Genomic DNA, 115,343 nt, shown 5'->3' with positions numbered 1-115,343 from the left:
TGCCAAATCAGAAACGAGTGTTGGAGCGGTTTACCACCATTTTAAAAATAAAGAAGGAATAGTCGCGGCTTTATTTTTTTCAGCTTTAGATGATCAGACAGCATTAAGAGATGAATATTTAAAACAGGTCAAAACATTACAAGAGGTGGTATTTGGTTTAATTCATAGTTATGTAGACTGGGTAAGTGAACAACCCGAATTTGCAAAATTCTTAATTACTGCTCATTTCAATATTATGCAAGGGGAAGAACAGCAACAACTTGCTCAAAAAAATAAAAGTAGAAACAAAAAGATATTCAGTTTAATTTCAGATTTTGAAGAATTTAAAGCTTTCCATATGATTCCACATGAACTTTTGCTGTCACTGGTCATTGGTTCTACAGAAAGTTATTGTCGTGCGTGGTTATCACAACGTGTAAAGTCTGACCCTAAAATCTATAAAGACTTGTTAGCCAAAGCAGCATGGAGTTCATTGCAAGATTTATGTTTAGAACAATAATGTGGAGTATAAAAAAACCGCATTAAGAATGCGGTTTTTTAGTTTGAAAAATAATTATTTAAACTGGATTGAACCATTTGCATTTACGGTAATTTTAGACTCACCAGCAGCCATATCTTGAGCTGGGGCTGCAGCTTCGGCCAGCGCAAATTTAGCCATACTTGCACGCATTACAGGCTGAGGAAAATAGTTATTCGTGTTTAGGTTTAGATTAACTAACGTGTATTGGCTCTTATTCCAAGCTTGAGTCAACATTTGAGCACGTTGCTGGAAGCTTTTAGATGCTTCAACCATTAACTCATTTTCAACTTTTTTACGTTGCTCATCTGAAACACTAAAATTAATGGATTGAGTTTGAAAGCTTTGCTGTAACTCATTAATTAATTGGCTTGCTGCTTTAAAATCTTTACTTTCTAAACGGATTTCTGCACGGCCACGCCATTCTTTTAATTTGTTACTGTCATTGTCATAAATTGGATAAGTGCTTTGAGCACCGGTTTCCACTTTTACCTGTGGATATTTGCGTGAAGTCGCCAGTGCTTGATTCATTAACTGGTTAATTTGATTTGAAAGTTCAGCAGGCTGCTTGTTACTTTTTTCAATATATAACGTTGCATGCATTTCATCGTTAGATACCTGACGAGAAGCTTCAGCTTGAACATTTACAATATTGTAGTGAAGTGCATTATCATCTTGGGCAAAAACCATAGGGCTGAGTACCGTACCAAGGAGAAGAGTAGATATTGCTAAAGTACGCATAAATTTATCCTTTAAAAATTAATATAAATTTAATTTTTTTTCATTAAGAAATGTTAAACATAAGTTATGCATAACTTTTGCAGATTTTGTGGGGTATTTGTAATATTTAAATCAAGTTTTTTGATTTTTGGTGCAGACAAAAGCTTTAAAAAATAAAAACTTAAAAATAAAGTATTTCAATGTAACTTAAAAAATCAAACTAATATAAAAAAAGAATATTTTCTTTAGGTTGTCACATAGTATGATGATAATTCATCATAACTATTGGGATAATACATTTTTTCAATAAGATTAGATGAGTAAAGTACACAAAAGACGTTTTTTTTCTTGCAAAATTAGGTATCATCGCGCTCCTAGTTACAAGATATAAAATATGTGTCTTCGCTAGTTCTATAAAGCACCGAGTCAAAGGACCAAAAGTCACCAGACTTATTTCTTTCTACCCTTATCAGAGATGGTAATCCGATATGAGCGTTACTTCTGTCAACCCTGCCACTAATGCTACTAACGAATATTATTTGACTCGCCAAAGTCAAATGGAATCGAATGTTCGTAGCTATCCACGTAAATTACCGTTAGCGATAGCGAAAGCACAAGGTTGCTGGGTTACTGATGTTGAAGGTACACAGTACCTTGATTGTTTAGCTGGGGCAGGTACATTGGCTTTAGGTCATAATCATCCTGCGGTGATTCAAAGTATTCAAGACACATTGGCAAGTGGTTTGCCATTGCATACTTTAGACTTAACCACACCTTTAAAAGATGCGTTTACTGAAGCGTTGTTAGCATATTTACCAGGTGGTAAAGAAGAGTATTGCTTACAGTTCTGTGGTCCTGCTGGTGCAGATGCGACTGAAGCAGCAATTAAACTTGCTAAGACTTACACTGGTCGTAGTTCAGTAATCAGTTTCTCTGGTGGTTATCATGGTATGACCCATGGTTCACTAGCAATGACTGGTAACTTAAGTGCGAAAAATGCAGTTAATGGTTTAATGCCAGGCGTACAATTCATGCCATATCCGCATGAATATCGCTGCCCACTTGGTTTAGGTGGTGAAGCTGGTGTTGATGCTTTAACTTACTATTTTGAAAACTTTATTGAAGATGTTGAAAGCGGTGTAACTAAGCCGGCTGCTGTCATTCTTGAAGCAATTCAGGGTGAAGGCGGTGTTGTTACAGCTCCAGTAAAATGGTTGCAAAAAATCCGTGAAGTAACTGAAAAGCACAACATCGTTTTAATTTTAGACGAAGTTCAAGCTGGCTTTGCACGTTCAGGCAAAATGTTTGCATTTGAACATGCAGGTATTGAACCTGATGTTGTTGTAATGTCTAAAGCAGTAGGTGGTGGTTTACCACTTGCAGTATTAGGTATTAAACGTAAATTTGATGCTTGGCAGCCTGCTGGTCATACGGGTACTTTCCGTGGTAACCAACTTGCTATGGGTACTGGTCTTGTCGTATTAAAAACGATTAGCGAACAAAATCTTGCTCAAAATGCGCAAGAGCGTGGTGACTTCTTACAAGCTGAATTGAAAAAATTAGCTACTGAATTCCCATGTATCGGTAACGTACGTGGCCGTGGTTTAATGATCGGCGTTGAAATCGTTGACGAGCGTAAACCTGCTGACCGTATCGGTTCTCATCCTGCTGACTCTCAGTTAGCAGCTGCGATCCAGACTGCTTGCTTTAACAACAAGTTATTGCTTGAAAAAGGCGGTCGTAACGGTACAGTAATTCGTTTACTTTGCCCACTCATCATTACTCAAGAAGAGTGTGTTGAAGTAATTGCCCGCTTCAAGAAAGCAGTTGCAGAAGCATTGGTTGCAGTACGAGGCGCTTAAATATGGTGGATTTTGCAGAACATCGTAAAGCGTTACTCTGCAATGATGCACAATCCATTGCTGACTATGAGTCAGCAATGGGCGAAGCGGTAAAAGCCGTTTCAGCATGGTTGCAAAATGAAAAAATGTACACAGGCGGTAGCATTAAAGAATTGCGTTCAGCAATTTCTTTCCAACCTTCAAAAGAAGGTATGGGTGTACAACAATCTCTTCAACGTATGATTGAGCTTTTCTTAAATAAAAGCTTGAAAGTACACCATCCACATTCATTAGCGCATTTACACTGCCCAACTATGGTGATGAGCCAGATCGCGGAAGTGTTAATCAATGCAACTAACCAGTCTATGGACTCATGGGATCAAAGCCCGGCAGGTTCATTAATGGAAGTTCAGCTGATTGATTGGTTGCGTCAAAAAGTAGGTTATGGTTCTGGTCAGGCAGGTGTTTTCACTTCTGGCGGTACTCAATCTAACTTGATGGGTGTGTTGCTTGCTCGTGACTGGTGCATTGCGAAAAACTGGAAAGACGAAAATGGTAATCCATGGTCTGTACAGCGTGATGGTATTCCAGCTGAAGCAATGAAAAACGTCAAAGTCATTTGTTCTGAAAATGCGCATTTCTCTGTGCAAAAGAACATGGCAATGATGGGCATGGGCTTCCAGTCAGTTGTAACTGTACCTGTGAATGAAAATGCTCAGATGGATGTTGATGCTCTTGAAAAAACGATGGCGCATCTTCAAGCTGAAGGTAAAGTTGTTGCTTGTGTTGTTGCGACAGCAGGTACAACCGATGCTGGTGCAATTGATCCATTGAAGAAAATTCGTGAAATCACAACGAAATATGGTTCATGGATGCACATCGATGCTGCATGGGGCGGTGCACTGATCTTGTCAAATGACTATCGTGCAATGCTAGATGGTATTGAGTTGTCTGACTCGATCACCCTCGACTTCCATAAGCATTACTTCCAAAGCATTAGCTGTGGTGCGTTCTTGTTAAAAGACGAAGCGAACTATCGTTTCATGCACTATGAAGCTGAGTACTTGAACTCTGCTTATGACGAAGAACATGGTGTACCTAACCTTGTGTCTAAGTCATTACAAACGACTCGTCGTTTTGATGCATTAAAATTGTGGATGACAATTGAATCTCTAGGTGAAGACCTATATGGTTCAATGATTGACCATGGTGTAAAACTGACTCGTGAAGTTGCAGATTACATCAAGGCAACTGACGGTTTAGAGCTTTTAGTTGAACCACAATTTGCTTCGGTATTGTTCCGTGTTGTTCCAGAAGGTTATCCAGTTGAGTTTATCGATAGCTTAAATCAAAACGTAGCAGACGAATTGTTTGCACGTGGTGAAGCAAATATCGGTGTAACAAAAGTTGGTAATGTACAGTCATTGAAAATGACTACATTAAGCCCTGTTGTAACATTTGAAAATGTTAAAAACCTTTTAGCTCAAGTATTGGCTGAAGCTGACCGCATTAAAGATGCGATTGCTTCTGGTAATTACGTACCACCAATCGACTAATTGAGTTGATACTAAAAAAGCTCGGTTTATTGCCGGGCTTTTTTATTACATATTATTTTTATTAAAAGTGTGCATCGGAAAAGACTAATATGCACAAAATATGCATATTTTCAAAAAACAAAAATAATTATGCATGATTTATGGGGAGCAAATTTCTTATTGTATTGGTAGGTTCCAGATATTTTGGGTTGTATTGATATATCAATATCGCACTTACTTTAAATAATCCCGCTTTAACTGAAAAAAGTAAGTGGCTGTAATTACAATTAAGACAAGGAAGAAGAAATGCAACAAGCGAATATGCTCAATGAATTTAAACTCATTATTGGCGGTCAACGTTGTTCAGGTGAGCAAGGTGAACTAGAAATTCTTAACCCTGCTACTGGCTTAACTGCTGCACGTTGTGCAAAAGCATCAGTTGCGCAGGTGAACCAGGCAGTGAGTGCAGCTAAACAGGCATCTAAAGCTTGGCAACAAGTCTCGCACGATGAACGTAAATCAATCTTAAATAAAATTGCAGATGGCATTGAAAAGCACGCTGAAATGCTCGCAGAGCTGGTTGTCCTTGAACAAGGTAAACCACTGGCACTTGCACAAATGGAAGTGCAGGGTGCAATTGGCTGGACGCGTCATGCGGCTTCTATGGATTTACCGGTAGAAGTAATTGAAGACAGTGAAACTAAGCGTATTGAGCGCCATCGCCAACCATTGGGTGTAGTGGCTTCAATTACGCCATGGAACTGGCCACTCATGATTGCAGTTTGGCACATCATGCCTGCATTGCGTGCTGGTAATGTTGTGATTAGCAAACCTTCTGAATACACACCACTATCGACTTTACGTTTATGTGAAATCATCCAGCAAGAAGTTCCGGCAGGTGTAATCTCAATTGTGGTTGGAGCTGGTGAGATTGGCGAAGCATTATCTTCTCATCCAGATGTACAAAAAGTCGTGTTTACTGGCTCAACTCGAACTGGTCAGCACATTATGGCTGGTGCAGCTCAACAGCTAAAACACTTAACTTTAGAGTTGGGTGGTAATGATGCTGGTATTGTATTACCAGATGCAAATATCGATGAAATTGCATCTAAGATTTTTAATATGGCGTTCTTAAACGCTGGTCAAACATGTGCGGCATTAAAGCGTTTATATGTACATGAAAGCCAATATGAGGCTTTATCTCAAAAGTTAGCTGATATTGCCAACGCTCAAGTGGTGGGAGATGGTATGGCATCTTCTACAACATTTGGTCCAGTACAAAACCAAATGCAATATAACAAGGTGAAAGCTCTTATTGCTGAAGCGATTGAACAAGGTGCAAAAGCACTTTCTGGACAACAACAGCTACCAGAGCAAGGCTACTTTATTGCGCCAACTATTTTGACTGAAGTTTCTGACTCTTGTCGCGTGGTGCAAGAGGAGCAGTTTGGTCCAGTGTTGCCTGTTTTAAAATATACCGATATCAGTGATGCAATTGCCCGTGCCAATGACAGTGAGTTTGGTTTGGGTGGTTCAATTTGGTCTTCTGATCTTAAAGCTGCACAGACCTATGCTACACAGCTTCAATGTGGAACGGTTTGGATTAACACCCATGCAGAAGTGCTACCTCATGCACCTTTTGGTGGCTGGAAAATGTCTGGCTTAGGCGCTGAGTTTGGTTTAGAAGGTTTGCTTGAAAATACTATTGGGCAAACGGTCCATATCAGTAAAGTCTAAATGTTAATTTTAAGGCGGATCTAGTATCCGCCTTTTTATTTTCACCGATATGGTAGAAAGACTTCGCTTATTTATTGGGAGTGATGATAGCTCAGGCTTTTAGGTTTAATTAAAAAATGATTCTGTTCTTTAATTTTTTTCAGAACAATGTAAGACTTTATGTGACCTATAAAATTATAAGAAAGCAATCTTTCAGTCACAAATTGAGAAAGCTGTTCTAAGTTTTCAGCAACAACTTTTAAAATAAAATCCGCATCGCCACTAATTGAAAAAGCATCCTGAATGTTATCTTCAGCTTCAATCAGCTCTTGAAAAGCTTGTTGTGATTTTGCCTCGTGTGTTCTTAAATTTATGTGAATCATTGCTGTAACTTCAAGCCCTAGCGCCTGTTGCTGGATGCGTGCCGTGTAGCCAAGAATCACGCCTTTTTGCTCAAGCAATTGACGTCGTCTTGAACATTGAGAAGCAGATAAACCGATTAAATCTCCAATTTCCTGATTGGTGAGTCGTCCATTCTTTTGTAGTGCCTGAATGATTTGCCAGTCGAACTTATCCATTGCATAAAATCCTTTTATGATACACAAATCATGTATTTTTATTAAAATGCGTTTTCATTATGCACGAAATCTAAAAGATAGATGAAATATTATTTTTCTATGGAATAAAAATTGGTCTCAAAGGATATAGAGCAATGTTCATAGAAATTGGTGAATTTTTAAATCTTCGTCTAAAACAAATGGGTATCCAACATCTTTTTGGTGTACCTGGTGATTTTAACCTCTCATATCTAGAACAAGTTGAAGCAGACCCACAACTCGAATTTATTGGAAATTGTAATGAATTAAATGCTGCCTATGCAGCAGACGGTTATGCGCGAATTAACGGTTTTTCTGCCTTGGCTACGACTTATGGTGTAGGTGACTTAAGTGCCATTAATGGTATTGCTGGTGCCTATGCAGAAAATGTACCTCTTATTCATATCTCAGGTATTCCACCTTTACATGCAGTACAAAAGGGCACTTTAATTCACCACACGCTTGTTGATGGTAACTATGACAATATTATGAACTGTATGAAAGAGTTCACAGTTGCCCAAACTCGTTTAACTCCTGCAAATGCAGCTTCTGAAATTGATCGTGTGTTACGTCAGTGTTTCCTTGAACGCCGTCCTGTACACATCCAACTACCTGGTGATATTACTCACGTTAAAATTGAAGTGTCTGAGCGTCCGCTCGACCTAAGTTATCCAGCTGTTGAGCCTGAATTATTGCAAAGTGTGGTGAGCAAACTTTGTGACATTATTGAGAATGCTCAAAGTCCAGCGCTTTTAATTGATAATGAAGCTTCAGTTTTTGGTGTAACTTCACTTTTAAATGATTTGTCTCAAAAATGCTCAATTCCATTTGCAGGTATGAATACTGCAAAAAATATTATGGATGAAGGTTCACCACGCTACATTGGTACTTATGTTGGTGGGGCGAGCCAACCGCATGTGAAAAATATCATTGAACAATCTGACTGTTTAATTGGTATTGGCGCGCGCTTTACCGATGTAGGCTCAGCTGTATTTACTCATCAAATTGAGACCAGGAACTACATCGAAATTAAATCTTATGGCTTAAATATTTTTGGTCAGGATTTTCCGGGTATTGAAATTGGACAATTACTTGTTGAGCTAAATAAAAAAGTTGCGCCACGTAAATCGTCAGTTCCCCTTCTTGAAAAACAACCTCAGAAAGTAGTTGAAGCGCCAGCTCAACAGAGACTAAGCCAAGATGTGCTTTGGAACTACATTTCAGGTTTCTTAAAAGAAGATGATGTGATTATTGGGGAAGTCGGGACATCAAACTCTGCTTTGTCAGGTATAAAACTGCCTGCTACAGCTAAATATATTGCACAGCCACTTTGGGGTTCTATTGGTTACACCTTACCTGCTTTGCTTGGTAGTTTGTTAGCTGCCCCTGAACGCCGTCAAATTTTGTTTATTGGTGACGGTTCGTTCCAGCTTACGGTACAAGAGCTTTCTACAATTATCCGTCATGGTTTAAAACCAATTATTTTCTTGCTGAACAATGGCGGCTATACCATTGAGCGCTTAATTATGGGTGAAAACGCTGCCTATAACGACGTGCAAAACTGGAAATACACTGAAATTCCAGCGGTATTTAACGGTAAGAAAGGCCATACAACTTATGTGGTTGAAACTGCAGGACAGTTAAAGAGTGTTTTAGACAACGTTCAGCAAAATGACCAGTTAACTTTTATTGAATTAAAACTACCAGCAATGGATGCCCCGGTGAGTTTGAAAAAATTTGCTTCTGTGATTGCACGTTTTGATTACGGCGATCGTGGCTACGAAATTTTAAAGGAGCGTTCCCAACCTATTAAATGTAAGGATGCAAGCTCGTTTTAAATAGAAGATAGGACACGTTTTCTCAAAATTAAATGGACTCATATTAAAGCAATTTATGTCCGAAGGTCGGTTTCTGATCTTCGGATGTGGTGCTGAATAAAGGTGTACAGGAAGTGACACCAACATTGGAGATAATGTTATGGATGCAAACAATAAGCACGAGTTAAAACAAGGCTTATCCAATCGACATATTCAACTCATCGCACTCGGAGGGGCGATCGGAACTGGGTTATTCTTAGGTCTTTCTCAAACAATTAAATTGGCTGGTCCTTCAATTTTATTAGGATATGCAATTGCAGGAGTGATTGCCTTTTTAATTATGCGTCATTTAGGTGAAATGGTTGTTGAAGAACCGGTAAGTGGTTCTTTTAGTTATTTTGCGAACAAATACTGGGGCAAAATGGCTGGTTTTATGTCTGGTTGGAACTACTGGGTGTTGTATGTACTGGTAAGTATGGCCGAACTGAGTGCAATTGGTACGTTTATACAGTTCTGGTGGCCTGAAATTCCGACATGGATGACTGCATTATTTTTTTTTATTTTAATTAACGGCATTAACTTGGTAAATGTCCGCTTTTTTGGGGAATCCGAGTTCTTATTTTCCTGCATTAAAATTGTTGCGATTTTAAGTATGATTGGCTTCGGTGCTTATCTTTTACTTTCAGGCTCAGCAGGTCCGCAAGCGGGTGTTGCAAATTTATGGCAACACGGTGGTTTCTTTCCGCATGGTATTCATGGCTTTATTATGGCTTTGGCTGTGATTATGTTTGCATTTGGTGGTTTAGAGCTTATTGGTATTGCAGCGGCAGAAACCAAAAAACCTGAAACAACAATTCCAAAAGCAGTGAACCAGATTGTGTACCGCATCTTGATTTTTTATATCGGCGCAATTGGTATTCTTTTATGTCTTTATCCTTGGAATATGGTGGCAGAAGGTGGTAGTCCATTTGTCTTAATTTTCCAGTCCCTTAATAGTAATGGCGTTGCGAATGTTCTGAACTTTGTGGTCTTGATTGCTGCTATTTCGGTTTATAACAGTTGTATTTACTGTAATAGTCGTATGTTGCATGGTTTAGCAGAGCAGGGCAATGCGCCAGCAATTTTGAAAAAAGTAAATAGCCGTGGCATTCCAGTTCCGGCAGCAGTTGTGTCTGCATCAATCACAGCAGTCTGTGTGGTGGTGAACTATTTAATTCCTGGCCAAGCTTTTCAGCTCTTTATGATGTTAGTTGTTGCAGCGCTTGTCATTAACTGGCTCATGATTTCTGTAACGCATTTGAAATTTACTAAAGCAATGAAATTACAACGTCGTCAAACTAAGTTTCAAAGCATCATGAGCCCATGGAGTAACTATTTAACCATTAGCTTTGTATGTTTCATTCTTATTATTATGGCAATGACTCCAGATATGAGACTGGCTGTGATTTTGGGGCCGATCTGGCTTGCTGTTTTAGCCATTATGTATTTCTTGAAGTACCGTAAAAAAATGGTCCCAATGCCAGAAGTACAATCAAACTGATAAGCTTAATTTACGGTGATATTGCGGTTATCTGACAAAAAGCAGGTAACCGTTTATCTTTTTGTCATAATATTTTCATCTTTGAACGAAATAATTTTTTAAAAACAAATATGACATCTAAAAATTTGAGAAATGTGTCAAAAATTAAATTTGTAATAACAATTTATTAAATTCTTTAAGTTTTTATAATTTAAGAATAATTGTAAATTTGGTAATTGGGATGATTGTCATATTTAATATAAAAATTAGGTTCTCTAAGCCTTATAAAATAAGTTTAAATGCTTGATATAAAATAAAATTAAAAATGTGACAATGAACATTATAAAAATCATGAAAGCGTCATAATACTGTAACTTATTTGTCATATTTTCTATTCACAATGCAGCTATCGAAGAGCGTACAAGCACTAAACAAAAAGTGACGTACAACCTATTGCATTAATGAGAGAGAACAGAATGCGCTTAAATCCACGTCAAATCGCAATTGCGTTAGCAGTAACTGGGGCCGCTGTAACAACGACTGCAAATGCAGCTCGTGATACGATTCAAATTGCTGGTTCTTCAACTGTATTACCGTTTGCCAGCGTTGTAGCTGAAGAGTTTGGTAATACATTTCCTCAATTTAAAACTCCTGTTGTAGGTTCTGGTGGTTCTTCTGCTGGTTTAAAACAGTTCTGTCAAGGCGTTGGTGACAACACGATCGACGTTGCAAACGCTTCTCGTAAAATTAAAAGCACTGAAATTGAAGCTTGTAACAAAGCTGGTGTAAAACAAATTCAAGAAATCAAAATTGGTTATGACGGTATTGTATTCGCGTCTAGCTCACACAAAGCAGCTTATAAATTAAAACCTTACCATGTGTTTGCTGCTTTAGCTGCACAGTTGCCTTCAAAAGGTAAATTGGTTCCAAACCCATATACAAACTGGAATCAAATCGACAAATCACTTCCTAATGAACCTATTACACTTGTAATTCCTGCGTCTAACCACGGTACGCGTGAAGTTTTCCAAGAGAAAATGGTTGATGCTGGTTGTGAATCATACGAATACTTCAAAAACTTAGATAAAGATGCTCAGAAGAAAGCATGTTCGACTTTCCGTAAAGACGGTCGTGTCATTGAAATTGCTGGTGACTATACAGAAACTTTAGCTCGCTTAAAAACTTCTCCAAGTGCAGTAGGTGTGTTTGGTTTAAGCTTCTATGACATGAACCGTGACAAGTTACGTGTAGCATCAGTAAACAACGTACTTCCTTCTGAGAAAACTGTGTTAAACGGTACATATCCTGTATCTCGCCCATTATTCTTCTATGTGAAAGGCGAACACTTAAAATCAGTTAAAGGTTTACCACAGTATGTAGAATACTTCCTAAGCAAAAAAGCGACTGGTAAAGGTTCTAAAGCTGAGCGTGATGGCTTAATCGCGATGTCTGATGCAGAACGCGCTAAAGTCCTAGCTGACTTTAAAGCAGGTAAAACTGTTAAATAATTTGTTTTGAATAGGGGCTGGTGATCCCAAGTGATCATCAGCCTTTTTGTCTAACACGTTTTTCCCAAATTATGACAATTGAGAAAACAGTGGAGAATACATGAATCTGCTACTTATCGGTGTGTTGTTAGCCCTTGTGGCAATTGCATATCAACTTGGGCTGAGAAAAAGCCGTAACCTAGCAGGTAAGGGAAGCAACTCAGCGACATTACATTCTCGTCCTGGTTATTATGGCGCACTGGTTGGACTTTGGTGCGGTATCCCTGCTTTTTTAATTTTGATAATTTGGAACTTGGTTGAACCAAATATTTTAAATCATATTATCTTTAATAATATTCCAGCTTCTGTGTCAGCTTCTCTTGATGAAGCAGCAAGAAGTGTACTTGTTGATCGAGTTCAAGCGATTGCTTCTGGTTTTGGGGTAAGTGATCATCCAGCTGCTTATGAGTTGGCTGCTGCTCAGCAATATGCAAAATTTCAAACTATTGGCTCTTTTGCCAAATTTGCTGTTGTTGTTTGTGCTGCATTATTAGGTCTAGTCTGGGCAAAGAAAAAAATTAGCCAAGAATATCGTGCACGTAACCAAGTGGAACGTGCGATTAATGTTGGTTTGATCTTGTGTTCTGGCGTGGCAATTTTGACCACAATCGGCATTGTAATGTCGATGTTTGGCGAAGCAATGCACTTTTTCCATTTTGTAAGTCCAATCGACTTTTTCTTTGGTACAGAATGGAACCCCGGCTTTAGTACTTCAGGCAATGCCGAAGGTAGCTATGGGTTATTACCATTGCTATGGGGTACGCTCATGGTCAGTGGTATTGCCTTATTGGTTGCAGTACCGGTTGGCTTAATGATTGCCATTTATTTAGCTGAATATGCGTCACCATGGTTACGCTCATGGGCAAAACCAACGATTGAAGTTTTAGCGGGTATTCCAACAATTGTGTATGGTGTTTTTGCCATGATGATTATTGGTCCATTTTTTAAAGCTGTTGGTGCTCATGTCGGTATTGAAATTAATGCAACCAGTGCTTTGACTGCTGGTTTCGTAATGGGAATCATGATTATCCCGTTCGTTTCATCTTTATCTGATGACATTATTACTCAAGTACCTCGTGCACTTCGTGATGGTTCACTTGGACTTGGCGCAACTAAATCAGAAACAATTCGCCAAGTGGTTTTACCAGCAGCTTTACCGGGTATTACAGGGGCATTTTTATTGGCTGTATCGCGCGCCGTGGGGGAAACCATGATTGTGGTTTTGGCAGCGGGGAACAGTCCACTTCTACATGCAAATCCGTTTGAAGCTGTTTCGACAGTTACCGTAACCATCGTAAAACAGTTAACTGGCGATACCGATTTTGCAAGCCCACAGGCCTTGGTGGCATTTGCATTGGGTTTAACACTCTTTGTAATCACCTTGGGATTAAACATTGTTGCACTGTACATTGTGCGTAAATACCGTGAGCAATACGAATGAGTACATCAAATACATCGTCTCCTATGGATCAGAACGTATTTGATCCACAAGCTGCTGCTCAGGCACGTGATCGCCGTAAAAAAGTCATTGAAAAGTCATTGGCTAAACGTCATCGTAAAGAAAAAGCTTTCCGTATTGCTGGTTTATCAGCAGTGGTTATTGGCCTTGCATTCGTAGCGCTACTGTTTGGTAGTATTTTGGCAAAAGGTTTACCAGCTTTTTGGCAAACCAGTATGAATGTACCTGTTTACTTTGATCCTAAAGTGATTGATGCTGGTCCGTTGCCAGTACGTGCACAAGGTGAAACACCTGCTCATTACCAAGAACGTTATGTCGATTGGCAAACAAAAATGGGTATGGTGGATTGGGACAGCCTCATCGTAAATGGAATAGTTGCTAAAGACCCTTCACTTGAGTCACAACGTGATTCTTTACGTAGCCTTTACGCAAGCTCGGAAGCTTATCGTTTACGTGACATGGTATTTGCTGACCCATCACTTATTGGTAAAAAAGAGAATCTTACTTTCTTGGGTGATGCTAACGTAGATGTCTGGTTAAAAGGTAACATTGACCGTTCATTACCAGATGACCAGCAGCAGCTCGATCCGGAAATCCGTAAGCTTGCAGATGATTTGAAAGCAAAAGGTATTCTTGAAAATACGTTTAATACTAACTTATTTAAGAATCCGGATTCTCGTAGCTCACCAGCAATTAGTGGTCTTGCAGGCGCATTCATGGGTTCATTATTCATGATGTTGATTGTGATCATTATCTCGATCCCAATTGGTGTTGCCAGCGCTATCTATCTTGAAGAGTTTGCTTCAAAGAATTTTATTACCGACATCATTGAGGTCAACATTAATAACCTTGCTGCTGTTCCTTCAATTGTATTCGGTTTACTTGGTGCTGCAATTTTCATTGGCTGGATGCATTTACCATTATCAGCTCCATTTGTTGGTGGTTTGGTATTAAGTTTAATGACATTACCGACAGTCATTATTACAACACGTGCTTCTTTAAAAGCTGTACCTCCATCAATTCGACAAGCTGCTCTTGGTTTAGGGGCATCTAAAGTACAAACCGTTTTCCACCATGTTTTACCTTTGGCTATGCCGGGCATCATGACAGGTTCAATTATTGGTGTGGCACATGCTCTAGGTGAAACTGCACCGTTACTTTTAATCGGAATGAGTGCATTCGTTGCAAGTATTCCAACCACTCCATTTGATCAAGCAACTGCTTTACCTGTTCAAGTTTACTTATGGCAAGGTAATGAGTTGCGTAACTTCTTCGAAGGCCGTACAGCTGCTGCGATTATCGTACTCCTTGCATTAATGATTGGTTTAAACAGCCTTGCAATTTGGTTACGTAAAAAGTTCGAAGTGCGTTGGTAATAGAGGATAAATAATGAATACTATCGATATTACGAATTCCTTAGAAAAGGATAAGTTAGTGAATACTGAACAATCTCCACTTACAGATACACAACTGCATCATGGCACTTCGTATGTTTCGCATTTTGAGCCACATACTTCAAAAAAGCCAAACTCAACCGAAATCAAGATCAGTGCACAAGATGCCCATGTTTATTATGGTGACTTCGAAGCGATTAAAGGCATTGATTTAGATATCTATCAAAATGAAGTGATTGCATTTATCGGGCCGTCAGGTTGTGGTAAATCGACTTTCCTGCGTACCTTAAACCGTATGAATGACACAATTGATGGTTGTCGTGTAACAGGTAAGATCACTTTAGATGACAAAAATATCTATGATCCGAATCTGGATGTAGTGTTACTACGTGCTCAAGTGGGCATGGTATTCCAAAAGCCAAACCCATTCCCTAAGTCTATTTTTGATAACGTTGCATATGGACCAAAGTTACATGGTTTAGCACGTGATAAATACGACCTAGAAGAAATTGTTGAAAATAGCTTGCGTAAAGCTGGTCTATGGGAAGAAGTTAAAGACCGTTTAAATCAGCCGGGTACAGGCTTATCTGGTGGTCAGCAACAACGTTTATGTATTGCGCGTACAATTGCGGTAAGTCCTGAAGTCATCTTGATGGATGAACCATGTTCTGCACTTGACCCAATTGCAACAGCAAAAGTGGAAGAACTGATTTCAGAACTTTCTGACCAATATACGATTGTGATTGTAACGCACTCAATGCAACAGGCGGCGCGTGTTTCAGACCGTACTGCTTACTTCCATTTAGGTGATCTAATCGAAGTAAACTCTACAGAGAAAGTATTTACTCAACCTGACCATCAATTGACAGAAGCGTACATTACTGGCCGTTTTGGTTAATTTATAGTTATAAAAGAAAAAGAGCCTCGTGCTCTTTTTTTATTTAATAAATGAAAATGAATCTATTTTGCAAAATCGCTATTGAATTTTAATCAAAAGAACCACATCTTAAGGCTATAAAGACAAACTTATGAGCATAGAATTTTATGTTATTCCATTTGCCTAAACTCCCTGCGGAAATACGTGTTAGTCATTTAAATGCACGTGTAAATGAACAGAGAAAAAAAATTGCACAAACGACAGCAAGTCGTTTAGAGCTTTTACAATTGGCTCAACAACTTGCGAAAGAAGCTAAAATCCGCCGTAAGAACAATCAGAAAATTTTTGTTTTAGATTTTAAAGGTGATATTCAAGCATCTGCGGTTGAAAACCTCCGTGAAGAAATCACACTTATTTTAGCTACCGCTAAAGCTGGACGTGACCGCGTAGTGGTACGTCTTGAAAGTCCGGGTGGTATGGTTCATGGTTATGGACTAGCAGCAGCTCAGTTAGTTCGTTTACGTGATGCAGGCTTTCTTTTAACGATTTGTGTTGACAAGGTCGCTGCAAGTGGCGGTTATATGATGGCTTGTATTGCAAATGAAATCATTTCTGCACCATTTGCTGTTGTGGGTTCAATTGGTGTCGTTGCTCAAGTTCCAAATTTCAATCGTCTTTTAAAAGAGCATAACGTTGACTTTGAACTTTACACAGCAGGGCAATATAAGCGTACTGTGACTATGTTCGGTGAAAATACACCTGAAGGTAAAGCGAAATTTGAAGAAGAGCTACAACAGACGCATATCCTGTTTAAGCACTTTGTAGAAAAGTATCGTCCACAGCTTAATGTAGATAAAGTTGCTACAGGTGAGCACTGGTATGGACAAGATGCGCTTGATTTAAACCTTGTAGATAAATTACAAACTTCCGATGAATACCTATTAGCGTTGTTACCTCAGCATGACGTCTATGTGATTAACACACGCAAAAAGGCGACTTTGGGTGAAAAGTTAGGTTTACAAGCAGCACAAATGGCAGATAGCTTGATTCCAGCAGTAATGCATAAAGTTGCAGATACGTTGGCAAAAGCGAATTCAACTTTAGTGCAAATGCGCGATACCAAATTTTAATTAAGATATGTTTTTAACTAAAGAGTACCTTTATAGGTGCTCTTTTTTTATGGAATTGATTAAACCAAATTTGATTAATATTTATTTAAGTTTTAATTGCCAAAGTTAATATTATTTTTAAATTTTTGAGTTTTGTGATGTCAAAAACGTTATTGCATATCGATATTCTTATAAGAGTTTTGCACATCATTATTATGGTTTCGTTCGTTGGTGCTTATTTTACAGGGGATAACGAGGAGTTACATCAGGTGCATATGATGTTTGGTTATATTCTCCTGATTGGCATTATTACACGGGTTATTTGGTACTTTTTAAGTCCACGTGTTTCAAGTACTGCGCCATTTGGCTTAAAGAAGCGGAGCACTATGGCATTTAATGCAATTAAAAAGTCCTTTAGCCATACAAATTCAGTCAGTCTTTTTTCGAAAAATACAATTCAATTGTTCAGTATTGGGCTATTTCAAGCTTCGATAGTATTTATTTTCATACTCATTCCTATTGTTGTAGCACTTGGATACGGAACAGAACACTTTACTTATGCTTTGAGAGACTTACATTCATTTTTCGCAAACTTATTTTTAGCCTTGGTTATATTGCATCTTTCAACGCTTATTTTAAATAGCATTCTTGCTAAACGCTTTCAGGGTTGGACGATGCTTAAAATGACATGGGCAGATAAAAAAATAACTAAATTTATGACATTATTCATCTTATTTCTTATAGGAGGTTTTAGCTTTATTTATTTAAGAATGTAATATATAAGTTTTATATAAACTCTATTCGAAGTTATTTTTTAATAAAAATTCAAAAAATATTGTTGATAAATATACTTATTGAATTGTGATAGATAAGTGATTTTGATATTTTAGGCAACAATAAAATAGCTTTTAGATGTTTCATTTAAAAAGTTACACATTTAAAAATATAACTGAAATTCAGGATAGGAAATAATGACAAGAATAATTGTGGCATCCAAAGAGGGTTTGGACGTTCTGCAAGATGGTCAACTCAATAAAGTAATTTTAAATCAGCCTACTATTATTCAGATTGGTGTAAGCCAAAAAGATATTGCATCCATGGAAAAACAGGGTGGGCGCTTAGTTATCCATTTAAAAAATGGAGAGACTATTGTCTTAGAAAATTTCTTTAATGAAGCAACAAATACAACAGAGCATTCACTTGTTTTTCCGACTGAACATGGAAAATTTGTTGAAGCGCAATTCGATGCTCAAGGTAAAGTGATCGATTATAAAGGCTTAAATCATGTTACAGATTTAGGCTATGCCAGTACGAGTCCAGCAGCTGCAACTATGGCGGTTGATAGTGATCCAAGTTTTACGATGGGTAATGTACTCAAAGCAGGCTTAGCAGTTTTAGCTGCGGAAGGATTATATCTTTGGGCTTTTAAGAAAGATGATAAGGATGACTCATCAAGTGCACCTGATTTAATAGCACCTGCTGCTCCTACAGCTACGCTTGCTGATGATACCGTGACAGTGACTGGTAAAACTGAAGCAAATGCAAAAATCTATCTTAAAGATGCTGCAGGCAATACAGTCGCATCGGGTGTTGCAGATGCAAGTGGTAACTACACGGTTAAATTAGATAAGCCGCTCGTGAATGGAGACAAATTAAACGTTATTGCCCAAGATGCGGCTGGAAATAGTTCTAAAGCGACTGTTGTGACAGGTACAAAAGATACAATACCTCCAGATGCTCCGCAGGCGCAATTGAGCGATGATGGTTCATTATTGACTGGTAAGGCAGAGGCAAATGCCAAAATTACAGTTTATGACGCCACTGGCAAAGTATTAGGTTCTGTTTTTGCAAATAAAGATGGTATTTATTCTTTAAAGCTTACTCCGCCGTTAACCAGTGAAGCGGGCGGTAAAGTTGTTGCTGAAGATGCTGCTGGTAATAAATCTGAAGAAGTTAAAATTATTGCGGGTAAAGACACCGTGCCACCAGCTTCTCCTTTTGTTGAAGTCAACAAAGAAGGGTCAGTAATACATGGTAAAACTGAAGCAAATGCGAAAGTTCAAATAAAAGATGCCGATGGTAAAGTGATTGGAAGTGGGACCGCCGATGCTCAAGGTGACTTTCAAATTACACTTTCACCTGCTTTAACAGAATCCCAAAAAGGTACAGTGGTTGTTGAAGATGCAGCCGGTAATATGTCTAAACCCGTTGAAATTAAGCCGGGCTTTGACTCGATTGCACCAGATAAACCAACGGCTCAAATTAATGCAGATGGAACTTCGGTAACTGGTACAGCGGAAGCCAATGCCAAAATTGAAATTAAAGATGCAACTGGTAAAGTGATTGGTACTGGAACGGCAGATGCGAATGGAAAATTTACGATTACTATTTCGCCTGCATTAACTGATAACAACCATGGTGCTGTTTCAGCGATCGATGGTGCTGGAAATAGATCTGAAAGTCTCGACATTGTGGGGGCAAAAGACACCATACCCCCGACAAAACCTATCTTAAATAGTGTAGAAGATGATGTAGGTGACATAAAAGGTGCTATTGCAGCAGGTTCTGAAACTGACGATGCTAGGCCAAAACTTACAGGTTCAGGTGAAGCGAATGCGACACTTACGATTTATGATAATGGTGTTGCAATTGGGGTGGTGACTGTAACGGCTGGTAGATCTTGGTCATTTACTTTTGATAAGGATTTAACTCTTGGTAAGCACAGCATTACTTTAACCCAAACTGATGCAGCAGGGCTGACCAGTGAAGCAAGCTCTCCATTTACTTTTTATGTGGTTGCACCGAAAGTCGCGAGTCTGGCTGATGCTTCAGTCAATACTTTAAGTACAGAAACACCATCTTTAGCAGATAGTGTTGGGTTACACACTTTAAAGGTTACGCAAAGTACGACAACTGAGCCTACGAATCAGCAGAAAACTGTTCCTGTAGATGATTTGCTAAAAAGCTCTTCTTTAAACGACTCAGATCCTGTCTCAAAACTTCTATCATCGACAGCATTGAAAACAACGCAGATACCTGAGCAAACTGATGTAAATACTTCAATTGATCAAACAACAAATCTTGATCAAATTTTACCAAATACGAGTTCTTCACCTTTGCAAAATATTTTAGAACAGACTTATCCAGTTGTTTAAAAGACTCTATGTAAAATATAAAAGCGCTCAATGAGCGCTTTTTATTTATGGCTAATTTTTGATTTTCGGTGTTGTTATAAGAGTAATAACTCCATAAACAATTGATCCAATTGTGGCGAGTAACATGTCTTTATGAGCATCCCACATGTCGCCTTGTTGCCCATTATAATTTTCAGCTTGTTCAGGTGATAAGCCAATTGCAATTGCCCATTCGATCAGTTCATAAAAAACACTAGACGCCATCACGAATTGGACTACAAGCAAAAATAGAGAAAAAGGACGTGCGGTCGGCAACCATACTTGGAAAACACGATAGATAAGAGGGTAGAGCAAAGCACCATATGAAAAGTGGACAAGTCGATCATACATATTACGAGACCAGCCCATGTACTCATCTAAATTAAAATGAAAGATGTGCTGAATCCAGTCATTGTATGGAACGTATGAATAGAGATAATGAGCACCAATTACGTGGATTAAAAGAAACAGTAAATAAAAACAAAAACTTAAAAAATCGAGACCAATTTTTTTAAAAATAATAAAAAGTAGAATCAGCATCAAAACAGTTCCAGCCTGATGAAGTAAATAAGCTTCAAACTCAAGAGGCTGTATACCTGAAATGATAATGGCAATGAAAAGCAGACTAAGCGCAATATAATGTTTAAGCTTAAATTTTTTTTCGATCATTTTCTAAATAAGATTTCTTTTGATGAATATGAGTGTAATAAAAAAGCGAAGCCTAAGCTTCGCTTTTATCAAATTTTTTTAATTAGATTTTGCTAATTAAATCGTTAATTTGTTTTGCTTGTTCAGCTGCATTACCTGTGTAAGTTGCAGGTGTAAGCTTAGCTAAACGAGCGCGCTCTTCGCTTGGTACTTGAGCAAGTTCATTACCATTTACGAAATCAACCATCATGTCGCGAGTCATTGCTTGACCACGAGTTAAAGCTTTTAACTTTTCATATGGTTTTTCAACGTTATAACGACGCATAACTGTTTGAATTGGCTCTGCAAGAACTTCTTGAGCTTGGTCAAGATCTTCATTCAAGCGGTTTGCATTCAATTCAAGTTTGCCAATACCTTTTAAGCAAGCATCAAAAGCAATTAAGCTTTGAGCAAAACCAACACCCATGTTACGAAGTACAGTTGAGTCAGTTAAGTCACGCTGCCAGCGAGAAATTGGTAATTTTTCGCCTAAGTGAGCCAACACAGCATTTGCAATGCCTAAGTTACCTTCAGAGTTTTCAAAGTCAATCGGGTTAACTTTGTGTGGCATAGTTGAAGAACCAACTTCACCTTCTTTAAGTTTTTGTTTGAAGTAACCTAAAGAGATATAGCCCCATACGTCACGGTTAAAGTCGATCAAAATTGTATTGTAACGACGTAATGCATCAAATAATTCAGCCATGTAGTCATGTGGCTCAATTTGAGTTGTGTATGGGTTAAATGTTAAACCTAAAGATTCAACGAAAGCTTGTGAATGGGCTGGCCAATCAACATCTGGGTAAGCAGAAAGGTGAGCATTGTAGTTACCTACTGCACCATTGATTTTGCCGAGTAACTCAACATTTTCAAATTGCTTGATTTGGCGAGCTAAACGATATGCAACGTTCGCCATTTCTTTACCCAAAGTTGTTGGGCTAGCAGTTTGACCATGTGTACGAGACAACATCGGTTGTTCAGCATGAGTCGTTGCTAAAGCAGAAATTGCATTTAAAATTTGCTTCATGCTTGATACTAAAACTTCACGACCGTTTTTAAGCATAAGTGCATGAGACAAGTTGTTGATGTCCTCTGATGTACAAGCAAAGTGAATGAACTCACCCGCATTTTGTAATTCAGCAATACCAGCAATTTTCTCTTTCAAGAAATATTCAACGGCTTTTACGTCATGGTTAGTTGTACGTTCAATTTCTTTAATGCGATTCGCATCTTCTTCAGAGAAGTTGCTTACGATTGCATCTAGAGCTGCATTTGTTTCAGCTGAGAAAGGAGCAACTTCAATAATTTCTGGACGGTTAGAAAGCGCTTGTAACCAACGCACTTCTACAGTGACACGAGCATGAATTAAACCAAACTCAGAAAGAAAAGGGCGTAGCGCATCACATTTGCTGGCATAACGTCCATCTAATGGTGATAGTGCGGTTAAAGCGTTCATAACGATTCCTTAATGCTGGAATAAACATAAAACAAAAATAATCTCGTTACAGCCTTAGATAACTTGGTACTGTAAGCGAGCAAGAGCTTGAATATCCTGTAGCAATTTACGTTTGCTAAAAATCATGTTCCATGAACTACCGCCGAGTTGTCGCCATAAATGAGCCATTTGTAGCCCTGTAAACAGACAAGCACGAATACGGTTGGTATGGTTGGTATCTTTAAATGCCTCAGCATTACCACGAACAAGAATGCGTGGATTAATTTGCCCGGCAGTATCAACATAGGTTTGTGCCAAATTGGCTAAAATGCTGGGGTGTAAATAGTTATTATCGAAAAAAGAAAGCTGTTTTAAAATCTTCTGCTGTGCTTTTTCAATAATGGCCACATATTCAGGATTGCTATAGACCTTCTTTTCTAGCTGCAAAAGTGACATCGCGTAAGACATAGGAAGTTTTGCACTACGCATTTTAGGCAAACGAGATTTGGGCGCATTGGTAAAAGGCTGGGTAATACAATTCTCAAGAGTTTTAAGACCTAGAGAAATATCAGCCAATTGATTAAAAAAATCTAATGTCTGAACGGTATTATTATTTGTTGTAGGGCGAATATTTAAACTCGCCTTTATTAATAATTCAAAATAGAAGTTACCACTTTCACCAATACTTTGTTGACCTGTCATAGCGGTCATATGCGTAAGCTGGGTCGCTTGAAATACCCCCGCCAAGGCAAGGGCACGGTTTTGGCGAACATTCAAGGCTTGTGATTGTTGAAAGGGTAACTCCACCATGCCATTCATTCCCTTAAATAAAATTTGGTGTAGGGGCATTTGTATGGTGAATCACACCCCCGCCTAGGCAAACTTCATCTGAATAAAATACAACACTTTGACCTGGTGTAACTGCGCGTTGAGGTTCATCAAATTCAACACGAACACCATGCTCACTATTTTCATCAATAAACACTGTGCAAGCTTGATCAGGCTGGCGATAGCGTGTTTTAGCGGTACAACGTAATCCTTCAGCCGGAATATGTTGTTCACCAGCTACCCAGTCAATAGACTCACTCCAAAGCTGCGTACTTTGCATAAGTGGATGTTCATGTCCTTGGCCTACAACTAAACGGTTATTGGCAACGTCTTTATGAAGTACAAACCATGCACCTTCAGCTGCACCTTTCATACCGCCCAGACCAATACCACCACGCTGACCGAGCGTATAGTACATCAGACCGTGATGTTCACCAACTTCTTTACCATTATCCAGCACAATTTTACCTGGTTGAGCGGGTAAATATTGTTTAAGGAAGTCATTAAAACGGCGTTCACCGATAAAACATATACCAGTTGAATCTTTTTTCTTCGCAGTTGCTAAGTCCAGCTCTTCGGCAATTCTACGAACTTCCGGTTTTTCAATTTCGCCAACAGGGAAGAGCGTTTTATTAATTTCGCGGCCATGTACTGCATGCAAGAAATAAGTTTGATCTTTATTATTATCTAAACCACGTAATAAAGGTGCATATGCTTCACCTTTAGAGTTGTATGCAGTTTCAGCACGACGAGCATAGTGACCTGTTGCAATAAAGTCGGCACCTAAAGTCATGGCGTGGTCTAAAAACGCACGGAACTTAATTTCTTTATTACATAAGATATCTGGGTTTGGAGTGCGGCCAGCTGCATATTCAGCCAAGAAGTGTTCAAATACACGATCCCAATATTCCATCGCAAAGTTTGCAGTGTGAAGTTTAATACCGATTTTATCTGCTACTGCTTGAGCATCGGCTAAATCTTCCATTGCTGTACAGTATTCCGTGCCGTCATCTTCCTCCCAGTTTTTCATGAAGAGACCTTCAACTTGATAACCCTGTTGAAGTAAGAGTGCCGCAGAAACAGATGAATCTACGCCACCAGACATACCGACGATGACACGTTGTTGCATAGGACTAGGCATCCAAATGAGAAGTTAATGAGGGAGAGAAAGGGTGCTCATAAATAAGAGCTAAAGGATAATGGTGACCTTTTATGGCATCTTCAATCGCTTTAATGACCAGAGGACTACGAGCGCGGGCAGATTCTTGAAGCTCATCTAGAGTCATCCAGACAGCAGAAACAATACCTGTATCAAGTTTTGGGTCGCTTTCGACATGAGTGACATGTGCTAAAAAGCAGAAGCGATAGTAAGTACGATCCGGAAACATAGGCGGAGTATATGTATAAATACCAAGTAAGGCATCTATATCAACATGATGACCCGTTTCTTCAAGTGTTTCACGAATAGCAGCTTCTATTAGCGTTTCACCACATTCCACATGACCAGCAGGTTGATTAAACACAGTGTGTACAAAACCTTCGCTATGTTCTTCGACAAAAAGATAGCGTCCATCTTTTTCTACGACTGTAGCGACAGTGACATGAGGAGTCCATGCGGCCATAAAAAAGCACCATGAATTTAAAAGTCGTATGATACGAAATTTAGGGGTTTTTGGCTACGGTGATCTTACAAACGATAGAGAACTATAAAAGCTCTATCGTTTGAAAAAATTGAGTATGTATTAATTGGTTTGGTTATCTTTATGGTTATTTTGCACTTTTACATAATGTCTTGCTGAATAAGGTAAAAATGCCAATTCTTTTTCAGTTAGAGGACGTACTTGCTGTACTGGACTTCCAACGTAGAGATAACCACTTTTTAAGACTTTACGAGGTGGAACTAAACTTCCCGCACCAATCATTACATCATCTTCAATAACGACATCATCTAAAATGACGGTATTGATCCCGACTAGTACGCGGTTGCCAATCGTACAGCCATGTAAAGTCACATGATGACCTACTGTTACGTCTTCACCAATAATAAGAGGCGAACCATTCGGTTTTGCATCATTTTTATGGCTGACATGTAACATACAATGGTCTTGTACATTACTATTTTTACCAATTTGAATACTATTTACATCTCCGCGAATGACTGCAAAAGGCCATACCGAAACATTTTCGGCCAATTTAACATCACCGACAACCACGGACATTTCATCAATGTAACAACTTGGATCAATTTGTGGATGATGATCTAAATAAGGACGGATGTTTTTTGTCATGAGAAGCATCAAAATAAAATTTAATAGAAGTATAAAATAAAAAAGCACTCAAGCTAATAGCATGAGTGCTTAACTGAACTATTCTAAAATTAGAATAAGTTACTAAAGAATTGTTTGATATGGTCGATCATGCGTGCAAAGAAGCCTGCTTCTTCAACTGGTTTTAATGCAACAAGAGGTTTTTCAGCAATAACTTTGCCATCTAAACTTGCAACAAGTTTACCTACCACTTGGCCTTTTTGAAGAGGGGCATTTAAATTTGGTTGAACAACCAATTGAGTTTTTATACCACCTGCTTTGCCTTTTGGCATAGTGACATTGAAGTTCTCTGCTAAACCAATTTGAACTTCATTTTCTTTACCGAACCATACTTTAGCTTTGGCAAGAACTTGGTTTGCAGGTTGAACATTTGCAGTTTCAAAGTTCGCAAAGCCCCAAGACAACAACGCGCGTGTTTGGTTAGCACGTTCATTAACGCTGTCAGTACCAAAAATAACTGAGATTAAGCGCATTGGGCCACGTTTACTTGAAGTTGTTAAGCAGTAACCAGCTTCATCTGTGTGGCCTGTTTTTAAACCGTCAACACTTGGGTCAGTATAAAGTAACGCATTACGGTTACCTTGCTTGATACCGTTAAATGTAAATTCTTTCTCAGAGTAAATTGGGTAGTATCTTGAGCTGTCTTTAATAATATGTTGAGCTAGAACAGCCATATCTTTTGCAGTTGAATAATGACCTTCTGCAGGTAAGCCCGTAGAGTTCATAAACTGGGTATTTGTCATACCAATACGTTTTGCTTCCTGATTCATGAGGTGAGCAAAAGTACCTTCATTTCCAGCAATATGTTCAGCCATTGCTTTTGACGCATCATTACCAGACTGAATGATAATACCTCGAAGCATTTCTAAAACTGTTGCAGTACCATTTAATGGTACATACATACATGATTCAGCGCTGCTTCCTTTACACCAAGCAGATTCGTTCATACGAACCTTTTCATTCTCGGTAAGCTCACCTTTTAATAGTTTTTGTTCAATGATGTAGCTTGTCATCATTTTAGTCATAGAAGCAGGCGCAAGCTTTTCATTTTCATTTTTAGAAGCGAGAATCTGTCCTGTCTCGTAATCCATTAATACATAAGACTTATTATTTAATTCTGGCGGAGCTGATAAGACAGTTGCTGCATAAGAAAAACTTGGTAAGAGGAGGAGTGCAGCAATAGCGCTTTTTCGAGTCATTCTAGGTAATTCCAATATCTTGTGTGAAGCAGAAGAGCCTAGCATTTTAGGACAAAGCAAAGCCGACTTCTATGGGGGAAGTCGGCTTTTTCAAACAGTATTGTAACTAGAGAGTTTTTAACTAATTTAGTTTTGCGATTGATAAGCTTTTACGTCTTGACAAACTAACTTGTTTTGCTCGTTACCAGCAGCTTTTGCATCATTACGTGCTTCTTTTAAGACTTTCTTGAAACTTTTGTCTTTGCTACGTTTTTCTAAAGCTGCAACTGGGTCTGCTTCATTTGGTAAATAATCTTTCACAAGGCGCTCATAACCTTGGGCAAATTCAGCATCTTTTTTGCCAATTAAACTTGGACAAATTTCAGAAAGTACTTGAATTGCTGCTAATTCTTCGGGTGTAGTCCCTTTGGTCGGCGTAACTTCAACAACATTTTCATTTTCAGTTTTCTTTTCAGCTGTTTTTTTCTTGTCAGCAGCATAACCCACTGTTGCCATTGTCATGAGTAAAACAACAGAAAGTGATTGAACTAAGCTTTTTTTCATAAACATGGATAACCTGAAACAAAAATTTGAAATATGCCGATAGCTTAAACAATTTAAACGCTAAAAAAATGGAAAAAATGTATTGTTATGTAGGTTTTCTGCTTTACATAAACAGAAAACCCTTCAAAGAAAAGCGTATTGAGTCAAATAAACTTAATCTTTGTAATTTACCACTTCCTGACAAAGTTCGTGTTGCTCATGGTGATCCATTTCTTTTGCCGCTTGGCGAGCTTCACTTAAAAGTGTCTTGTATTCTGCATCATTTTGTAGGGCAGAAAAGGTAATTGACTTATTGGAATAACCACCAAGGTACATTGCAATAATCTTTTTAGTATTCGTTTCAAGATTTTTATTTGCGCCAACAAAACTAGGGCAAATTTCTTGTAAAACTTGAGTAGATGCAATGTCATCTTTAATTAAGCTATCAGCTTCTTGTGTCGAGATACCCTCATCAGCAAAAACCGTTTGCGTACACAATGTGATACTGATCCCCAATACTTGAAAAAAAGGAGCGAAAGTTTTCATTTTTTCACAATTTTATAATGCTATGGAGGCATAAATATATATAATTCAACAAATAATTCAATTGAGAAAACCTTCGGGTTTATTTGTCGAGAAAGATTTTTTGTGAATATTCTAATTGCGAATGATGACGGTGTATTTGCACCAGGTATACAGGCTTTAGCTGAAGCGTTAAAACCATTAGGCCGTGTTGTAGTAGTTGCTCCAGAAAGTGAAAGAAGTGGATTTTCGAGCGCGTTAACGTTAGATCGCCCTTTACGTCCTATTCAAATTGCTGAAGATGTATGGGCTGTAAATGGAACGCCAGCCGATTGCGTCTATTTATCTATGAATGGATTGTTTGATTTCGAATTTGACTTGGTAGTTAGTGGAATCAACAGTGGTGCAAACTTAGGTGATGATGTTCTGTATTCGGGAACAGTCGGCGCTGCATTTGAAGGACGCTTAATGAAACAGCCTGCAATTGCGGTTTCTTTAGCGGGTTCTGATGTGCGTTCATATAACCATAAAGATGATTATGCGCAAGCAGCCAAATGGGTACATGACTTTATTGCCAAAGGTTTACCTGCGCTACCACCTCGACATATTTTTAATATTAATATTCCGGATGTACCTCAGTTGAAAGGTACACAAATTACCTATCAAGGACGCCGTGCTCAGTCTAAACCCATCACAAGTCATGTCGACCCAAGAGGAAGACAGGTTTACTGGATTGGTCTGGCAGGTGAAGCAGTTACGGATCCGCAGCGTATTGCTAGCCAGATTCAATCTGACTTTTTTGCGGTTGCAAACGGTTTTGTGAGTGTGACCCCAATTCAGATGGATGCAACAAACTATGCGGTTTTAGAGGATTTGCAGGCAAGCTTGGGTCAATAATTTGGCCCGAATGTTATAACTTTGTGAATATAGAAAAAGAGGAACATGTTTCCTCTTACTTTTTTGGTACTCTTAGCCGAAATGATTTGTAGCATTTAGTGAGGGAGATCGATGCATTTAACTGGGCAACAAAGCAGATCGCATATTCAAAGAGACAATATAATGAAAATTATGATGTTGTCTGTAGCTGTAGGTTTTACTGTTGCAATGGCAGGATGTGCTTCTAAACCACAAATTAATAATAGTTCTCGCTATTCAATGGCTCCTAACTATTACACCGTTCGTTCAGGTGATACTTTAAGTGGCATTGCAATGCGTTATGGTTTGGACTATCTCAGTATTGCAGAGATGAATGATATTGCTCCGCCATATCGTATTTATGTTAATCAATCATTACGATTGAAAAAAGCTTCTTCACCAAAAACCGTGTCGACACAAGTCATGGCGCAACAAGAGCCGATTAAGCGCCAAACAATTGCATTACCGACAACCACAACTCCACCAACAACAACGGTTACTACACCGCCGCCAAGAACAGTTGCACCAACAACCAATACTAGCGTAGGGGCTTCAATTCCAAGTTCAAGCTTGCGTTGGGTGAAACCAAATAATGGTCCGGTTATCCAAGGATTTAATTTGGCGAATAATGTCAAAGGAATTCGTTACGGTGGTAACCAAGGTGATCCTATTTATGCGGCAGCTGACGGTCAAGTTGTATACGCAGCCGATGGTTTAAAAGAATATGGTAATCTCGTTTTAATCAAACATATTGATGGCTATATCAGTGCGTATGCCCACAATAGCAAGATGATGGTGAAGAGTGGAGACAATGTAACCGCAGGCCAAAAGATTGCTGAAATGGGGTCTTCAGGGGCTTCTCGTGTCATGCTTGAGTTCCAAATTCGCCTTGACGGTAAACCAATCAATCCGGCAAATCTTTTACCAAATTAGCTAATGCAATAAATATAGGTTTCCTCGTATAATGTAATTGGTTGCTTTCATTACAACAATAAGCATTTTTTATAAATTTAGAATTAGATTTGAGGAAACCTATGTTAGATCAGCTTCGTGCGATGGGTGTTTTTGCTTGTGTGGTTGAAAAAAGTTCATTTAGTGGTGCGGCACGTGAATTAGGCATTACAACAAGTGCTGTCAGTCAGCAAATACGTTCTCTTGAAAATGAAATGGATGTAATTTTATTACACCGTTCTACTCGAAAACTTAGTTTGACAGAGGCTGGACAGGCTTTTTTCTCAAGTTGCCAAGAAATGTTGGCAGCAGCAGAAAGAGGCAAAATCAGAATCAATGAATTGCGAGATGATTTGATTGGTGATTTGCGTATTGCAACAACCCCTGACTTAGCAGTTCAGCACATTATTCCTGCTTTATCTCACTGGATGTCTGCCCATCGCGGTTTATCTGTTCATTTTGAAGTGGGGCATCGTTATATCGACTTAATTGAAGAGCGAATTGATATTGCAGTACGTATGAGCTCTACGCCAGTAGAAGAGAGTAGTTCTGTAGTTCCTATGGCTTTTGTCGATCAGATTTTGGTAGCCTCTCCCAGCTATCTCAATCAATCAAGCCCGATTTTGCATCCAAACGATTTAAACAACCATGAGTTGCTTTCTATCAATGCAATGAATGAATCACGCACTTTTAACTTCCAGCATGCTAAAACAGGTGAAAAATTAAATATTGAGATGGTAAGCCGTTTGCAAAGTAATAATTTGCAAGTTGCTAAAGCCTTATGTCAGCAAGGACATGGTATTGCTAGAATTTTATATTTAGATGCTCAAAAAGAGTTGAAGGCTGGTTCTTTAATTGAAATTCTTCCAGATTGGAAACTCCCAGCTTTCACTTTATATGCAGAGATCGCCAAGCACGATCAACAGCCAATGAAGATTCAGCGTTGTGTTGAAGCGCTTAAACAGTACTTTAGTCAATTGGCTGGCGGAAGGGCCATGCAAATTGTTCGCTAATTTTACCTTATTCATAAAAAAGGGCTTGTGATTACAAGCCCTTTTTTACTTAGTGCTATTTTTGCTTCAGAGTCGCAACTTCTTCTTGAGTCTCTTGCGGAAGATCATCAGCTGTGAGCTCTTCATGTTTTTTGATTTTTTTCTTGTTTTTCTTTTTCTTCTTTGGTTCCTCTTCAATTTCTGCACCATCTTCGATGGCTTGCCAATATTCAAGTTGCTCCATTACAGCCGCATAAATAGAGTGCTTACTGTACTTGCCTTTTTTATCGAGTGTACCGACTGGACGAGCCATTAAAATTTCAAGTGCTTGGTCAATCGTATCAATCGCATGAATATGGAACTGACCAACTTTTACTGCATCAATTACATCTTGGCGTAACATCAAATGTTGCATGTTTTGACGTGGGATAATGACACCCTGTTTGCCAGTTAAACCTTGTAATTTACAAGCATCATAGAAGCCTTCAATTTTTGCATTTACACCACCAATCGGTTGAACTTGGCCTAACTGATTCATAGAACCAGTAATTGCCCATGATTGATCAATTGGTATTTGGCTAATTGCAGAAATTAGTGCAGAAAGCTCGGCAACCGTTGCACTGTCACCGTCGACTTGCCCATAGCTTTGTTCAAATGCAAGCGCAGCAGAGAAGTGTAAAATCTGTTCACGGCCGAAGTGAGCTTTTAAGAAGCTAGACATGAGCAACACGCCTTTGGCATGGAGTGAACCACCAAGTTCTACGCTACGTTCAATATCAAGAATATCACCGCCACCTTGATAAACTGAGGCAGTCAAACGTGAAGGTAAACCAAACTCAACATCTGCATAGTGAATAACGGAGAGGGCATTGATTTGACCTAAACGGTGGCCCGAAGTTTCGATTAACTGAGTTCCACGCGATAGATCCTGCCAGTAAAGTTCTCTTAAATAGCCTAAGCGATATTGTCTATGTTGTAATGCAAGATTAATGTGTTGGTCAGTTACAATCTTTTCATTGGCTTTAAATGCATGATGATGTGCTTCACGAATGAGGTCACCCAAAGTTGAAGCATGTAATGATAGTGAGCTTTGGTCTTCCGCCTGACGGCTTGAGTCGGTAAGTAAAGCTGCTAAGGCACTACGATCAAATGGAAGTAGTTTATCTGCTTGTACATAGTCAGCAATTAGCTGCATGTAAGCTTGTTCATTTTCGTCATTACGCTGTAATGTATCGGTAAAATCTGCACGAATTTTAAATACACTACCAAGCTCTGGTTCTACTTCTAAGATTTCATAATAAATCTCAGGTTCTGCCATAAGAACCACTTTAATATCAAGTGGAACTGCAGCAGGTTCTATCGAGATAGAGCCTGTTAACGTCAACATGTGTTCAAGAGAAGAGAGTTTGAGTTGACCTGATTTTAAAGCACGCTTTAAACCCTGCCATGCATAAGGCTGTTCGAGTAATTGCTCGGCTTCAAGCATTAAAAAACCACCATTCGCTTGATGTAGAGCACCTGGGCGAATGAGAGTGAAATCTGTGGTAATTGTACCGTTGTGCGTAAGCTGTTCTACATGACCAAGCAAGTTGTAGTGGGTTGGAAAATCTTCAAAGATAACCGGTGCACCGCTGTTTGGTTTATTTGAAACAATTACATTTGCTTGATAACGTGCTGGTACACGATTGAACATAGCAGGAGCAAAGTCATCTTCTTCTTGCTCTAAAATGAGTTCAACATTGTCAATTACATCTTGCGCATATTGTTTTAAATAATCTTCAAGCCCTTTAACTTGACCATACTTATTTAAAATTAAATCTATTCGTGGCATGACCACTTGAGTCGCGATGTCTCGATTTAAAACAGAGACTTTGTCTCGTGCATCGTCTTCTAAATCGCCTAAATGCAAACCAAGACGCTCAAGCTTTTTATCCATATAGCGAATATTCGCCGCGATTTCAGCACGCTGTTTACTATTTAAAGCATCAATTTCTGCTTGGGTCAGTTCTTGAACCTGATCATTTTTTACTTGGACAGGCACAAAACCATGCTTCTCATTTCGAGAAATTAATTTTAAATCGAGCTCTTCGCCTTCTTTTGTTAACTCAACAAGCGCTTCTTGCTGCTCATCTCCAGTTTCCTGACGAATTCGCTCAATACGGTTATGATAAGTCTCGGCACTAAAACGGCGTTCAAGCTGTTTTAAAATAATTTGCCAAGTTTGATGAAGAGTATGTTGAAACTTGGTACCTTGCCCAGCAGGGAAGCGTAGCGCAATTGGCTGACGCGCTTGCTTAAAGTTATAAACATATACCCAATCATCTGGAGTAGGCATTGTTTTGGCATGTTGTTGTAGTAAACGCTTAATCATGGTGCGTTTACCCAAACCTGCCGTTCCTACTGCAAAAATGTTATAACCAGAGTAGGGTAAAGAAATGCCAGCTTCTACTGAAGCTTTGGCACGATCTTGTCCTAAAAAGTTATTAAGCGGTTTTATACGTTTTGTTGAGGCTGGAATATTTTCAAAATCTGGAATATGTGTAAGTTGTTCGGGTTTTAAGGCTGTTTTATCCAAAGTCATTTTTATATCAGGTTGCTCAAAAGCTGAAGGAAATGCATTTATTGTGACGTTTGTGGTGTTTGTTTTAGCGAGTGATAAAGTTGAAGTTGTCACTTGATCAAGTTTTTGTGTCACTGTTGATATCCAGCAAAAGAAAACGAAGGTTGAAGATTAAAGGTATACAGGTTTAGCATAAAATATCAAGCAAACTTGCTGCTTTTATCACCAAAACAAAACTTGATTGCAGAAAGAATCTTGAAAGCAATTGTAAGAAGCGATTGAATAGACGCATTTATAATTTATGGAAAATAAAAAACGAATGACCACACAAACCTCTGGTTGGGTCTCGGCGTTTAAAGCATTTTTAGACCGTCGTGCATTAATTATGCTATTTCTGGGTTTTTCTGCCGGAATACCTATTTTACTAATTTTCTCTAGTCTTTCTTTATGGCTAGGTGAAGCGGGCATTGATAAAAGTGCAGTCACTTTTTTTAGTTGGGCAGCTTTGGGATATTCCTTTAAGTTTGTTTGGGCACCTCTCATTGATGAATTGCCAGTACCGGTCTTGACCAAGGCTTTGGGTCGAAGACGTGCTTGGCTGCTTATTGCTCAGTGTTTAATTGTGCTTGCGATTTGTACCATGGCTTTTGCCGACCCAGCTTTAGGCCATAGCTATTTGGTTCAAATGGCAGCCGGTGCAGTGTTGCTTGGCTTCTCGGCAGCAACGCAAGATATCGTAATTGATGCTTATCGTATCGAATTAGCTGAAACTGAAATGCAGACGGTGTTGGCGTCGACTTATAATGCTGGCTACCGTATTGGTATGATTGTAGCGGGTGCGGGTGCATTATTTTTAGCAGCACATTTAGGAACAGCTAAAGGCAACTATATTTACGAGGCATGGAAAACGACCTATTTAACCATGGCAGCAGTCATGTTGGTCGGTATTGTTACAACCTTGCTTGTTCGTGAACCTAAGGTTAATCGCGTATATAAAAACTATAAAACTACTGATTATTACCGTCTGGTTTTAGTCTTCTTTATAGCGGTCATTTCGTTTGTCATAACTTATATTTACTCAGGTCAAATTACCGAGGCAATTTCCAAAGCTGGCAATATTCAAGATAGTGCAGCTTTATTTGGTTTAGAAGCTTTAAGATTCTTAACAGCAACAGGTTCTGCCATTTTAGTTGGTTATGTGTTAGTTAAGATGGGTGTGGTCAACCAGCAAATGGCAAAAGAAACTTGGATTGCTCCAATTCTGGATTTCTTTAAACGTTATGGTGTCAAACTCGCGTTAGTGCTTCTATTTTTGATTGGCTTTTTCCGTATTTCAGACATCATTGCCGGTGTGATCTCAAATGTCTTTTATCAAGATCTAAACTTTAGCAAAGAACAAATTGCTGAAGCTGTAAAAGTTTATGGTGTGATCTTTAGCTTGGTTGGAGGCTTCTTAGGAGGCTTATTAGCACAGCGTATGAACATCATGAAACTGATGTTTGTGGGTGCTGTATTGGCAAGCTCTACTAACCTCATTTTCATTGGTTTAGTGAAATCTGGCAAACCCCTTGATATGGTGGATGTTCAAGTGGGAGACAAACATTATAAAGCTCAGCCAGATGAAGTAGGTTATTGGAAGATTAAAGTCCCGAGTTCCACTTTTGAAGGAACAAAACAAGTTGATGTAAAAGCTGGCTATGCTTTGCAAGGTCAACAAGCAGAGACCATAGTCCGAGTTCAACCTTTAGTAACAACGCATGCTGAACATGTACCCCTACAGATTTTACCTTTAATGGGAAGTGACCAAATCACTGCTAAATCTTCTGAAGGCAGTGTGGTTGTTCGTGGTCAGTATTTTGGTAAAGCTTTATCGCCTAACCAAAAGATTGTGTTGAATCTTGATGGACAGAATTTTGATGCAAAAATGACAGATCAAAAAGGTGTATTTAACGCTGCAATTGATATGCAAAAATTACTGTCATCACCAAGCAAACAAATTACTGCTTCAGTTGTCGAAGGAAATCAAAAAGTATTATCAGTTTCCCATCATTATAACGTTGCTTCAAATTCTGTACCCAAAGCTGAATTAGATGTAAATATTGACCCTCTACCATATATTGATACTCAGTCAGGTAAAGAGGTCGAGATTAGCGGTAAAGTCATTAAGCCTTATAGTTCGCTGTGGCTCTACTTTGCAATTGTTGTGGATAATATGGCTTCGGGCCTCGCGGGTGCAGCATTTATTGCATTCCTTTCGAGTCTAACCAGTGTGTCATTTACCGCTGTTCAATATGCGATCTTTAGTTCACTCATGACCCTTACACCAAAACTTTTAGGTGGATATTCAGGTACCATAGTGAGTAATATTGGGTATCCAAACTTCTTTTTGATGACCACATTGATCGGGATTCCAATCTTAATTTTAGTGGTTTGGGTTGGAAAACTACTCAAAGATCATCAAACACATGAAACAGAAAAGGCAGGTGAATAAACATGCGAATGCTTCATACAATGTTGCGAGTAGGCAATTTAGAACAATCTTTAAAGTTCTATACCGAAGTATTAGGGATGAAGTTACTTCGTAAGCGTGATTATGAAGAAGGTCGTTTTACACTAGCATTTGTTGGTTATGGCGATGAAGAAAATAATACCGTGCTTGAACTTACGCATAACTGGGATACATCAAGTTATGATTTAGGCAATGCCTATGGTCACATCGCAATTGGTGTCGAAGACGCTTACAAAGCATGTGAAGAAATTAAAGCACGTGGTGGTAAAGTTGTGCGTGAAGCAGGCCCAATGAAGGGCGGTGTAACAGTGATTGCGTTTGTTGAAGATCCAGATGGCTACAAAATCGAACTCATTCAGCAAGATGCAAACGCTAGAAATAATTAAGTAATTGACTCAGGCGCTTTAAGATTTAGGTCTTAAAAGCCTAGCTTTATTTTTATAGCCCAGTATGATGAAGGCTTGACCAAATGGTCAATTTATCAACTGGGTTTTTATTTGTCTAAAATAATCATAGGATGTGAACATGCTGAAGTTCTTGGCACTTGATCGATTTACAATTTTGTTAGTTGGTATGGTGCTACTAGCAACATTTTTTCCAGTCAGTGGTCAAGCTGCGCAGTATTTCAATACACTAACTACAGTCGCGATTGCAATTTTATTTTTCCTGCACGGTGCTAAGTTATCTCGTGAGGCAGTCATTGAAGGTATTTTGCATTGGAAAATGCACTTGCTGGTATTTGCAATTACGTTCTTTATTTTTCCTGCCCTTGGTTTATTGGCTAAACCTATTCTTTTGCCCTTATTAGGACAGCAGCTCTATTGGGGCTTTTTGTTTATGTGCTTCTTGCCCTCTACTGTTCAGTCCTCTATTGCATTTACTTCAGTGGCAAAAGGAAATGTAGCAGGGGCGGTATGTAGTGCATCTTTTTCAAACTTGGTTGGCATGTTCATTACACCAGTTTTAGTGAGTTTCTTTATTTTAGGACAAAGTCAGCATGGCTTTGATCCAACATCATCTATTATAGAAATTACGCTGTTGTTATTGGTACCATTTGTTTTAGGGCAATTGCTTCGTCCTTATGTTTTTCCATATATGGCAAAAGTACCAAGTATTGTAAAAGCGTTCGATCAAGGCTCAATTTTGATGGTGGTGTATGGCGCATTTAGTGGGGCGGTGGTTGCTGGACTTTGGCATCAAGTAAACTGGAAAACCTTACTTCTTTTGGCGCTCGCTTGCTCTGTATTACTGACTATTATTATGTTGCTTGCCCTGTATTTACCGCGTGCTTTTGGTTTTAGTCGTGCCGATCAGATTACTGTTTTCTTTTGCGGCTCAAAAAAGACCTTGGCAAGTGGTGTACCAATGGCACAAATCTTATTTATTGGTCAGCCTTTAGGAATGATTGTATTGCCAATTATGATATTTCACCAAATACAGTTAATGGTGTGTGGAGTAATCGCAAATTACTGGGCTAAATCCCAAGATTAATTCGCAAAAAAAAATTATATGGCGTATAATACTGTCCACTTGTTGTGCTTAGCTCTAACCCTAGAGGTTTCGGTGGGCCAAAAGAATGGTCTGTTGTGGTGTTGATCTGCTTGTAAAAGCTTTCCTCAATTTAATTGAGAGTGATCAATTGCGATGACAGCTTAAGCCTTTCTTCAATTAGGAGTAATCGACGATGCGCGCCGATATTCACCCAAAATATGAAAAATTAGTTGCAACTTGCTCATGCGGTAACGTAATCGAAACTCGTTCTGCTTTAGGTAAAGAAACTATTTACCTTGACGTATGTTCAGCTTGCCACCCTTTCTACACTGGTAAACAAAAGAATGTAGACACTGGTGGTCGTATCGACAAATTCAAACAACGTTTTGCTGGTATGTCTCGCTCTATCAAGCGTTAATACTTCAAAACGAAACAAAAAACGGGCTTATGCCCGTTTTTTGTTTTTAGCGTCCAAGACCATTACTGGTCTTGCACATCTGTTAAACGATCAAGCTTCTTCTGAAAATAATCACCTTGTAAGAAACGTGTTTCCACATTCCATGCATTGGCAAACAGATTCATATCATTTAAGTTAGCTAATAAAATTCCAATTGGTTTTACAGTCAAATAGTTCAATACTTTTTCTTGCAAGCTATTGAGTCCTTGGTCTGAGCTTAATAGATCAGTTTTGCTAGACTGCAGTTTTACAAGCTGGATATCAAGCTGCTGTAAAATTGAATCGCTATATATAGAAGAAGCAAAGTCTCGGATTGAAACTTCTGCACCATGTTGACGTAAACGACCAATCAGCGGTTGAACTGTTGGAAGGTAGTGCTGAAGAGCTTGTTCCGAAAATTGCAAAATCAAAGGGCATTCAAGTTTACTACCAATGATAGTAAGCAGTTTGGAAATCAGCTCAGGGAAGGTTTTATCTTTCAGCAAAATATCAATATTAAGGTTAATAATGAGCCTTGCTTTAGGATACTGAGCAATGAAATTATGAAGCTGTTTACAGGCTTCTACTAATATCCAGCGATCTAGTTGAATTGATAGTTCAGCATCTTCTTTTAATTCAGCTAAGTCATTTAAATCATGCCATTGTTCATCTGCAATAAAGCCACTCGTCACTTCATAGTTATGAGTTTCTTCATCATGTTTATCGTAAATTTGCTGATACTTAAGATGTATCTCACCTTTAGCTAATTTTTGTCTTAATTGCTGTAGCAAAGAAGACTGCGAAGTCACCTCAAAGTGCTCAATCGTTAAATCAAGAGGAACAGCTTCAATGCTCGGCGAAACTGGTTTTTCTACAATAGGCGTTATTTCAAGCTGAGGAGTAACTTGAGGTAGGTTCTGCTTTTCAGCTTCATTAAGTAATGAGCTAAATGTAGTTTCAGTTAATGGTTGGTTAAGCGGAGCATAGCCAAGTTTTAACTGTACCGAAAAGTTTTGCTCATTCACTTTTAACAAGTGTTCTTTTTGCAAAGTTTGTAAACTCGTCAACTGAGAATTTAAAACCGTACTATTTTCAGCTTGTAAAATCCCGACATAACTGCCCAAGTCGACTTGGAAAATCGGCATCTGAGCATGGTCTTTTAAAAAACCATGTAGCTGATTGAAATAAAGTCCTAAAGTTTGCCAACCTTGTTGAAAAAGTCGTTCTGGACACTGTGCAAGTCTAAATAGAACCAGAGCATTTGCTTGGGCAGGGTGGGTCGATAAATGACGATTAATCTGTGGCCAAGCTGCACTTAATCCAGTCGTTTTCTCGGTTAGTGCTGTATTTGCTGGTGTTTTTAAATCAACTTGATAGTCGATGGTCAGTTGTACAGCATCTTCTTCTTGGCTCGGAATAAATTCCAGTTTTAAAGCATTATTACCAGAAATAGCTTGATGCTGACTTTGAATTTCGAAACGTGCTTGATCAAACTGGCCTAAAGAAATTTTCTTAAAACGTTGTTTAAAAATATTTAAATCGTTAGGTTGTAAGACATCTAAAATCGGCAAACCAATAATATCTTCTTCTTGCTGGAAACCAAAAAGATTCAAATATTCGGTATTTGCCTTAATATGTATACCTTCTTGAAAAATAGCGACCGCTTTATGGCTGCTATCGACCAGTGTTTGCGTATGTGTATGAATGGTATCAAGCTCAGCCAAAAGGCGCTGTTCTTTCTGTAAAAGGCGGCTATATGACAGCGCTCGAACAAGCGTAATATAGAAATAGTCCAAAGGTTCTAATGGAACTACATCATAAATACCTTTTTGAATATAGTTTTGATATTGCGATGATTGGTAGTCATCTGGTTGTAAAAGTAAAATTGGAAGCTGCGGCTGTTCTGAGGCTTGAACAAGGGAGAGAGTTTGTTCAATTTTCAAATCATACGCACGGCCAAAAATAATGACATCCCACGATGTATTTAACTGCTTTTCAAAACTTTTTAAATCATCAAGTAATAAGGCATTAACTTGATAATCATTCCCCGATAATAAAGTTAAAATTTGGTTATAACGTAACTGGTTATCATCAATAATGAGTAAACGTATTTCAGTACGTTTTAACTTTTTAGATAGTAAAGAGTTTCTCACTTTAATGCTTCCCATAAATCTTGGTTATTCGCGTTACTATTCTTTTTCAGCATGAACTGATCAAGCAGGTGTTGTTGCTGCTCATTCAAAAGTTCAAATTGAAATTGAATAAAACTTTGAGTAATGAGTTGTGCTTTGAGTAGATACACTTTGATTTCTTCTGTCCCCAATCGTAAATAAATTGTTTGTTGCTCTCTAAAAATTTGAGACCCCGGTAAAATAAGCGTGTTTTGTATTTCTTCTAGGTTTTGAGTTTGTAGTAATAGTGCAGGGTGGTAATTACGAGTATGGCGCTCTGCCTGAATATGTACGGCACAAGGGAACATGGCTTGCGAAAGAATTTCTAAACCCAGCTCCAGACTTTTTTCAGTCGATTGTTTAATCCAACGGATCACACCGCCACGCCACTGACCATGCAGCGTTTCTTTGACTAAAATATATTCGCCAGTTCTTAAGTTTTTAGGGGCTTCACCAGACCATTTAATACGGTAGCCATTAACACTAATATCAAGCACTGTAGTTTGGTAAATCGTCTTGCTCTCACGACTCAAGCGCTGATACGAGCTGGTCTGTTGCTCTTTTTTTTCTAAGTTTGATAAAACTTTCGATTCACTTTGTAGATTATAGTTATTGTTAAGCTGTAGCGTTTCTTCAAAGTTTTTTGCTTTAGATAAATAAAAATGAGCAGTACTTAAGCCAAAACAGATTTGTAATGCAGCATTGTATTCATAACGTTCATGACGGCGCTGTGCTGTGGTACCCAAAATGGTTTGAACGTGAAATTTTAGTGCTGGACTCAAATAAATCTTTTCATTTTTAGACATGTATTGAGCATTTTTATGCATGGTGGCAGTCACATGCTCAAGCAAGGCTTGTGTACTAATGAAAATGCTTGGGTTGAAATTTGAGCTTTGCTTTTTGTTATATACAGGCGGATGGTCTTTAGTCGGATCGACTACATATTTAGTTAAAGCAGAGTCTTTAGGCAAGATTTGAATCATGCGTGCCCAGTCAAAACTACATTGAAACAAAGCCTGAATTTCTGATTGACGAATCTGATTGGTATTAAAAATATCTAATAAAATCAGCTGAGCATATGCCTGTGTAATATTTGCTAAAGGGTGCTGTACACCTTGAATATGATTAATATTGGTTAAATGATATTTATACTGAACGGCTGTTTCATAAAGTTGATGAGCAATTAACCATTGGCCTTTTACAGGTTCGCTGTAGAGCATATGCTGTTGGTATAAAAGGTTGGTGAGTTGCTGCAATGCATGGAATGTCGCCAAAATACGCGCGGTTTGTAAGTTTTTCTTTTGTTTAAAAGAAAATAAAGAGAACTTTTGTCTTTGTAGCTGCTCGTGGCTGGTCTGTGCAATATTTAAATAAATGCTGGCAAAATAACAACGCAGCAGCATTGCCAGCTCAATAATATGCTCGTTACGGTCGGTACTAATCACCCCTTGGTTAAAGAAGTTCTTTTCTAAGCTTGCCAAAACATTATTAATGGTTGGGTGAAGCGTTTGAATTAAGTCAAAGCGGAGCGTTTCACTGCAATTTAATTCATTTAACTCCAAAATTGCGGTAAATAGCGCTTTTGAAGTATCACCCAATTGCATAATAGAAAGGGTAGTGACCCATTCATTAAGATCTTTAATGTTGGCTTCACAAAAGCTTAACCGTTCACGGGTACGTGAGGTTTGATTGTGAAAAATGTCCGAAAGTGCATTATTCATCATCACTTATTATATAACTCAAAAAGTTGTAGCCCCAAAAAGCGGTGTTTTATTCTTTTCGCCCGCAATTTCCCTGACGAGTTTAGGAACCAGATATCCAGGTAGGCTCGCTAACACGTCTTGATATATCGCATCTATTTCAGATGGCATTAAATCAAAATGTTGTGCGCCTTTTACTTTATCTAATACGTGTAAGTAATATGGCATAACGCGAGCTTCAAATAGACGATAACTTAAATCAGTTAAAGTTTGAGCAGAATCATTGACACCTTTTAGCAATACAGCCTGATTTAGTACAGTAATGTGGTGCGAAGATAACTCCATCAACTTTGAACAAGTAAAGTCATCGAGTTCAGAAGCATGGTTTGAGTGTACCACCAGAATAATACGCAGCCTACTGTTTTTTAATAAAGAAATAAGCTCTTCGTCGATTCGATTTGGAATGACAATTGGAACTCGTGAATGAATTCGCAAAATCTTAACTTGTTTGAGAGATGATAAGCGTTCTAGCCAAAGTGCAAGCTTACGATTAGAAAGTGTAAGAGGGTCGCCTCCACTTAAAATCACTTCATTAATATCGGGATTAGCTTCGATATAATTTTTAATATTGAGCCAATCATCATTTTTTGGCAGATTTTCCTGATAGGGAAAGTGACGGCGGAAACAGTAACGACAATGCACAGCACATGCGCCTGTTAAGGTCAGTAAAAAACGAGATTTATATTTATGTAAAACACCCGGTAACTGATTGGCTGCTTCTTCACCTAAAGGGTCGGTTACAAACTCAGGATGCTCTTCAAGCTCTAAATGATGAGGTAATACTTGTAGTAAAAGCGGGTCAAGCGGGTTTTTAGCGTTCATTTTTCCGACGAACGCACGAGGAACACGCAATTTAAACTTTTCAGAAGCCAGAATCGCACCTGATAATAGCTGATCTGAGGATAACTCGAGTAGGCTTAGCAGTTCAGAAGGATCAGTAATAAGGTCACTGAGTTGTGATTGCCAGTTTTGCTCTTGGTATAAATAGTTTATCATTTGACACGATTAAGATAATGCAACAACGCATTATATCGCATAGTTGACTTGTTAAGTTTGGAGTGTGCCTTTCATGGCCTATTATTCTACAAATGATTTCAAAGCTGGCCTTAAGGTTATGCTTGATGGTAACCCATGTTCTATCATGGAAAACGAATATGTAAAACCAGGTAAAGGTCAAGCGTTCAACCGTGTAAAATTACGTAACCTTAAAACTGGCAAAGTATTAGAAAAAACTTTCAAATCAGGTGACTCTTTAGAAGCGGCTGACATCGTTGAAGTTGAAATGGATTACTTATATAACGATGGTGAAATGTGGAACTTCATGGATCCTGTAACTTTTGAGCAAATCGCTGCAGACAAAACTGCAATGGGCGATGCTGCTAAATGGTTAAAAGACGATTCAAATGAAAAATGTACAATTATGTTGTTCAACGGCGTACCTTTAACTGTAAACCCACCGAACTTCGTTGTATTAAAAATCGTTGAAACTGATCCGGGCGTACGTGGTGATACATCTGGCGGTGGCGGTAAACCAGCTAAGCTTGAAACAGGTGCGGTTGTTCGTGTTCCGTTATTTGTTCAGCAAGAAGAAAGCGTTCGTGTAGATACTCGTACTGGTGAGTATTTAGAGCGTGCATAATAGTTAAAAAATAAACTATTATCGAAGGGATGATGTAAATCATCCCTTTTTTTATGCGAAAGTATAAGAGGAAAAAAGAAAAAGGAGGAGTAGAGTCACAGGGATTAAGAGAAACAGTACATAACAATATAAAAATGCTGTAGTTATTTATTGAGAGGTTAAGAATGGACACAATGCAAGCGAAATCTACGCTTCCCTCCAAGCTGGTCTGGAGCCTAGTGGCAATTATAGGTGCAATTTCTTTTGGGATGCTGGCACTCAGTCGTGGTGAACATGTTAACGCGGTTTGGCTTGTACTGGCTGCAGCATGTGTATATAGCATCGCATATCGATTTTATAGTCTATTTATTGCAACTAAAGTATTTGAATTAAACCCAAGACGTTTAACCCCAGCTCATCGTTTAGCCGATGGTCTGGATTATGTACCCACCAATAAATATGTGCTTTTCGGTCACCACTTTGCTGCAATTGCAGGGGCAGGACCGTTAGTTGGACCAATTCTGGCTGCACAAATGGGCTTTTTACCAGGAACGATCTGGTTATTGGTCGGTGTTGTGTTGGCGGGTGCAGTACAAGACTTTTTAGTTTTATTTATCTCAACACGTCGTGATGGCCGATCACTTGGTGAAATGGCAAAGCAGGAGCTTGGTTCTTTTGCTGGTGTTGTGGTGATGCTCGGTGCACTCGGGGTAATGATTATTATCCTTGCGGTCTTGGCTTTAGTTGTTGTGAAAGCACTTGCACATAGTCCATGGGGTGTCTTTAGTATTGCAGCAACCATTCCAATTGCATTGTTCATGGGCGTTTATATGCGCTTTATCCGTCCGGGACGTATTGCAGAAGTTTCAATTATTGGCTTTGTTTTAATGATGCTGGCAATTGTCTATGGTGGACATGTTGCAGCAGACCCATACTGGGGTGAGTTCTTCACTTTAACAGGTACACAGCTCACTTGGTGTCTCATCATTTATGGTTTTATCGCATCGGTATTGCCAGTTTGGTTGTTATTAGCACCGCGTGATTATTTATCTACCTTCCTCAAAATCGGGGTGATTCTTGGTTTGGCGGTGGGTATTATCATTGCATTACCTGAATTGAAAATGCCGGCTGTAACCCACTTCATTGATGGTACAGGTCCAGTTTTCTCAGGTAGCTTATTCCCATTCCTATTTATTACTATTGCTTGTGGTGCCATCTCTGGTTTTCATGCGCTTGTTTCTAGTGGTACAACACCAAAACTCGTCGATAACGAAGCTGACATGCGCATGATTGGCTATGGCGGTATGCTTATGGAGTCTTTTGTCGGGATCATGGCAATGATCTGTGCGACAGTGTTAGACCCAGGTGTGTACTTTGCGATTAATGCGCCAGCGGCAGTACTCGGTACAACTGTAGAAACTGCGGCAGAAGCTGTACGTAACTTAGGTTTTGTTGTTACCCCAGAAATGCTGACCGTGTTGGCTCAAGAAGTAGGTGAAAGCTCGATTCTTTCACGTACAGGTGGTGCACCTACCTTCGCTATTGGTATGGCTCATATCATTTCTGAAATTTTTAATAGCCGCCAAATGATGGCATTTTGGTATCACTTTGCCATTTTGTTTGAAGCATTGTTTATTTTAACTGCTGTCGATGCCGGTACTCGCGCTTGTCGTTTCATGGTGCAAGACACGGTAGGTATTGTTATTCCTGCGGTTAAAGCATCAGGTTCATTCTTTGGTAATTTGGTTGGTACAGCGGTTGCAGTTGGTGGATGGGGCTTCTTCGTCTATCAAGGTGTAATTGACCCACTTGGTGGTGTTAACTCATTATGGCCTCTGTTTGGTGTTGGTAACCAAATGCTGGCTTCTATGGCACTCATTTTAGGTACAGTCATTCTGTTTAAAATGAAAAAAGAAAAATATGTATGGGTAACGATTATTCCGACTATTTTCTTGTTCGTGACCTGTATGACTGCGGGTTGGCAAAAGATTTTCCACGAAAACCCAAAAATTGGTTTCTTGGCGCAAGCGCATAAGTTCTCTGACGCGATTGCTCATGGTGAAATTATTAAACCAGCCAAAACTATTGCTGAGATGCAAAACATTGTGATGTCGAATCAGATTAATGCTGCGCTTTGTGGCTTCTTTATGATTGTTTCGATTGTCATGATTATTGCCTCAATTGGTATTGTTCGCCGTGCTTTAGCGAGTCCAAAACCGACTGTAAATGAAGCGCCTGCGGTATATGCCGATCCTGAAGTGGTTACCACTCGAGGAGAATAAAGATGAATTTTAAATTTGCAAAAAATGGAACTGTCATTATTGCGAAAATCATCAAAATGACAGTGCTCTCGCAAAAAGAGCTATTACTTTCTCCAAAGAACTGGTCGCGTATAGCAACCTTGTGGCAACGTTTACAGCAAAGCTTCCGACTGATGGTTGGTGTGCCGGACTATCAAACATATTTGGAGCATATGAAAGCCCATCATCCAGATTTAACACCTATGGATGCAAAGACTTTCTATCGACATTGTGTTGATGTGCGTTATCCATCGGCAGGTGGTACTTTGAAGAAATGCCCATGTTAAGTTGAGCTTGATATTTGGTTAACTAAAGACGGTATGTGGTTGAACCATGTACCGTTTTACTTTTTGGGAAATGAAAAAAGTTTGCTCAAAGTCTGCTCATTTGTATTTTTTTCAATGGCAAATCTCTTGTTTTGCTTTTGAAAAATGAATATGATGCTTTCCATTCTAGGTGTATAGCTCAGTTGGTTAGAGCGCTACGTTGACATCGTAGAGGTCTCCAGTTCGAGTCTGGATATACCTACCAAGATTTATAAAGGGTTTACATCGTTTTAATAACATGTAAGCCCTTTTTTTATGCCTGTTTTTGGAATTAAACCGATTAAAATTAAAAGCGAAGATTGAAGCGGGATAGTGGGTGAGATGGCGACCTGCCCCCATTGAGATTAAGTTGTAAAAATGATCACGACAAGAAGCAGGTCATTAAGCTATTCATAAAATGGCTTTGGCAAGTTAGCCCACCTAAGCATTTAAGCAAATAGATCTAAGTCATGGGCCGAATATAGCATTCAAGCTTTACTTATACATAGGTTGTTTTGGATTAATTTGAAAGATTTGTTTTCTTTATGAGCAATCAATTTTCAGTATATACAAAGCATATATTTACCATCTAAATAAGTATTTTTATAGATATAGCAGATATAGAAAAAAGCCCTAAATAATTAGGGCTTTATTTCATTTTTAAATTTAATTACATGCAGATTTACCTGCTTCAATATGTTTGACTTCCAAGCGATTTCCTTTATCTATTACACAAATTCTGGCATGAAAACTCTTATTAGTTTCTAAAACTATTTCATAAGGAACATTCTTATCAATTACTTCTAATGGTATTGCCACACAATTAGTTTCTTCTATTGGGAGTGGAGCTTTTGTATACAACTTTTTATAAGTACTTTTAAACTCTTTTGTATAGTCAATCTTACCCAAATAAACTAGAACAGAGTTGTCAAAACTGGCATAAGTTTTAGGATTGTTCGTAAATACACATAAGTTATTTTTTTTGATAACTGCTTCCAATGGACGTGGCCCTTGGCTACAAGCACTGATCGTAATACTTATTATGATAATAAAGATTAAAGTTAAGTTTTGCTTTATCATTTTTAAGACCTTGGTAATAACGTCTTGTCATGTGGGTTGAGAATAAAATCCCTTAAAATTCTTTCTACATATCCTAAAAGTTTTAGACTCTGTCTATGATGTACTCTTTCAGGGTCAACATTTTGTAAATAGCATGCATCAAACCAAAATTCAATTAAACGGCCTTGTTGTTCAAAGTTGAATTCATTAAATTTCTTTCCAAAGTCCCGTCCCAAAATATCCGTATCGTAAGCTTTTAGTTCACCACCAGAATCTACGGAGGTAACCATTGAGGTGTAACCGCCTTTACAAAGCTGCTTCAAACCTAACCATCCATTTGGTGTCCCCATTTGATATTGCCAAACATGAACCATTTCATGAATAAACCAATGACGATTGTCCCCAGAAGCCTTACTAAAATCTGATGTTGCCATATATTCTGATCTAGGAAGCATGATTTCACCGGCAGGTGTCATCGCATTACCTGTCGCATTGTGAATATATCCTCCGATATGAATCCATACTTTTGAGTAATCAATAGCATCCTTAAAAACTAATTGGCACATTTTAATTTCGCCAGAAGTTAATTTTCTTTTAGTTTCAATTTTTATTTCAGTCGTTGGGTGAGGCTGGTTATTTTTCAATTTAGTAAGTTTTGCTTTCGCATTTGCTACAATGATTTTAGCCGATTGCTTCACTGGATTTTTATCCATGTGTATGTTCCTCATAAATAATATTAATTGTTATTTCTTCACTATTAGTATTTGTGATTAATTCAGTGAAGCCTTGTTTATCAGTTTTGCCATGTATCGTTTCACCATTTTTTATTATTTCATAGCAAACACCTGCCAGTGGTACATCTGTTAGTTGATCTTTTAATAAAAATCTATGCCCAAAATTCTCAATAGGTAATAAGCTCTCAGTATTACTTTTTGAGGAGGTTGAATTATTACCCCCATTATCCTGAACAACTAAATTCTGTTGCGGAAGTAGCTTACAACCACAAGACAGAGAGTCACCAACACGTGCCGCCAGTTTGCCAAAAATATTCATGTACGGATCACCCGATACAATAGTGGCTACTAATTTATGCGTAGGGCAGGTAGCTTTATCGCCTGTGCAAGCTACAGCTTTCCCATCAATGAGAAATAATGAATTTCCACTAATTACTTTGCCGCCGCCCGTAGTTGGGCAACCTATGGTGATATAGGGTGTCGCCAAATTATTATTCCTTGTTATTCTCATGAATTGGGCGAATAATAACAAAGAAAAATATACAGATCTGTCTATTTTCTAGGAAAAAACCTAAAATTTCTCACCTTTATAAACCCTAATTTAACAATCACTTATCCATCATTTATTCTTACTTTTTAATGATCTAAATTAAAGCAAATGTCATTTTGTGTGCTTGACTGCAAAAGGGTTGGGCACTATTCTTTGCCTGCTGGCCACATTGCCAGCCGGCTTTGACAGGCTGAATATTATCTCCCGCATCAGAGTTTTCCTTCTGAGGAATAGTCTTGTGTGGTGTGCCACTCGTCTCTTTCCCGTAGCGGTAGGACGGGAGAGGGACACCTACGGGTGTGCTAGTTTGAGATAATACTAGTCTGTCAACCTTCTTCCGTTCTGCCACCATAATTCTATAAATGTCTGGCAGAACTCCCAATAAAAAGGAGTTGGCTTTGCACATCCATTATTTCTTGGCAGCCGTTGCCAAAAGCTATAACGACACCACTTAAAAATTTAAAGCAGCTTGATGACCTTTAGGGTTTTCAGGCTTTCAGTCATTACGGCTCAAAAACTTGTATCAACAATAAAACTTGAGATGTGCCAAGCACAGTCTTTATAGGCTTTGCTGTGCCTTTTTTTCTCCTAGAAAGGGCACAGGCTTTTTTTATCTCATTTATATACAACAAAAATTTATTTTTATAACGGTAAAACTATGCCAAATTTTATTCTCCCAACACGTGCTTTAGAAGTTGTAAAAAAAGGAATAAATCTGTTCCATCACGGTGGGTTTCACATGGTCGGTGTCGACAAAATTGTGAAAGAAACCGAAGTGAATAAAATGACGTTTTATAACTATTTTCACTCTAAAGAACGCTTCATCGAAATCTGTTTAATCGTACAAAAAGAACGCCTCCAAGACCAAGTGGTTGCACTGATCGAGTATGACCATGACACAAGCACAATCGATAAACTCAAGAAGTTGTATGTTCTACATACCGACTTAGAAGGCCCGTACTACTTATTATTTAAGGCTATTTTTGAAACTAAAAATAGTTATCCAAAAGCTTATAAAACCGCGGTGAGATACAGAACATGGCTGACCAATGAAATTTATAGTCAGCTTAGATTACTTAAAACCGATGCTTCTTTTACCGATGCCAAACTCTTTTTATATATGATTGAGGGCGCCATTATTCAGCTTTTAAGTTCAGATAAGACAACTCAAAAAGAGAAGATGCTGGAATATTTTCTGCGAGGACTGATTTAACACTAAATTTTATTTAAATTAAGACGAAATAAATCGAAAAGTTGATACAGATTGGAAGTCTATCTATGAAGCTTTACCTAACATCATAGATAGACATCGACTTTTATTAAGCAGATAAAAACTCTACATATTTAGAAATATCAACGTTGCCACCACTAATAATGATGCCTATACGTTTGCCTTTTAACTCATGCTTTAAATTACGCGCAGCAGCAAATCCGAGGCATCCTGTCGGTTCAACGACCATTTTCATTCTTTCAGCAAAAAACTTCATACAGCTAATGAGGTCTTCATCTGTGACTGTCAAAATATCATCAACTTTTTGTTGAATAATAGGGAATGTTAATTTGCCTAAATATTGCGTTTGAGCACCATCGGCAATGGTTTGCGGCGTATCAATATGAACAATTTCTCCTTTTCTAAAAGACATTTGCCCATCATTTCCTAGAGCAGGCTCAACGCCATATATTTTACAGTTCGGAGAAAGCTGGCGAGCAGACAGGGCAGAACCAGCCAATAAACCGCCACCACCTAAACATACAAACAGGTAATCTAATTCGCCGACTTCTTCAAATAACTCTTTTGCAGCCGTTCCTTGCCCAGCAATTACATGCGGATGGTCATAAGATGGAATGAGTGTCAGGCCATTTTTTTCGGCAATCTCTTTACCAATTTTTTCCCGATCTTCGGTATAACGGTCAAATTCAACAATATTGCCGCCGTACTCTCGGGTCGCTGCCATTTTTGCAGCAGGGGCATCTTTAGGCATGATGATTGTTGCTGGAATACCAAGAATTTTTGATGCGAGCGCAATCGCTTGTGCATGATTTCCCGAAGAGAAAGCGACCACGCCAGCTTTTTTCTGAGCTTCATTGAATTGTAAAAGCGCATTTATTGCACCACGAAATTTGAAAGCACCAACTCGCTGAAAATTCTCACATTTAAAGAATACTTCTGCTTTAAATTCATTATTAACAGTACGTGAAGTTAAAACAGGAGTCTTATTTGCAAAACCTTTTATACGTTCAGCAGCGGCTGCGACATCTTCATAAGTGGGAAGGGTTAAATTTTTCATAATTAAACCTAATTCTATTCATGTTTTCGGATGCAAGATTTGGTATTGCTCAAGGTATACACAAGATAGTAGCCTTGTTTAGATAAAATATATATGTTTAGATAAAATGTCTAATTTTATTTTCTAATGTGATAACAATGAGATATAAGATTTTGATTTACATTAAGTTTAAAATTAGATAAAAAGTCTAAATTACTATTACATGCTTCATTCTAAAGTTTGAAATAGTAAGTAAGTCATTTGGAGGAAATACCTTGGGAAATCGTGATAAACATTTGCTCACTCAACTAGATACCATCGCGAAGGGGTTAAGTGAAACGCTATTTCCTTTTTGTGAGGTCGTTGTCCATGACTTAACAAATCCTGAGCATGCCATACTCTCTATACATAACAATTTATCTGGTCGAAAAATTGGAGATCCGGCAACCGAGTTAGGGCTGGCTAGAATCATGTCTCCAGAGTTTCCAAACCTCATTTCAAACTATGCAAACCAGTTTGCTGATGGTCGGCCCGCCAAAAGTACGTCTATTGGAATTAAAGATGAAGAAGGCCAGTATGTAGCCGCTTTATGTATGAATATTGATTTAACCCTATTTAGGGGGATGCAAAGCGCTTTAGAGCAGTTTACTAAAATTGAAACTGACAACATTATTGAAAATTTAGAACCGAATGGTACAGAGGCAATTCGAAGATATATTGACCAATTTGCCTCAAAGCATGCTACGACACCGCGTATGTTAAAACTCAATGAGCGTAAACAATTAGTACATGAGTTAAAAAATAACGGTTTGTTAGATATTAAAAAGGCTGTCGAGACAGTGGCACAACATTTAGGTATATCAAGAGCGAGTGCCTATTTGTATGTAAAAGAAACTTAATAGATTTATCTTATCTATCAAAAAACAACTTGTTTATTCAACATAGCTCATTTAAATAAATGAATAGGGACACAACAAGTATCTCTATAGCCTAATCAAGGAGGTCGTTATTTGAAGTTATTTATTATATTTATAGCCATTTTTTCGAGTATTGGACTGATCTGTTTAATCGCGCTACTCAGAAATTTAAAAAGTTATTCACCATCGAGTGATCATGATTATTCATCTTCAACACATCATTTACACGATAATAGTTCTAGTCATCATCATAGCTCTAATTATTCAAATGATTGTTCATCCTCTTCAGACTCAGGGAGTTGCGATGGGGGCGGAGGAAGCGATTAAAAAAGCCCTTTCATATAAAAGGGCTTTTAGTTATTTAAGGTAAATCAAACCAAATGAATTGGCTGTCTTCAAGTGCATGAATCACGGCGTTATCTTCAAACACTAAAGCATCACCCGCTTTAACTTCTTGATCACCAATACGAATTACACCTGAAATGACATGAACGTAATTTACGCGTTTTGATGTTTCAACAGGAAGTTCATTTCCTTTTTCCAATACAGCAGATTTGACCTCTGCGTTTTGGCGGATGTGCATTGGGGCATTTGCATCGGGACCTGCAATTAAATGCCATTTATTTGGATCTTTACGTGGGTCCAAACTAATTTGTTGGTAATTTGGCTCGGCTTCTTTTACGTCTGGAATAATCCATATTTGTAAGAGATGTACGGGTGTATCAGTGTTATTAATTTCACTATGAGCCACGCCTGTACCAGCGCTCATAAGTTGCCATTCACCTGCCTTAATTTGGCCTTCATTTCCCATCGTGTCACGGTGTGAAATTGCACCATCGAGCATACATGTTAAAATTTCCATGTTGTCATGAGAGTGAGTGCCGAAACCATTATGGGCATCAATTTGGTCGTCATTAATCACGCGTAATGCACTTACACCCATATATTTAGGGTTATACCAGTTACCAAATGAAAAGCTATGGTAAGACTCTAACCAACCTGCTTTAACATGACCACGATCTTCACTACGATGCAAATAAGCATTCATGACTCGATCTCCTCAAATTATTATTGATCTCTTGAGGACTATGTTAAACCTGTAGAAACAAGCTAAAAATAGAGTAGATGCAACATATTGTTGCGTTTTTAATATGATCAAGACATCTAGAAATTTTCGTTTTAAATTTTAGATATAAAAAAAGCCTGCATAAAGCAGGCTTTTTCTTTTAAAAGATTATTCTAAGAATTTAACAGTGACACCTGAACGTACTTTATTACCTAAATCGTTAGCATCCCAGTTTGTTAAACGGATACAACCGTGTGATGCAGTTTTAGAAATTAAAGACGGGTTTGGTGTACCGTGAATACCGAATGATTTTTTACTTAAACCAATCCAGATGTTACCTACAGGAGCGTTAGGACCTGGTGGTAAAGAAAGTGGTTTTAAGTTTTTACCTTGTACGAAGTTCGAAGGTGAATAGCTATACCAAGGGTTACGCGCAACACCAACTACCTTATAAGTACCGGTCGGAGATGGCGTATCAGTACTGCCAATTGTTGCAGGAAATGAGGCAATCATTTGATTGCGGCTATTAAACAGATACAACTGTTTAGCACCTTTATGCGCAATAATTAAATGAATGTCTTCTGGTAAGTCATTGCGTACGTTAGGAACAATAATTTTCTCACCAACTTTTTTGAAGGTTGCTTTTGGGTTTAGTTTCTTTAAGAAACCTTCATCAATATGGAACTTCTCGCCCAACATTTCACTCACGCGAGTGTAATACAAACCTTTCATTTTGGCTTGTAATGCATAGTCAGAAGGAATTGACTCAGCATACGGACCTTTGAGGTCTGCATCAGTAATGGTGTATTCAATAAATGCTGGTTTTGTCTGTTTTGCAACAAGTGCATCCCAAGTTTCTTTAGTAAGTTCACCAGTAGGTGATAAACCATTCATTTGCTGGAAAGATGCAATTGCTTTAAGCGTGTTTTTACCGCTCATGCCATCAATTGCACCCGGTGAAGCATGCGCATTGTTTAGCATGACATGGGCACGTGCATAAACTGGTAATTGACCTTTACCAATATTTTCGTACCACTCAGCATTGTTTAAGCCATCTAATGTCCATGAAACGGCTGGAGCAGAAGTAGCAGTCTTAGATGCTGTTGTTGTTTTAGCTGGCGCTGTTGGTTCTGAAGCCGCAATACCTGAATCGGCATTTGGATCTTCAGCTTTTTGTAAATTTTGTAATGTTGTAGACGCTCGATTTAAGTCATTTTGTTCTTGAGCTGTAATCTGTGTCTGGGCTTGAGCTTGAGTTTGGGCTTTAACAGTTGAAGCAGCATCTACAGCAAGCGGATCAATCGGATCTTCTACAGGAGCAGATACTTTTTTAGGAGTGACTGGTTGCTCAGTTGTTGACGCAGCCAAAGCAACATTAGCAATAATACAACTTAAACTCATAGCGAGTAATGAGCGAACAAACATGTAATTCAACCTTAAGAATTTTCATATAAGCAATAGGGTAAGGAGACTGATCCTAAAGTTTATAAAATCACCAATAACGCAATGTATGCGTATTTAAGTATTGGTGAATTTAATCATTAAAGGAAGATCAATAAACCCGATGTAACATGTTGCAAGTATTGCAGAAAACCGAGCTTCTTGCAGTAGACTTTTGTGTAAATATGCATTTTTTAGTAGATTGACAAGTTTTTTGTATGAAATTGAAATTATAAAAACATTCACCTTTTTGATATGATGCTGCCACATGAAAAAGATAGAGATCGGCAATGACGACACTTAAAAATGATCGTTTCTTACGTGCTTTATTACGTGAGCCTGTAGATACCACTCCAATATGGATGATGCGCCAAGCAGGACGTTATTTGCCTGAATATCGGGAAACACGCTCAAAAGCTGGTGACTTTCTATCTTTATGCAAAAATACAGAGTTTGCTTGTGAAGTAACTTTACAACCTTTGCGTCGCTACGATTTAGACGCAGCAATTTTATTTTCAGATATTTTAACGATTCCAGATGCGTTAGGACTAGGCCTTTATTTTGAAACAGGCGAAGGCCCTAAGTTTCATAAAACGGTACGTACTGAACAAGATGTAGCAAACTTACCTAAGTTAAATGCTAAATCTGATCTTGATTATGTCATGAACGCAGTAAGCACAATTCGCTCTGCTTTAGGTGGACAAGTTCCACTCATTGGTTTTTCGGGTAGCCCTTGGACACTGGCGACTTATATGGTTGAAGGTGGTTCAAGCAAAGAGTTCCGTTTTACCAAGCAAATGATGTATGCCCAGCCGGAAGTTTTGCATGCGTTGCTTGACCATTTAGCAGATTCAGTCATTGACTACTTAAATGCTCAGATTGATGCAGGCGCTCAAGCAATTCAAATCTTTGATAGTTGGGGCGGGGCTTTAGCACACCGTGAATATGTAGAGTTCTCGCTGAACTATATGAAAAAGATTATTGCAGGTCTGCAACGTGAAAAAGATGGACGCCGTATTCCTGTCATCGTATTCACTAAAGGTGGTGGTCAGTGGCTAGAGCCAATGATTACAACAGGTGCAGATGCATTAGGTTTAGACTGGACCACACCATTAAATACAGCTCGTACAACTGTAGCAGGCCGTGTTGCTTTACAAGGAAACCTTGATCCGGCTGTTTTATATGGTTCAGCGGCTTCAATTGAAAAAGCAGTGAAAGCCATGCTAGATGATGCTTATGCAAATGGTGAGAAGACAGGCTATGTTGCAAACTTAGGCCATGGCATTACCCAGTGGGTAGATCCGGCCCAGCCAAAAATCTTTGTAGATACAGTACATGAGTATAGTGCTAAATATCTAGGATAGTTTTTTGTGCAATATCTCTCTTTAACCTTTCAATTTATTGGCAAGGCTGTTTCGGCAGCCTTGTTTGGTATTTTGCTTTTAATTGCTTTTGCTTTAACCGCGCCGATGGGAAGCCATGAATATATGGGTTTTTATCGTTATGATTATTTACTCATCTATGCGCTCATTATTCAGATTTGTCTGTTGTATTTAAAGCTTGAGTCTTGGCAAGAAGCCAAGGTCATTGCTTTATTTCATATCATGGCAATGGTCATGGAAATCTTTTTGACACACCCTGGCATTGCTTCATGGCAATATCCGCAGCCTGCTGTGTTTAAAATTATTACTGTGCCTTTATTTGCAGGCTTTATGTACTCGGCTGTAGGTAGCTTTTTTGCTCGCTCAATCCGTTTATTTCAAGTTTCTTTTGAAAAACTTCCAAGTTTTGGAAGTATGCTTTTTCTCGCATTTTTCTCATATATTAATTTTATGAGTAAATTTTTTATACCAGATATTCGCTATATTTTATTTGCTTTTAGTGTTTATATTTTCTGGAAAACTACACTTTATTTTCAAATAAATGAACGTAAGTTTAAAACTCCAATGCTCCCTGTGTTGGTGACACTCGCATTCATAATTTGGGTTGCTGAAAATATTAGTACATTTTATAAAATTTGGGTTTATCCAAGTCAGATTAATGCTTGGCATATGGTGGGATGGGGTAAACTTGGTTCATGGTATTTATTATTACTACTAAGTTTAGTATTAGTTCTTAAAATATTAGGTCATCGAGATAATCAAGGTAATTGGAATTTAAAATAAAAATTTCCTTTTTACTTTTTATCATATTATTTAATTTTTAATTGCTAAATGATAAGCATATCGCTATCTTTGAAGGGTGTAACAATAGTTACACATAACAATACATAAGAAACAATCAATAATGATTTTGGAGATATACATCTATGTTAAAAAAATTAGCTTTAGCTGCTTTGTTAGCAGCTGGTTCAAGTGTTGCTATGGCTGATAACGATGTAGGTTGTGGTGTGGGTACGCAAGTATGGGCTGGCCAAAAAGGAGTGGTGCCTAAAATTCTTGCTGCAACAACAAACGGTATTTTTACTAACCAATTATTAGGTATTACTTTCGGTACTTTAGGTTGCCGTCAAGGCGGAACAGTAACAGCTCAAGTTGTTACCTTCACAAATGAAAATGCAGAAGCTTTAGCGCGTGATATGGCTGTAGGCCAAGGTGAAAGCCTGAACGTACTTGCTGAGTTAATGCAAATTAAACCACAAGACAAAGACCGTTTCTTCAAAGTTTCAAAAGCAAACTTCGGTGAAATCTATTCAACAAACAACCAAAACACACTTCAAGTATTAGCATCATTACAAAACGTAATGGCTAAAGACGAAGTTTTAAAAGCTTACGTATAAGTTTGAAATTGAAAACCCTGCCATTTGGCAGGGTTTTTCTTATATTTAATGATAAAAATTGATGAGCTTAATGAAATCGGTTGCTTTAATTTTTGCCTCATTGGCAGTTAATATTGCGTATTCAGCAGAAATAAATCCATCTATTCAAAACTATTGGTCTATTGCAGAACAAAAAAAATTAGATCAAGACATTACATGGCAACGGCTCATGTATGCCAATAAAAACCAGAAGAGTGAAGTAAGTTATTCAGGTTATTTTATTGCTGCAAATGGGAAAAATAATTTAAAAGAAGAACAGAAAGCTGATATCGCTGCATTATTTACACCAGCCCCAGACAACCAGTCAATACGTTGTAAATTTCCGGCACGTAGTCAGTGGCTTATAAAGCAATTAGGCATTCAGGAAAATGAATTGCCGCAAGTAAAATGTTCAGAGTTTGAAAACTGGATTGGCCAGATTAAGCCTTATAAAGCGACTTTAATTTATGCGACTGACTTTATGGGCAATCCAAGCTCAATGTTTGGACATACCTTATTGCGTTTAGACCCTAAAGATCAAAAGCAGTTAAACCTCGTTTCTTACGCTGTAAATTATGCGGCCACTGTCGCAGGCAATGACAACTGGTCATATGCTTGGAAAGGCTTAACAGGGCAGTATCCGGGTGAATATTCACTTATGCCTTATTATCGTAAGGTAAAAGAGTATGGTGATTTTGAAAGCCGTGATTTATGGGAATATGAGTTAAATCTATCTCCTGAAGAAACACGTTTTTTGGTGAGCCATATTTGGGAAATGCAACATGTGAGCTTTCCTTATTACTTTGTGAGTGACAACTGTGCCTATCGGTTACTGGGCTTAGTCGATTTAGTTAAACCTGAGTCTCATCTACAAGAAAAGTTTAATTATGCTTCCATTCCAATGGAAACCATTAAAGCGATGCAACAACAAGGACTCACCAAAGCTCCTGTGTATCGACCCGCTTTAGAAACTCAATTATTGGCCCAAGCTCATCAACATGGTGCGTCTTTAGCAAAAGTTGCTCATCAAGTAGCAATGAAGCCAATTCAACAGTCTACAGAAACACTTAAATCATTTAGCCCATCAGATCAGGCCAAAATTCTTGAGATGGCTTACGATGATTTATATCTACAATTTATTGGTCGCAAAGTTGAAGAAAGCTTTGCCCAGCCACAGCTTAGACAGCTTTTAGCACTACGAAGTCAGATTGATTTAGATAAACAGCGCCAAGAACCGAAACGACCTTCTACCGAGCCAACACAAGGCCATAATGCACGTAATGTTTCGCTAAAACTGGGCGAAGTGCAAGGTGACAAGTTTATCGAGATAGGTCATAGACAGGCTTATCATGACTTAATAGATCCTCAAGGCGGATACCGTGCCGGTACTCAATTATTATTTTTAAATGGTAATGCGCAGTGGCGTAACGATCATCTAAAACTTGAGCATCTTGATCTGTTAGAGGTGAACTCCTATAACCCGATTCAACCATTTAAAACACCGCTGACTTGGGGATTTAACTTAGGTTGGCGTCAGGAAGCGGTTCATGACGGTGTTTATAGTGATGAAAAGCAGCATGGCGTCGCGAGTTTTAATGCTCAGGTTGGTTACAGTCTTGCAGATTATGAGCGCAAACATATTTGCTATGGGCAGGTACAAACTTACGTCCAAGCTGGTTCAAATTTAGATAAAGGTTGGCGTGTAGGAGTAGGGCCGACATTAGGGTGTATGAATCAATGGTTTGAAAAGTTTAACTCAGTGGTGCAAGTGGAGTTGCCATATTGGGAAGACAAAAACCAATGGAACTTACGTTTAAATACACAGTGGCAATATGCCATTAATAGCAATAATGCTATTCGGCTTAATTGGGATTATGAAAAACAGAATCATCTGGACTGGATGAAATCAAGTCTTGGATATGTTTGGTTCTTTTAAATCATATATTCATAAAAAAGAGAGAAATAGATGAAGACTATTTCTCTCTTTTTGTTTTAGGGAAAAATTATTTCTTTATTGCATTTAGCACAGCATAAGCTGCTTTAATGCGTTCTTCATTTGGAATGCGTTTATTGGTTAACATGACTAAAACAATATTTTCTTTAGGTATAAATACGGCATAGGTTCCGAAACCATTTGTTGAACCAGTTTTGTGGTACATCTTAACTGAAGGTTCTTTTGAAATAGCAGTCACTTTATTAGGTTTCATGACAATCTGTTCTGAATTACTGTCTAATAAAGTTTGTAACGTTGCCGGATAAGCAAACTCTTCCCAACCGAGTGCCTGATACATGCTATTTACTTGATAGCGACCTTGATGTGTCTCATTAATTGCACATTGAATATTTGCCGGATATTTCTGTGGATTCAGGTTGGCATGAATAAAGCTCAGCATGTCGGGTAGGGTCGATTTGACGCCGTATGCTGGGGCATCGAGTGGGCCAGGGTTAACTCGAATTGGCTGATTTTCTTGGTTATAACCAAATGCATAGTTTTGCATCTGAGTTTTAGGCACATTGACATAGCTATGTTTTAAGCCAAGGTCCGGAAAAATCGTTTTTTCCAAGACCTGACTAAAAGGCTGCTTCATTGATAAACCAACTATTTCCCCAAATAGACCGATACTTGGGTTTGAATATTGTCTATATTCACCGATTGGGTTTTTAGGTTTCCAATCTTTAAAAAAAGTTAAAACCTGTTGATCTGTTTGTACTTCATCTGGGAATTGCAAGGCGAGGTTACCACTTGTATAGGTGGCAAGTTGAAGTAAATTGACCTGATCAATTGGGGTGTTTTTTAACTCTTTCCAGTATTTGCCCGGCGTATCATCAAAAGAAATTTTTCCTGTATTTTTTGCATAAGCACCTGCCGTCGCAGTAAATAATTTACTGACAGAACCTAGCTCAAAAATGGTATTGCTATTTACAGCTTTTTTATCTTGAACGGATTGTAGACCATAATACGTTTCATATTTTTTATTGTTTTGAATAACACCTACCGCCATGCCCGGCACATTATATTTTTCTAATAAGGGTTTAAAATTTTGATCTACCAATTGTTTAATTTCTTGGTCTTTAGAACTATTGCCCGCATAAATTGAGGTATTAAAAATAAAAAGAGAAGGTAAAAGTAAGTAAGAAATTTTTTTAAATCGCATGATTCGCTCATAAATCATTTAAAAAGAAAGATGCGTACTTTTATAACAAAAATCATCTAATTTAATTGTTATGTTTTATAGAGTTGGATTGAAGGTTTATAGCGTTCAGCTATAAAAAAAGCCCAACATTGTCGGGCTTTTTGCAGTAAAACTATATTAGTAGCTTTCTGGTACAGCACTTAAAAATTCACGGCGTGCTTCTTTATCGGTTTTAAAATCTCCGACAAATGAAACTGTACGAGTAGTAGATTCTTGTTTACCTACACCACGCATCATCATGCACATATGTGCAGAGTCAATGACTACAGCAACCCCACGAGCGCCAGTGACTTCTGCAACAGCTTCAGCGATTTGCTGAGTTAAGTTTTCCTGAATTTGCAAACGACGAGCAAACATCTCAGTAATACGTGCAAATTTAGACAAGCCAAGCACTTTGCCTTCTGGTAAATAGGCAACATGAACACGGCCATAGAATGGAAGGAGATGGTGTTCGCAGAGCGAATAAAATTCAATATTCTTCACCAATACCATTTCATGGTTATCTGATGGGAAAACAGCATTATTGGTGACTTCTTCTAAAGTTTTACTATAGCCAGAAGTTAAATATGAAAAAGCTTTAGCCGCACGCACAGGCGTATCTTTAAGGCCGGGACGATTAAGATCTTCACCGACGGCAGTCAGAATATTTGCGTACGATTGCTGCATTGACATAAGACGTATAAATTTACTCTATTAGACAAGCTCGGCATTGTATCAGAAACATGCCCTGATGTTCATAAATCCTCACACTATATTTATTTTGGTTTTGCGCACGCTTAGTAAAAGATGAATAAATTTCATGTTTTTTATCGTTAATAGTCAAGTGGTTGGATATGAAATGTGCGTTTAATATAGGTAAGTTCTAAATGATCGCTTCATGGCATCATATTTGCACAAAAGCATTATTATAAAACATAAGGATAAAACATGTCAGAACGTCCAATCACCTTCTTTTTTCGTGGCGGTCAGCAGCAAGTAGAAAATATTCTACCCACAATGACGGTTTTACAGTTTCTACGAGAATATACCCAAACTGGTAAAACCAGACAGACTGGTACAAAAGAGGGCTGTGCTGAGGGCGATTGTGGTGCATGCACAGTAGTGATTGGTGAGTTGGTCAATGACAACCTGCAATTACGAAGTGTGAATGCGTGTATTCAGTTTTTACCGACTTTAGATGGTAAAGCGCTATTTACAGTAGAAGACCTTCATAGCTTATTGCCTGTACAAGATGGCACGCTTCATCCGGTACAACAGGCGATGGTCGATATGCATGGTTCACAATGCGGTTTTTGTACACCCGGTTTTATCATGTCGTTATGGTCAATGTACGAAAATGAACAACAGCCCCCAAGTAAAGATAAAATCAGTGATTATCTTTCTGGAAACTTATGTCGCTGTACGGGTTATCGCCCTATTTTAGATGCAGCACAAAAAGCTTATGACTATCCACGTGTGGCATTAAAGCGTCAAAAAGTAATTGATGTATTAATAGAGATCAAAGCTTTACCCGCACTGCATTTGAATGATCAAAAGCAGCAATTTTTTGCACCCAAGACTTTGCAAGATTTTGCTGCTTTACGTTTACAGCTACCGCAAGCACGAATTGTTGCAGGGAGTACCGATGTCGGTTTGTGGGTAACAAAGCAGGGCCGTGATTTGGGCGATATGCTTTATATCGGTCAAGTTAAAGAGCTCAAAAAAATTGTAGTCACAGACCATGCTTTAACAATTGGGGCAAATGTAAGTTTGAGTGATGCACTCATTAAAATTTCAGAGTTTTATCCCGACTTTCAAGAATTGCAGCGTCGTTTTGCTTCCATGCCTATTAAAAATGCAGGAACGTTAGGAGGAAATATTGCCAATGGTTCGCCGATTGGCGATTCAATGCCAGCATTAATTACCTTAGGTACGCGATTGATTTTGCGCGTTGGTGAGCAGACTCGTGAAATTGCCTTGGAAGACTTTTATTTAGATTATCAAAAAACAGCATTACAGCTTGGTGAGTTTATAGAGTCGATTGTTATTCCACTTCGTGACGGACAGACGCGTTTTAAATTTGCCAGCTATAAAATTGCCAAACGATTTGAGCAAGATATTTCTGCAGTATGCGCTGCTATTTCATGTGAGCTAGATAATGATGGTGTCGCTCACAATGTGAAAATTGCTTTTGGTGGCATGGCTGCTATTCCCAAACGTGCAAAATATACAGAAGCCATATTGGAAGGCCAACAACTTACAACAGAATTGATCGTTCAGGCACAAGAAGCATTGTCGCAAGACTATCAGCCTTTAGATGATGGACGTGCTAGTTCTGCATATCGTTTACACGTCGCGAAAAACTGTTTACAGCGTTTTTATGTAGAAAAAGTCCTGTCTCGGACAATCACTCGAGTAAATGACTTGATTGCTATGGTGGAGATCTGACATGAATCAAAATATTGACTTAAGGGTTTCTAAAAAATCCGCTAAAGCAGGTGATTCGATTCCACACGAGAGCGCGCATTTACATGTGACGGGGCAGGCAACTTATATTGATGATTTACCCGAGTTTGAAAATACGTTGCATTTGGCAGTCGGATTTTCGAATTGTGCCAAAGGCAAAATCAGTAAGTTTGATTTAGAGGCAGTACATCAGGCCGATGGTGTCCATGCAGTTTTTTCGGCAAAGGATATTGAGGTTGAAAATAATTGGGGACCCATTGTTAAAGATGACCCAATTTTTGCAGAGGAGCAGGTTGAGTTTTATGGACAAGCCTTGTTTGTGGTTGTTGCTGACACTTATCAGCAAGCCCATCAGGCAGTTCGCTTAGCAAAAATTGAGTATGTGCCTGAAACTCCGATTTTAACGATTCAAGATGCGATTAAAAAAGAATCGTGGGTGCTACCGCCTGTTGAATTTAGCCACGGTGACGTTGAACAGGCTTTTGAAAATGCAACACATCATCTTTCAGGGAATATTCAGGTTGGTGGACAAGAGCATTTTTATCTAGAAGGGCAAATTTCCTATGTGATTCCACAAGAAAATCAGAGCTTAAAAGTCTATTGCTCGACACAGCATCCAACCGAAATGCAGTTACTAATTTGTCATGCACTAGGCATGAATATGCATCAGGTGAGTGTGGAAAGCCGTCGTATGGGTGGTGGTTTTGGTGGTAAAGAATCGCAGTCGGCGCAGTGGGCGTGTATTGCATCTTTGGCAGCGCAAAAAACAGGCCGTCCGTGTAAATTACGCTTAGATCGTGATGATGACATGAGTGCTACAGGCAAACGTCACGGTTTTGCTTATGAATGGTCAGTGGCTTTTGATGACACTGGTATTTTGCAAGGCTTAAAGGTGCAACTGGCTTCAAACTGTGGTTTTTCGGCTGATCTTTCTGGGCCAGTGAATGAACGGGCGATTTGCCATATTGGCAACGCTTATTATTTAAATGCAGTTGAGCTACGTAACTTGCGTTGTAAAACCAATACTGTTTCCAATACCGCATATCGTGGTTTTGGTGGACCGCAAGGCATGTTTGTCATTGAAAATATTATTGATGACATTGCGCGTTATTTAGGTTGTGATCCAGTTGAAATTCGTCAGCGCAATTTCTTTGCCGAGCAGCCCGGCGCTGGACGTGACCGTATGCACTATGGGGCAGAAGTTCGTGATAATGTTGCGCCAAAATTAGTAGCCGAACTATTGCAAAGTAGTGATTACGCGAAACGCAAACAGAGCATCCATGCCTTTAATCAGAATAATGACATCATTAAGCGTGGTATTGCGTTAACCCCATTAATGTTTGGTATTTCGTTTAACGCCGTGCATTACAATCAGGCAGGGGCACTGGTCTATGTGTACATGGATGGCACTGTCTCTATTACTCATGGCGGTACAGAAATGGGACAGGGGCTATATACCAAAGTACGGCAGGTTGCTGCACATGAGTTGGGTTTACCAATCGATAGCGTTCGTTTAATTGCAACTGATACTTCTCGTGTACCAAATACTTCGGCAACTGCAGCATCGAGTGGCGCAGATCTAAACGGTAAAGCTGTTCAAAATGCCTGTATTAAAATTCGTGAGCGTCTGGCTAAACTTGCAGCCGAAATAAGTCAAAGTGAAGCTGACCAAGTCCAGTTTGAAGATAGTATGGTTTCAACAGGGAATGGTCATTCATGGACATTTCCTGACTTGGTTCAACGGGCATATATGGCACGTGTACAACTATGGGACAGTGGTTTTTATAAAACGCCAGAAATTCACTATGATCAGGTCAACCATTTAGGGCGCCCATTTTTCTATTATGCCTATGGTGCAGCGGTTAGTGAGGTTGCAATAGATACCTTAACTGGGGAAATGAAAGTATTACGTACCGACATTTTGCATGACGTTGGGCAGTCAATTAACCCTGCAATTGATATTGGGCAAATTGAAGGCGGTTTTGTGCAAGGGATGGGGTGGCTCACGACAGAAGAATTGTATTGGCAGCCGCAGGGTCCACACACAGGCCGTTTATTTACCCATGCACCTTCAACTTACAAAATACCGACCAGTGTAGATATTCCTCATATTTTTAACGTCAAACTGTTTAATAATCAAAATCAGACAGACACTATCTATCGCTCTAAAGCGGTAGGTGAACCGCCATTTATGTTGGCATTATCTGTTTTCTCTGCAATTCGTCAGGCAGTACAGGCGGCTATTCCAGAAAATGCACCGCTCGTACTCAATGCTCCGGCAACTGCCGAAGAAATTTTACGTGCAATTGCTATTGGACGTGGACAAGCTTTGGCAGATCGTCCACAAGCTAGAATGTAGAAGATTATGCAACATTTACAATGGTGGACTGATTTTGTAGCTTGGCAAGCCGATGCGTTGCCTATGGTATTGGTCACAGTGGTCCGTGCTGATGGTTCTACACCACGAGAAGTTGGTGCAACGATGTTGTTGCGGTTTAATTTACAACAGCAATGGCAGCAGTCAGATACGATCGGTGGGGGGCATTTAGAGTTTCAGGCAATTGATATTGCTAAAGCAATGTTAAGTGAAACGGGAACTTGTGTAAGGCGTATTGAACGTTTTAACCTCAGTGCTCGGCTTGGGCAGTGTTGTGGCGGAGTAATGTGGTTATTGTTTGAAAAAATATTACCCGCTGAAATTGCGTCGGATTTGTCTGGAAGTTTCCAAGCATGGCGAGCTGGAAAGCATATATGGCGTAACGTCTCACATCAATATGCATCCACTTGGCAAACTATGGATATGGAACAACAACCAAGTTTCGAGTTTCATTCTGGCAGTAGTGAGCAATGGCAATTTAGCCAGCAGATTCAGCCTTATGCCATGCAAGTACTGGTTTGTGGTGCAGGGCATGTGGGTGAAGCAATTGTTCGTTGTTTATTGCCTATTGGTGTTGGAGTGAAATGGATTGATCCGCGTGATGATATTTTCCCATCCGATTTACTGCAACAGGCGCACTGTATAACAACTGATACCTTAGACACCGAGATAGAGTATTTTGACCGTTCAGGTGCAGTTTTAATTTTAACGCACGATCATCAACTAGATTTGCAACTGTGTTTTACAGCCTTAAAACCTACGGCAAAACCATTTGCTTATGTTGGGATGATTGGTTCAAAGAGTAAAAGGGCCATTTTTGAAAAACGTATGCAGGTGCGAGGTTATACTCAGGAAACATTACAACGTTTGGTTTGCCCGATCGGGATAGAGGGGATTTCATCGAAACAACCTGCAACGATTGCCATTGCAGTAGTTGCTCAATTATTGCAGGTGTTTGATGTAAAAAAATGATCCCAAAGGATCATTTTTTTTGTTCGAATTTTGGATTTTTTTCTGCACGTTTAAGCAGTACGAGAACGGCACCTGTTCCACCTTGATTTTCAGGGGCACTTACAAAGGCCAACACATCGCGGTGTTGACGTAACCATCCGTTGACATAGGTTTTTAAGACCGCTTCTGGGCCTTTACCATGCACAATTTTGATGACATTCTGATTTTCATCTTTTGCCATCTGGATGATTTGTAAAACTGCGTCACGTGCTTGTTCAATGGTACAGCCGTGTAAATCTACAGCTTCAAACCAACGCATCTTGCCTGCTTTTAAGTCTTCAAAAACCTTATGTTGAAGGGTCGCAATGCGATAGCTTAACGTTGCTTGGCTTGCGACTGGATTTAAAGCAGCTTGTGTATCTGATAGCTCGGCATGTTCGGTATCACGACCACCTTCGGCAGCTGCACGTTTTGCCAAAGTTTGTGCATCGACTTTTTTGGCACGAGGTGTTTTTACATCGGCAATATTACTATTGTTGATGCGTTTTACACCTGCAACAGCCTGTTGAAACAGGTATGTATCTTCCAATTCTTCAGTCTCAGCCTGAGATTTTTTAGACCCAGGCTGATTTGCGATTTTGCTTGAATGAGGATTGGAGATTTGCTTTTTAAATTGCTTCAATAACTTTTGTTGCTCTTTAGAAAGCGATGAATCTTTATTACTCATATATCTTCATTAAACCGTTTGAGGTTGTCCAAAAAGAGCAGTAAAAGCTTGATCTGGACGTGGTTGTTTCATAAAACTTTCGCCAACCAAGAAACTGTGAATATCATGCTCTTGCATCATACGCACATCATCTGGTGTCGCAATGCCACTTTCAGTGATCAGTAAACGTGAGGACGGAAGTAATTTTTTCAAGCGGATAGACGTATTTAAATCTACATCAAAGGTTTTTAAATTACGGTTATTCACACCTAGTAAACATTGCTCAGAAAGTTTTAAGGCACGCTCTAACTCTTCTTCGTCATGAACTTCAACCAATACATCAAGTTGATGTTCAAACGCTGTTTTAGACATTTCTTCGAGTTGCTGGTCAGACAAACAAGCAACAATTAATAAAATACAGTCAGCATGCAAAGCACGTGCTTCAACTACATTATATGGGTCGACCAAAAAGTCTTTACGTAAAGCAGGTAGGGCACAATGATTGCGGGCAATCGCAATATTTTCATCTGCACCCTGAAAGAAATCCACATCAGTCAGTACTGATAAACATGCTGCTCCAGCTTGTTCATATTGCTGAGCAATTTCAGCAGGATTAAAGTCTGCGCGAATGATTCCTTTTGATGGAGATGCTTTTTTAATTTCAGCAATCACACCCGGACGTTTATGTTGTAAAGCATTTGCAAAGCCACGCACCGGAGACGCTGCTTTTGCAAGCTCTTCTACATCTTGCAAATTACGTTGTTTTAAACGCGCAGCAAGTTCCTCATGTTTACGGTCAACAATTTTACCTAAAATGGTATTTTGAATATTAATCATGAGAAGTCCTTAATCTGCCTGAGATTGTTTTAATGTTTTAGTAAATTCAGCTAAAACACTCATTTTCTCTAATGCTTGCCCGCCGTAAATAATATCTTGCGCAAATGTAACAGCCTGAGCATAAGTTTTGGTAATGCCTGCTACATAAATACCTGCGCCCGCATTAAGCGCAATCATGTTTGCTGCTTTTTCACCAATATCGGATTTATTTTTGCTTAAAGCATCTTTAATGAGCTTTAGACTCGCCGATGCATCAGCAACCACTAAACCATTTAAAGTTTGTGACTCAATTCCGACATCTTCCGGATTAAGTGTCCACTCAGTAACTTCGCCATCTTTGAGTTCTGCAACAGTGGTAGGTGCTGCAAGACTAATTTCATCAAGACCATCTCTTGAATGAACAACCATAACGTGTTCAGCACCGAGTTGTTTCATCACTTCTGCAATTGGACGGCACAGTTCATCTGAAAACACACCAATCACAAAGCGCTTTACCCCAGCTGGGTTGGTCAATGGGCCAAGTAAATTAAAAATACTACGAATACCAAGTTCACGACGTGGGCCAGCAGCGTATTTCATGGCTTTGTGGTGGTTTGGTGCAAACAAGAAACCTACACCCATTTCACGGATGCAGCGTTCGGTTTGTTGCATATCTAAATCAAGGTGAATACCTGCTTGCTCAAGTAAGTCTGATGAACCCGATTTACTTGAAACGCCACGGTTACCATGTTTTGCAATGGTGGCACCTGCTGCTGCAATCACAAAGCTAGATGCAGTAGAGACGTTAAATAAATTTTGTCCATCACCGCCAGTTCCCACAATATCAACTAAATGTTTGATATCACTCACATCGATCTTAATTGCAAATTCACGCATGACACGTGCAGCAGCTGTCATTTCGTCGATGCTTTCACCTTTCATGCGTAGGCCCATCATTAAAGCACCAATTTGTGCCTCGGTTGCCTCACCTTGCATGATGCTGCGCATAATTTCTTCCATTTGAGGCTGAGTCAAATGAATGTTCTTGGTAATGTGGTTAAGCGCCTGTTGGATATTCATAGTCATGATTTACAGCATTAATGATTAAAATTTTTAGGTGAAGTTGATCGAGTGTGGGAGGTTCGGCCTATTGCGTTCCATGATTCACTAGCTAGGGGAGCTATGTTAGCAGAAAATAATCAAAGATTTTTGCTGTTCGATAAGAGAATTAAAAATTTTGATTAGAGAAGGTTTTGAATCTATTCATAAACAAAATTTATTTATTGAAAAAGGTTTTAGTTTGTTGTGAGTTTTTATGATAAATAATTAACCATTTGGTATATCTTAAACATCAATATATCTAGAAAAAATGTGTATAAATCAACCAAATAAAAGTGGATATAGTAGGGCGATCTTTATTTTTTCTACTAATAAATATGTATTTAAATAACTTGAAATATGTAGGGGCTTTAAAAAATAAGCGCTCATTTATTTTCGTATTTGTTGCACTGTTTCATCCGTTAGAAAGTTATGCACAAGAAGCTGTAGAGCAACCACAAAACCAAGCTAAAGCAGATAAAGTAGTTCGTGTTGCAGTGACAGGATCTCGAATTTCAAAAGCACAAAAAGATGGCCCAACCAGTGTGACCGTCATTACCGCAGCCGATATTGAAAAACAAGGTTTTAGTAATGCATTTGATGCACTCAATAACCTGACGCAGAACACAGGTTTTGTACAAGGTGCCGATTATGGAAATACGTTTACGCCTGCGGCTAATGCCATTAGTTTACGAGGTTTAGGACCCAATCATACTTTGACTTTGATTAATGGACATCGGGTTGCAGACTATCCTGTACCGTATGATGGCTCTGTCAATTTCGTAAACTTAGCCAATATTCCCACTGCCATTATTGACCGTATTGAAATATTAAACGGTGGTGCTTCTGCAATTTATGGTTCAGATGCAATTGCAGGCGTGGTGAATATTATTCTGAAAAAGAAAACAGACGGCACACAATTTAATATCAAGGCAGGCGGAACCAAAGAAGGCGGTGAAAATTTATGTTTACAACTGAGTGGTAGTAAAACTTTAGACAAGCTTAGTCTCGTTTATGGAGTTGAACTCAGTGGTCGTGAACCGATATGGGCAGCCGATCGAGATTTTATGTCAAGTCGAACTCGTTTGGGGGAGAAACCTGACACGATTGTGGGTCGGAAAAATGCCGATACTGGTAAATACCTTTCAATTGGAGGGTGTCAGGCCTTTAATGGTTTATTTAACGGATCAGTCAATAATATAGGGCAAGCAGGGGCGGACAATTGTGCCAGTGGTTTGGCACGACCAACCTATTGGACTGTTCAAACTCAAAATCGCAGTCAAAATGGTTATCTCGGTTTAGACTATGAGTTAAATGATAAAACCCAACTATTTGCCGATTTTTTAATTGGGGCAAATCAAATTGAAAACAATACCCGTATTCCGATATGGACCTCTTTAGGTGCATCGAGTGGTTATTTTCTAAATCAAGATTCGGGAAATTATGAAATTTGGAATCGTCGTTTTGCGCCTGAAGAATTAGGTGGGGTAGAACGAATAAATAAAAAATGGAAAGAACTTTCTTCGAACTTAAATTTTGGAATTCGAGGCGATATTGGGGAGACGAGCTGGAGTTATGAAGCAGCCTATAATGGTTCCATCTATACTAGTCAGCTACACCGCCAAGGCTTATTACGTTCGAATGTTGATGAATATTTCTTAGGTCAGCAACTTGGTACAGATGCCGATGGTATTCCCATTTATTCACCTCATTTAGATCGTTTAAGTCGACCACTCACAGCAAGTGAATTTGAAAGCATTTCGGGCACAACAAAAGAAAAAGATAAGTCGTGGGCACAAAGTTTAACCCTAAGCGCGAATGGTGATGTGTTTAAGTTACCTGCAGGAACTGCCAAACTTGCGGCTGTGGCTGAAATTGGGCGTCAAGGTTTTTCGATTAAACCAGATCAGGCGATCGAAAATGGTGAATATTATAATTTAAGCTCTAGTGGCGAATATGGAGGTACACGTACCCGCCAAGCACTTGGCGCAGAATTATTCTTACCTTTAGCAAAACCATTAAATTTAACCTTGTCTGGACGTTATGACCGTTATGCTTTATCAGATAACAGCATTGATAAGCTAACTTTCGGTTCGGGTCTCGAGTTTAGACCACATCCAACTTTATTAGTGCGCGGTAACTATGCGACCAGCTTTCGTGCACCAGATATGAACTATCTGTTTTTAAATAAACAAAAAGGTTATTTCGAAAAGACCACCGATTATTTACGTTGTAGCCAAACGGGACAACCTTTAGATAAGTGTAGCTTTAAAGATTACGCACCTGGGGCGAACTACACTTTAACCGGAAACAAAGAGCTTAAACCTGAAGAGGGTAAATCTTATGGTGCAGGTTTTGTTTGGTCGCCAACCAATAAGTTTGACATTAGCATCGATTACTGGGATATCAAAATTGATAATCTTGTGAGAAATTTGAGTGATGACAAAATTCTACGTTTAGAAGCAGATTGTCGTTTAGGCAACCAAGATATTAACTCTGCGGCCTGTATTGATGCTTTGGCACGTGTAGAGCGTAACCCTGCAAATGCAGTTGTCGATCCAAATGTGATTAAGAATATAAATATCGTTCCGATTAATGCTGCATCAGACCATACCCGCGGGATTGATTTCACTAGTAGATGGCGCTGGAAAACAGACAGTTTTGGTAACTTTCTCTGGACGGTAAATTATAGCCGTGTACTAGAACATGAATATCAACAATCAAAAGATCACGAGAAAGATGACTATTTAAAAGATTTAACTATTCCTGATTGGCGTGACCGTTTTAATACCAGTCTCAGCTGGAGCTATGGTGATTGGGCTTCAACAGTATTAGTTAATCGTTATGGCAAAATTCCAAATGGTAACCAGACTGCCTATTTAAGCCCAACGTATTTGGTGAACTGGAGTGGTACTTATCAAATCTCTCCAAAAGCTTCTGCTTCAATCATTATTAATAACTTGTTTGACAAAGTGAAACGAGATGACACAGGCGGTTGGCCGTATTATCCGGTAGGATCATATTCACCATTCGGCCGTCAAGGTTGGTTGGAGTTTAACTATAAATTTTAAGAATGATGTATGGATGCAGCGAAGTGGTACAGCAATTGCTGCATCTTTTTATTTAAAACTACAGAGGATAAAACCCCTTATGCTGGTCAAGCCTTCATTTAAAAAAAGATTGCTACTTACAACATTATTATCTTTATCGGCAACTCAAATTTTTGCATCTTATAACAGTGAACAAATCCCGATTGGTAAATTACCCGAGTGGGTTGTACCCGAATCTTATGATTTAGATTTTAAGATTGATCCCGCACAAAAAGGCTATACCGGTAAAACTACTATTCATTTAAAACTGGCTCAAGCCACAGATCACATCTGGATTCATGGTAAGTCTTTAACGGTGAAAGATGTGAATATCACATCGGCAGAGGGCGTCAAAACCAAAGCAAAATATGAGCAAGCCTCCGAGGTCGATGGGGTGAGTAAAATTAAATTTGCCAAGACCTTGCCCGCAGGCCAGTATCAACTCGTTTTAGATTTTAATGCGGCGTACGATCAGCAGCTCGACGGTATTTATAAAATTGAGTTTGAGGGTAAACCTTATGTGATGACTCAAATGGAAGCAATTAGTGCACGCCAGTCATTCCCATCATTTGATGAACCACGTTTTAAAACGCCGTTTAATATCCGTTTGACGATTCCAAGCAAATATTCAGGTTTTACCAATACCCAACAAACATCTGAGCAAGCAGAGAAGTCAGGTTGGAAAACGCTCAGTTTTGCACAGACAAAACCACTGCCAACTTATTTACTTGCATTGGCTGTCGGACCATGGCAATTACAAAAAGGGCCAGATATTGGAGTAACTTCATGGCGTAAGCAGCCGATCCAGTTACGTGGTATTGCACCTGATGCTAAAGCTGAAAAAATGCAGCATGCCTTATCTGAAACGCCAGCAATTTTAAAAACTTTAGAAGATTATTTTGCCTTTGGTTATCCATTTGACAAGCTCGACTTACTTGCCGCACCAGACTTTGCTGCCGGAGCAATGGAAAACCCAGGGCTAATTACTTTTAGAGACTATCTAATGTTGTTAGATAAGGACTCACCAGTCTCTTTTGTACAGAATTCATTTAATGTCAATGCACATGAGCTTGCACATCAATGGTTCGGTGATGTCGTCACGATGCCGTGGTGGGATGATTTGTGGCTAAATGAATCTTTCGCGACATGGATGCAAAGTAAAATTACTCAAAAATTACATCCGGAATTTAACGCTGATTTAGAGCGTATTTCAGACACCGCAGATGCGATGAAAAGTGATAGCTTGGTGAGTGTACGTCGTATACGTCAGCCTATTTTAAGCAATGCCGATATTCAAACGGCTTTTGATGGTATTACTTACCAAAAAGGTGCAGCTGTTTTAAATATGTTTGAAAACTATTTAGGTGAAGAAAAATTCAAACAAGGGGTACGCAATTATATTAATAAGCACCAATATGGTAATGCGACAGCCAATGATTTAATTAGCGCTTTAGCAGAGCAGTCTGGACAAGGTGAGCGCTTTACTAGAGCGATGAAAAGTTTTCTTGATCAACCAGGTGTGCCTTTAATTAACACCGCATTACAGCAAAAAGGCAATAAAGTCTTTTTAAATGTGAAGCAAAGCCGTTATTTACCTGTGGGTTCAAAAGGTGATGCAAGAAGCCTGTGGGGTGTACCATTATGTGTACGTTATGAAGTTCCAAATGCAGGTAGCAAAGTGCAATGTGAACTGGTAGACCAAGCAGAAACCAAGATTGAACTCAAAGGTGCCAGCCTTGACAGTTGGTATATACCAAATGCAGATGCGGCAGGATACTACCAATTTAGTTTGCCACAAAAAGAGTTTACTCGTCTGACTGCCGCTACAGAAAAGCTTTCTAACACTGAACAGTTAGCTTATGCCTATGCAATTTCAGCTGCATTTAACCACGGTGATATTAATTTGTTGGCTGTCGTAGATGCTGCGAAGAAATTCGCTAATTCAAATAGCCGACAAATTAGTACAGCGCTGTTTTCCCAGTTAAGTACAATTCATCGTCATGTATTGAAAACAGAAGCTGAACGTGAACATTTTAGAAAAGTTTTGGCAAATTTATATTTACCTAAATTAAATCAGTTGGGTTATGTCAGCAAAACAGGTGAATCAGCTGAAGACAGTTTATGGCGTAGTGAGTTAGTTAGATTTCTTGCTTTAGATATTCAAGTTCCAGAAGTCCGTGCACAACTTTTAAAACAGTCAGATGCACTCTTTGCTCAAAAGCAGCTTAACTTTGCGCAAGTAACCCCTGAATTATTGCCAACCATTTTAGCTGTACGTGTACAAGAAAAAGGTCAACCAGCTTTTGACCGATTGTCTGGAGAGTTACAACATGTGAGTCAGCCGACACAGCGTCTAGCAATCCTTACAGCCTTAGGTTCGGCAAATCAAGAAGCAACACGTCAACAAGCCCGTCAGTTGATTTTGAACCCACGTGTTAAAGTTGGTGAAGTTCGTACCGTAGTTAACTCCATTAATAATTATGGAGATGAGCAAGGTGGCTTATGGTCTTGGTTTAAGGTAAATCATGAGGCAGTGTTTGACCGTTTAGGTAAGTCTTCGGCTGGGCGTTTTCCTGCAATGTTTAGTGGGGCAGCATGTACCCAACAACAGGCAGCACAGTTAAATGACTTTTTTGCACCACGAACTAAAGAGTTGGTTGGGGTGGAAAGAGGATTGAAACAGACTAAAGAGCGTATTCAACTCTGCGAATCGCTGGTAGCAAAACAAGATGGATCAATTGTGCAACAGTTAAAGTTGTAATTGATTCAGCCATGAAAAAAGCCAACTGATCGTAGTTGGCTTTTTTATTAAGGGTTCTTATCAAATTACTCTTAGAACAGTCGATTCGAGACTGAATTATGCATAGATGTCTAAAAAGTTTTTAAAGATTTGATGGCCATGTTGACTCAAAATGGATTCAGGATGGAATTGCACGCCTTCAACAGGAAGTGTCTTATGTTTAACGCCCATAATTTCTTCCATTGAGCCATCTGCTTCATTAGTCCAGCATGTTACTTCAAGGCAGTCAGGTAGCGTTTCCTGATCAATGACCAACGAGTGATAACGAGTTGCCGAGAATGGGCTAGGCAGATTAATGAAAATACCCTTATTGCTGTGGTACATATCAGATAAACGTCCGTGCATCACCGTTTTGGCTCTTACAATTTTTCCGCCAAAAGCTTGCCCGATACTTTGATGTCCTAAACACACGCCAAGCAATGGAATTTTTCCGGCAAAGTGATTAATTGCAGGAATTGAAATACCAGCTTCACTTGGAGAGCAAGGACCAGGACCAATCACGAGGTATTTAGGTTGCCATCGTTCAATATCCTCTAATGTGACTTGATCATTGCGAACTACTTTTACTTCCTGATTCAACTCGCCAAAATACTGGACGATGTTGTAGGTAAAAGAGTCGTAATTGTCGATCATTAGAAGCATGATGAACTTAACCTCATGATAATTAAAATATATTTAATAAGTGACTAAAATAGTTATCCATATTGATACCCGTTTTCAGAAAAGACTTTTTAGATTTGAAAAATAAGAAGCCGTTTTCTAATGGGCTAATATAGCAAAAAAAGAAGTAACCAGTTTAACTATTTCATTCGTTAGAAATTTGCAGAAAAAATGGTTTAAGAAGTGAGGCTTTTTGAAATTATAGATAAGTACAAATAAGGCAGAATAAGCTTGTATTGTAAATAAAAAACTATTCTGCCTTAAACAAAAAGAAGATTAAATCTTACGTGTGTTATAAATCAACCAATCTAAAACATCGCCAGATAAATGTTCAGCCAGTCTTTCTTGAACATTTTGATGATAACCATTTAACCAGTCTTTTTCTTCATCTGTTAGCATCTCAACGATAATACAGTCTAAATGAATCGGGCAAAGGGTCAGCGTTTCAAACTCTAAGAAATCGCCGTAGGTTTTTTCAAACCCTGAGTGAAGTCTGTTTGCAACCAGATTTTCAATACGAATACCGTATTTTCCTTCATGGTATAAGCCCGGTTCATTAGAAAGAATCATACCTTCACGCAATTTGCTATAGGCATGAATAGGTGCGTAATAAGAAAGCACTTGCGGCCCTTCATGTACGTTAAGCGCAAAGCCTACGCCGTGACCTGTGCCGTGGCGATAATCTAAACCATGTTGCCATAAAGTATGGCGACAAATTGAATCGAGTAGAGGAGCGGCTAAACCTTCTGGATAAATCGTTTTTGCCAAAGCAATATGACATTTTAAAACCAGAGTATAGTCACGTTTTTGTTGCTCTGTTGGTGTCCCGACGGGAACAACACGGGTAATATCCGTTGTTCCGTCAACATATTGTCCACCAGAGTCAATGAGTAATAGGCCATCGCCTTCAATAAATGAGTAGTGTTCTTCAGTTGCACGGTAGTGGGGTAGAGCACCATTGGCATTAAAGCCGGCAATCGTTGAAAAACTTGGACCTATGAAACCCTCTTGTTGAGCACGGAAAGCTGTAATTTTCTCATCAATGGTGAGTTCTGAAATGCGTTGACCTTGATGAAGGGCTTTCTCTAACCAGTGGAAAAAGTGGCAAAGGGCAACACCATCTTTCACCATGGCATGGCGGATATGAGCAATTTCGCTTTCATGTTTACGCGATTTAAAAAGTGTACTTGGGTTGATGTCGTAAACAATCCGAATATCTTTTGCGATGGCTTGCTCATGAAAAATCGATACTTTGGCTGGATCTAACAGCACAGATGCATTAGAAATATTTGCTAAAAACTGAGCTGAATCTCGATAGTCACGAATCTCAATGCCATCAGCTTTGAAAGCTTGTTGAATGGTTGAATCAACTTTAATGCTATCAATGAATAAAACAGCCTGTTGAGCACTGATATATAAATGCGAAAGGAATACAGGGTTGTACTCTACATCTTGTCCGCGTGCATTTAAAGCCCAGGCAATATCATCTAAAGATGAAATGAAATGTCCTTCAATCGCTTTACTATTTAAAGCATCGCGTATTGCCTGAATTTTTTCTTTACGAGATAGGGCATTTAACCCTTCAGGCATTAAATGAATCTGTTCTAAAGGAAGTTCTGGACGATTAGACCAGATCGAGCCAATTAGATCTTGCTGTGTTTCAAGCTTAAAGCCACGTTGCTTTGCTGTATTTTCCAACGCTTTAGATTGCTGGATTGAAAGTGTTTGCCCATTTACTGAAATAACCGAACCCGCTGGTAGATTTTTCTCAATCCATGCGAGATGTGTAGAAGATTCATCACTGGTCAGTTTTTGTAATTGAAAGCCAGTTCCAGCGAGTTGTTGCTCGGCTTGTACCCAGTAGCGGCCATCGGCCCAGAGTCCTGCAAAGTTTTGTGTCACAACTAAAGTGCCAACAGAGCCACTAAAATCGCTTAACCACTGCCTTGCTTTCCAGTAGTCTGGTAAATATTCAGACATATGGGGGTCTGCACTCATCACAACCAAAGCATCAACGTGTTGATTGATCATGAGTTCTCGAAGTTTCGCTAGTTTTTCTGGAACAGTTAAGTCGTTCATATGGTTTCCAAATCAGGTTGAACTTTGCTGGTACTTTTGCCCATTAATTTATTCATTGGTTTCTTTAATAAAAATAACACGATTGCGCCAATAACCAAGGCCAATACACAGCGCATAAATAGGCTAGGTAAGTGATTAATACCATCTGCCGATACATGTCCGCCAATGAGACCTGCCATGAGATTGCCTAAAGCTGAACCAGTGAACCATAAACCCATAATTTGACTGCGTATAACATCGGGTGCAAGTTTTGTCATGGTTGATAAGCCAATTGGGCTTAAGCAAAGTTCACCTATGGTAAGAAGAAATAATGTACCAACTAACCAAAATGGTGAAACTACTCCGCCATGAATAGCAAAATGACTGGCTAAAGTCATAAGCAAAAAGCCACCTGCTGCGAATAGCAACGCAATAATAAATTTGCTGATATAGCTTGGATCTTTATTTGCCTTACCAAGTTTTGCCCATAGCCAAGCTGCAACTGGAGCAAAGATAATAATAAAAAGAGCATTGATTGATTCAAACCATACCGTTGGAATCTCAAAACCGAAAACAATACGGTCCGTATAATCTTGCGCAAATAAAGTAAAAGTTGTGGGCTTTTGTTCAAAAGCTGACCAGAATAGAGCAGATGCAGCTAATAAAACGAAGCAAATAATGATTTTAAATTTTTCATTTTGCTCTAAATTCAGGAAAAGTAGTAAGTATGCAAAATAAGCAATAATCCCAATGCTAATTCCTACGGTTAAATAGGTTGCGACAGCGACGGGATTGATGTGAATGATACCAAGGAAGGTTAGCGCAATAACGACTGCAACTGCGAATAAAAAGCTAAATACAATTTTAGGCGCATTTTTATTTTCTACGACAGGTTTGCTACAGCTATTGGCTTCTTGGCGTAGCTCATTAAAAGTTTGAAGCTGGGGCATTGCCATAAAACGGAAAATTAATAAAGCAATTAACATCCCAATGCCACCAATACCAAAGCCTAAATGCCATCCATGGTCTTTCGCCAAAAGCCCTGTAATAAGTGGGGCAATAAATGACCCCATGTTAATTCCCATATAGAAAATAGAAAAACCTGCATCACGTCTTGCATCATTGGCTTTATATAGTGTTCCGACAATCACTGAAATACAAGTTTTAAATAAACCTGAGCCAAGAACAATCAGAACTAGACCGAAATAAAAAAAGAATTGATCAAAAATGGTGGTGAGGGCAATTGATAAGTGACCTAAAGCAATAATAATTGAACCGTACCAGACAGCACGCGCCTGACCTAACCAGTTATCAGCAATCCACCCACCAAAAACTGTCATTAAATACATTGAGCCTGCAAATAATCCCACAATAGCTGCGGCAGTTGGTCGATCAAGTGCTAGCCCACCGTCATTCACCAGAGCAACCATATAAAGAACAAGTAAAGGGCGAATTCCGTAATAAGAAAATCTTTCCCAAAGTTCTGTAAAAAATAAAGTTTTTAATGGTTTTGGATGACCGAAAAATGCTTTATCGGTCTGTTCAAGTTCATGTTTCATTATTCAAATCCTTGAATGATTTTATGTTTTTTATAAACATAACTTTTAGTTTGTTTATTTATAACCAAAATTTATGTTTTTATTTTTTAGTTATTTTTAACAATAAAAGCAAATTTACCTTGTATAAAAACAGTGAATGAAAAAGAACATGAATAGTGGAGTTTGTGGATAGGCGAATAACACAAAGGAGTATTCATTTGAAGAATCAAAGAACTGCCGAGTACTGAAATGCTCTATAAGAATTCATAAAAATGAAAACTATTTGGTAGATTGTAAATAAACAATAAAGAACTTACTTGGGTGGCTTAACCAAGGCGCTTAAGTCATCTAAACAACCTAAAAATGAGTGAGAATGAATACTTTAAAAAGCATAAATATTTTTTGTGTAATCTAATAAGAATCTCAACATTATATATAAGAAAGTATTATGATCATGAACGTCTGATAGAAATTGATGCAGCGGATTATATCAGTGCAACAATTTTGCACTAAATTAGGGCAATAATAAGCTATTTAAATATGCCATAATTTGAAAATGTGTGAATATGGTGCATTTGCACAAGCAAACAGTATAATGGGTTCAAGACAAGGGGCCTAAATCATGAATACTTATAAGTAATTCAATGTTTTAGGTAAGTCTTATAAAGTTGGTATGAGAATTGCTTAATAAATACCAGCAACTAACACGCACTTAACAAGTGCAACAAAATTTCATTGGAGCAAAATGAGCATGGCGAACAAGGTCCTTCAACTCATACAAGAAAGTGGCGCAAAATGGGTCGATTTTCGCTTTACTGATACTAAGGGTAAAGAACAGCACGTAACTTACCCAGCTGATTCTATTGATGAAGATACTTTTGAAGACGGTAAAATGTTTGATGGTTCTTCAATCGCTGGTTGGAAAGGTATTGAAGCATCTGACATGATCTTACGTCCAGATGCGGAAACTGGTTTCATCGACCCGTTCTTTGCTGAACCAACTGTAGTTGTGACTTGTGACGTTATTGAACCTTCAACTGGTCAAGGTTATGAGCGTGACCCACGTTCGATTGCTCGCCGTGCAGAAGAATACTTAAAATCTACAGGTATCGGTGATACTGCATTCTTCGGTCCAGAACCAGAATTCTTTGTATTTGACGAAGTGAAGTGGGACATCGATATGTCTGGCGCTCGTCATACATTAATCGCTGAAGAAGCTGCTTGGTCTACTGGTAAAGATTACGAGTCTGGTAACTCTGGTCACCGTCCACGTGTTAAAGGCGGTTACTTCCCAGTTCCTCCAGTCGATTCTTCACAAGATATGCGTGCAGAAATGTGTGCAAAAATCGAAGACATCATGGGCCCAGGTCGTGTAGAAGTACATCACCATGAAGTTGCTTCTTGCCAGTTAGAAATTGGTGTGAGCTTCAATACTCTTGTTCGTAAAGCTGACGAAGTTCAACAGTTCAAATATGCTGTTTGGAACGTTGCACATCAATATGCAAAAACAGCTACGTTTATGCCTAAACCAATGGTAGGTGATAACGGTTCTGGTATGCACGTTCACATGTCTATCTCTAAAGATGGCAAGAACTTGTTTGCTGGTGATGAATATGCTGGCCTTTCAGAAATGGCGTTGTACTTCATCGGTGGTATCATCAAGCACGCTCGTGCATTGAATGCAATCACAAACCCATCTACAAACTCATACAAGCGTTTGGTTCCTCACTTCGAAGCACCAATTATGCTTGCTTATTCAGCGCGTAACCGTTCTGCGTCTATCCGTATTCCATACGTTTCTAGCCCTAAAGGTAAGCGTATCGAAGCTCGTTTCCCAGACCCAATGATGAACCCATACTTAGGTTTCGCTGCATTGTTAATGGCTGGTATCGACGGTATCCAAAACAAGATCCATCCGGGCGAAGCTGCTGACAAGAACTTGTATGATCTTCCTCCAGAAGAAGAAGCAAAAATCCCAACAGTTGCTCATAGCTTAGATATGGCTCTTGAAGCACTTCAAGCAGATCACGAATTCTTGTTAAAAGGCGGCGTGTTCACTAAAGAAATGCTTGATGCATACATCGAACTTAAAACTGAAGATGTACGTCGTCTTAACACGACTACTCACCCAGTTGAATTCGATATGTACTACAGCTTGTAATACGTATTTCGTAAAAAAGCCTGCTTATGCAGGCTTTTTTATTGCTTGGAATGTTGATTGAATTCTCTACGTTTTTTATCAAAAAATTGGGGTAAACTAGGTGCGAGTTTTCATGTGAGCAGATTATGCGTAAACGACAACCAGTACTTAAACAGGAAGAAGCGTTAAATCCTGCATTGAAAACATGGTTGTATGCGTCTGGTTCTCTGACCCAACAATTGACTGAACTTGGCGGTGGACAGTTCAGCGTAAAACCTTTTAAAGAACACTTTCAGCGTTTAACTTTTGCAGACAGTCAATGGATGAATATGCCTCATACCCATACTTCATGGGTAAGGGAAACATATTTATATGGCTGTGAAGTGGAACCTTGGGTTAAAGCAAAAAGTATTTTTCCAATTCGAAGTTTACAAAAAAAAGCCCGTATATTTCAGCATATTGGTTCTAAACCGATAGGCCGTTTTTTATTTCAAAGAACTACGCCACTGTGTGATCGCCGTGTTATTCGCTTACCCGAAGGTTGGACGCGACAAAGTTGCTATACTTGGCATGGGTGTAAATTTATTGTTCAAGAAACATTCTTACCGGCTTTTGAAGCTTTTTTATATCAGCAGCACGACAAGGAATTACTATGACGACTGCAACAGGTACAACATGGCGTCAGCGTTTAGAAGCTTATTATTATCTATGTCGATTTGATAAGCCAATTGGTACAGAATTGGTGTTTTGGCCAACCATGTGGGCACTTTGGGTTGCATCAAAAGGAATACCGAATTTAGGTATTTTATTCGTCATGATTTTAGGTGTTATTTTTATGCGCGCTGCTGGATGTGCGATTAATGACTTTGCTGATCGTAAAGTAGATGGTCATGTAGAGCGTACAAAAACTCGTCCTTTGGCAACAGGTGTCATTCGTGCGAGGGAAGCAGTATATGTATTCTTAGGTCTTGTTTTAGCAAGTGCATGTCTTTTGTTCTTTTTACCTATAGAAACTTTTTATTGGTCATTTGGCGCGTTATTTTTAGCGTTTATTTATCCATTTATGAAACGCTATACCAACTTACCGCAAGTTTTTTTAGGAGCAGCATTTTCATGGTCAATTCCAATGGCCTTTACTGCTGTAGGTAAAACTCCGGATCTGACTTGCTGGCTGCTGTATTTTGGTAATTTGGCTTGGACAGTGGCTTATGACACTCAATATGCAATTACAGACCGTGAATATGATTTAAAGATTGGTGTGAAATCTACAGCTATTCTTTTTGGTCGATATGACATCCAGATTATTGCAATCTTACAAGCAGCCAGTCTTGTTTTGATAGGAACGGCGTTGTATTTAGAAAATATCTTATTTCCATGGGCAATTGTTGCTTTAATTGTTGTGGCATTCGATTTTATATATCAAACACTTAAAACCAAAGACCGCAACCCTCAGGTTTGTTTCTGGGCATTTCGTCACAATCGCTGGGTAGGATTAATCATTTTTCTAGGAATATTTTTAAATTTCATATAGTAAAAATGACCGTGAGGTTGAAAAGTGTTCTATGCAGAGCACTTTTTTTATGTCTTAATATTTGTGCATAAAAATTATGCGGAATAAATAACACATAACATAAAAAGGATATTTTATGAAACGGTCAAAAGTTGCTTTAGCTATAACATTATCGGTTTCAGCATTATTTCTTACAGCATGTAATGACAACAATGACGATTACACTGGGATAGATTCAAATAAGACCTTTTTGTCTGAAAGTAATTACGCTATAGATAAAGTTGATAATGCTTCATCAATTAAAGTCATGACTTATAACATGACAAATGTGCAGGGAAAAACAGCCACTGCTACTGCTATGGTATTGTTCCCAAAAGCATCGCAACCTAAAGATGGTTATCGAGTGGTTGTATGGGAGCATGGAACTGTAGGAGTAGGAGATAGCTGCGCGCCAAGTAAAAATGCAATTAATCCACGATTTAAAATTTTAGCTGAAAACTTATTAGCAGCAGGTTATGTGATTATTGCACCAGATTATGAGGGTTTAGGTACGCCAGGTGTACATCCGTATTTAAACTTGTCTAGTGAAGCAAAATCCGCATTAGCAGCAGTCAAGGCAGCAAAAGACCATTATGGAAATCAGTTGAAAGGCGATTGGATGTCAATTGGCCAATCACAAGGTGGACATGCATCATTAGGTACTGCTGAATTCGCCAATACAGATACAAGTTATAAAGGTGCTGTAGCTGGGGCGCCGGCATCAAGCTTGGGCACAATTATTCAAATTTATATTGATCCTGCAATGAATCAAGATAGTAATTTTGCAGTTAGTAAGCTAGATCAGGCAATTATAGCGCGTAGACAAATTGATGCAGCGATTGCTGCAGGGCAAATGTCTCCAAATGATCCACTGGCGCTTGCTGTACCAACAATTGATAAAACTGCAGAAGGATATGCCGAATTGTTAGCATATGCTGCTTTTGCAAGTGCTGGGATTAAAGCACAGCAACCAAATTATGATTTGAAGTCAATCTTTACATCAGGGGCAGCTGATATTGCAGAATTGGCTTATGGTCGTACAGGAGATGATGGTACATGTCTGAGTTATCCTGCACCTGATACTGCAAATGGTTTACAGGAGAAATTTAAAGCAGGAATCCTAGCTTTCTTAGCTGACCCTACACATCAAATTTCACAGTACGGTATTGATCTAAATAAATTCAAGACCGATCAAGTAGTTCAAAGTTTTTTAACATCGACTCAACCTGCAACGAATGCTACAGCTGAAAAAGTTATTAAAGCACCTGTATTTATTATTCAAGGTGAAAAAGATCAGGCAGTATTGCCTGTAGTAACACAAGCCTTATTCGCAAATATGAAAGCGAATGCTTTGAAATTTTTCCCTCAAGCTGGGTACGATAAGGGATATAACTTAACCATTGTACCGAATGCGACTCATACACAAGCAATCGTATGTCAAAATGCAAATGCCGTAGATTTTATTCAAACGAATATGTCAGCAGGTACCGGTATTGTTCTAACTGATGCACAGAAAGATGCTAGCCAAAGCCCGCACTGTACAGGTAAGTTCTAAGTTTTATTTAACTAGCATTAAGCTTAAGAAAAGAGCCTTTATATAGGCTCTTTTTTGTTATATTGTTACATAGCTTAAAATTAATGATGTTCGAGTTTAAATCACTTATGAGTCAGCAATCAGTTGAAAAAAAATCTGTTCCTTGGTTATTAATGGGGTTGGGTTTACTTATTCCTTTTTTAATTATTGGAATACTTTTCTTGGCTGCAAAGAGTGATGCTAAGAATAAAAAACAATATGAGCAGCAACGTATAGAAATGGAAAAAAGAATAGCTGAAAAAGAGGCTGCAAATTCAGATAAGAAATAGCATTAGCTGTTCAATGAATATCTCTTTGTAGTTGGCGTACGCTCGGTATGCTTGTATAACGTTTTACGATATATCCGGCTTCTGTCAGCATTTGATCGCGTAGACGGTCTTCTTCTGCTTTTTCAAGGTGAGTAGGGTCATCTAACTCAATAATAGCAATTACTTCCATTTTGTCATTAAGCAAAACAAAGTCGGTAACTTTACGATTGAACTGGCTACGAACCTTATAGTCATTGCTGGTGATTAATGCGCTAAACGCCACTTGAGCTAAAACATGGCAAGTTGGGAAACTCTGTTTTAGACGTATAAACATTTGAGTTTCAAAATTAGTAATAACAGGACGAGCAAAGAATTTTTGTTTTGGGAATAAATAGGGACGTAAACAAACAATAAGAAAAATACAGGTGCTTAAGCAACCTAAAACAATAAAAAATAAGTGACTCGATTCGAACATGTGACAACATCATACAAATAAAAACCCACTCGTAATGAGTGGGTTTTTAAGAATCTTGGCTCTCCCACCTGGGCTCGAACCAGGGACCTGCGGATTAACAGTCCGTCGCTCTACCGACTGAGCTATGGGAGATTAGTAGATGGCTCTCCAACCTGGGCTCGAACCAGGGACCTGCGGATTAACAGTCCGTCGCTCTACCGACTGAGCTATGGGAGATTAGTAGATGGCTCTCCGACCTGGGCTCGAACCAGGGACCTGCGGATTAACAGTCCGTCGCTCTACCGACTGAGCTATGGGAGATTAGTAGATGGCTCTCCAACCTGGGCTCGAACCAGGGACCTGCGGATTAACAGTCCGTCGCTCTACCGACTGAGCTATTGGAGAATCTGATGCGCATTTTATGGATGAAATCTAAAAGCGTCAATAAGAATATTAAAGAAAATGAATCGTTTGCTTGATTAATATGCTTTTGTTGCCTTAAAAATAAAAAAACCACCCTAAAGAGGGTGGTTTTTTTATAAAGAAATAAAATTATTTCTCTACACCAGCTGGCTGACCTGCAAGTTTTGCATTTGCATAGTCCCAGTTCACAAGGCTTTCTAAGAAAGTTGCGATGTATTTAGGACGTAAGTTACGGAAATCGATGTAGTAAGCATGTTCCCATACGTCAATTGTTAATACAGCAATTTGACCATGTGCAAGTGGAGTGTCTGCATTTGAAGTTTTAGTAATAGAAAGTTTACCGTTTACTTCATCAGCAACTAACCAAGCCCAACCTGAACCGAATTGAGTTGTTGCAGCAGCAGTAAATTCTTCTGCAAATTTTTCGTAGCTACCAAAAGCTTCGTCGATTTTAGCAGCGATTGCGCCAGTAGGTTTACCACCACCATTTGGCTTCATGCTGTTCCAGTAGAAAGTGTGGTTCCAAACTTGAGCAGCATTGTTGAAAATACCAGCTTTAGATGCGTCACCAGCAGTTGCTTTGATGATTTCTTCTAAAGTTTTACCTTCAAGGTCAGTGCCTTTGATTAAGTTGTTTAAGTTAACAACATAGGTGTTATGGTGTTTGTCGTGATGGTATTCTAAAGTTTCTTTACTGATATGTGGCGCTAAATCATCATAGCCATATGGAAGTGCAGGTAAAGTAATGGTTGTCATGTTCCTATTCCTTGCATTTGCTGGGTTATACAATATTAAGTGGCTCTATTGTAAATGATTCTGTTAACAATAGGGCATCGTTTTAAAGAACTATACACAATAAAGATCTAATTAATACGCATAACACAGATTGAAAAAAAGACTTAATTAAATCGGATTATTCAATTCAAAATATTCAGATTCAACTGTGAACTGTTTTGAAATGGCTTGTGCCAAACGTTGAACTCCATAACGTTCGGTTGCATGGTGACCACAGGCAAAATAATGAACACCTAATTCTTTTGCTTCGTAAAAAGTTCGTTCACTGACTTCCCCTGAAATATAAGCATCACAATTTTGCAAAGCAGCTTTAGCAATAAAATCCTGAGCACCGCCTGTACAGAAACCTACTTTTTGAATCGTTTTCTTCTCGGCTGGTAAGTGAATCACTTTAAAATCAAAACTGTTTTGTAGTTTTGCTTTAAAGTCATCTACAGAAAGTGCTTGTTCTAAATAACCAATATTACCAATTGGGTGTTTCTCGGTTAAATCGAGTGGTTCTAAGCTTTGCAAGTTTAGCTTTTCTGCAATGGCGATATTATTGCCTAAAGATGGGTGTGCATCTAAAGGTAGATGATAAGCGACTAATGAAATATTATTTTGAATGAGTTTTTTAATGCGGTTGCCTCGCATACCAGTAATAGGATACGGTTCGCCTTTCCAAAAATAACCGTGGTGTACAAGTAATAGATCGGCATTTTGAGCAATAGCTGCATCAATTGCATCTTCAGAAGCAGTCACTGCACAAACAATACGTTTTACTTCAGTTGAACCTTCAATTTGCAGGCCATTTGGTGCGTAATCTTTAAACTCTGCTGCTTTTAAGGTTTGGTCGCACCACTGAATAATTTCATGCAAATTTGCCATGATATTTCCTGAATTGAGTAGTAAAAGTTGCTAAAGCTATAGAAACATATTTTGTTGTGTAACTAAAGCTAGACAAATCTTTTTTGACTTTTTTATGTATATCGACATATTTAATTTAAAATGCTTAACTGAAAACTCTTTTTGTTCAATATATTAATTTAATTAAAAACTTCTTTGCGTAGAGGATATGAACGTGCGCCGCACCTTTACATGGTTACCTTGGGTGTTACTTATTATTGTAATTGCCAGTTTTATTGCATGGCAAAAATACCATCAGCCGAAACCAACTGTTGCAGTTGATGGGGTGCAAATGCCTGCTGAGAAAGTTGAGCCTCTGGTGAATACTTCTCGAACGGGTGGGGTGGTATCTTATAGTGCTGCGGTAAAAGTTGCAGCGCCGGCAGTTGTTAATATTTTTACGACCCAGAAAGTTAAACAAAATCATCCTTTATTAAGTGATCCGGTTTTCCGTGAATTTTTTGGAAATCAGGTTCCTGAACAACAACAGCAAAATGAAAATAGCTTAGGTTCAGGGGTTATTGTTCGTGCTGATGGTTATATTCTTACCAACAACCATGTGATTGCCCAAGCTGACCAGATCGTAGTTGCTTTACATGACGGACGTCGTGCAGAAGCTACAATTGTGGGGACTGACCCAGATACAGATTTGGCAGTTATTAAAATCGATTTAGATAAACTGCCAGTATTGCCATTTAAATTGAGTGGTAATGAAGTGGGTGATGTTGTTTTAGCAATTGGTAACCCGTTTGGTGTAGGACAAACGGTAACTCAAGGTATTGTTTCAGCGACAGGTCGATCAGATTTAGGTATTAATACCTATGAAGACTTTATTCAAACTGATGCAGCAATTAACCCTGGAAATTCAGGGGGAGCCTTAATTGATGTTGCTGGTAACTTGATTGGTGTGAATACGGCTATTTTTTCACAATCAGGTGGTTCTTTAGGTATTGGTTTCGCTATTCCTGCGAAGGTTTGTCAACAAGTTCTCAACTCAATTTTAAAAGATGGCCGTGTGGTTCGTGGTTGGTTAGGTATTAGTTTACTACCACCTACACAAGACGATGTATTGGCACCAAAACCACCAGTTGGTGTAATCGTTGCTGATGTATTAAAAAATGGTCCAGCGGCTTCTGCTGGTATTAAAGTGGGCGATAAAATTGTTCAGGTGAATAATGAACCGATTACTTCGGCTTCTCATTTGATTAACTACGTTGCTTTACAGGCGCCAAATAGTGAAATTAATGTATTGGTTGAACGAGATGGTAAACAACAAAACTTTGTTGTGACTGTGGGCGAGCGAAAAGCGCAAAATACTCAATCTCAGTATATCCCGCTTCCTAAACGTTAAAACCTCAATAAAAAAAGCCTCAAGATGAGGCTTTTTTTATGACTACTGATTAAGAATGGCTAAGGCTTTGATGTTGATTTTTAAACTCAGCTAAAGCCTCAATTCGATATTGAATGAGCATTTCACCAATTTCTGCACCCTTAATGTTCTCTGGTAAATCCTGAACTTTAATAGAGCGAACAATTTGCATCGCTTCACGCATATATTGAGCTTGAGGATACGGACGATCTTCTAGCCCTAATCTGCCTTTTGCATCACATTCACAGGCTTGGACAAAAGCTTCTACTCTTTCTGGACGACGTAAAACATCTAAGCGTTGTAATAGACGCCATAAAGTACCTGGCTTTAATGACATAATCTGGTGGCATTTTAAATGCTCTTTACACACTGATAATGCCAACTGCTTGGTTTGCGTTGGGACTCTTAAACGTTCACATAATTGAGTAACTGGTTTAATTCCACGTTCTTCATGCATGATATGACGAGGAAGCTCATCGGCTGGAGTAAGAGCCTTACCTAAATCATGCACTAAAACAGCAAAACGTACATCGAGTGAGTAATTCGATTTACAAGCTTGTTGTAATGACATAAGGGTATGAACGCCACAATCTACTTCAGGATGATATTCAGGACGTTGAGGTACACCAAATAAAGCATCAATTTCAGGAAAAAGATGTTTTAATGCGCCACAATCACGCAAAGTTTGAAAATAAATATCTGCATGAGTTTCCATTAAAGCGCGAGAGGTCTCTTTCCAAACACGCTCTGGTGTTAATGCATCCAGTTCACCTGACTCTGCCATGGTTTGCATAAGTTGCAAAGTCTCTGGCGCAATTTGAAAACCATATGGAAAATATCGTGCAGCAAAACGAGCGACACGCAAAACCCGTAGGGGATCCTCAGCAAATGCTTCTGAAACATGACGTAGAATTTTATTTTCTAAGTCGCTTTGACCACCATATGGATCATATATTTTGCCATCTTGATCCATGGCAATTGCATTAATTGTTAAGTCACGGCGAATTAAGTCGTCTTCTAAACTTACGGTTGTATCAGTAAAGAATTGAAACCCATGATATCCCTGACCAGACTTTCGTTCGGTTCGTGCAAGTGCGTATTCTTCTTTGGTTTGAGGATGAAGAAACACAGGGAAATCTTTGCCTACAGGCTGGAAACCTTGGGCGAGCATGTGTTCCGGCGTTGCACCGACAACAACATAGTCTTTTTCTTGATAGGGATGCCCAAGTAAAAAATCTCGGACGGCACCGCCTACTAAATACACTTGCATGAAAAAACCTCTATTCTTCAAGCAATCATGCTACAGAATAGAGGTTTTCTCAAGTGATTAGAGATGCTTTTCGTAAAAAGCAGTTTCTAAATTACTTTTCTTGTTGTTGAATTTCAGCAACAGTTAAAGCAGTCATATTGATAAGGCGGCGAGTCGTCGCTGTAGGTGTCAAAATATGAACTGGTTTAGCAGCACCTAGCAAAATTGGACCAATTGTAACGTTGTTACCAGAAGTTGCTTTTAACAAGTTAAATGAAATGTTTGCTGCATCTAGGTTCGGCATAATAAGCAAGTTTGCTGAACCTTTGAAACGTGAACCTGGGAAAGCATATTGACGAATGCTTTCGTCTAACGCTGCATCACCATGCATTTCACCTTCAACTTCAAGCTCAGGAGCTTGCTCAGATAAAATACGATAAACTTCACGCATTTTTTGAGCGCTTGAATCAGTCTGGTCGCTACCGAAACTTGAGTGAGAAAGTAAAGCTACGCGTGGTGTAATACCAAAGCGACGTACTTCTTCAGCTGCTAAGATTGTCATTTCAGCAAGTTGTTCGGCAGTCGGGTTAGTGTTTACATACGTATCAGCAATAAACAAGTTACGGTCTTCAAGCATTAATGCATTGAGCGTGAAGAAGTTGTTCATACCTTCTTTAAGACCAATAACGTTACGCACAAAGTCAAGGTGAATGTTATAGCTACTGTACGTACCACATAACATACCATCTGCTTTGCCGAATTTAACCAGAAGAGATGCAATTAAAGTTGAGCGACGGCGAGCTTCACGTTGAGCATATTCAACAGTAATGCCTTTACGTTGCATTGTTTGGTAGTAGTCTTTCCAAAACTCTTCATACATCGGGTTTTGTTCTTGATCTACAATCTCAATATTTACACCGTGTTGTAAACGTAGACCTAATTTTTTGATGTTTGCTTCAATGACTGCAGTACGACCAACTAAAATTGGTTTAGCTAAATCTTCATCAACTGCAATTTGAACAGCACGTAATACGCGCTCATCTTCGCCTTCAGCATATGCAATACGTTTAGGATCTGTTTTTGCTTGAGCAAAGATTGGTTTCATCAAGAATGCTGAGTTATAAACAAACTCAGAAAGTTTTTGACGATATGCAGAGAAATCTTCGATAGGACGAGTTGCAACACCTGAATCCATTGCTGCTTTAGCAACAGCAGGTGCGATTTCTAAAATTAAGCGTTGATCAAGTGGGCGTGGAATTAAGTAGTCACGACCAAATGAAGCAGATTTTTCACCATAAGTAGCTGCGTCAGCTTCTACGTGAGCCATACGTGCAATTGCGTGTACACATGCAATTTTCATATCTTCGTTAATTGTTGTAGCACCTACGTCAAGTGCACCGCGGAAGATATAAGGGAAACATAACGCATTGTTTACTTGGTTCGGGTAGTCCGAACGACCAGTTGCCATAATGACATCAGGACGTACTTCATGTGCATGTTCAGGCAGAATTTCTGGATCTGGGTTTGCTAATGCAAAAATAATTGGATTTTCAGCCATTTGTTTCACCATATCTTTGGTGAGAATACCTGCAGCTGAAAGACCTAAGAACATATCTGCGCCAGCCATTACTTCATGTAATTGAGTCGCTTTAATGTCTTGTACATAACGCTTTTTAGATTCATCTAAGCCTTCACGTGAAGTCGTAAGTAAACCACGAGAATCGGCAACAATGATATTTTCTTTATTTACGCCTAACGCGCAAAGTAAATCTAAACAAGAAAGGGCAGCAGCACCTGCACCTGAAGCAACGATTTTGATTTCTTCAATTTTCTTATTAACGATTTGTAAAGCATTTAATAATGCTGAACCTACAATAATACTTGTACCGTGTTGGTCATCATGGAACACAGGAATTTTCATGCGTTCACGAAGTTTCTTCTCAATATAGAAACATTCTGGTGCTTTGATATCTTCAAGGTTAATGCCGCCAAAAGTTGGTTCTAATGAAGCAACAATATCAACGATTTTATCTGGATCGTTTTCAGCAATTTCAATATCAAATACATCAACACCAGCGAACTTTTTAAACAGAACGCCTTTACCTTCCATTACCGGTTTAGAAGCTAATGGACCGATGTTACCTAAACCAAGAACCGCAGTACCGTTACTGACAACAGCAACTAAGTTACCACGCGCTGTGTATTTTGCAGCAGCTGAAGGATCACGTTCAATCTCTAAACATGGAGCAGCAACCCCTGGTGAATAAGCTAGAGCCAAATCTCGTTGGTTGACGAGTTGCTTACTAGGCGTGACGCTGATTTTCCCTGGATTTGGATATTCGTGGTAATTTAAAGCGGCCTGTTTTAAAGATTGATCGTCCATCTGAGTCTCTATTTGATACAAAAAAGCAAACTAGTCAAATCACTCATTTAGGGGGAGGCAACTCATTTCGTTTACTTTGCTTTAATTTTTACCAATTAAGAGAATAGTAGACGAATTGCCAATAGCCCCGTAGTGAGCTAAATGCTAAAGAATATAACACTACTTCTTTATTTCTCACAGTCAAAAACGCTCATTTTTGGAAAAACCAGCGCATGTAAAATAGACTGTTAAAACAATTATGAAATATACGTATTTGATTGTAGATATTGAATAATCTGATTTGGATGGAGTGGGCGACTAAAGAAATAGCCTTGTAAAAAATCACATTGTTGTTTTTGTAGATAAATGACTTGTTCCTCAGTTTCAACACCTTCAGCAACCAGTTTTAATCCCATACTTTTGCCCATCGCAATCATAGCATTGACAATCGCTTCTTGTTTTTGATCACCAATTTTAGAAATAAAGGCTCGATCTATTTTCAAAATATCGATTGGGTACTCTGTTAGATAAGCTAAAGATGAATAACCTGTACCAAAATCATCGAGTGCAATTGAAATATTGCGTTCTTTAATTGAATGCAATAATTTTTTCACATTATCAGTATTGTCTAATAAAGCCGATTCGGTAATTTCTAGCTCTAAATTTGAACCATCTAACTGATATTGTTCTAAAAACTCATCCAAGTCATTGAGTAAAAGGCCTCGATGAATTTGTTGGGCAACAATATTTACCGAGACTTGGATATCTGTATAGCCAGCTTTTTTCCATTCTTGTAATTGTTTGCCGACTTTATCTAAAACGACTTTACCGATATCAGAAATAAGGCTACTACGTTCAGCAAAAGGAATAAACATATTTGGCATAACTAGTCCTTTTTCAGGATGTTGCCAGCGAATTAAAGCTTCAAAACCCTTAACTGATTTGTCATTTAAATTAATTTTCGGTTGGTAATAAACAACGAACTCATCATTTTGAATGGCTTTACGGAGTTCTTGTTCTAAATCGGCTGTCTTATATGGATTTGTTGTTTTATTACAATAATAGCTAATAGTATTGCCGCCCAGACGTTTTGCTTCTGACAATGCTTGTTCAGCGTGGTTGTTAAGATGGTCAACTTGTCTGCCATGTTCTGGAAAACAAGCGACTCCAATAGATGCTGTAATAAAATATTCCTGCTGATCAATATAAAAAGGTGCATTCAAAGCTTGTAATATATTTTGACAATATTGCTCAATATTTGGGTGAATCGGTGATATTTCATAAATAATCGCAAAATCGTCCCCATTTAAATAAGCGACTAAAATAGCATTAATATTGGTGAGACGTAGACGCTGTGCAAATTGTTTCAGTAGTTCGTCACCACTATCATTATTTAAGAACTCATTAAATGCTCTAAATCTATCAATATTAATTCGAATTAATGCCAGATTTTTAAAACTATAAGAAGGATTGACTAAATATTGATGTAATTGATTGTAATAATAAAAACGGTTAGGAAGGTGAGTTAAACTATCATAATTTTTTAAATAAGATAAATGTTGCTCTTGGCGTTTTTGCTCAGTTAAATCACGTGCAAAACCAATATAATTAATGACTTGATTGTGTTCATCTTTAACTGCATTAATATGAAGCCATAAATAAACACTCTTACCCGAAGCAAATTTTTCATCAAACTGGCCCATATATTCACCAGTTTTAAGAAGTTGTTGAGTAATCGAGTCATGAAACTGTTGTTGCTGCAATTTCTGATTTATTGCGATGTTAAATAACTGCTGATTTAATAACTCAGATTTCGAAAAACCAGTTAATTTTTCATAATAAGGATTAACATCAATATAATTAAGTTTTTCATCTAGAATGAAAATTCCTTCAGCAGCTTGTTCAAGCACAATAGCGCAGAGTCTTAAATGCTCTTGATCTTTTTTTTCCTGATGAATATCTCTGGTCATTCCAACCATGCGTAAAGCTTTATTGGTTTTAGGATCACGGCTAATGACACGCCCTACATCATGAATCCAGCGCCAAGAGCCATTACGACGTAAAATACGAAAAGTAATATTGAAATGATCAGATTTTCCTTCCAAATGTTCTTTTAAACGTTCATCAAATAATTTTCGGTCATTCGGATGAATACGCTCTAATATGGCTTTGAGATGTAAAGAGGTATTTTGCGTTTGTTTTTGTTGATCAAAAAAAGTGATTTCTAGTTTTTGTTTTTCAATATCCCAGTCCCACGGTCGAATACCTGCAGTTTCATGGGCAAATGCTAAATTATGACGATGACTTTCAAGCCTCTCATTCATTTTGGTTAAGTCGTATGTTCTCTCACGTACTTTTTGTTCGAGTAAATGATTATTAAATTGAAGCTGTGCTTCAATATCTTTGGATTTATTTACTTCTTGTTGGAGCTGTACACATAACTCTTCAGCCCATTGAGTATGCTGTTCTGCGACTTGTACAAGTTGCTTATTTTTAAATAATAGTTGAGAAATTTTTTGATAGTTACGTTGAGTTGCATATGCACAAAGCAAAGTTGCTACAAAGGCTAAGTTATAAGCAAAGTAAAAAGGAAGTTGGGTGACTTGAGAATGGGTAAATTGACTAATAAGGAGTGGAACTGTACTTGGAATAAAGAGTAAATAAAAATATCGGGGCTGCTGAGTTAAAAAAGTAAGACCAATAATGTGTGCTGAAGTAATAAATAGGGCGATTAGGATATGAACATCGGATACGGAGATTAAGCTAGCTGGAAGCGAAAAATGAAGAACAATTATATTTATTCCCATTAAAATTCCAGAGAGCAAACAAATAGCTTGCAGGGTCAAATCAGTTTTTTTAATAAAATTAATATCGCGATATTGTGTTAAAAGTTTTGGAATAAATAATAGACAGGTAAAAATTAAAACGGTAAAGCCAATTGACCAAATAAATTTTGTAATGTAAGAAGTAAAGTAACAAGAGAAAATAAGGGCTGAAATTAGGCAAAGTAATATTAGGCTAATCAGATACCAGCGAATATATTGAATTGAGAGCCGGAGCTGTTCAATTTTTGTTTGATGCTGTAAATATTCTTCCTGAAGGCCAGACATAAGATTTTTCTATCCTATTTTTTTACATTTATACAGAAAGAATCTGATTTATCAGTGGAAAAAAATTTAAATTAATATTCATACAGTAAAAGTAAGTTAACTTTAATTGTTGATTTAATCAATGTTCAATTAGTTTATATGGATAAAAACCGATAATTTAAAATAGATAATGCCACAACAGGTGCAGTTTCAGTGCGTAATACACGATCTCCAATACACCAGTTCATAAAACCAGCTTGATTCGCTTGCGTAATTTCATTTTCGCTTAAACCACCCTCTGGTCCAATTAATAGGGCAAGTTCAGGCTGAATCCCTGACAATACATCTTTTTGTTCTTTTTCAGGAGCTAAAACAAATTTAGATACAGGAAGTTCAGAAGAGCTTAGCCATTCATTAAGCGAAATAGGGGCTAAAACTTCTGGGACTAAGTTAAGTCCACATTGCTCACATGCTGCAATCGCAACAGCTTGCCAATGGTCTAATTTTTTTTGGTCTCGGTCATATTTCAAGCGCATTTCACAACGTTCACTGGTTAAAAGCTGAATTTTGCTAACACCAAGTTCAGTGGCTTTCTGAATAGCATAATCCATTCGGTCACCTTTACTCATGACCTGACCAAGAATAGCTTTAAAAGGAGCGTTACGGTTTGCAGGATTAAAACTCTCAATTGTGACAAATGCATTTTTTTTATTAATTTCGGTCAATGTTGCGAGATATTCTCCGCCTTGTCCATTAAATAGAGTCGCTTGTTCTTGTAGTTGTGCACGTAAAACACGTACCCAATGATGGAATACCGATTCAGTCAGCTGAATTGTTGAGCCAACTGTAAGTTCAGTTTCGATAAAAAAACGATTCATTGGGTACGCCTTACAAAATTAATTTAAACCAAGATCAACAACAAGTTGACGAGTTGGTTCGACTTGGTTCATTGAATAGAAGTGCAAGCTTGGTGCACCACCTGCAATCAGGCGTTCGCATAGCTTAACAACCACTTCATGACCAAAAGCTTTAATACTTTCGCTGTCATCGCCATAGGCTTGTAACTGCTTACGGATCCAGCGAGGAATTTCAGCACCAGTACCATCTGCAAAGCGAATTAAGTTGCTTGCATTGGTAATCGGCATGATACCAGGAGCTACCGGAATGTTAATTCCAGCTTTTTCCAAACGCTCCATAAAATAAAAGTATGAATCTGGATTAAAGAAGAATTGGGTAATTCCAGCATTGGCACCAGCTTGTACTTTTTCAATAAAACGTTGGATGTCTGAATCAAGGCTTTCAGCTTGAGGATGCATTTCTGGGTAAGCTGCAACTTCAATATGAAAATGATCACCTGAGTGCTCACGAATAAAACGTACTAAGTCTTGAGCATAAGGAAGCTCGCCAAGACCAACCTGTCCAGATGGTAAGTCGCCACGTAAAGCGACAATACGGTCAATGCCTTGAGCTTTATATAAATCGAGTAGTTCAGCAATACGCGTCTTATCATCACCAATACAAGAAAGGTGAGGGGCAACAGGAGTGCCTTTACCGTTGAAATCTTCAATAGCGGCAAGTGTACGTTCGCGAGTAGAACCACCAGCGCCATAAGTAATCGAGAAAAACTCTGGATTTAATAGCTGTAATTCTTGGTGAACAATACGAAGTTTTTCAGCACCGGCATCAGTTTTTGGCGGGAAAAACTCAAAAGAAATAGGTGTACGTTTAGTCATGTCAAATCCTTGTAAACAGCGAAACATTTTTAGAAAAAAGGGCAGTCGGTTCACCGTCTGCCCTTAAGTTCTTAGTATTTGTAAGCGTCAGATTTGAATGGTCCCTCAACAGCAACACCTAAATAATCGGCTTGCTCTTGAGTTAACTGAGTAAGTACACCACCGAAACCTGCAACCATTGCTGCAGCAACTTCTTCGTCAAGTTTCTTAGGAAGAACTTCTACGCGAATTTTTGCAGCTTTTTCGCTTGCAGGAAGGTCAGCAAATTTCTCTTGGAATAAGTGAATTTGGCCTAAAACTTGGTTAGCAAAAGAACCATCCATTACACGTGATGGGTGACCAGTTGCATTACCTAAGTTTACAAGGCGACCTTCAGAAAGAAGGATAAGGTAGTTGTTTTCGTCTTCTGAACGATAAACTTGGTGAACTTGTGGCTTAACTTCAACCCACTTGTAACCACGTAAATAAGCTGTATCGATTTCTGTGTCGAAGTGACCGATGTTACATACAACTGCACCAGCTTTTAAGCTGTCTAGCATTGCGGCATCACACACGTGGTAGTTACCAGTCGTTGTTACAACAAGGTCAGTGTTGCCAAGAAGATCGTGGTTAATATCTTCTTTTTTACCTGTTTGTACGCCGTTTTTGTATGGAGATACAACTTCATAGCCGTCCATACATGCTTGCATTGCACAAATTGGGTCAACTTCTGTGACACGAACGATCATGCCTTCTTGACGTAAAGATTGAGCAGAACCTTTACCTACGTCACCGTAACCGATCACAAGCGCACGGCGGCCAGATAACAACATATCTGTTGCACGTTTGATCGCGTCATTTAATGAGTGACGGCAACCATATTTGTTGTCGTTTTTAGACTTAGTAACCGAGTCATTTACGTTAATTGCAGGTACTTTTAAAGTGCCGTCTTTCCACATTTCGATAAGACGTTGAACACCTGTAGTTGTTTCTTCGGTAATACCGTGAATACGTTCTAAAAGAGCAGGATATTTTTCATGAACAAGAGCAGTTAAGTCACCGCCATCGTCCAAAATCATGTTGGCATCCCAAGGTTGACCATTTACATTGATCTGTTGTTCTAAGCACCATACATATTCTTCTTCAGTTTCACCTTTCCAAGCAAAAACTGGAATACCGCGAGCAGCAATTGCAGCAGCAGCATGGTCTTGAGTAGAGAAAATGTTGCAAGATGTCCAGCGAACTTCAGCACCTAATTCAACAAGCGTTTCAATAAGAACCGCTGTTTGAATGGTCATGTGGATACAGCCAAGAATTTTTGCGCCAGCAAGTGGTTTAGAAGCTGCATAGCGTTTACGTAAGCCGATCAAAGCTGGCATTTCTGCTTCAGCAAGTTTGATTTCTTTACGACCGTAGTCAGCAAGTGAGATGTCAGCAACTTTGTAATCTGTAAATGAAGCATTAACCGCGTTCATCAGGATCTCCTAGGAAAAAATAGTATTGATCATTCTGTTCGCGGATGCCGTTGTTGGTTAAAACGAGTGTTTAACCGATCGTCGAGCCTGGCAAAATGATCTTTAGTGCCGATCATTTGTCGCAGCATCCCTCGACTAGCGAAACATTGTACTTGGAAAAGCTTTTAGTGCCAATCCAGTTTTGTTTATTATCTGCTTAATTACGACTTTAGATTTAAATTATGGCCTTAAATATTCCCGAATCTTTGGCAAACCTCGAGGCAAACAGTGGAGTTTTCGCAGTTTGGATGGTACTAAAGCATTATGGGGTACAAATTGATGTTGCTGAGTTGATTAAAGTTTGCAGATATGAGCAAGACGGTACCTATACGATTGCTTTAGCTGTTGCTTTAAAAAAATTTGGTTTTGATGTGTCCTTTTATTCAGATGATGATCCCAATATTAGCCCGAGCGAACGCATGAGCTATAAAGAAGCAAAGGTACTAAAAATTCCAATAGGATCTGCTTTGAGCTATCAAGATATTCAAGCTGCTATTCATAATGGAAAAATGATGATTGTGTACTACGACACTTTAGATGGCGTAGGTAATCAGTCACTGGTTTATTCTATAGATCAAAATGAAATTTGCTTTTTTGATAGTTTTGAGCCGATGTCGGCAACAGTTTTTGAGAACCAGCGTAATGTAGAAGGAATTTGCCGTCAGGCTATTATAATTGGTGAACGTAATTTAAATATTTATTCGACTACATTAAATTAGATCAAAGTGAGCCAGTAGAGTTCTGGCTCAGATTAAAGTTATTGTTGTTGATATTCTTGAATGAGTTCTAAAGCAGCGCGAAAAGCTTCCTGAGTAGCAGGAGCGCCGCAATATGGCAAACTATGCAATAAAGTTTCCTGAATTTCTTCCACTGTACAACCATTATTGAGTGCACCACGGACATGGCCTTTAAGCTCGGTAGGAGATTTAAGCGCAGTTAACATTGCTAGAGTGATTAATGAGCGATATTTACGTGGTAGCACACCTTCACGCTGCCAAGTCGAACCCCAAGCATGTTCATTAATCCAGTCTTGTAAGGGCTGGGTAAAGGGTACCGTATTTTCTTGTGCACGTTTTACAAAAGCTTCTCCCATTACTTCTGTGCGTACTTTTAATCCATTTTCGTAATCTTGCTTAGACATTAATTTCTCCTAAAAATAAAAGCGTCGAGTGACGCTTTTATGGTTATTTATTAATTAATGCGAATCAAAAATGATTGCAATAGTGAATTGGTGGAGGCATCAGTCACACTATTTGATGAGGGTTTGATAAAGGCAAATCCTTGTCGAGTTTTTCATCAAAAACATCGGTAAGCATGCTGTCAAATCGAATTGCGTTGTATTGCAACAATTGTTGAGCTTCGCTATCAGAAATAAAGCCTTCTTTTGTAGCCTGCGCAATATTCTCTTCAAAAGTAAGCCCTGTAAATTTTCCTTTAGATTCAGCTTTCTTAAACTTATCCCAAAGTGGCTCGATGGTTCTTAAAATCTGGAATGTATGTTCCAGACGTCCAGTCACGTCATTAGGTTCAGTTGAATAGTACACATGGTGTTTAAGTTGCTCTCTAAATGGGTGTTCTTCCATCATAAGTTCAGCTACTTGTTGTTTTAACTCATCGTCAGGTTTTGAAATCATGCGGCCTAACGGGAAACATATCCATTTTACAAGTGCTGCTGGAAACTTGGCTGGGAAGTTATCAAATAACCCCCAAAATGCTTCCTGAATATTCAAGAATGCTTTTTGTAGTGCTAGTTTAGCATGCAGTTGTTCAGCTTCAGTTTTTTGCCCAGCTTCATAAAATTTTAAAATTGCAGTAGATATAAATAAATGCGCATGTATATCGGCTAAACGTCCTGATAGCATTTCTTTACGTTTTAAATCTCCGGCAAGTAAGCCAAGCGACATGTCAGAAACAAGTGCGAAGTTGGCACTAAAACGGTTAATCGTTTTATAGTAACTCGCAGTGAACTGATCTGATGATTGAGGTGCATCACTTGAACCACCTGTCCAACCATAAGCAAATGATTTTGCACCACGGTTAAAGGTATAGGCTAAGTGTTTAAATAACAGGTCATCGAATTTTTGAACTGCATTGGCTTTATCATCAGACTGAAGCAATTGTAGTTCTTCAAAAAGATAAGGGTGACAGCGCATTGAACCCTGACCAAAAATCATTAATGAACGGGTTAAAATATTTGCACCTTCGACTGTAATTGCAATAGGAATAGCTTGATAGGTAAGTGCAAGGAAGTTGCGGGGCCCAAGCTGAATGCCACGACCACCAGCAATATCCATGCCGTGATTAACCACTTTGCGCATGGTTTCAGTTGCATAGTATTTTGCCATGGCGGTCATCACGGCAGGGGTTCCGCCTTGATTTAAACCACATGTCACTAAATAACGGAATGCTTCAAGCATATAGGCATCACTGGCAATTTCACTGCTGGCTTCTTGTACACCTTCAAATTTGCCGACAGAAATATTGAACTGTTGACGAATTCTCGCAAAAGCACCGACAGTTAAATAGCTCATTTCACCTGCGGCTGTGGCTAATGCTGGAAGGGAAATGCCACGACCGACGCCTAAGCATTCCATCAGCATGCGCCAGCCTTTACCAGCATTTTCTTGTCCGCCAATAATCCAGTCAATTGGAATGAAGACATCTTCACCTTCTACTGTTCCATTCATAAATGGAGATCCGGGATAATGGCGTGCACCTATTTTCACACCTGAATGGCTTGCAGGAATGAGTGCGCAGGTAATACCGTATTCAGTTTTATTTTTATCACCGAGTAGACCTTCAGGGTCATAAAGCTTAAATGCTAAGCCAACTACGGTGGCAATTGGAGCAAGCGTAATCCAGCGTTTAGAGAAATTCATGCGTAGACCAAGAACTTGAGCGCCTTCATATTCGCCGTAGCAAACCACTCCCGAATCTGGAATTGCGCCTGCATCTGAACCTGCTTCTGGACTCGTTAAACCAAAGCATGGAATTTCTTCACCTTTGGCAAGACCTGGTAAGTATTGCTGCTTTTGTGCATCAGTACCGTAGTGCATGAGTAGTTCGCCGGGTCCTAAAGAGTTAGGGACCATACAACTCACTGCTGCGGTTAATGAACGTGAGGCAATTTTGCTCATAATACGACTTTGAGCAAATGAGCTAAATTCTTTACCGCCAAAGGATTTTGGAATAATTAGGCCTAAGAAACCTTTATCTTTAATGAATTGCCAAACTTCAGGAGGAAGGTCTTTTAATTGATGATGAATTTCCCATTCATCAAGCATACTACATAGCACTTCAACTTCATTATCGATAAAACTTTGCTCTTCTTGTGAAAGTGTAGGATAGGGATATTTTTCAAATTGCGACCAGTCTGGAGTCCCCATAAACAATTCTTTTTCCCACCAGCTTGTTCCTGCTTCTAAAGCTTCTTGTTCGGTTGTGCTGATGCTCGGCATTGAATTTGCCAGAGTTTTATATGCAGGTTGAGTAATTAAGTTAAACCGTAAAGGTTTAAACAAAATGATAATGCTCAGCGCAATAAGAGGAATACCTAAGAGTAATGACCATGGCGTTAAAATGAATGCAGTAAGTATGGCTACCGCAATCATAAGAACACTGCCAACGACCCTGTTTAGGTTAAAAAAGAAAATTGCCCATATTGCAATGAGCTGAATGACAATACTTAAAACAAAGAGTAGGAAAATCATACTTGCTCCTTGCTAGATAAGCCCTCAAGTTGGAAGTTACAAAAAAAGCGAGGAGAGATTAAGGCTTAACTAGCTAATTTTTTAATGCTGTTTAAATTTAATTTTTTATGTCGCAATTGATGTATATGCTAGAGCAGGGATATATCGTGCTTTTACATATAAGATATTTTTAAATGAATGTGTAATGGCTTGTTTTATCGATTTGCTTTGTACACGACAAAAAAAGATAACTCATTGAAATAATGGCATAATACTTGTTTTCTGACGACGAATATGATGACACATTTCAATGAGTTACATCTCATCTTAAACAAATATCTAAAGTGGAACAAGTCACATGTAAAATGTTTTACACTGATTATGATTGCATTAATTGTAAAACAGACATGTAATCTTTCTTCTGCATCTAAAGCCTTACCCATCAAGTGCTTACCACAATCATTTTATCGACGTATACAACGCTTCTTTGCAGGTCAGTATTTTGATTATCGTCAAATTTCTCAGTTAATTTTCAATATATTTTCATTCGACAAAGTGCAACTGACTTTAGATAGAACCAATTGGAAATGGGGAAAACGAGATATCAATATCTTGATGTTAGCCATCGTCTATCGTGGAATAGCGATACCTATTGTTTGGACATTGCTCAATAAACGTGGAAATTCAGATACAAAAGAGCGTATTGCTTTGATTCAACGCTTTATCTCTATTTTTGGTAAAGACCGTATTGTGAATGTGTTCGCAGACAGAGAATTTATCGGTGAGAAATGGTTTACATGGTTAATTGAAAATGACATTAACTTCTGTATACGTGTTAAAAAAACTTTATTGTGACCAATCACTTAGCCAGGAATCATAAAATTAGTGATTTATTTCGTCATCTTCAAGTTGGTCAAACTGAATGTCGTAAACGACGTATTTGGGTTGGTCGAGTAAAACTGTATATTAGTGCGCTACGATTAGAAGATGGAGAACTTTTACTTGTTGTTTCTCCTATGTTTAATGCTTCTGCTATTCGTGATTATGCATTACGCTGGGAAATCGAAACCTTATTTAGTTGTCTCAAAGGACGTGGATTCAATCTTGAAAATACTCGTTTAACAGACCCTAGACGAGTCAAGAAATTGATAGCAGTGCTAGCTATCGGTTTCTGTTGGTGCTATTTAACAGGTGAATGGCAACATGATCGAAAAAAAGCGATAAAAATAAAGAAGCATGGACGACTTTCAGTAAGTTTATTTCGCTACGGTTTGGACTATGTTCAAATGGCTATTCTACGTTTGATTGGTTTTGGAAAAAAAGAAGAATTTAAGAAAGTGCTAGCAATTTTAAGAAAGAAAAAGCCTGATAGGACAAGGATCCTATGAAATTTGTCGTGTACAGAGATCGATTTGTCAAGAAATGTTATTGATTTTCTTATACAAATAAAAAGCCCTCAGATTAGAGGGCTTTTTAAAAAGATTTACTAGATTAAGCTTCGACGACCTGAACCGCGATTTTTTTAGCAGGATCTACTTTACGACGAACTTCTGGTACTGGTTCACCATGATATTGGCGGTCAGCAAAATAACTTGAACGAACCATTGGTGCAGACCAGATATTTCTAAAGCCAAGTTTACGGCCATGCTCTGCATAGCGTTCAAACTCTTCTGGTGTTACAAAACGGTCAATTGGCGCGTGTTGTTTAGAAGGTTGTAAATATTGACCGATAGTCACATAGTCGACATCGTGAGCACGTAAGTCATCAAGTAATGCAATCACTTCTTCTTCAGTTTCACCAATACCTACCATCAAACCACATTTTGTTGGAATGTCAGGGCAGTATTCTTTAAACATTTTCAATAAGTTTAAAGAATGTTGGTAATCTGAACCTGGACGCATGGCTTTATACAGACGAGGTACAGTCTCAATGTTGTGGTTAAATACGTCTGGTGGACATTCAGTCATAATGCGTAAAGCAATATCCATACGTCCACGGAAGTCTGGCACTAAAATTTCGAGTAATGTATTTGGACTAAGCGCACGAGCTTCTTTAATACAGTCCACAAAGTGTTGTGCACCGCCGTCGAGTAAGTCATCACGGTCAACCGAAGTAATTACTGCATATTTGAGCTTAAGATTGGCAATTGTCTCTGCCATGTGACGAGGCTCATCAGGGTCTAATGCATTTGGACGACCATGTGCTACATCACAGAACGGGCAACGACGTGTACAAATATCGCCCATAATCATGAATGTTGCTGTACCACCACCAAAACACTCTGGTAAGTTAGGACAAGCTGCTTCTTCACAAACGGTATGGAGTTTTTGAGCACGTAAAGTCGTTTTAATACGCTGAACTTCTTCTGGTGCCGTCATCTTGACACGAATCCAGTCAGGTTTACGCGGCACTTCAACCGTAGGTACAACTTTTACAGGAATTCTTGCGACTTTTTCAGCGCCACGAAGTTTTACACCCTGTTCAGGTTTACGGTGTTCTGACATATTTAACTTTTCCACTCGTTTATAGAGACATTGACATTGTATTATAGCGGAGTTCTTTGGTTAATAGCGGAAAATAACTATTCATATAATAAATGTGGTTATTCAGAAATATAGGGTTGAGAAATACATAAATTCACCGCATATTAGTCATAATCTATTATAAAATATGGTCATTCAAGAGAGGAAGGAGCTTTCAATGCCACGTAAAAAAGAGGTCGTTAGTGGGAATTTCGTTAAGTACGATACGGTAGTTCTCGGTTCTGGACCTGCAGGTGAAGGCGCGGCAATGAAGCTTGCAAAAGCGGGTAAGCGTGTTGCAATTGTAGATGTGCGTGATCAACTTGGTGGTAACTGTGCTCACGTAGGGACTATTCCAAGTAAAGCATTGCGTCAAACAGTATCTAGTATTATCCGCTATCAACGTGATCCAATGTTTCAAAAAGTAGGTGAATGGAAACAGTTCACCATGAAGCAGGTTTTGCGTAATGCACACAAAGTAATTCAACAACAAGTTGATACACATACACGCTTTTATGATCGTAACAAAATCGGTGTATTCCATGGCCGTGCATATATTCAAGATAAAAATACAGTTTTAGTTTTTAGCCATGAAGGTATTAAAGAAACAATTATCTGTAAGCAAATCGTGATTGCGACAGGTAGTCGTCCTTATCATCCACAAGGTCTCGACTTTGACCATCCTCGCGTATTTGATTCAGATAAAATTCTTGATCTTGATTATTCAATTCAAAAAATCATTATTTACGGCGCAGGCGTTATTGGCTGTGAATATGCTTCAATCTTTATTGGTTTAGACCATAAAGTTGATTTAATTAATACTCAGCAAAAACTATTAAGTTATTTAGATGATGAAATTGCTGATGCTCTGTCTTATCACTTACGTGAGCAAGGAGTGTTAATTCGCCACAACGAGCAAATGGATCATCTTGAAACGTTTGATGACCACGTTGTTTTACACTTACAAAGTGGTAAAAAGATTAAAGCTGATGCGATTCTTTGGTGTAATGGCCGTTCAGGAAATACAGAAGGTTTGGGCCTTGAAAATGTCGGATTAGTACCAAATAGTCGTGGTCAACTTTCTGTAAATGATCAGTATCAAACTGAAGTTGAAAACATCTATGCTGCTGGTGATGTGATTGGTTGGCCTTCACTTGCTTCAGCTGCTTATGACCAAGGACGCTGTGCTGGTGCGAACATGAGTGGTGAAGATGCGAAGCCAGTGCGTGATATTCCAACAGGTATCTATACAATTCCTGAAATTTCTTCGATTGGTAAGAATGAACAGGAATTAACGGAAGAGAAAATTCCATATGAAGTGGGACAGGCATCTTTCCGACATTTAGCACGTGCACAAATTACGGGTGATACCGTGGGTGAGTTGAAGATACTTTTCCACCGCGACACTTTAGAAGTTTTAGGTATTCACTGTTTTGGTAATAATGCTGCCGAAATTATCCACATTGGGCAGGCAGTTATGCACAGCCCAAATAATACCTTGAAATATTTTGTTGAAACGACGTTTAACTATCCAACAATGGCTGAAGCATATCGTGTAGCTGCACTTAATGGTATGAATCGTTTATTTTGATTTTAAATAAGTTTTTCATAAAAAAGCCCGCAAACTTGCGGGCTTTTTTATTTTCATTAGACCATACGATTTTTATATTTTTATGACAATCTACAGAGTGATTTTCGTGTCTCATCTATTTAGTGTGGACAAAATGCTTGATTAAAATATTCAAATAAATCAGGTGTCTGCTTCCATAATACGATAGAAAGAACCAGAAGAGCGGCAATGAAGAAAGTCATAATTGTTTTCAAAAGTAAGGCATTATGCGTCATGAATAACAGCCTCCTCATTTACAAAGAAATGTACGATTACCCCTAATATACTCAATGCAATAGAGCAGAGCCAAATCGCATTGTAATTACCTGTTAAGTCATGGTTAACACCACCAAGCCAACCGCCAAAGAAAGAACCAACTTGATGGGTGAAAAACACGATTCCGCTCAGCATTGAAAGATATTTAACACCAAACATATTTGCCACAATGCCGTTTGTAAGCGGAACTGTAGAGAGCCATAGAAGTCCCATGATGATGCCAAAAGCATAGACCGTATAAGTGCTTAAAGGTAATAATAGAAAGGCAATGATTGCGATGCCACGGCTTCCGTAAAGTGCCATTAATAATTTAGGTTTCGAGAAACGGTCTCCCAACCAACCTGCACCGTAAGTTCCCACAATATTAAACAACCCGACCAAAGCAAGAAATACTGTACCTGTGGCTGCATCAAAGCCGTGATCGATTAAATAGCCTGGTAGGTGGACACCTAAGAAAACAACCTGGAATCCACACACTAAAAAACCTAAAGCTAACCACCAGAACGGCTTATGTTTTCTAGCAATATTCAGTACTTGTTTAAAGGTGAGCTGAGGTTGAGCAATTGCTTTGGGGGCTTGGTTGCTTGGCCCTTTTAACATCCATGCTAGAGGAATGATAAGAGCGATTAACAGCGCACTTACTATTAAAGCTGACGACCATCCCACTGTTTTAAGTAAGAGAAGGGTGGAAGGCAGCATAATAAATTGGCCAAAAGAACCAGCTGCACTGGCAATGCCCATTGCCATACTTCTTTTTTCTGGTGGAGCAGCTCGGCCTACTGCGCTAAGTAATACTGTGAATGAAGTGGCTGATAAAGCTAAACCAATAATAAGACCTAGGCTCAAATTCAAAATGAGTACACTTGAGCTAAAAGCCATTAAGAGTAAACCAAGGGCATAAAGTAATCCGCCGACAGCAACCACAACTTTACTGCCATATTTGTCTGCGATTGCACCGGTAAAAGGCTGCACAGCTCCCCAAATTAGGTTTTGCATAGCAATTGCGAGACTAAAAACATGCTGACCCCAACCAAAATCATGGCTCATTGGGACCAGATAAAGTCCGAAACCATGACGTACACCTAATGAAAGAGCCAAAATAATGGCACTACCAATGAGCATATAAATGAGTGATTGAGAAAACTGGTTGCTTGTTTTAGTCATTGTGAGTGTAAAGTTATAAGAATGTGATGAATCATTGTAAAAGATATATCGAATAATATCGATATATCTATAAAAATATTTAAGAAGAATTAAAAAGCTTGAAAGAGGTATGTGACGCTATAAAAAGTAAATAAGCAGAAATCATTTTAATTTCTGCTTATTATGAAAATTAAGCTGCGGAATTACGTTCAAGTAGAGCTTGTTCAAAAAGTACTTTTTCCTTTTCTTTATGCTCGGTTGTGAAGCGAATCAAAATTACGCTACAACCTGCAACCATAACCAGTCCACCTAAAATAAAGAGACAAGTTTGAACATCAAGTACACCTTTTAACAAGAAACCAGCTGCTACTGCTCCAGCATTCCCACCTGCACCAATAATTCCAGCAACACCGCCTAATGCATTGCGATCAATAAATGGTACCAATGCATACGTTGCGCCGCAGGCCATGTGAGTAAATAGTGCAAAGATAGTCATTGAAAGAATAGCGAGAGTGACACCGTTCATTTGAGAGAAAAGAATCAAAAATAAACCTTCGCCTAAAATCATGAGTACCAGTACCTTAGTGCGTCCGTCTAGTCCTTTTTTAAGTGCGACTTTATCTGAAATAATGCCTCCCAATGCCCGTGCGAATAATGCGAGAAGGCCAAATATTCCGGCCGTTAAGCCCGCAGTTTTTAAATCCATTTTGAACTGATCAACATAGTACATCGCTGCCACGTTATGGATAAAAATTTCGATACCAAAGCATGCGCCATAAGCCAGAAATAAAATCCAGACGCGGTAGTTACGAGCAGCTTGCATTAAAATTGCCATACCGCCTTTTTTACCACTGCCAACTTCAATACCTTGTGCGCGAACCTCTTTAAAATTTCCTTGAGGGCAATCTTGAGTTAGTTTCCAGTAAAGGACTCCCACAATCACCATCATTACACCAGGTACGATGAGAGCAATGCGCCAACCCATAGTTTGTTCGACACCAAACATGACAATTGCACCGAGTAATAAAGGCATTAACGCTTGAGTTGCACCGCCACCAGCATTGCCCCAACCAGCCGCTGCTGCATTTGCTGTGCCTACAACGTTAGGCGCAAACATAATACTTGTATGATATTGCGTAATGACAAAGCTTGCGCCAATTGCACCAATCAGCAAGCGGAAGAATAGAAAAGATTCATAACTGTTAGCAGCAGCGACACCAAATACTGGAATACTGCCGAGTAAGAGTAGGGCTGTATAGGTAATTCGTGGACCATATTTATCACAAAGTGGCCCAACAGCGAGTCGTACTAAAATCGTAATCGCAACGGCGGCAATATTAATATTGGCAATTTGATCTTTTGTTAAGCCAAATTCGCCTTTAATAACAGGCATTAGTGGAGCACATGCAAACCATGCGAAAAAACACACAAAAAATGCGAGCCAAGACATATGGAACGCACGCATGGCTGGAGTTGAGAAACTAAATAATTTAATCTCAGTTGCTTTTTTTGCATCTAGATTGATATTTGAAGACATACGTCGTCCCCCTGAACTGAACGAAATTTTAATTTGCATGACAAATTGAATTGTCTATATGCATACCGATCAGAGCGGACGTCATTGGCCGTCTTGGTTTATCCATTGAATCGCCATTGATTCATCATGTTGTAATAAAGCAAAGGACGTGCCAAAAAATAATTTTTACTAAGAGGAAAACTTTAGTTTTTAATTTTATTAAATTAGTTAGAAATTAAAAAAATTAATGACTAAAACAAAATTAAGAAAATAGGAAGAAAGAGGAAAATGATGAGAGATTCTTTTAATAAGAAATGCTCATTTTTTTAGCATATTGGTTTAAAAAGAAGCAGCTTTAATTTGTTTAATAAAAAAGCTATAAAAACCTTTAGTAAAGCTTTTATAGCTTGTACGCTTTTAAAAATTAGAAACGATAACCTACACCAACATATGTAATTAGTGGATCGATATCAATTTTGGTGTTTGCTTTGATAAGTTCTTTACCAGTGTTTTGGTCAGTAACATAAATTTTTGCTTCATTATTCATTTTCGAATAAGAAACGGAACCTACAGCAAACCAGTTTGGATTGAAATCATAAGTCGCACCAACAGTAACAATAGGTGCGAAAGTATCAGTTGCCTCTAACTTCACAATAGGGTTAGCTGAAGATGTTTTGCCATCTAAAGCTGCTCCAGCTTGACCATCATGAATATTTTGAATCATATGGCCTGCTTTAATTAAATCTGACTCAATCCCTGAATTCATTTTTAATTCATTAAAATAGGCATACATGACCCCGGCACCTACATATGGACGGAATTTATTTACCCCAGATTTACCAAATTGATAGTGTAGTTCTACAGCAGGTAACCAAGCACGTGCGGTAGCAGCTTTACCACCTTGAGTGAGATCGGTGATATGAATATCTTCTTTTAAACCTATCGTGCCAAGAGTGGTATTTGCTGAACCTGATAATGGTGCATAAATATTACCTTTACCTTGAATATCAACTTTAGGAGGGACACCTGCTTTAATTTCTAGAGATAGATTATCTGTAAAATTATAATTCGCCATGATCCCTAACGTGTCGACATCTTTTGCTTCTAAACCCGTACCTTGACTTTGCCAATTTGATAATCCATTTACAGTGGCTGTTCCGGTGAGTATTGAAGGCAGTGTATCTGTGGGTAAAATTTTGATTGCATCGTATAAGAGGGGATTGGAACTTCGGTCAGCCGCATTTAAAACAGATTGTTTTGATACGGAACCTACTTTAGAAGTAGTTCCTTCTGCAACACTAGTATTAATATTAACTGGATTTGCGCTTCCTTGTGGCATGGCATGTAACCAGCCAGCAGAAACCGAAAAACGCTTGAAACCATCACCATCTTTAAAACTAAAATATGGTGAAGCAGCGAAAGTGACTGTAGGCAGAGCAAAAAAGGCAGCTGTCATACAAAATAATGACTTTTTCATCATAAAGGACTCCATGTCCGGACATTTGTTTACTGATTTTTATTGAGCCCACCATAGCGCGTTTTATCAAAATGATTGTGTAATAAAAATTAATAATTGTAATGTTTTTGAAATATTTGTTTATATTTAGAAAGATTTATTAATAAAAAGTACAAAATAAAAAATAAAAGGCTACATAAAGTAGCCTTTTATTAAATCTGATTAAACTATTAATTGAAACGTGAGAGGTCTTCTTCAGGACGAGCTGTTAACACTTCAATCCCTGTTTGAGTCACTAAAATAGTATGTTCATATTGAGCAGAAAGTTTATGGTCTTTAGTTACAACAGTCCATTTATCACCAAGCAATTTAGTCTGCCAAACACCCGCATTGACCATAGGTTCAATGGTAAAAGTCATACCTGCTTCTAAACGCATGCCTGTACCAGGTTGTCCATAGTGCAATACTTGAGGTTCATCATGGAAGACAGTACCGATACCGTGACCACAATATTCACGTACTACGCTAAAACGTTCTGACTCGACATATTTTTGGATGGCATGGCCAATATCACCTAAATATGAACCATCTCTAACTGTTGCCATTCCACGATACATTGCTTCTTGAGCAACTTTACATAAACGGTTTGCCAAAATAGAAGTCTCACCACCCACGATATACATCATGTTAGTGTCGCCGTGATAACCGTCTTTGATCACGGTTACATCAATATTAAGAATATCGCCGTTTTTCAAGATTTTATTTTCAGAAGGAATACCATGACATACAACATGGTTAACCGAAGTACAGATAGAGTGTTGAAAAGCAGGGCGTCCTGGAGCACCGCCGTAACCTACGCAGGCTGGAATAGCGTGTTGTACATTTTCAATATGATTACGGCAAATCGTATCAAGTTCGAGGGTGCTTACACCGGCCTTAATATACGGCTTGATCATCTCTAGAACTTCAGCCGCCAGTCGTCCTGCAATGCGCATTTTTTCAATTTCATCTGGAGTTTTGATTAATCGACGTGGAGCTGTATAAGTACTGTTCATGATCTCTAAAAACTTTTGGTAATTTACAAGCGTCTATGGTATAAATAGCCGCCCATTTTATCAAATGCTTTTCGTGAATATCTTTTACGAAGAATTTTGATAGGTGGAGTAAAAAATCCGCACATATATCGTCACATTACTCTGGGTGCCCGTAAAAAGGTGGAGAATGCGGATATATGGAGGCCTAACCCAACTTTTAAGGTAAAGAAAATGGCAGATTACAACGTAAGCATGCGCGACCTTCTTCAAGCAGGTGCGCACTTTGGTCACCAAACTCGTTTCTGGAACCCAAAAATGCGTCAATACATTTTTGGCGCGCGCAACAAAATTCACATCATCAACCTTGAGCACACTGTTCCTGCGTTAAATGATGCTTTGAACTTCGCTAACCAATTAGCAAGCAAAAAGAACAAAGTTTTGTTCGTTGGTACAAAACGTGCTGCTTCTAACATCATCCGTGAACAAGCTCAACGCGCTGGTCAACCATATGTAGACCACCGTTGGTTAGGTGGTATGTTGACGAACTGGAAAACACTTCGCCAATCTATCAACCGTTTAAAAGATCTTCAAACTCAATCTCAAGACGGTACTTTTGCTAAGCTTACTAAACGTGAAGCTTTAGAACGTACTCGTGAGATGGAAAAACTTGAGCGCTCTTTAGGCGGCGTTAAAAACATGGGTGGTTTACCTGACGCATTATTTGTAATCGACGTTGATCACGAAGCGATTGCAATTAAAGAAGCTAAGAACTTAGGTATTCCTGTTATCGGTATCGTTGATACAAACTCTAACCCAGATAACGTTGATTACGTTATTCCTGGTAACGACGATGCGATCCGTGCAGTAACTTTATATGCTTCAGCTATGGCTGATGCAATTCTTGCTGGTAAAGAATACGCTCAATCTCAAGCGAACGCTCAAGCAAAAGGCGATGACGCTGCGAAAGACGCTTCTGAGGCTTAATGCGTTTTGACGCAGGCTTGTCATTTTTGCGACATGTAATGGTGGCAAATTAAGCGTCGAGAGTGCAAACGGCCCAGAGTTTCTTTGGGCCGTTTTTGTTGAACAGATTTATTTTCTACCGATTTTAGGAGATCAACATGACTGCAATTACTGCAAGCATGGTAAAAGAATTACGTGACCGTACTGGTCTTGCAATGATGGAATGCAAAAAAGCATTAACAGAAGCGAACGGTGACATCGAACTTGCTATTGATAACCTTCGTAAATCTGGTCAAGCTAAAGCTGCTAAAAAAGCTGGCAACATTGCTGCTGACGGTGCAATCACTATCGTTCAAGACGGTAATAAAGCGATCTTAGTTGAAGTAAACTGTCAAACTGACTTCGTTGCTAAAGACGAAAACTTCTCTAATTTTGCACACGCAGTTGCTGCTGCTGCTTTAGCTGCTGGCGAAACTGATGCTGCTAAAATCGCTGAATTAAAATTGGCTGATGGCCAATCAGTTGAAGAAGCTCGTATTGCGCTTGTTCAAAAAATCGGTGAAAACATCCAAGTTCGTCGCGCGAAAATCGTTGAAGGCGAAAACTTGGCTATCTATAAACACGGTTTAAAAATCGGTGTTGTAGTTTCTTACACTGGTGATGCTGACACTGGTAAAGGTATCGCAATGCACGTTGCTGCATTCAACCCAGTAGCAGTAAGCGCTGAAGCTGTTCCTGCTGACCTTATCGCTAAAGAGAAAGAAATTGCTGAAGCGAAAGCGTTAGAATCTGGTAAGCCAGCGAACATCGTTGAGAAAATGGTAACTGGTTCTGTTGAGAAATACTTAAACGAAGTTGCTCTTGACCGTCAAATGTACGTTATCGACAACGAGAAAAAAGTTGCTGACGTATTAAAAGCAACTGGTACAACTGTTGCTAACTTCGTACGTTTCGAAGTTGGTGAAGGTATCGAGAAAAAAGCTGAACTTAGCTTTGCTGAAGAAGTTGCTGCTGCTCAAGCTGCTGCGAAGTAATTCGTATCTTCAAAAAAAGCCCCTATGGGGCTTTTTTTATCCCTGTTGAAATCGGAATATAAAGATGACAAATAAAAAAAATTTGAGTATTGGCGGCATTATTGTTTTATTGATCGCTGCATATTTCGGTCTGGATTTATCTGGGCATAAGAAAAATCAATCGCCATCATCAAGTCCTGCCACTCAGCATACTGAAACTACGTTTTCAAATGATGGGATAGATACTATAAAAGCTGCCTATGACCGCAGACAAAGTAATGTTCAAGTGCAGGGAAGTGGTCGAGTAAAAGCAATTTTAAGAGAAGATAATGATGGGACAAAACATCAGAAATTTATTCTTGTATTAAAAAATGGTCTTTCAATTTTGGTCGCACATAATATTGATTTAGCACCAAAAATTGACGATTTACATAAAGGGGATATTGTCGAATTTAACGGTGAGTATGAATATAACGAAAAAGGTGGTGTATTGCATTGGACGCATCATGACCCACAAAACCGCCATGAAAATGGTTGGTTGAAACATAACGGGCATATTTACCAATAGAAATAGAGTATACATTTCTATCTAACAGCAATTTTGTTCTATGCATCTTTTTAAAACATGCTATGTTTTTTTTAGATAAATAGATGAGATGTATATATGCACCGGGAACAGGCTGACTACTTGCATTTGCGAGAGTTGGGCGGTTTAGAATTATTAAAAGCACATTACCATCAAACGCAATTTTCAAAGCATACCCATGAGGGATATTGTATTGGTGTTATTGAAGAAGGTGCACAGTCTTTTTTTAGGACGGGTCAATTACATGTCGCTCCTAAAGGCGACATTATTTTGGTGAATGCAGATGAAATTCACACAGGCTCATCTGCTGTTGAATCGGGCTGGCGTTACCGTGCAATCTATCCTACACCCGAAATGCTTGCTGAAGTAAGCCAAGATTTTTTTGAGCAAGGCCATGGGCACCTTGGTTTCCGCAAGCAGTTATTCAGGACTTGGGTTTGTCTCAACAACTTTGTTTATTATTTGATTTATTAGAACAAAAAGACAATTTTTTGCTTAAAGAAACCATGTATCTATCCACATTAGCATGTTTAATGATGCGCCACGGTAAATCACGGCACACTTTTTGTGAATTACCAGAAGCTTATTCGAAAATATTAAAAGTTAAAAATTTGTTGGCAGATATGCCTGAAAAGAATTTTTCTTTGCAGGAATTGGCTGACATGGCGGGATTAAGTGCTTGGCATTTTTTAAGACAATTTAAAAAACATGTGGGTTTGCCACCTCATGCGTGGTTAGTGCAGGCACGTTTGCAAAAAGCGAGACAGTTGTTAAAGCAAAATGTTCAAACTGTGATGGTTGCACAGCAATGTGGATTTTCTGATCAAAGTCATTTTAACCGACATTTTAAAAAGGCCATGGGTGTTACACCTACCCAGTATGTAGCAAGTCTTAATCTCTAAAATTTATTTTTATTTCTAAACGCAATTTTGTTCAAGAGAAGTTAACCTGCATAGAAGAAAATTTATAAATATTTAATATTATAGATGTCTAGAGATGAATACTCCTTTAAATCAATCTATTAGATTTTCTAAAAGCCGACCTCCGTATCTTTTTTTACGAGGGGCGGTGGATATACTGCCATTGTCTATTTCGGTTATTCCGTGGGCTATTTTGGCTGGTTCAATGGCAATTCATGCAGGTCTATCATTTTATAAAGCATTGGCAATGTCAGGAATTGTGTTTGCTGGAGCTGCACAATTGGTCAGTTTGAGTATGATGATGGAGGGTGCTTCATTATTAACAATCTATATCACGATTTTCTTTCTTACTGCTCAACATTTTATTTATGCATTAACTTTAAGAAATGATATTTCTATTTTGTCTTTGCCCAAACGATTAAGTTTAGGGTTTTTACTAACAGATGAATTGTTTGCCTTAAGTGCTCCGAACGAAAAAAGGCATCCTCATTATTTATTGGGGGCGGGTATATGTTTTTATTTATTCTGGGTAATTTTTAGTCTAGTTGGAATTTTATTGGCTACGGCGATTCCAGATTTATTGTCCTACCATTTAGATTTTTCGATTATTGCTATTTTTGTGGCCATGATTATCCCTATGTGTAAGGAAAAACCTGTCATAGCCGGAGTTTTAACAACTTGTTTTAGTGGTTTTATTCTCAAATTTTTTCATGTTGAAGGCGCCATTCTGATTTCCGGTTTATTGGGAATGCTAATTGCGGTTGTTGCAGAAAATAGAACAGGAGAAAAATAAGATGTCATGGCTCATGATTTTAGGATTAGCGGCTATTGTGTTTTTTAATCGTTATTATTTTTTGGAACCCAATGTAAAAGTAAAATTACCGGTATTGATGAATAAAATGCTGAACTATTCAGCGCCTTGCTTATTAACTGCTATTTGTATACCAGTAATTTTTTTTGAAGGAAATGAACTAAGAGGTCTTTTAGATAATCCATATTTATATGCGACAATATTTTGTATTGTAATTGCTTTTTATTTAAAAAAAGTCTTATCGAGTGTGCTACTCAGTCTAGCATTTTTCTATTTTATAAATTTTCTAATAAATCAGTAAACTTAAGCTGAATCGGCTTTGTTGCACAAAGCTATTCTTGAAGGCTTCTTCAGTAATATAATTTCCAGATGAAGAAGCCTACACCTAAAATCTATCGTACAACCAATTGGTCCTCGTATAACCAAGCTTTAATCAAGCGAGGAAATATTTCAATCTGGTTTGATCCTAAGACGCAATGGTATGCACAACCACAAGGCAAGCAAGGACGAAATC

General features: G+C 38.6%; 93 protein-coding genes, 5 tRNA genes and 3 pseudogenes (1 of these 101 running past the window's edge). 52 read left to right on the top strand and 49 right to left on the bottom strand.

Annotated elements, in window-relative coordinates:
• Positions 1-499, top strand: the 3' portion of a protein-coding gene (locus HMPREF0014_RS16000; protein ID WP_004885962.1) for a TetR/AcrR family transcriptional regulator. It extends 134 nt beyond the left edge of the window; the window shows 499 of its 633 coding nt (coding positions 135-633); the start codon falls outside the window, past its left edge; its stop codon occupies positions 497-499.
• Positions 500-553: 54 nt separating this feature from the next.
• Here HMPREF0014_RS16000 and HMPREF0014_RS15995 read toward each other — a convergent pair whose 3' ends face one another.
• Positions 554-1,258: an SIMPL domain-containing protein gene (locus HMPREF0014_RS15995; RefSeq protein ID WP_002052708.1), complete on the bottom strand. Its 705-nt coding sequence runs from the start codon at positions 1,256-1,258 to the stop codon at positions 554-556.
• A gap of 467 nt (positions 1,259-1,725) precedes the next feature.
• On the opposite strand from HMPREF0014_RS15995, the gene HMPREF0014_RS15990 reads away from it, so the two are divergent.
• From HMPREF0014_RS15990 to HMPREF0014_RS15980, 3 genes are all read left to right on the top strand, one after another.
• Positions 1,726-3,099, top strand: coding sequence for a diaminobutyrate--2-oxoglutarate transaminase (locus HMPREF0014_RS15990; RefSeq protein ID WP_002052610.1), 1,374 nt, complete (start codon positions 1,726-1,728; stop codon positions 3,097-3,099).
• 2 nt (positions 3,100-3,101) lie between these two features.
• On the top strand, positions 3,102-4,634 hold the full coding sequence (locus HMPREF0014_RS15985; protein WP_004707641.1) for an aspartate aminotransferase family protein: 1,533 nt from the start codon (positions 3,102-3,104) through the stop codon (positions 4,632-4,634).
• A 285-nt stretch (positions 4,635-4,919) separates the two neighbouring features.
• Positions 4,920-6,350, top strand: coding sequence for an aldehyde dehydrogenase family protein (locus HMPREF0014_RS15980; RefSeq protein WP_004885965.1), 1,431 nt, complete (start codon positions 4,920-4,922; stop codon positions 6,348-6,350).
• Between the two features lie 71 nt (positions 6,351-6,421).
• Here HMPREF0014_RS15980 and HMPREF0014_RS15975 read toward each other — a convergent pair whose 3' ends face one another.
• The gene (locus HMPREF0014_RS15975; RefSeq protein WP_004885973.1) at positions 6,422-6,907 is read right to left on the bottom strand and encodes an Lrp/AsnC family transcriptional regulator; all 486 of its coding nucleotides are present in this window, start codon (positions 6,905-6,907) and stop codon (positions 6,422-6,424) included.
• A 134-nt stretch (positions 6,908-7,041) separates the two neighbouring features.
• On the opposite strand from HMPREF0014_RS15975, the gene HMPREF0014_RS15970 reads away from it, so the two are divergent.
• The 9 genes from HMPREF0014_RS15970 (at position 7,042) to blp2 (ending at position 19,802) form a co-directional block, all read left to right on the top strand.
• Positions 7,042-8,763 carry a thiamine pyrophosphate-binding protein gene (locus HMPREF0014_RS15970; RefSeq protein ID WP_004885974.1) on the top strand — a complete coding sequence of 574 codons (1,722 nt, stop codon included), beginning with the start codon at positions 7,042-7,044 and terminating at the stop codon, positions 8,761-8,763.
• A 139-nt stretch (positions 8,764-8,902) separates the two neighbouring features.
• The gene (locus tag HMPREF0014_RS15965) at positions 8,903-10,282 is read left to right on the top strand and encodes an amino acid permease (protein ID WP_002052892.1); all 1,380 of its coding nucleotides are present in this window, start codon (positions 8,903-8,905) and stop codon (positions 10,280-10,282) included.
• A gap of 455 nt (positions 10,283-10,737) precedes the next feature.
• The gene (locus HMPREF0014_RS15960; protein ID WP_004707648.1) at positions 10,738-11,769 is read left to right on the top strand and encodes a substrate-binding domain-containing protein; all 1,032 of its coding nucleotides are present in this window, start codon (positions 10,738-10,740) and stop codon (positions 11,767-11,769) included.
• 100 nt (positions 11,770-11,869) lie between these two features.
• A complete protein-coding gene (gene pstC, locus HMPREF0014_RS15955; RefSeq protein WP_004707651.1) occupies positions 11,870-13,249 on the top strand; it encodes a phosphate ABC transporter permease subunit PstC in 1,380 nt (459 codons plus the stop codon).
• On the top strand, positions 13,246-14,643 hold the full coding sequence (gene pstA / locus HMPREF0014_RS15950) for a phosphate ABC transporter permease PstA (RefSeq protein ID WP_004885980.1): 1,398 nt from the start codon (positions 13,246-13,248) through the stop codon (positions 14,641-14,643). The genes pstC and pstA overlap by 4 nt, the downstream gene beginning before the upstream one ends.
• A gap of 13 nt (positions 14,644-14,656) precedes the next feature.
• The gene (gene pstB, locus HMPREF0014_RS15945; RefSeq protein ID WP_002052705.1) at positions 14,657-15,559 is read left to right on the top strand and encodes a phosphate ABC transporter ATP-binding protein PstB; all 903 of its coding nucleotides are present in this window, start codon (positions 14,657-14,659) and stop codon (positions 15,557-15,559) included.
• A 146-nt stretch (positions 15,560-15,705) separates the two neighbouring features.
• The gene (gene sohB, locus HMPREF0014_RS15940) at positions 15,706-16,668 is read left to right on the top strand and encodes a protease SohB (protein ID WP_006580653.1); all 963 of its coding nucleotides are present in this window, start codon (positions 15,706-15,708) and stop codon (positions 16,666-16,668) included.
• 137 nt (positions 16,669-16,805) lie between these two features.
• Complete coding sequence (locus HMPREF0014_RS15935) at positions 16,806-17,423, top strand: cytochrome b/b6 domain-containing protein (protein ID WP_004885989.1); 618 nt, start codon at positions 16,806-16,808, stop codon at positions 17,421-17,423.
• A gap of 195 nt (positions 17,424-17,618) precedes the next feature.
• Positions 17,619-19,802, top strand: a complete 2,184-nt coding sequence (blp2, locus tag HMPREF0014_RS15930) for an Ig-like repeat protein Blp2 (RefSeq protein WP_004885992.1) — start codon at positions 17,619-17,621, stop codon at positions 19,800-19,802.
• Between the two features lie 51 nt (positions 19,803-19,853).
• Here blp2 and HMPREF0014_RS15925 read toward each other — a convergent pair whose 3' ends face one another.
• The 9 genes from HMPREF0014_RS15925 to HMPREF0014_RS15885 all read right to left on the bottom strand — a co-directional run bounded on the left by HMPREF0014_RS15925 (position 19,854) and on the right by HMPREF0014_RS15885 (position 27,361).
• Positions 19,854-20,489: a DUF2238 domain-containing protein gene (locus tag HMPREF0014_RS15925; RefSeq protein WP_004885995.1), complete on the bottom strand. Its 636-nt coding sequence runs from the start codon at positions 20,487-20,489 to the stop codon at positions 19,854-19,856.
• An 82-nt stretch (positions 20,490-20,571) separates the two neighbouring features.
• Entirely contained in the window at positions 20,572-21,960 is a 1,389-nt protein-coding gene (purB, locus tag HMPREF0014_RS15920; protein WP_004885998.1) for an adenylosuccinate lyase, read from the bottom strand.
• Between the two features lie 54 nt (positions 21,961-22,014).
• The gene (gene hflD, locus HMPREF0014_RS15915) at positions 22,015-22,749 is read right to left on the bottom strand and encodes a high frequency lysogenization protein HflD (RefSeq protein ID WP_000229973.1); all 735 of its coding nucleotides are present in this window, start codon (positions 22,747-22,749) and stop codon (positions 22,015-22,017) included.
• Between the two features lie 13 nt (positions 22,750-22,762).
• Positions 22,763-23,896, bottom strand: coding sequence for a tRNA 2-thiouridine(34) synthase MnmA (gene mnmA / locus HMPREF0014_RS15910; RefSeq protein ID WP_002052965.1), 1,134 nt, complete (start codon positions 23,894-23,896; stop codon positions 22,763-22,765).
• Between the two features lie 4 nt (positions 23,897-23,900).
• The gene (locus tag HMPREF0014_RS15905; RefSeq protein WP_004707663.1) at positions 23,901-24,389 is read right to left on the bottom strand and encodes an NUDIX hydrolase; all 489 of its coding nucleotides are present in this window, start codon (positions 24,387-24,389) and stop codon (positions 23,901-23,903) included.
• A 120-nt stretch (positions 24,390-24,509) separates the two neighbouring features.
• A complete protein-coding gene (locus HMPREF0014_RS15900; RefSeq protein ID WP_004707665.1) occupies positions 24,510-25,055 on the bottom strand; it encodes a gamma carbonic anhydrase family protein in 546 nt (181 codons plus the stop codon).
• 89 nt (positions 25,056-25,144) lie between these two features.
• On the bottom strand, positions 25,145-26,293 hold the full coding sequence (gene dacC, locus HMPREF0014_RS15895; protein WP_002052555.1) for a D-alanyl-D-alanine carboxypeptidase PBP5/6: 1,149 nt from the start codon (positions 26,291-26,293) through the stop codon (positions 25,145-25,147).
• Positions 26,294-26,419: 126 nt separating this feature from the next.
• Complete coding sequence (locus HMPREF0014_RS15890) at positions 26,420-26,842, bottom strand: hypothetical protein (RefSeq protein ID WP_002052886.1); 423 nt, start codon at positions 26,840-26,842, stop codon at positions 26,420-26,422.
• A 147-nt stretch (positions 26,843-26,989) separates the two neighbouring features.
• Positions 26,990-27,361, bottom strand: coding sequence for a hypothetical protein (locus HMPREF0014_RS15885; RefSeq protein WP_004886002.1), 372 nt, complete (start codon positions 27,359-27,361; stop codon positions 26,990-26,992).
• A 102-nt stretch (positions 27,362-27,463) separates the two neighbouring features.
• Here HMPREF0014_RS15885 and surE point away from each other — a divergent pair, with 102 nt between their 5' ends.
• The 3 genes from surE to HMPREF0014_RS15870 all read left to right on the top strand — a co-directional run bounded on the left by surE (position 27,464) and on the right by HMPREF0014_RS15870 (position 30,216).
• Entirely contained in the window at positions 27,464-28,234 is a 771-nt protein-coding gene (gene surE / locus HMPREF0014_RS15880) for a 5'/3'-nucleotidase SurE (protein ID WP_002052561.1), read from the top strand.
• Between the two features lie 111 nt (positions 28,235-28,345).
• Positions 28,346-29,185, top strand: a complete 840-nt coding sequence (locus HMPREF0014_RS15875) for a peptidoglycan DD-metalloendopeptidase family protein (RefSeq protein ID WP_004886005.1) — start codon at positions 28,346-28,348, stop codon at positions 29,183-29,185.
• Positions 29,186-29,286: 101 nt separating this feature from the next.
• A complete protein-coding gene (locus HMPREF0014_RS15870; protein WP_002052792.1) occupies positions 29,287-30,216 on the top strand; it encodes a LysR family transcriptional regulator in 930 nt (309 codons plus the stop codon).
• A 55-nt stretch (positions 30,217-30,271) separates the two neighbouring features.
• Here HMPREF0014_RS15870 and HMPREF0014_RS15865 read toward each other — a convergent pair whose 3' ends face one another.
• Complete coding sequence (locus HMPREF0014_RS15865) at positions 30,272-32,890, bottom strand: ATP-binding protein (RefSeq protein WP_004707676.1); 2,619 nt, start codon at positions 32,888-32,890, stop codon at positions 30,272-30,274.
• Between the two features lie 166 nt (positions 32,891-33,056).
• Here HMPREF0014_RS15865 and HMPREF0014_RS15860 point away from each other — a divergent pair, with 166 nt between their 5' ends.
• The 4 genes from HMPREF0014_RS15860 to rpmE all read left to right on the top strand — a co-directional run bounded on the left by HMPREF0014_RS15860 (position 33,057) and on the right by rpmE (position 37,173).
• The gene (locus HMPREF0014_RS15860) at positions 33,057-35,246 is read left to right on the top strand and encodes an MFS transporter (RefSeq protein WP_004886006.1); all 2,190 of its coding nucleotides are present in this window, start codon (positions 33,057-33,059) and stop codon (positions 35,244-35,246) included.
• Between the two features lie 2 nt (positions 35,247-35,248).
• Positions 35,249-35,650, top strand: coding sequence for a lactoylglutathione lyase (gloA, locus tag HMPREF0014_RS15855; RefSeq protein WP_002052709.1), 402 nt, complete (start codon positions 35,249-35,251; stop codon positions 35,648-35,650).
• A gap of 133 nt (positions 35,651-35,783) precedes the next feature.
• Complete coding sequence (locus tag HMPREF0014_RS15850; protein WP_006580654.1) at positions 35,784-36,755, top strand: bile acid:sodium symporter family protein; 972 nt, start codon at positions 35,784-35,786, stop codon at positions 36,753-36,755.
• A 193-nt stretch (positions 36,756-36,948) separates the two neighbouring features.
• Complete coding sequence (gene rpmE, locus HMPREF0014_RS15845; protein WP_001200845.1) at positions 36,949-37,173, top strand: 50S ribosomal protein L31; 225 nt, start codon at positions 36,949-36,951, stop codon at positions 37,171-37,173.
• Positions 37,174-37,235: 62 nt separating this feature from the next.
• On the opposite strand, the gene HMPREF0014_RS15840 is transcribed toward rpmE, so the two are convergent.
• Genes HMPREF0014_RS15840 through epmB form a run of 3 tightly spaced genes read right to left on the bottom strand, consistent with a single transcriptional unit; the run spans position 37,236 to position 42,118 of the window.
• The gene (locus HMPREF0014_RS15840; RefSeq protein WP_004886007.1) at positions 37,236-39,344 is read right to left on the bottom strand and encodes an EAL domain-containing protein; all 2,109 of its coding nucleotides are present in this window, start codon (positions 39,342-39,344) and stop codon (positions 37,236-37,238) included.
• Complete coding sequence (locus tag HMPREF0014_RS15835; protein WP_004886019.1) at positions 39,341-41,086, bottom strand: hypothetical protein; 1,746 nt, start codon at positions 41,084-41,086, stop codon at positions 39,341-39,343. Before HMPREF0014_RS15835 ends, HMPREF0014_RS15840 begins: the two co-directional genes overlap by 4 nt.
• 15 nt (positions 41,087-41,101) lie before the next feature.
• Positions 41,102-42,118 carry an EF-P beta-lysylation protein EpmB gene (epmB, locus tag HMPREF0014_RS15830; RefSeq protein WP_002052728.1) on the bottom strand — a complete coding sequence of 339 codons (1,017 nt, stop codon included), beginning with the start codon at positions 42,116-42,118 and terminating at the stop codon, positions 41,102-41,104.
• Positions 42,119-42,191: 73 nt separating this feature from the next.
• On the opposite strand from epmB, the gene efp reads away from it, so the two are divergent.
• The 4 genes from efp to HMPREF0014_RS15810 all read left to right on the top strand — a co-directional run bounded on the left by efp (position 42,192) and on the right by HMPREF0014_RS15810 (position 45,571).
• A complete protein-coding gene (efp, locus tag HMPREF0014_RS15825; RefSeq protein WP_002052936.1) occupies positions 42,192-42,761 on the top strand; it encodes an elongation factor P in 570 nt (189 codons plus the stop codon).
• 164 nt (positions 42,762-42,925) lie between these two features.
• Positions 42,926-45,022 (top strand): carbon starvation CstA family protein, encoded by a 2,097-nt coding sequence (locus HMPREF0014_RS15820; RefSeq protein WP_004886024.1) that lies wholly within the window; start codon positions 42,926-42,928, stop codon positions 45,020-45,022.
• A gap of 2 nt (positions 45,023-45,024) precedes the next feature.
• The gene (locus tag HMPREF0014_RS15815) at positions 45,025-45,327 is read left to right on the top strand and encodes a YbdD/YjiX family protein (protein WP_002052430.1); all 303 of its coding nucleotides are present in this window, start codon (positions 45,025-45,027) and stop codon (positions 45,325-45,327) included.
• A gap of 167 nt (positions 45,328-45,494) precedes the next feature.
• Positions 45,495-45,571: transfer RNA gene (locus HMPREF0014_RS15810), tRNA-Val, on the top strand.
• A 440-nt stretch (positions 45,572-46,011) separates the two neighbouring features.
• Here HMPREF0014_RS15810 and HMPREF0014_RS15805 read toward each other — a convergent pair.
• From HMPREF0014_RS15805 to HMPREF0014_RS15795, 3 genes are read right to left on the bottom strand one after another with little or no spacing between them, the layout of a single operon-like run.
• Positions 46,012-46,425 (bottom strand): NF045616 family extracytoplasmic (lipo)protein, encoded by a 414-nt coding sequence (locus HMPREF0014_RS15805; RefSeq protein WP_004886077.1) that lies wholly within the window; start codon positions 46,423-46,425, stop codon positions 46,012-46,014.
• Between the two features lie 2 nt (positions 46,426-46,427).
• The gene (locus HMPREF0014_RS15800) at positions 46,428-47,117 is read right to left on the bottom strand and encodes a hypothetical protein (protein WP_004886079.1); all 690 of its coding nucleotides are present in this window, start codon (positions 47,115-47,117) and stop codon (positions 46,428-46,430) included.
• Positions 47,110-47,625 (bottom strand): PAAR domain-containing protein, encoded by a 516-nt coding sequence (locus HMPREF0014_RS15795; RefSeq protein ID WP_006581856.1) that lies wholly within the window; start codon positions 47,623-47,625, stop codon positions 47,110-47,112. Before HMPREF0014_RS15795 ends, HMPREF0014_RS15800 begins: the two co-directional genes overlap by 8 nt.
• 721 nt (positions 47,626-48,346) lie before the next feature.
• Between HMPREF0014_RS15795 and HMPREF0014_RS15790 the strand changes: the two genes are divergently transcribed.
• Positions 48,347-48,901 (top strand): TetR/AcrR family transcriptional regulator, encoded by a 555-nt coding sequence (locus HMPREF0014_RS15790; protein ID WP_004886088.1) that lies wholly within the window; start codon positions 48,347-48,349, stop codon positions 48,899-48,901.
• Positions 48,902-49,007: 106 nt separating this feature from the next.
• Here HMPREF0014_RS15790 and HMPREF0014_RS15785 read toward each other — a convergent pair whose 3' ends face one another.
• Positions 49,008-49,976 (bottom strand): threo-3-hydroxy-L-aspartate ammonia-lyase, encoded by a 969-nt coding sequence (locus tag HMPREF0014_RS15785; RefSeq protein WP_004886089.1) that lies wholly within the window; start codon positions 49,974-49,976, stop codon positions 49,008-49,010.
• A gap of 254 nt (positions 49,977-50,230) precedes the next feature.
• Between HMPREF0014_RS15785 and HMPREF0014_RS15780 the strand changes: the two genes are divergently transcribed.
• Both HMPREF0014_RS15780 and HMPREF0014_RS26465 read left to right on the top strand, forming a co-directional pair.
• On the top strand, positions 50,231-50,854 hold the full coding sequence (locus HMPREF0014_RS15780) for a PAS domain-containing protein (protein ID WP_002052706.1): 624 nt from the start codon (positions 50,231-50,233) through the stop codon (positions 50,852-50,854).
• 111 nt (positions 50,855-50,965) lie between these two features.
• Positions 50,966-51,199: a hypothetical protein gene (locus HMPREF0014_RS26465; protein WP_079377100.1), complete on the top strand. Its 234-nt coding sequence runs from the start codon at positions 50,966-50,968 to the stop codon at positions 51,197-51,199.
• A 34-nt stretch (positions 51,200-51,233) separates the two neighbouring features.
• Here the strand turns inward: HMPREF0014_RS26465 and HMPREF0014_RS15775 are convergent, their stop codons facing one another.
• Positions 51,234-51,920, bottom strand: a complete 687-nt coding sequence (locus HMPREF0014_RS15775) for a pirin-like bicupin family protein (protein WP_004886091.1) — start codon at positions 51,918-51,920, stop codon at positions 51,234-51,236.
• A gap of 186 nt (positions 51,921-52,106) precedes the next feature.
• Positions 52,107-53,363, bottom strand: a complete 1,257-nt coding sequence (locus tag HMPREF0014_RS15770) for a L,D-transpeptidase (protein WP_002052477.1) — start codon at positions 53,361-53,363, stop codon at positions 52,107-52,109.
• A gap of 305 nt (positions 53,364-53,668) precedes the next feature.
• Between HMPREF0014_RS15770 and hemE the strand changes: the two genes are divergently transcribed.
• From hemE to HMPREF0014_RS15750, 4 genes are all read left to right on the top strand, one after another.
• Positions 53,669-54,742: a uroporphyrinogen decarboxylase gene (gene hemE / locus HMPREF0014_RS15765; protein ID WP_002052969.1), complete on the top strand. Its 1,074-nt coding sequence runs from the start codon at positions 53,669-53,671 to the stop codon at positions 54,740-54,742.
• 6 nt (positions 54,743-54,748) lie between these two features.
• Positions 54,749-55,543, top strand: a complete 795-nt coding sequence (locus tag HMPREF0014_RS15760) for a DUF817 family protein (protein ID WP_002052947.1) — start codon at positions 54,749-54,751, stop codon at positions 55,541-55,543.
• Between the two features lie 143 nt (positions 55,544-55,686).
• On the top strand, positions 55,687-56,157 hold the full coding sequence (locus HMPREF0014_RS15755; protein ID WP_000914200.1) for a DUF3015 family protein: 471 nt from the start codon (positions 55,687-55,689) through the stop codon (positions 56,155-56,157).
• Between the two features lie 61 nt (positions 56,158-56,218).
• The gene (locus tag HMPREF0014_RS15750; RefSeq protein ID WP_009499749.1) at positions 56,219-58,111 is read left to right on the top strand and encodes a DUF4105 domain-containing protein; all 1,893 of its coding nucleotides are present in this window, start codon (positions 56,219-56,221) and stop codon (positions 58,109-58,111) included.
• Positions 58,112-58,178: 67 nt separating this feature from the next.
• Here HMPREF0014_RS15750 and blaADC read toward each other — a convergent pair whose 3' ends face one another.
• Positions 58,179-59,330 (bottom strand): ADC family extended-spectrum class C beta-lactamase, encoded by a 1,152-nt coding sequence (gene blaADC / locus HMPREF0014_RS15745; protein ID WP_006580662.1) that lies wholly within the window; start codon positions 59,328-59,330, stop codon positions 58,179-58,181.
• Positions 59,331-59,486: 156 nt separating this feature from the next.
• On the bottom strand, positions 59,487-60,035 hold the full coding sequence (folE, locus tag HMPREF0014_RS15740) for a GTP cyclohydrolase I FolE (RefSeq protein WP_001187844.1): 549 nt from the start codon (positions 60,033-60,035) through the stop codon (positions 59,487-59,489).
• Positions 60,036-60,296: 261 nt separating this feature from the next.
• Between folE and xdhA the strand changes: the two genes are divergently transcribed.
• From xdhA to xdhC, 3 genes are read left to right on the top strand one after another with little or no spacing between them, the layout of a single operon-like run.
• Positions 60,297-61,796, top strand: a complete 1,500-nt coding sequence (gene xdhA / locus HMPREF0014_RS15735) for a xanthine dehydrogenase small subunit (protein ID WP_004886100.1) — start codon at positions 60,297-60,299, stop codon at positions 61,794-61,796.
• 1 nt (position 61,797) lies between these two features.
• Positions 61,798-64,173, top strand: a complete 2,376-nt coding sequence (xdhB, locus tag HMPREF0014_RS15730) for a xanthine dehydrogenase molybdopterin binding subunit (protein WP_004886101.1) — start codon at positions 61,798-61,800, stop codon at positions 64,171-64,173.
• Positions 64,174-64,179: 6 nt separating this feature from the next.
• Positions 64,180-65,163 (top strand): xanthine dehydrogenase accessory protein XdhC, encoded by a 984-nt coding sequence (xdhC, locus tag HMPREF0014_RS15725; RefSeq protein WP_004886103.1) that lies wholly within the window; start codon positions 64,180-64,182, stop codon positions 65,161-65,163.
• A 10-nt stretch (positions 65,164-65,173) separates the two neighbouring features.
• On the opposite strand, the gene HMPREF0014_RS15720 is transcribed toward xdhC, so the two are convergent.
• The 3 genes from HMPREF0014_RS15720 to trpD are packed head-to-tail and all read right to left on the bottom strand — an operon-like array spanning position 65,174 to position 67,744.
• Positions 65,174-65,869 (bottom strand): Smr/MutS family protein, encoded by a 696-nt coding sequence (locus HMPREF0014_RS15720; RefSeq protein WP_004886105.1) that lies wholly within the window; start codon positions 65,867-65,869, stop codon positions 65,174-65,176.
• Between the two features lie 9 nt (positions 65,870-65,878).
• Positions 65,879-66,685 carry an indole-3-glycerol phosphate synthase TrpC gene (trpC, locus tag HMPREF0014_RS15715; protein WP_000608301.1) on the bottom strand — a complete coding sequence of 269 codons (807 nt, stop codon included), beginning with the start codon at positions 66,683-66,685 and terminating at the stop codon, positions 65,879-65,881.
• 9 nt (positions 66,686-66,694) lie between these two features.
• Positions 66,695-67,744, bottom strand: a complete 1,050-nt coding sequence (gene trpD / locus HMPREF0014_RS15710; RefSeq protein ID WP_009498528.1) for an anthranilate phosphoribosyltransferase — start codon at positions 67,742-67,744, stop codon at positions 66,695-66,697.
• A 356-nt stretch (positions 67,745-68,100) separates the two neighbouring features.
• Between trpD and HMPREF0014_RS15705 the strand changes: the two genes are divergently transcribed.
• Positions 68,101-70,833, top strand: a complete 2,733-nt coding sequence (locus tag HMPREF0014_RS15705) for a TonB-dependent receptor (protein WP_004886107.1) — start codon at positions 68,101-68,103, stop codon at positions 70,831-70,833.
• A gap of 13 nt (positions 70,834-70,846) precedes the next feature.
• Entirely contained in the window at positions 70,847-73,612 is a 2,766-nt protein-coding gene (locus HMPREF0014_RS15700; RefSeq protein WP_006580664.1) for a M1 family metallopeptidase, read from the top strand.
• A gap of 96 nt (positions 73,613-73,708) precedes the next feature.
• On the opposite strand, the gene HMPREF0014_RS15695 is transcribed toward HMPREF0014_RS15700, so the two are convergent.
• The 3 genes and pseudogenes from HMPREF0014_RS15695 to HMPREF0014_RS15685 all read right to left on the bottom strand — a co-directional run bounded on the left by HMPREF0014_RS15695 (position 73,709) and on the right by HMPREF0014_RS15685 (position 77,948).
• On the bottom strand, positions 73,709-74,293 hold the full coding sequence (locus HMPREF0014_RS15695; protein ID WP_004886114.1) for an aminodeoxychorismate/anthranilate synthase component II: 585 nt from the start codon (positions 74,291-74,293) through the stop codon (positions 73,709-73,711).
• A gap of 294 nt (positions 74,294-74,587) precedes the next feature.
• The gene (locus HMPREF0014_RS15690; protein ID WP_004886121.1) at positions 74,588-76,390 is read right to left on the bottom strand and encodes an aminopeptidase P family protein; all 1,803 of its coding nucleotides are present in this window, start codon (positions 76,388-76,390) and stop codon (positions 74,588-74,590) included.
• Positions 76,387-77,948, bottom strand: a pseudogene (locus tag HMPREF0014_RS15685) (peptide MFS transporter). Before HMPREF0014_RS15685 ends, HMPREF0014_RS15690 begins: the two are co-directional and overlap by 4 nt.
• 704 nt (positions 77,949-78,652) lie before the next feature.
• On the opposite strand from HMPREF0014_RS15685, the gene glnA reads away from it, so the two are divergent.
• The 5 genes from glnA (at position 78,653) to HMPREF0014_RS15660 (ending at position 83,459) form a co-directional block, all read left to right on the top strand.
• Positions 78,653-80,068, top strand: a complete 1,416-nt coding sequence (gene glnA / locus HMPREF0014_RS15680; RefSeq protein ID WP_002052696.1) for a type I glutamate--ammonia ligase — start codon at positions 78,653-78,655, stop codon at positions 80,066-80,068.
• Positions 80,069-80,193: 125 nt separating this feature from the next.
• Positions 80,194-80,703 (top strand): chorismate lyase, encoded by a 510-nt coding sequence (locus HMPREF0014_RS15675; protein WP_004886125.1) that lies wholly within the window; start codon positions 80,194-80,196, stop codon positions 80,701-80,703.
• Positions 80,700-81,578, top strand: a complete 879-nt coding sequence (ubiA, locus tag HMPREF0014_RS15670; RefSeq protein WP_004886128.1) for a 4-hydroxybenzoate octaprenyltransferase — start codon at positions 80,700-80,702, stop codon at positions 81,576-81,578. The genes HMPREF0014_RS15675 and ubiA overlap by 4 nt, the downstream gene beginning before the upstream one ends.
• 115 nt (positions 81,579-81,693) lie before the next feature.
• On the top strand, positions 81,694-83,151 hold the full coding sequence (locus HMPREF0014_RS15665) for a lipase family protein (protein WP_004886131.1): 1,458 nt from the start codon (positions 81,694-81,696) through the stop codon (positions 83,149-83,151).
• A 107-nt stretch (positions 83,152-83,258) separates the two neighbouring features.
• Positions 83,259-83,459, top strand: coding sequence for a hypothetical protein (locus HMPREF0014_RS15660; RefSeq protein WP_004886133.1), 201 nt, complete (start codon positions 83,259-83,261; stop codon positions 83,457-83,459).
• Between the two features lie 10 nt (positions 83,460-83,469).
• On the opposite strand, the gene HMPREF0014_RS15655 is transcribed toward HMPREF0014_RS15660, so the two are convergent.
• The 7 genes from HMPREF0014_RS15655 to HMPREF0014_RS15625 all read right to left on the bottom strand — a co-directional run bounded on the left by HMPREF0014_RS15655 (position 83,470) and on the right by HMPREF0014_RS15625 (position 85,977).
• Positions 83,470-83,913 carry a DUF2726 domain-containing protein gene (locus tag HMPREF0014_RS15655; RefSeq protein WP_004886134.1) on the bottom strand — a complete coding sequence of 148 codons (444 nt, stop codon included), beginning with the start codon at positions 83,911-83,913 and terminating at the stop codon, positions 83,470-83,472.
• A gap of 56 nt (positions 83,914-83,969) precedes the next feature.
• Positions 83,970-84,045: transfer RNA gene (locus HMPREF0014_RS15650), tRNA-Asn, on the bottom strand.
• Between the two features lie 8 nt (positions 84,046-84,053).
• A tRNA-Asn gene (locus HMPREF0014_RS15645) sits at positions 84,054-84,129 on the bottom strand.
• A gap of 8 nt (positions 84,130-84,137) precedes the next feature.
• Positions 84,138-84,213, bottom strand: a tRNA-Asn gene (locus tag HMPREF0014_RS15640).
• A gap of 8 nt (positions 84,214-84,221) precedes the next feature.
• Positions 84,222-84,297 (bottom strand) — tRNA-Asn (locus tag HMPREF0014_RS15635).
• Positions 84,298-84,444: 147 nt separating this feature from the next.
• Positions 84,445-85,071, bottom strand: a complete 627-nt coding sequence (locus HMPREF0014_RS15630) for a superoxide dismutase (protein WP_000208083.1) — start codon at positions 85,069-85,071, stop codon at positions 84,445-84,447.
• A 147-nt stretch (positions 85,072-85,218) separates the two neighbouring features.
• Positions 85,219-85,977: a Nif3-like dinuclear metal center hexameric protein gene (locus tag HMPREF0014_RS15625; protein ID WP_004886136.1), complete on the bottom strand. Its 759-nt coding sequence runs from the start codon at positions 85,975-85,977 to the stop codon at positions 85,219-85,221.
• A gap of 193 nt (positions 85,978-86,170) precedes the next feature.
• On the opposite strand from HMPREF0014_RS15625, the gene HMPREF0014_RS15620 reads away from it, so the two are divergent.
• A complete protein-coding gene (locus tag HMPREF0014_RS15620) occupies positions 86,171-87,346 on the top strand; it encodes a trypsin-like peptidase domain-containing protein (protein ID WP_002052780.1) in 1,176 nt (391 codons plus the stop codon).
• Between the two features lie 49 nt (positions 87,347-87,395).
• Here HMPREF0014_RS15620 and HMPREF0014_RS15615 read toward each other — a convergent pair whose 3' ends face one another.
• From HMPREF0014_RS15615 to ahcY, 6 genes are all read right to left on the bottom strand, one after another.
• Positions 87,396-88,634, bottom strand: coding sequence for a multifunctional CCA addition/repair protein (locus tag HMPREF0014_RS15615; protein ID WP_002052620.1), 1,239 nt, complete (start codon positions 88,632-88,634; stop codon positions 87,396-87,398).
• A 91-nt stretch (positions 88,635-88,725) separates the two neighbouring features.
• Complete coding sequence (locus HMPREF0014_RS15610) at positions 88,726-90,996, bottom strand: NADP-dependent malic enzyme (protein ID WP_002052468.1); 2,271 nt, start codon at positions 90,994-90,996, stop codon at positions 88,726-88,728.
• A 236-nt stretch (positions 90,997-91,232) separates the two neighbouring features.
• The gene (locus HMPREF0014_RS15605; protein ID WP_006580666.1) at positions 91,233-94,085 is read right to left on the bottom strand and encodes an EAL domain-containing protein; all 2,853 of its coding nucleotides are present in this window, start codon (positions 94,083-94,085) and stop codon (positions 91,233-91,235) included.
• A 134-nt stretch (positions 94,086-94,219) separates the two neighbouring features.
• Positions 94,220-94,942, bottom strand: coding sequence for a 16S rRNA (uracil(1498)-N(3))-methyltransferase (locus HMPREF0014_RS15600; protein WP_004886148.1), 723 nt, complete (start codon positions 94,940-94,942; stop codon positions 94,220-94,222).
• A gap of 18 nt (positions 94,943-94,960) precedes the next feature.
• Positions 94,961-95,797 (bottom strand): methylenetetrahydrofolate reductase [NAD(P)H], encoded by an 837-nt coding sequence (metF, locus tag HMPREF0014_RS15595; RefSeq protein WP_004707740.1) that lies wholly within the window; start codon positions 95,795-95,797, stop codon positions 94,961-94,963.
• Positions 95,798-95,868: 71 nt separating this feature from the next.
• A complete protein-coding gene (gene ahcY, locus HMPREF0014_RS15590; protein ID WP_000994845.1) occupies positions 95,869-97,251 on the bottom strand; it encodes an adenosylhomocysteinase in 1,383 nt (460 codons plus the stop codon).
• Positions 97,252-97,472: 221 nt separating this feature from the next.
• On the opposite strand from ahcY, the gene HMPREF0014_RS15585 reads away from it, so the two are divergent.
• A complete protein-coding gene (locus HMPREF0014_RS15585) occupies positions 97,473-98,009 on the top strand; it encodes a cysteine peptidase family C39 domain-containing protein (RefSeq protein WP_004886152.1) in 537 nt (178 codons plus the stop codon).
• A 38-nt stretch (positions 98,010-98,047) separates the two neighbouring features.
• Here the strand turns inward: HMPREF0014_RS15585 and HMPREF0014_RS15580 are convergent, their stop codons facing one another.
• Complete coding sequence (locus HMPREF0014_RS15580) at positions 98,048-98,431, bottom strand: carboxymuconolactone decarboxylase family protein (RefSeq protein WP_006580668.1); 384 nt, start codon at positions 98,429-98,431, stop codon at positions 98,048-98,050.
• A gap of 103 nt (positions 98,432-98,534) precedes the next feature.
• A complete protein-coding gene (locus HMPREF0014_RS15575) occupies positions 98,535-101,000 on the bottom strand; it encodes an acyl-CoA dehydrogenase (protein ID WP_004886155.1) in 2,466 nt (821 codons plus the stop codon).
• A 276-nt stretch (positions 101,001-101,276) separates the two neighbouring features.
• On the opposite strand from HMPREF0014_RS15575, the gene HMPREF0014_RS25960 reads away from it, so the two are divergent.
• Positions 101,277-102,367, top strand: a protein-coding gene (locus HMPREF0014_RS25960; protein WP_152024001.1) for an IS4-like element ISAba33 family transposase whose coding sequence is annotated in 2 segments (ribosomal slippage) — positions 101,277-101,817 and positions 101,817-102,367 — 1,092 coding nt in all. Because the reading frame shifts where the segments join, the coding sequence is not laid out codon by codon here.
• A 103-nt stretch (positions 102,368-102,470) separates the two neighbouring features.
• Here HMPREF0014_RS25960 and lipA read toward each other — a convergent pair.
• The gene (gene lipA, locus HMPREF0014_RS15565) at positions 102,471-103,484 is read right to left on the bottom strand and encodes a lipoyl synthase (protein WP_001289255.1); all 1,014 of its coding nucleotides are present in this window, start codon (positions 103,482-103,484) and stop codon (positions 102,471-102,473) included.
• 196 nt (positions 103,485-103,680) lie between these two features.
• Here lipA and sthA point away from each other — a divergent pair, with 196 nt between their 5' ends.
• Positions 103,681-105,093 (top strand): Si-specific NAD(P)(+) transhydrogenase, encoded by a 1,413-nt coding sequence (gene sthA, locus HMPREF0014_RS15560; RefSeq protein ID WP_002052850.1) that lies wholly within the window; start codon positions 103,681-103,683, stop codon positions 105,091-105,093.
• Positions 105,094-105,336: 243 nt separating this feature from the next.
• Here sthA and HMPREF0014_RS15550 read toward each other — a convergent pair whose 3' ends face one another.
• The 4 genes from HMPREF0014_RS15550 to map all read right to left on the bottom strand — a co-directional run bounded on the left by HMPREF0014_RS15550 (position 105,337) and on the right by map (position 110,557).
• Positions 105,337-106,551, bottom strand: a complete 1,215-nt coding sequence (locus tag HMPREF0014_RS15550) for an MFS transporter (protein WP_006581671.1) — start codon at positions 106,549-106,551, stop codon at positions 105,337-105,339.
• Between the two features lie 169 nt (positions 106,552-106,720).
• On the bottom strand, positions 106,721-108,067 hold the full coding sequence (locus tag HMPREF0014_RS15545; RefSeq protein WP_004707755.1) for an MFS transporter: 1,347 nt from the start codon (positions 108,065-108,067) through the stop codon (positions 106,721-106,723).
• A gap of 403 nt (positions 108,068-108,470) precedes the next feature.
• On the bottom strand, positions 108,471-109,526 hold the full coding sequence (locus tag HMPREF0014_RS15540; RefSeq protein WP_004886163.1) for an OmpW family outer membrane protein: 1,056 nt from the start codon (positions 109,524-109,526) through the stop codon (positions 108,471-108,473).
• 206 nt (positions 109,527-109,732) lie between these two features.
• Positions 109,733-110,557, bottom strand: a complete 825-nt coding sequence (gene map / locus HMPREF0014_RS15535) for a type I methionyl aminopeptidase (RefSeq protein WP_004707758.1) — start codon at positions 110,555-110,557, stop codon at positions 109,733-109,735.
• 210 nt (positions 110,558-110,767) lie between these two features.
• On the opposite strand from map, the gene rpsB reads away from it, so the two are divergent.
• The 7 genes and pseudogenes from rpsB to HMPREF0014_RS25500 form a co-directional block, all read left to right on the top strand.
• The gene (rpsB, locus tag HMPREF0014_RS15530; RefSeq protein WP_001982118.1) at positions 110,768-111,520 is read left to right on the top strand and encodes a 30S ribosomal protein S2; all 753 of its coding nucleotides are present in this window, start codon (positions 110,768-110,770) and stop codon (positions 111,518-111,520) included.
• A gap of 137 nt (positions 111,521-111,657) precedes the next feature.
• On the top strand, positions 111,658-112,533 hold the full coding sequence (gene tsf, locus HMPREF0014_RS15525) for a translation elongation factor Ts (RefSeq protein WP_002052897.1): 876 nt from the start codon (positions 111,658-111,660) through the stop codon (positions 112,531-112,533).
• A 64-nt stretch (positions 112,534-112,597) separates the two neighbouring features.
• Positions 112,598-113,080 (top strand): DUF3465 domain-containing protein, encoded by a 483-nt coding sequence (locus tag HMPREF0014_RS15520; protein WP_004886166.1) that lies wholly within the window; start codon positions 112,598-112,600, stop codon positions 113,078-113,080.
• Between the two features lie 96 nt (positions 113,081-113,176).
• Positions 113,177-114,000, top strand: a pseudogene (locus HMPREF0014_RS15515) (AraC family transcriptional regulator).
• 94 nt (positions 114,001-114,094) lie between these two features.
• On the top strand, positions 114,095-114,811 hold the full coding sequence (locus HMPREF0014_RS15510) for an AzlC family ABC transporter permease (RefSeq protein WP_004886170.1): 717 nt from the start codon (positions 114,095-114,097) through the stop codon (positions 114,809-114,811).
• 1 nt (position 114,812) lies between these two features.
• Positions 114,813-115,130 (top strand): AzlD domain-containing protein, encoded by a 318-nt coding sequence (locus HMPREF0014_RS15505; protein ID WP_004886172.1) that lies wholly within the window; start codon positions 114,813-114,815, stop codon positions 115,128-115,130.
• A gap of 68 nt (positions 115,131-115,198) precedes the next feature.
• Positions 115,199-115,343: pseudogene (locus HMPREF0014_RS25500) on the top strand (IS5/IS1182 family transposase); the annotation flags it as partial.

The organism is Acinetobacter sp. RUH 2624, from assembly GCF_000162375.2.
Classification (GTDB): Bacteria; Pseudomonadota; Gammaproteobacteria; order Pseudomonadales; family Moraxellaceae; genus Acinetobacter; species Acinetobacter nosocomialis.
Note: the sequence above shows the minus strand (reverse complement) of the source record. Positions and strands in the feature narration are given on the sequence as shown.

Coding starts and splice junctions, on each gene's coding strand:
- map (WP_004707758.1), bottom strand. CDS start 110,557: ATGAACAGTACTTATACAGCTCCACGTCGATTAATCAAAACTCCAGAT.
- HMPREF0014_RS15655 (WP_004886134.1), bottom strand. CDS start 83,913: ATGTTCGAATCGAGTCACTTATTTTTTATTGTTTTAGGTTGCTTAAGC.
- HMPREF0014_RS15550 (WP_006581671.1), bottom strand. CDS start 106,551: ATGACTAAAACAAGCAACCAGTTTTCTCAATCACTCATTTATATGCTC.
- HMPREF0014_RS15615 (WP_002052620.1), bottom strand. CDS start 88,634: ATGCAAGTGTATTTAGTAGGCGGTGCCGTCCGAGATTTTTTACTTGGG.
- HMPREF0014_RS15980 (WP_004885965.1), top strand. CDS start 4,920: ATGCAACAAGCGAATATGCTCAATGAATTTAAACTCATTATTGGCGGT.
- metF (WP_004707740.1), bottom strand. CDS start 95,797: ATGACTAAACGTACACCTATTTCTTTTGAGTTTTTCCCGCCAAAAACT.
- HMPREF0014_RS15800 (WP_004886079.1), bottom strand. CDS start 47,117: ATGGATAAAAATCCAGTGAAGCAATCGGCTAAAATCATTGTAGCAAAT.
- HMPREF0014_RS15540 (WP_004886163.1), bottom strand. CDS start 109,526: ATGATGAAAAAGTCATTATTTTGTATGACAGCTGCCTTTTTTGCTCTG.
- folE (WP_001187844.1), bottom strand. CDS start 60,035: ATGCAGCAATCGTACGCAAATATTCTGACTGCCGTCGGTGAAGATCTT.
- HMPREF0014_RS15580 (WP_006580668.1), bottom strand. CDS start 98,431: ATGTCTAAGCAAGATTACGAAAATGGATTAAAAGTACGCACAGAAGTA.
- HMPREF0014_RS15605 (WP_006580666.1), bottom strand. CDS start 94,085: ATGTCTGGCCTTCAGGAAGAATATTTACAGCATCAAACAAAAATTGAA.
- HMPREF0014_RS15835 (WP_004886019.1), bottom strand. CDS start 41,086: ATGATGAATAATGCACTTTCGGACATTTTTCACAATCAAACCTCACGT.
- HMPREF0014_RS15720 (WP_004886105.1), bottom strand. CDS start 65,869: ATGAGTAATAAAGATTCATCGCTTTCTAAAGAGCAACAAAAGTTATTG.
- glnA (WP_002052696.1), top strand. CDS start 78,653: ATGAGCATGGCGAACAAGGTCCTTCAACTCATACAAGAAAGTGGCGCA.
- HMPREF0014_RS15600 (WP_004886148.1), bottom strand. CDS start 94,942: ATGAATCGTTTTTTTATCGAAACTGAACTTACAGTTGGCTCAACAATT.
- HMPREF0014_RS15785 (WP_004886089.1), bottom strand. CDS start 49,976: ATGAAAAATTTAACCCTTCCCACTTATGAAGATGTCGCAGCCGCTGCT.
- HMPREF0014_RS15610 (WP_002052468.1), bottom strand. CDS start 90,996: ATGGACGATCAATCTTTAAAACAGGCCGCTTTAAATTACCACGAATAT.
- HMPREF0014_RS15860 (WP_004886006.1), top strand. CDS start 33,057: ATGGAAAATAAAAAACGAATGACCACACAAACCTCTGGTTGGGTCTCG.
- HMPREF0014_RS15990 (WP_002052610.1), top strand. CDS start 1,726: ATGAGCGTTACTTCTGTCAACCCTGCCACTAATGCTACTAACGAATAT.
- HMPREF0014_RS15705 (WP_004886107.1), top strand. CDS start 68,101: ATGTATTTAAATAACTTGAAATATGTAGGGGCTTTAAAAAATAAGCGC.
- HMPREF0014_RS15505 (WP_004886172.1), top strand. CDS start 114,813: ATGTCATGGCTCATGATTTTAGGATTAGCGGCTATTGTGTTTTTTAAT.
- pstC (WP_004707651.1), top strand. CDS start 11,870: ATGAATCTGCTACTTATCGGTGTGTTGTTAGCCCTTGTGGCAATTGCA.
- dacC (WP_002052555.1), bottom strand. CDS start 26,293: ATGACTCGAAAAAGCGCTATTGCTGCACTCCTCCTCTTACCAAGTTTT.
- HMPREF0014_RS15905 (WP_004707663.1), bottom strand. CDS start 24,389: ATGGCCGCATGGACTCCTCATGTCACTGTCGCTACAGTCGTAGAAAAA.
- mnmA (WP_002052965.1), bottom strand. CDS start 23,896: ATGCAACAACGTGTCATCGTCGGTATGTCTGGTGGCGTAGATTCATCT.
- HMPREF0014_RS15995 (WP_002052708.1), bottom strand. CDS start 1,258: ATGCGTACTTTAGCAATATCTACTCTTCTCCTTGGTACGGTACTCAGC.
- HMPREF0014_RS15975 (WP_004885973.1), bottom strand. CDS start 6,907: ATGGATAAGTTCGACTGGCAAATCATTCAGGCACTACAAAAGAATGGA.
- HMPREF0014_RS15675 (WP_004886125.1), top strand. CDS start 80,194: ATGCGTAAACGACAACCAGTACTTAAACAGGAAGAAGCGTTAAATCCT.
- sthA (WP_002052850.1), top strand. CDS start 103,681: ATGCCACGTAAAAAAGAGGTCGTTAGTGGGAATTTCGTTAAGTACGAT.
- efp (WP_002052936.1), top strand. CDS start 42,192: ATGGCCTATTATTCTACAAATGATTTCAAAGCTGGCCTTAAGGTTATG.
- HMPREF0014_RS15885 (WP_004886002.1), bottom strand. CDS start 27,361: ATGAAAACTTTCGCTCCTTTTTTTCAAGTATTGGGGATCAGTATCACA.
- HMPREF0014_RS15820 (WP_004886024.1), top strand. CDS start 42,926: ATGGACACAATGCAAGCGAAATCTACGCTTCCCTCCAAGCTGGTCTGG.
- ahcY (WP_000994845.1), bottom strand. CDS start 97,251: ATGAACGCGGTTAATGCTTCATTTACAGATTACAAAGTTGCTGACATC.
- ubiA (WP_004886128.1), top strand. CDS start 80,700: ATGACGACTGCAACAGGTACAACATGGCGTCAGCGTTTAGAAGCTTAT.
- HMPREF0014_RS15890 (WP_002052886.1), bottom strand. CDS start 26,842: ATGTTTATGAAAAAAAGCTTAGTTCAATCACTTTCTGTTGTTTTACTC.
- purB (WP_004885998.1), bottom strand. CDS start 21,960: ATGAACGCTTTAACCGCACTATCACCATTAGATGGACGTTATGCCAGC.
- HMPREF0014_RS15690 (WP_004886121.1), bottom strand. CDS start 76,390: ATGAACGACTTAACTGTTCCAGAAAAACTAGCGAAACTTCGAGAACTC.
- HMPREF0014_RS15575 (WP_004886155.1), bottom strand. CDS start 101,000: ATGATTTTCCTACTCTTTGTTTTAAGTATTGTCATTCAGCTCATTGCA.
- xdhB (WP_004886101.1), top strand. CDS start 61,798: ATGAATCAAAATATTGACTTAAGGGTTTCTAAAAAATCCGCTAAAGCA.
- pstB (WP_002052705.1), top strand. CDS start 14,657: ATGAATACTATCGATATTACGAATTCCTTAGAAAAGGATAAGTTAGTG.
- hemE (WP_002052969.1), top strand. CDS start 53,669: ATGACGACACTTAAAAATGATCGTTTCTTACGTGCTTTATTACGTGAG.
- HMPREF0014_RS15970 (WP_004885974.1), top strand. CDS start 7,042: ATGTTCATAGAAATTGGTGAATTTTTAAATCTTCGTCTAAAACAAATG.
- epmB (WP_002052728.1), bottom strand. CDS start 42,118: ATGATAAACTATTTATACCAAGAGCAAAACTGGCAATCACAACTCAGT.
- HMPREF0014_RS15755 (WP_000914200.1), top strand. CDS start 55,687: ATGTTAAAAAAATTAGCTTTAGCTGCTTTGTTAGCAGCTGGTTCAAGT.
- HMPREF0014_RS15520 (WP_004886166.1), top strand. CDS start 112,598: ATGACAAATAAAAAAAATTTGAGTATTGGCGGCATTATTGTTTTATTG.
- HMPREF0014_RS15925 (WP_004885995.1), bottom strand. CDS start 20,489: ATGATCGAAAAAAAATTTAAGCTTAAACATTATATTGCGCTTAGTCTG.
- sohB (WP_006580653.1), top strand. CDS start 15,706: ATGTTATTCCATTTGCCTAAACTCCCTGCGGAAATACGTGTTAGTCAT.
- hflD (WP_000229973.1), bottom strand. CDS start 22,749: ATGGTGGAGTTACCCTTTCAACAATCACAAGCCTTGAATGTTCGCCAA.
- xdhA (WP_004886100.1), top strand. CDS start 60,297: ATGTCAGAACGTCCAATCACCTTCTTTTTTCGTGGCGGTCAGCAGCAA.
- HMPREF0014_RS15770 (WP_002052477.1), bottom strand. CDS start 53,363: ATGTTTGTTCGCTCATTACTCGCTATGAGTTTAAGTTGTATTATTGCT.
- HMPREF0014_RS15965 (WP_002052892.1), top strand. CDS start 8,903: ATGGATGCAAACAATAAGCACGAGTTAAAACAAGGCTTATCCAATCGA.
- lipA (WP_001289255.1), bottom strand. CDS start 103,484: ATGTCAGAACACCGTAAACCTGAACAGGGTGTAAAACTTCGTGGCGCT.
- tsf (WP_002052897.1), top strand. CDS start 111,658: ATGACTGCAATTACTGCAAGCATGGTAAAAGAATTACGTGACCGTACT.
- HMPREF0014_RS15750 (WP_009499749.1), top strand. CDS start 56,219: ATGAGCTTAATGAAATCGGTTGCTTTAATTTTTGCCTCATTGGCAGTT.
- HMPREF0014_RS15805 (WP_004886077.1), bottom strand. CDS start 46,425: ATGATAAAGCAAAACTTAACTTTAATCTTTATTATCATAATAAGTATT.
- HMPREF0014_RS15625 (WP_004886136.1), bottom strand. CDS start 85,977: ATGGCAAATTTGCATGAAATTATTCAGTGGTGCGACCAAACCTTAAAA.
- HMPREF0014_RS15630 (WP_000208083.1), bottom strand. CDS start 85,071: ATGACAACCATTACTTTACCTGCACTTCCATATGGCTATGATGATTTA.
- gloA (WP_002052709.1), top strand. CDS start 35,249: ATGCGAATGCTTCATACAATGTTGCGAGTAGGCAATTTAGAACAATCT.
- trpD (WP_009498528.1), bottom strand. CDS start 67,744: ATGAATATCCAACAGGCGCTTAACCACATTACCAAGAACATTCATTTG.
- trpC (WP_000608301.1), bottom strand. CDS start 66,685: ATGATTAATATTCAAAATACCATTTTAGGTAAAATTGTTGACCGTAAA.
- xdhC (WP_004886103.1), top strand. CDS start 64,180: ATGCAACATTTACAATGGTGGACTGATTTTGTAGCTTGGCAAGCCGAT.
- HMPREF0014_RS15665 (WP_004886131.1), top strand. CDS start 81,694: ATGAAACGGTCAAAAGTTGCTTTAGCTATAACATTATCGGTTTCAGCA.
- rpsB (WP_001982118.1), top strand. CDS start 110,768: ATGGCAGATTACAACGTAAGCATGCGCGACCTTCTTCAAGCAGGTGCG.
- HMPREF0014_RS15790 (WP_004886088.1), top strand. CDS start 48,347: ATGCCAAATTTTATTCTCCCAACACGTGCTTTAGAAGTTGTAAAAAAA.
- HMPREF0014_RS15510 (WP_004886170.1), top strand. CDS start 114,095: ATGAATACTCCTTTAAATCAATCTATTAGATTTTCTAAAAGCCGACCT.
- HMPREF0014_RS15660 (WP_004886133.1), top strand. CDS start 83,259: ATGAGTCAGCAATCAGTTGAAAAAAAATCTGTTCCTTGGTTATTAATG.
- HMPREF0014_RS15695 (WP_004886114.1), bottom strand. CDS start 74,293: ATGCTTCTAATGATCGACAATTACGACTCTTTTACCTACAACATCGTC.
- HMPREF0014_RS15775 (WP_004886091.1), bottom strand. CDS start 51,920: ATGAATGCTTATTTGCATCGTAGTGAAGATCGTGGTCATGTTAAAGCA.
- HMPREF0014_RS15545 (WP_004707755.1), bottom strand. CDS start 108,067: ATGTCTTCAAATATCAATCTAGATGCAAAAAAAGCAACTGAGATTAAA.
- HMPREF0014_RS15875 (WP_004886005.1), top strand. CDS start 28,346: ATGCATTTAACTGGGCAACAAAGCAGATCGCATATTCAAAGAGACAAT.
- HMPREF0014_RS15815 (WP_002052430.1), top strand. CDS start 45,025: ATGAATTTTAAATTTGCAAAAAATGGAACTGTCATTATTGCGAAAATC.
- HMPREF0014_RS15585 (WP_004886152.1), top strand. CDS start 97,473: ATGGCCTTAAATATTCCCGAATCTTTGGCAAACCTCGAGGCAAACAGT.
- blaADC (WP_006580662.1), bottom strand. CDS start 59,330: ATGCGATTTAAAAAAATTTCTTACTTACTTTTACCTTCTCTTTTTATT.
- HMPREF0014_RS15900 (WP_004707665.1), bottom strand. CDS start 25,055: ATGACAAAAAACATCCGTCCTTATTTAGATCATCATCCACAAATTGAT.
- HMPREF0014_RS15985 (WP_004707641.1), top strand. CDS start 3,102: ATGGTGGATTTTGCAGAACATCGTAAAGCGTTACTCTGCAATGATGCA.
- HMPREF0014_RS15960 (WP_004707648.1), top strand. CDS start 10,738: ATGCGCTTAAATCCACGTCAAATCGCAATTGCGTTAGCAGTAACTGGG.
- HMPREF0014_RS15700 (WP_006580664.1), top strand. CDS start 70,847: ATGCAGCGAAGTGGTACAGCAATTGCTGCATCTTTTTATTTAAAACTA.
- rpmE (WP_001200845.1), top strand. CDS start 36,949: ATGCGCGCCGATATTCACCCAAAATATGAAAAATTAGTTGCAACTTGC.
- pstA (WP_004885980.1), top strand. CDS start 13,246: ATGAGTACATCAAATACATCGTCTCCTATGGATCAGAACGTATTTGAT.
- HMPREF0014_RS15935 (WP_004885989.1), top strand. CDS start 16,806: ATGTCAAAAACGTTATTGCATATCGATATTCTTATAAGAGTTTTGCAC.
- blp2 (WP_004885992.1), top strand. CDS start 17,619: ATGACAAGAATAATTGTGGCATCCAAAGAGGGTTTGGACGTTCTGCAA.
- HMPREF0014_RS15870 (WP_002052792.1), top strand. CDS start 29,287: ATGTTAGATCAGCTTCGTGCGATGGGTGTTTTTGCTTGTGTGGTTGAA.